This window comes from Streptomyces tibetensis (assembly GCF_040647715.1).
GTDB classification, from domain to species: Bacteria; Actinomycetota; Actinomycetes; order Streptomycetales; family Streptomycetaceae; genus Streptomyces; species Streptomyces tibetensis_A.
Map to the genome: position 1 here is coordinate 274,485 of NZ_JBEZCR010000003.1, position 113,544 is coordinate 388,028.

101 protein-coding genes and 2 pseudogenes (2 of these 103 running past the window's edge) are annotated in these 113,544 nt (G+C 72.6%); 49 read left to right on the forward strand and 54 right to left on the reverse strand.

All coding sequences use genetic code 11. The features are described from left to right. The 3 genes from AB0B29_RS09930 to AB0B29_RS09940 form a co-directional block, all read right to left on the reverse strand. Nucleotides 1-1,413 carry the 5' portion of a transporter gene (locus tag AB0B29_RS09930; protein ID WP_362236407.1) on the reverse strand. It extends 180 nt beyond the left edge of the window, so only the first 1,413 of its 1,593 coding nucleotides appear in the window; its start codon is at nt 1,411-1,413; its stop codon lies beyond the left edge, outside the window. After that, nucleotides 1,410-2,228 carry an ABC transporter ATP-binding protein gene (locus tag AB0B29_RS09935; protein ID WP_362236410.1) on the reverse strand — a complete coding sequence of 273 codons (819 nt, stop codon included), beginning with the start codon at nt 2,226-2,228 and terminating at the stop codon, nt 1,410-1,412. Before AB0B29_RS09935 ends, AB0B29_RS09930 begins: the two co-directional genes overlap by 4 nt. A gap of 88 nt (nt 2,229-2,316) precedes the next feature. Beyond that, nucleotides 2,317-2,979, reverse strand: a complete 663-nt coding sequence (locus tag AB0B29_RS09940) for a bifunctional DNA primase/polymerase (protein WP_362236413.1) — start codon at nt 2,977-2,979, stop codon at nt 2,317-2,319. Nucleotides 2,980-3,289: 310 nt separating this feature from the next. Here AB0B29_RS09940 and AB0B29_RS09945 point away from each other — a divergent pair, with 310 nt between their 5' ends. Next, on the forward strand, nt 3,290-4,675 hold the full coding sequence (locus AB0B29_RS09945) for a transcriptional regulator (protein WP_362236416.1): 1,386 nt from the start codon (nt 3,290-3,292) through the stop codon (nt 4,673-4,675). Nucleotides 4,676-4,876: 201 nt separating this feature from the next. Continuing rightward, a complete protein-coding gene (locus AB0B29_RS09950; RefSeq protein WP_362236418.1) occupies nt 4,877-6,667 on the forward strand; it encodes a hypothetical protein in 1,791 nt (596 codons plus the stop codon). Nucleotides 6,668-6,735: 68 nt separating this feature from the next. Here AB0B29_RS09950 and AB0B29_RS09955 read toward each other — a convergent pair whose 3' ends face one another. Next, nucleotides 6,736-8,046, reverse strand: a complete 1,311-nt coding sequence (locus AB0B29_RS09955; protein ID WP_362236421.1) for an ABC transporter substrate-binding protein — start codon at nt 8,044-8,046, stop codon at nt 6,736-6,738. 117 nt (nt 8,047-8,163) lie between these two features. On the opposite strand from AB0B29_RS09955, the gene AB0B29_RS09960 reads away from it, so the two are divergent. Together AB0B29_RS09960 and purU are read left to right on the forward strand one after the other, a co-directional pair. Continuing rightward, nucleotides 8,164-8,664: an SCO4402 family protein gene (locus AB0B29_RS09960; RefSeq protein WP_362236424.1), complete on the forward strand. Its 501-nt coding sequence runs from the start codon at nt 8,164-8,166 to the stop codon at nt 8,662-8,664. 141 nt (nt 8,665-8,805) lie between these two features. Then, nucleotides 8,806-9,687, forward strand: a complete 882-nt coding sequence (purU, locus tag AB0B29_RS09965) for a formyltetrahydrofolate deformylase (RefSeq protein WP_362236426.1) — start codon at nt 8,806-8,808, stop codon at nt 9,685-9,687. Between the two features lie 78 nt (nt 9,688-9,765). Here the strand turns inward: purU and AB0B29_RS09970 are convergent, their stop codons facing one another. Next, nucleotides 9,766-10,992: a zf-HC2 domain-containing protein gene (locus AB0B29_RS09970; RefSeq protein WP_362236429.1), complete on the reverse strand. Its 1,227-nt coding sequence runs from the start codon at nt 10,990-10,992 to the stop codon at nt 9,766-9,768. Nucleotides 10,993-11,444: 452 nt separating this feature from the next. Beyond that, entirely contained in the window at nt 11,445-12,026 is a 582-nt protein-coding gene (locus AB0B29_RS09975) for a sigma-70 family RNA polymerase sigma factor (protein WP_362236431.1), read from the reverse strand. Nucleotides 12,027-12,389: 363 nt separating this feature from the next. On the opposite strand from AB0B29_RS09975, the gene AB0B29_RS09980 reads away from it, so the two are divergent. Continuing rightward, nucleotides 12,390-12,770, forward strand: coding sequence for an STAS domain-containing protein (locus AB0B29_RS09980; RefSeq protein WP_362236434.1), 381 nt, complete (start codon nt 12,390-12,392; stop codon nt 12,768-12,770). 168 nt (nt 12,771-12,938) lie between these two features. Further along, nucleotides 12,939-13,451: an EF-hand domain-containing protein gene (locus AB0B29_RS09985; RefSeq protein ID WP_362236436.1), complete on the forward strand. Its 513-nt coding sequence runs from the start codon at nt 12,939-12,941 to the stop codon at nt 13,449-13,451. 129 nt (nt 13,452-13,580) lie between these two features. Here AB0B29_RS09985 and AB0B29_RS09990 read toward each other — a convergent pair whose 3' ends face one another. Continuing rightward, nucleotides 13,581-15,083: a class I adenylate-forming enzyme family protein gene (locus AB0B29_RS09990; protein WP_362236438.1), complete on the reverse strand. Its 1,503-nt coding sequence runs from the start codon at nt 15,081-15,083 to the stop codon at nt 13,581-13,583. Between the two features lie 101 nt (nt 15,084-15,184). Here AB0B29_RS09990 and AB0B29_RS09995 point away from each other — a divergent pair, with 101 nt between their 5' ends. From AB0B29_RS09995 to AB0B29_RS10010, 4 genes are all read left to right on the forward strand, one after another. After that, a complete protein-coding gene (locus AB0B29_RS09995; protein WP_362236441.1) occupies nt 15,185-16,381 on the forward strand; it encodes an amidohydrolase family protein in 1,197 nt (398 codons plus the stop codon). Continuing rightward, a complete protein-coding gene (locus AB0B29_RS10000) occupies nt 16,381-17,514 on the forward strand; it encodes an acyl-CoA dehydrogenase family protein (RefSeq protein ID WP_362236444.1) in 1,134 nt (377 codons plus the stop codon). Before AB0B29_RS09995 ends, AB0B29_RS10000 begins: the two co-directional genes overlap by 1 nt. A 348-nt stretch (nt 17,515-17,862) precedes the next feature. Beyond that, complete coding sequence (locus AB0B29_RS10005; protein ID WP_436845816.1) at nt 17,863-18,636, forward strand: acyl-CoA dehydrogenase family protein; 774 nt, start codon at nt 17,863-17,865, stop codon at nt 18,634-18,636. 443 nt (nt 18,637-19,079) lie between these two features. Next, nucleotides 19,080-19,559 (forward strand): ATP-binding protein, encoded by a 480-nt coding sequence (locus AB0B29_RS10010; RefSeq protein ID WP_362237227.1) that lies wholly within the window; start codon nt 19,080-19,082, stop codon nt 19,557-19,559. A gap of 473 nt (nt 19,560-20,032) precedes the next feature. On the opposite strand, the gene AB0B29_RS10015 is transcribed toward AB0B29_RS10010, so the two are convergent. Beyond that, the gene (locus AB0B29_RS10015) at nt 20,033-20,959 is read right to left on the reverse strand and encodes a cyclase family protein (RefSeq protein ID WP_362236446.1); all 927 of its coding nucleotides are present in this window, start codon (nt 20,957-20,959) and stop codon (nt 20,033-20,035) included. A 104-nt stretch (nt 20,960-21,063) separates the two neighbouring features. Here AB0B29_RS10015 and AB0B29_RS10020 point away from each other — a divergent pair, with 104 nt between their 5' ends. From AB0B29_RS10020 to AB0B29_RS10030, 3 genes are all read left to right on the forward strand, one after another. After that, entirely contained in the window at nt 21,064-21,978 is a 915-nt protein-coding gene (locus AB0B29_RS10020; protein ID WP_362236449.1) for an SDR family oxidoreductase, read from the forward strand. A gap of 109 nt (nt 21,979-22,087) precedes the next feature. Continuing rightward, nucleotides 22,088-23,236, forward strand: coding sequence for an acyl-CoA dehydrogenase family protein (locus AB0B29_RS10025; protein ID WP_362236452.1), 1,149 nt, complete (start codon nt 22,088-22,090; stop codon nt 23,234-23,236). After that, nucleotides 23,236-24,285 carry a Zn-dependent alcohol dehydrogenase gene (locus AB0B29_RS10030; RefSeq protein ID WP_362236455.1) on the forward strand — a complete coding sequence of 350 codons (1,050 nt, stop codon included), beginning with the start codon at nt 23,236-23,238 and terminating at the stop codon, nt 24,283-24,285. The genes AB0B29_RS10025 and AB0B29_RS10030 overlap by 1 nt, the downstream gene beginning before the upstream one ends. Here AB0B29_RS10030 and AB0B29_RS10035 read toward each other — a convergent pair. Next, complete coding sequence (locus AB0B29_RS10035) at nt 24,275-25,288, reverse strand: GlxA family transcriptional regulator (RefSeq protein WP_362236458.1); 1,014 nt, start codon at nt 25,286-25,288, stop codon at nt 24,275-24,277. The two genes, AB0B29_RS10030 and AB0B29_RS10035, sit on opposite strands and share 11 nt — an antisense overlap. 84 nt (nt 25,289-25,372) lie before the next feature. Here AB0B29_RS10035 and AB0B29_RS10040 point away from each other — a divergent pair, with 84 nt between their 5' ends. Beyond that, nucleotides 25,373-26,671 carry an MFS transporter gene (locus AB0B29_RS10040; protein ID WP_362236461.1) on the forward strand — a complete coding sequence of 433 codons (1,299 nt, stop codon included), beginning with the start codon at nt 25,373-25,375 and terminating at the stop codon, nt 26,669-26,671. A gap of 12 nt (nt 26,672-26,683) precedes the next feature. On the opposite strand, the gene AB0B29_RS10045 is transcribed toward AB0B29_RS10040, so the two are convergent. Continuing rightward, the gene (locus tag AB0B29_RS10045; protein WP_362236464.1) at nt 26,684-27,151 is read right to left on the reverse strand and encodes a hypothetical protein; all 468 of its coding nucleotides are present in this window, start codon (nt 27,149-27,151) and stop codon (nt 26,684-26,686) included. Between the two features lie 250 nt (nt 27,152-27,401). Between AB0B29_RS10045 and AB0B29_RS10050 the strand changes: the two are divergent. Beyond that, nucleotides 27,402-28,248: pseudogene (locus AB0B29_RS10050) on the forward strand (methyltransferase). A gap of 26 nt (nt 28,249-28,274) precedes the next feature. Here the strand turns inward: AB0B29_RS10050 and AB0B29_RS10055 are convergent. The 4 genes from AB0B29_RS10055 to AB0B29_RS10070 all read right to left on the reverse strand — a co-directional run bounded on the left by AB0B29_RS10055 (nt 28,275) and on the right by AB0B29_RS10070 (nt 33,299). Beyond that, nucleotides 28,275-28,883, reverse strand: a complete 609-nt coding sequence (locus AB0B29_RS10055; protein ID WP_362237230.1) for a flavin reductase family protein — start codon at nt 28,881-28,883, stop codon at nt 28,275-28,277. 56 nt (nt 28,884-28,939) lie between these two features. Then, the gene (locus AB0B29_RS10060; protein WP_362236467.1) at nt 28,940-29,731 is read right to left on the reverse strand and encodes an enoyl-CoA hydratase/isomerase family protein; all 792 of its coding nucleotides are present in this window, start codon (nt 29,729-29,731) and stop codon (nt 28,940-28,942) included. After that, the gene (locus tag AB0B29_RS10065) at nt 29,731-31,956 is read right to left on the reverse strand and encodes an acetate--CoA ligase family protein (protein WP_362236469.1); all 2,226 of its coding nucleotides are present in this window, start codon (nt 31,954-31,956) and stop codon (nt 29,731-29,733) included. The genes AB0B29_RS10060 and AB0B29_RS10065 overlap by 1 nt, the downstream gene beginning before the upstream one ends. A gap of 137 nt (nt 31,957-32,093) precedes the next feature. Further along, a complete protein-coding gene (locus AB0B29_RS10070; protein ID WP_362236472.1) occupies nt 32,094-33,299 on the reverse strand; it encodes a flavin-containing monooxygenase in 1,206 nt (401 codons plus the stop codon). Nucleotides 33,300-33,620: 321 nt separating this feature from the next. Here AB0B29_RS10070 and AB0B29_RS10075 point away from each other — a divergent pair, with 321 nt between their 5' ends. The 4 genes from AB0B29_RS10075 (at nt 33,621) to AB0B29_RS10090 (ending at nt 36,143) form a co-directional block, all read left to right on the forward strand. Beyond that, complete coding sequence (locus AB0B29_RS10075) at nt 33,621-34,070, forward strand: DoxX family protein (protein ID WP_362236474.1); 450 nt, start codon at nt 33,621-33,623, stop codon at nt 34,068-34,070. Continuing rightward, nucleotides 34,070-34,486: a Zn-ribbon domain-containing OB-fold protein gene (locus tag AB0B29_RS10080; protein ID WP_362236477.1), complete on the forward strand. Its 417-nt coding sequence runs from the start codon at nt 34,070-34,072 to the stop codon at nt 34,484-34,486. Before AB0B29_RS10075 ends, AB0B29_RS10080 begins: the two co-directional genes overlap by 1 nt. Before the next feature lie 109 nt (nt 34,487-34,595). Then, nucleotides 34,596-35,204 (forward strand): GNAT family N-acetyltransferase, encoded by a 609-nt coding sequence (locus tag AB0B29_RS10085; protein WP_362236479.1) that lies wholly within the window; start codon nt 34,596-34,598, stop codon nt 35,202-35,204. A gap of 60 nt (nt 35,205-35,264) precedes the next feature. Further along, a complete protein-coding gene (locus tag AB0B29_RS10090) occupies nt 35,265-36,143 on the forward strand; it encodes a GNAT family N-acetyltransferase (RefSeq protein ID WP_362236482.1) in 879 nt (292 codons plus the stop codon). Nucleotides 36,144-36,210: 67 nt separating this feature from the next. Here AB0B29_RS10090 and AB0B29_RS10095 read toward each other — a convergent pair whose 3' ends face one another. Next, on the reverse strand, nt 36,211-36,888 hold the full coding sequence (locus tag AB0B29_RS10095) for a pyridoxine/pyridoxamine 5'-phosphate oxidase (RefSeq protein WP_362236485.1): 678 nt from the start codon (nt 36,886-36,888) through the stop codon (nt 36,211-36,213). Nucleotides 36,889-37,070: 182 nt separating this feature from the next. After that, nucleotides 37,071-38,240 (reverse strand): thiolase C-terminal domain-containing protein, encoded by a 1,170-nt coding sequence (locus AB0B29_RS10100; RefSeq protein WP_362236488.1) that lies wholly within the window; start codon nt 38,238-38,240, stop codon nt 37,071-37,073. A 132-nt stretch (nt 38,241-38,372) separates the two neighbouring features. On the opposite strand from AB0B29_RS10100, the gene AB0B29_RS10105 reads away from it, so the two are divergent. Together AB0B29_RS10105 and AB0B29_RS10110 are read left to right on the forward strand one after the other, a co-directional pair. Continuing rightward, nucleotides 38,373-39,560: an acyl-CoA dehydrogenase family protein gene (locus AB0B29_RS10105; RefSeq protein ID WP_362236491.1), complete on the forward strand. Its 1,188-nt coding sequence runs from the start codon at nt 38,373-38,375 to the stop codon at nt 39,558-39,560. Beyond that, nucleotides 39,557-40,027 carry a nitroreductase/quinone reductase family protein gene (locus AB0B29_RS10110; protein WP_362236494.1) on the forward strand — a complete coding sequence of 157 codons (471 nt, stop codon included), beginning with the start codon at nt 39,557-39,559 and terminating at the stop codon, nt 40,025-40,027. Before AB0B29_RS10105 ends, AB0B29_RS10110 begins: the two co-directional genes overlap by 4 nt. A gap of 96 nt (nt 40,028-40,123) precedes the next feature. Here AB0B29_RS10110 and AB0B29_RS10115 read toward each other — a convergent pair whose 3' ends face one another. Next, the gene (locus AB0B29_RS10115) at nt 40,124-40,771 is read right to left on the reverse strand and encodes a TetR family transcriptional regulator (protein ID WP_167345935.1); all 648 of its coding nucleotides are present in this window, start codon (nt 40,769-40,771) and stop codon (nt 40,124-40,126) included. A gap of 122 nt (nt 40,772-40,893) precedes the next feature. Between AB0B29_RS10115 and AB0B29_RS10120 the strand changes: the two genes are divergently transcribed. The 3 genes from AB0B29_RS10120 (at nt 40,894) to AB0B29_RS10130 (ending at nt 45,039) form a co-directional block, all read left to right on the forward strand. Continuing rightward, nucleotides 40,894-41,616, forward strand: coding sequence for a VOC family protein (locus AB0B29_RS10120; RefSeq protein ID WP_362236497.1), 723 nt, complete (start codon nt 40,894-40,896; stop codon nt 41,614-41,616). Nucleotides 41,617-41,809: 193 nt separating this feature from the next. Further along, nucleotides 41,810-44,212, forward strand: a complete 2,403-nt coding sequence (locus AB0B29_RS10125) for a serine/threonine-protein kinase (protein ID WP_362237233.1) — start codon at nt 41,810-41,812, stop codon at nt 44,210-44,212. 203 nt (nt 44,213-44,415) lie between these two features. Beyond that, nucleotides 44,416-45,039 (forward strand): hypothetical protein, encoded by a 624-nt coding sequence (locus AB0B29_RS10130; protein WP_362236499.1) that lies wholly within the window; start codon nt 44,416-44,418, stop codon nt 45,037-45,039. Between the two features lie 23 nt (nt 45,040-45,062). Here the strand turns inward: AB0B29_RS10130 and AB0B29_RS10135 are convergent, their stop codons facing one another. From AB0B29_RS10135 to AB0B29_RS10150, 4 genes are read right to left on the reverse strand one after another with little or no spacing between them, the layout of a single operon-like run. Next, entirely contained in the window at nt 45,063-46,013 is a 951-nt protein-coding gene (locus AB0B29_RS10135; RefSeq protein ID WP_362237236.1) for an alpha/beta fold hydrolase, read from the reverse strand. A gap of 50 nt (nt 46,014-46,063) precedes the next feature. After that, nucleotides 46,064-46,837 (reverse strand): enoyl-CoA hydratase/isomerase family protein, encoded by a 774-nt coding sequence (locus tag AB0B29_RS10140; protein ID WP_362236502.1) that lies wholly within the window; start codon nt 46,835-46,837, stop codon nt 46,064-46,066. Beyond that, nucleotides 46,834-47,247, reverse strand: coding sequence for a Zn-ribbon domain-containing OB-fold protein (locus AB0B29_RS10145; RefSeq protein WP_362236505.1), 414 nt, complete (start codon nt 47,245-47,247; stop codon nt 46,834-46,836). Before AB0B29_RS10145 ends, AB0B29_RS10140 begins: the two co-directional genes overlap by 4 nt. Nucleotides 47,248-47,257: 10 nt before the next feature. Further along, a complete protein-coding gene (locus AB0B29_RS10150; protein WP_362236508.1) occupies nt 47,258-48,418 on the reverse strand; it encodes a lipid-transfer protein in 1,161 nt (386 codons plus the stop codon). A 97-nt stretch (nt 48,419-48,515) separates the two neighbouring features. On the opposite strand from AB0B29_RS10150, the gene AB0B29_RS10155 reads away from it, so the two are divergent. Further along, nucleotides 48,516-50,129, forward strand: a complete 1,614-nt coding sequence (locus tag AB0B29_RS10155) for a FadD3 family acyl-CoA ligase (RefSeq protein ID WP_362236511.1) — start codon at nt 48,516-48,518, stop codon at nt 50,127-50,129. Between the two features lie 21 nt (nt 50,130-50,150). On the opposite strand, the gene AB0B29_RS10160 is transcribed toward AB0B29_RS10155, so the two are convergent. Beyond that, on the reverse strand, nt 50,151-51,077 hold the full coding sequence (locus AB0B29_RS10160) for an SMP-30/gluconolactonase/LRE family protein (RefSeq protein WP_362236514.1): 927 nt from the start codon (nt 51,075-51,077) through the stop codon (nt 50,151-50,153). Between the two features lie 117 nt (nt 51,078-51,194). Here AB0B29_RS10160 and AB0B29_RS10165 point away from each other — a divergent pair, with 117 nt between their 5' ends. Next, nucleotides 51,195-51,476 (forward strand): hypothetical protein, encoded by a 282-nt coding sequence (locus AB0B29_RS10165; protein ID WP_362236517.1) that lies wholly within the window; start codon nt 51,195-51,197, stop codon nt 51,474-51,476. 65 nt (nt 51,477-51,541) lie between these two features. Continuing rightward, complete coding sequence (locus AB0B29_RS10170) at nt 51,542-51,871, forward strand: hypothetical protein (protein ID WP_436845830.1); 330 nt, start codon at nt 51,542-51,544, stop codon at nt 51,869-51,871. Nucleotides 51,872-51,955: 84 nt separating this feature from the next. Here the strand turns inward: AB0B29_RS10170 and AB0B29_RS10175 are convergent, their stop codons facing one another. Beyond that, nucleotides 51,956-52,132 carry a hypothetical protein gene (locus AB0B29_RS10175; RefSeq protein ID WP_362236523.1) on the reverse strand — a complete coding sequence of 59 codons (177 nt, stop codon included), beginning with the start codon at nt 52,130-52,132 and terminating at the stop codon, nt 51,956-51,958. A gap of 295 nt (nt 52,133-52,427) precedes the next feature. Beyond that, entirely contained in the window at nt 52,428-55,517 is a 3,090-nt protein-coding gene (locus tag AB0B29_RS10180; protein WP_362236526.1) for an AfsR/SARP family transcriptional regulator, read from the reverse strand. Nucleotides 55,518-55,743: 226 nt separating this feature from the next. Here AB0B29_RS10180 and AB0B29_RS10185 point away from each other — a divergent pair, with 226 nt between their 5' ends. The 6 genes from AB0B29_RS10185 (at nt 55,744) to AB0B29_RS10210 (ending at nt 63,167) form a co-directional block, all read left to right on the forward strand. Then, nucleotides 55,744-56,985: an amidohydrolase family protein gene (locus AB0B29_RS10185; protein ID WP_362236528.1), complete on the forward strand. Its 1,242-nt coding sequence runs from the start codon at nt 55,744-55,746 to the stop codon at nt 56,983-56,985. A 14-nt stretch (nt 56,986-56,999) separates the two neighbouring features. Continuing rightward, a complete protein-coding gene (locus AB0B29_RS10190; protein WP_362237239.1) occupies nt 57,000-57,902 on the forward strand; it encodes a TIGR03619 family F420-dependent LLM class oxidoreductase in 903 nt (300 codons plus the stop codon). A 9-nt stretch (nt 57,903-57,911) separates the two neighbouring features. Continuing rightward, complete coding sequence (locus AB0B29_RS10195; RefSeq protein WP_362236531.1) at nt 57,912-58,682, forward strand: SDR family NAD(P)-dependent oxidoreductase; 771 nt, start codon at nt 57,912-57,914, stop codon at nt 58,680-58,682. 96 nt (nt 58,683-58,778) lie between these two features. After that, on the forward strand, nt 58,779-59,897 hold the full coding sequence (locus AB0B29_RS10200) for an LLM class flavin-dependent oxidoreductase (RefSeq protein WP_362236534.1): 1,119 nt from the start codon (nt 58,779-58,781) through the stop codon (nt 59,895-59,897). 91 nt (nt 59,898-59,988) lie between these two features. Next, nucleotides 59,989-61,719: an N-acyl-D-amino-acid deacylase family protein gene (locus AB0B29_RS10205; RefSeq protein WP_362236537.1), complete on the forward strand. Its 1,731-nt coding sequence runs from the start codon at nt 59,989-59,991 to the stop codon at nt 61,717-61,719. After that, nucleotides 61,716-63,167 carry an aldehyde dehydrogenase family protein gene (locus AB0B29_RS10210; protein WP_362236540.1) on the forward strand — a complete coding sequence of 484 codons (1,452 nt, stop codon included), beginning with the start codon at nt 61,716-61,718 and terminating at the stop codon, nt 63,165-63,167. The genes AB0B29_RS10205 and AB0B29_RS10210 overlap by 4 nt, the downstream gene beginning before the upstream one ends. Before the next feature lie 6 nt (nt 63,168-63,173). On the opposite strand, the gene AB0B29_RS10215 is transcribed toward AB0B29_RS10210, so the two are convergent. Next, nucleotides 63,174-63,566 (reverse strand): nitroreductase/quinone reductase family protein, encoded by a 393-nt coding sequence (locus AB0B29_RS10215; protein WP_362236542.1) that lies wholly within the window; start codon nt 63,564-63,566, stop codon nt 63,174-63,176. Between the two features lie 100 nt (nt 63,567-63,666). Here AB0B29_RS10215 and AB0B29_RS10220 point away from each other — a divergent pair, with 100 nt between their 5' ends. Further along, nucleotides 63,667-64,491, forward strand: a complete 825-nt coding sequence (locus AB0B29_RS10220) for an endonuclease/exonuclease/phosphatase family protein (RefSeq protein ID WP_362237241.1) — start codon at nt 63,667-63,669, stop codon at nt 64,489-64,491. An 11-nt stretch (nt 64,492-64,502) separates the two neighbouring features. Here AB0B29_RS10220 and AB0B29_RS10225 read toward each other — a convergent pair whose 3' ends face one another. The 7 genes from AB0B29_RS10225 to AB0B29_RS10255 form a co-directional block, all read right to left on the reverse strand. After that, nucleotides 64,503-65,204, reverse strand: coding sequence for a TetR/AcrR family transcriptional regulator (locus tag AB0B29_RS10225; RefSeq protein WP_362236545.1), 702 nt, complete (start codon nt 65,202-65,204; stop codon nt 64,503-64,505). A gap of 72 nt (nt 65,205-65,276) precedes the next feature. After that, nucleotides 65,277-66,965, reverse strand: coding sequence for an allophanate hydrolase (atzF, locus tag AB0B29_RS10230; protein ID WP_362237244.1), 1,689 nt, complete (start codon nt 66,963-66,965; stop codon nt 65,277-65,279). 5 nt (nt 66,966-66,970) lie between these two features. Then, nucleotides 66,971-70,567, reverse strand: coding sequence for an urea carboxylase (uca, locus tag AB0B29_RS10235; RefSeq protein ID WP_362236548.1), 3,597 nt, complete (start codon nt 70,565-70,567; stop codon nt 66,971-66,973). Then, nucleotides 70,564-71,376: an urea amidolyase associated protein UAAP2 gene (locus AB0B29_RS10240; RefSeq protein ID WP_362236550.1), complete on the reverse strand. Its 813-nt coding sequence runs from the start codon at nt 71,374-71,376 to the stop codon at nt 70,564-70,566. The genes uca and AB0B29_RS10240 overlap by 4 nt, the downstream gene beginning before the upstream one ends. A gap of 1 nt (nt 71,377) precedes the next feature. Continuing rightward, nucleotides 71,378-72,313 carry an urea amidolyase associated protein UAAP1 gene (locus AB0B29_RS10245; RefSeq protein WP_362236553.1) on the reverse strand — a complete coding sequence of 312 codons (936 nt, stop codon included), beginning with the start codon at nt 72,311-72,313 and terminating at the stop codon, nt 71,378-71,380. A 40-nt stretch (nt 72,314-72,353) separates the two neighbouring features. Further along, entirely contained in the window at nt 72,354-73,955 is a 1,602-nt protein-coding gene (locus AB0B29_RS10250; protein ID WP_362236556.1) for an amino acid permease, read from the reverse strand. A 131-nt stretch (nt 73,956-74,086) separates the two neighbouring features. Next, on the reverse strand, nt 74,087-75,610 hold the full coding sequence (locus AB0B29_RS10255; protein ID WP_362236558.1) for a CehA/McbA family metallohydrolase: 1,524 nt from the start codon (nt 75,608-75,610) through the stop codon (nt 74,087-74,089). 308 nt (nt 75,611-75,918) lie between these two features. Here AB0B29_RS10255 and AB0B29_RS10260 point away from each other — a divergent pair, with 308 nt between their 5' ends. Next, nucleotides 75,919-76,767, forward strand: a complete 849-nt coding sequence (locus tag AB0B29_RS10260) for an LLM class F420-dependent oxidoreductase (protein WP_362236561.1) — start codon at nt 75,919-75,921, stop codon at nt 76,765-76,767. 232 nt (nt 76,768-76,999) lie between these two features. Continuing rightward, entirely contained in the window at nt 77,000-79,585 is a 2,586-nt protein-coding gene (locus AB0B29_RS10265) for a bifunctional FO biosynthesis protein CofGH (protein ID WP_362236564.1), read from the forward strand. 4 nt (nt 79,586-79,589) lie between these two features. On the opposite strand, the gene AB0B29_RS10270 is transcribed toward AB0B29_RS10265, so the two are convergent. Together AB0B29_RS10270 and AB0B29_RS10275 are read right to left on the reverse strand one after the other, a co-directional pair. Then, a complete protein-coding gene (locus AB0B29_RS10270; RefSeq protein ID WP_362236567.1) occupies nt 79,590-81,002 on the reverse strand; it encodes a hypothetical protein in 1,413 nt (470 codons plus the stop codon). Between the two features lie 36 nt (nt 81,003-81,038). Beyond that, nucleotides 81,039-81,509, reverse strand: a complete 471-nt coding sequence (locus AB0B29_RS10275) for a GtrA family protein (RefSeq protein WP_362236570.1) — start codon at nt 81,507-81,509, stop codon at nt 81,039-81,041. Between the two features lie 137 nt (nt 81,510-81,646). Between AB0B29_RS10275 and AB0B29_RS10280 the strand changes: the two genes are divergently transcribed. Both AB0B29_RS10280 and AB0B29_RS10285 read left to right on the forward strand, forming a co-directional pair. Further along, entirely contained in the window at nt 81,647-82,645 is a 999-nt protein-coding gene (locus tag AB0B29_RS10280) for a glycosyltransferase family 2 protein (RefSeq protein ID WP_362236573.1), read from the forward strand. 89 nt (nt 82,646-82,734) lie between these two features. Continuing rightward, nucleotides 82,735-83,289, forward strand: coding sequence for a hypothetical protein (locus tag AB0B29_RS10285; RefSeq protein ID WP_362236576.1), 555 nt, complete (start codon nt 82,735-82,737; stop codon nt 83,287-83,289). Between the two features lie 99 nt (nt 83,290-83,388). Here AB0B29_RS10285 and AB0B29_RS10290 read toward each other — a convergent pair whose 3' ends face one another. Beyond that, nucleotides 83,389-84,300, reverse strand: a complete 912-nt coding sequence (locus AB0B29_RS10290; RefSeq protein ID WP_362236579.1) for an alpha/beta fold hydrolase — start codon at nt 84,298-84,300, stop codon at nt 83,389-83,391. A gap of 115 nt (nt 84,301-84,415) precedes the next feature. Here AB0B29_RS10290 and AB0B29_RS10295 point away from each other — a divergent pair, with 115 nt between their 5' ends. Then, nucleotides 84,416-85,036 carry a TetR/AcrR family transcriptional regulator gene (locus AB0B29_RS10295; RefSeq protein ID WP_362236582.1) on the forward strand — a complete coding sequence of 207 codons (621 nt, stop codon included), beginning with the start codon at nt 84,416-84,418 and terminating at the stop codon, nt 85,034-85,036. A 20-nt stretch (nt 85,037-85,056) separates the two neighbouring features. Then, a complete protein-coding gene (locus AB0B29_RS10300; RefSeq protein WP_362236584.1) occupies nt 85,057-85,689 on the forward strand; it encodes a GNAT family N-acetyltransferase in 633 nt (210 codons plus the stop codon). A gap of 9 nt (nt 85,690-85,698) precedes the next feature. On the opposite strand, the gene AB0B29_RS10305 is transcribed toward AB0B29_RS10300, so the two are convergent. Beyond that, nucleotides 85,699-86,211, reverse strand: a complete 513-nt coding sequence (locus tag AB0B29_RS10305; RefSeq protein ID WP_362236586.1) for a DUF2165 domain-containing protein — start codon at nt 86,209-86,211, stop codon at nt 85,699-85,701. Nucleotides 86,212-86,311: 100 nt separating this feature from the next. Here AB0B29_RS10305 and AB0B29_RS10310 point away from each other — a divergent pair, with 100 nt between their 5' ends. Further along, the gene (locus tag AB0B29_RS10310) at nt 86,312-88,792 is read left to right on the forward strand and encodes a tetratricopeptide repeat protein (RefSeq protein WP_362236588.1); all 2,481 of its coding nucleotides are present in this window, start codon (nt 86,312-86,314) and stop codon (nt 88,790-88,792) included. Here AB0B29_RS10310 and AB0B29_RS10315 read toward each other — a convergent pair. Beyond that, the gene (locus AB0B29_RS10315; protein ID WP_362236590.1) at nt 88,767-88,961 is read right to left on the reverse strand and encodes a DUF397 domain-containing protein; all 195 of its coding nucleotides are present in this window, start codon (nt 88,959-88,961) and stop codon (nt 88,767-88,769) included. The genes AB0B29_RS10310 and AB0B29_RS10315 overlap by 26 nt on opposite strands. Further along, nucleotides 88,958-89,770, reverse strand: coding sequence for a helix-turn-helix domain-containing protein (locus AB0B29_RS10320; RefSeq protein ID WP_362236593.1), 813 nt, complete (start codon nt 89,768-89,770; stop codon nt 88,958-88,960). The genes AB0B29_RS10315 and AB0B29_RS10320 overlap by 4 nt, the downstream gene beginning before the upstream one ends. A 113-nt stretch (nt 89,771-89,883) precedes the next feature. Between AB0B29_RS10320 and AB0B29_RS10325 the strand changes: the two are divergent. From AB0B29_RS10325 to AB0B29_RS10335, 3 genes and pseudogenes are all read left to right on the forward strand, one after another. After that, nucleotides 89,884-90,294, forward strand: a pseudogene (locus AB0B29_RS10325) (ATP-binding protein); the annotation flags it as partial. A 291-nt stretch (nt 90,295-90,585) separates the two neighbouring features. Continuing rightward, nucleotides 90,586-91,386 carry a helix-turn-helix domain-containing protein gene (locus AB0B29_RS10330; protein WP_362236596.1) on the forward strand — a complete coding sequence of 267 codons (801 nt, stop codon included), beginning with the start codon at nt 90,586-90,588 and terminating at the stop codon, nt 91,384-91,386. A 209-nt stretch (nt 91,387-91,595) separates the two neighbouring features. Further along, nucleotides 91,596-92,711: an ADP-ribosylglycohydrolase family protein gene (locus tag AB0B29_RS10335; RefSeq protein ID WP_362236599.1), complete on the forward strand. Its 1,116-nt coding sequence runs from the start codon at nt 91,596-91,598 to the stop codon at nt 92,709-92,711. A 4-nt stretch (nt 92,712-92,715) separates the two neighbouring features. On the opposite strand, the gene AB0B29_RS10340 is transcribed toward AB0B29_RS10335, so the two are convergent. Together AB0B29_RS10340 and AB0B29_RS10345 are read right to left on the reverse strand one after the other, a co-directional pair. Further along, the gene (locus AB0B29_RS10340; RefSeq protein ID WP_362236601.1) at nt 92,716-94,284 is read right to left on the reverse strand and encodes a sodium:solute symporter family protein; all 1,569 of its coding nucleotides are present in this window, start codon (nt 94,282-94,284) and stop codon (nt 92,716-92,718) included. Nucleotides 94,285-94,446: 162 nt separating this feature from the next. Next, complete coding sequence (locus tag AB0B29_RS10345; RefSeq protein ID WP_362236604.1) at nt 94,447-95,232, reverse strand: SDR family oxidoreductase; 786 nt, start codon at nt 95,230-95,232, stop codon at nt 94,447-94,449. Between the two features lie 85 nt (nt 95,233-95,317). Here AB0B29_RS10345 and AB0B29_RS10350 point away from each other — a divergent pair, with 85 nt between their 5' ends. Beyond that, the gene (locus tag AB0B29_RS10350) at nt 95,318-96,157 is read left to right on the forward strand and encodes a hypothetical protein (protein ID WP_362236607.1); all 840 of its coding nucleotides are present in this window, start codon (nt 95,318-95,320) and stop codon (nt 96,155-96,157) included. Nucleotides 96,158-96,160: 3 nt separating this feature from the next. On the opposite strand, the gene AB0B29_RS10355 is transcribed toward AB0B29_RS10350, so the two are convergent. Beyond that, entirely contained in the window at nt 96,161-98,191 is a 2,031-nt protein-coding gene (locus AB0B29_RS10355; protein ID WP_362236609.1) for an MFS transporter, read from the reverse strand. 162 nt (nt 98,192-98,353) lie between these two features. Then, nucleotides 98,354-101,167, reverse strand: coding sequence for a D-alanyl-D-alanine carboxypeptidase (locus AB0B29_RS10360; protein ID WP_436845819.1), 2,814 nt, complete (start codon nt 101,165-101,167; stop codon nt 98,354-98,356). A gap of 144 nt (nt 101,168-101,311) precedes the next feature. On the opposite strand from AB0B29_RS10360, the gene AB0B29_RS10365 reads away from it, so the two are divergent. The 3 genes from AB0B29_RS10365 (at nt 101,312) to AB0B29_RS10375 (ending at nt 103,564) form a co-directional block, all read left to right on the forward strand. Further along, nucleotides 101,312-102,067 carry a GOLPH3/VPS74 family protein gene (locus tag AB0B29_RS10365; protein ID WP_104780067.1) on the forward strand — a complete coding sequence of 252 codons (756 nt, stop codon included), beginning with the start codon at nt 101,312-101,314 and terminating at the stop codon, nt 102,065-102,067. A 250-nt stretch (nt 102,068-102,317) separates the two neighbouring features. Then, on the forward strand, nt 102,318-103,175 hold the full coding sequence (locus AB0B29_RS10370) for a helix-turn-helix domain-containing protein (RefSeq protein ID WP_362236612.1): 858 nt from the start codon (nt 102,318-102,320) through the stop codon (nt 103,173-103,175). A gap of 197 nt (nt 103,176-103,372) precedes the next feature. Beyond that, on the forward strand, nt 103,373-103,564 hold the full coding sequence (locus AB0B29_RS10375; RefSeq protein WP_362236615.1) for a DUF397 domain-containing protein: 192 nt from the start codon (nt 103,373-103,375) through the stop codon (nt 103,562-103,564). Between the two features lie 119 nt (nt 103,565-103,683). Here AB0B29_RS10375 and AB0B29_RS10380 read toward each other — a convergent pair whose 3' ends face one another. The 3 genes from AB0B29_RS10380 to AB0B29_RS10390 form a co-directional block, all read right to left on the reverse strand. Continuing rightward, nucleotides 103,684-104,568 (reverse strand): MerR family transcriptional regulator, encoded by an 885-nt coding sequence (locus tag AB0B29_RS10380; protein WP_362236618.1) that lies wholly within the window; start codon nt 104,566-104,568, stop codon nt 103,684-103,686. A 77-nt stretch (nt 104,569-104,645) separates the two neighbouring features. Next, entirely contained in the window at nt 104,646-105,149 is a 504-nt protein-coding gene (locus AB0B29_RS10385) for a glutathione peroxidase (RefSeq protein ID WP_362236621.1), read from the reverse strand. Nucleotides 105,150-105,158: 9 nt separating this feature from the next. After that, nucleotides 105,159-106,151 carry an ArsR/SmtB family transcription factor gene (locus AB0B29_RS10390; RefSeq protein ID WP_362236623.1) on the reverse strand — a complete coding sequence of 331 codons (993 nt, stop codon included), beginning with the start codon at nt 106,149-106,151 and terminating at the stop codon, nt 105,159-105,161. A gap of 180 nt (nt 106,152-106,331) precedes the next feature. On the opposite strand from AB0B29_RS10390, the gene AB0B29_RS10395 reads away from it, so the two are divergent. Continuing rightward, entirely contained in the window at nt 106,332-107,537 is a 1,206-nt protein-coding gene (locus tag AB0B29_RS10395; protein ID WP_362236626.1) for an MFS transporter, read from the forward strand. Here AB0B29_RS10395 and AB0B29_RS10400 read toward each other — a convergent pair. The 9 genes from AB0B29_RS10400 to AB0B29_RS10440 all read right to left on the reverse strand — a co-directional run. Beyond that, the gene (locus tag AB0B29_RS10400; RefSeq protein WP_362236628.1) at nt 107,534-108,022 is read right to left on the reverse strand and encodes a MarR family winged helix-turn-helix transcriptional regulator; all 489 of its coding nucleotides are present in this window, start codon (nt 108,020-108,022) and stop codon (nt 107,534-107,536) included. The genes AB0B29_RS10395 and AB0B29_RS10400 overlap by 4 nt on opposite strands. Before the next feature lie 46 nt (nt 108,023-108,068). After that, complete coding sequence (locus tag AB0B29_RS10405) at nt 108,069-108,752, reverse strand: hypothetical protein (protein ID WP_362236631.1); 684 nt, start codon at nt 108,750-108,752, stop codon at nt 108,069-108,071. A gap of 217 nt (nt 108,753-108,969) precedes the next feature. Beyond that, nucleotides 108,970-109,785, reverse strand: coding sequence for an SAM-dependent methyltransferase (locus AB0B29_RS10410; RefSeq protein WP_362236634.1), 816 nt, complete (start codon nt 109,783-109,785; stop codon nt 108,970-108,972). Nucleotides 109,786-109,935: 150 nt separating this feature from the next. Further along, nucleotides 109,936-110,433 carry a hypothetical protein gene (locus AB0B29_RS10415; protein ID WP_362236636.1) on the reverse strand — a complete coding sequence of 166 codons (498 nt, stop codon included), beginning with the start codon at nt 110,431-110,433 and terminating at the stop codon, nt 109,936-109,938. Nucleotides 110,434-110,592: 159 nt separating this feature from the next. After that, complete coding sequence (locus AB0B29_RS10420; RefSeq protein WP_362236639.1) at nt 110,593-111,276, reverse strand: polysaccharide deacetylase family protein; 684 nt, start codon at nt 111,274-111,276, stop codon at nt 110,593-110,595. Beyond that, entirely contained in the window at nt 111,273-111,950 is a 678-nt protein-coding gene (locus AB0B29_RS10425; RefSeq protein ID WP_362236642.1) for a glycoside hydrolase family 11 protein, read from the reverse strand. Before AB0B29_RS10425 ends, AB0B29_RS10420 begins: the two co-directional genes overlap by 4 nt. Nucleotides 111,951-112,269: 319 nt before the next feature. Continuing rightward, nucleotides 112,270-112,530 (reverse strand): DUF7683 domain-containing protein, encoded by a 261-nt coding sequence (locus tag AB0B29_RS10430; RefSeq protein ID WP_362236645.1) that lies wholly within the window; start codon nt 112,528-112,530, stop codon nt 112,270-112,272. 50 nt (nt 112,531-112,580) lie between these two features. After that, nucleotides 112,581-112,961, reverse strand: a complete 381-nt coding sequence (locus tag AB0B29_RS10435) for a VOC family protein (RefSeq protein WP_104780084.1) — start codon at nt 112,959-112,961, stop codon at nt 112,581-112,583. Nucleotides 112,962-113,155: 194 nt separating this feature from the next. Continuing rightward, nucleotides 113,156-113,544 carry the 3' portion of a hypothetical protein gene (locus AB0B29_RS10440; protein WP_362236648.1) on the reverse strand. The gene runs 82 nt beyond the window's last position, so 389 of the gene's 471 nt are visible here — the last part of the coding sequence; the start codon falls outside the window, past its right edge — the gene reads right to left on this strand; the stop codon is at nt 113,156-113,158.

The following is a 113,544-nucleotide window of genomic DNA, read 5'->3' on the forward strand; positions in this document are numbered from 1 at the left end:
CACGCACAGCAGGGCGGCCGACATCATCCCGCCGAAGATGGAGATCCAGGCCAGCCCGGTCTGCCCGGGGGCGACGTTCTTGTAGCCCTCCTGGGGGATGGAGTAGGGGAAGCGGGCGGACGTCCACGCCCCGGTCGCGAGCATCGCGCCGAGCAGCGCGAAGGACAGCCCCAGCGCCTCCGGCAGCCGCCGCCAGTCGCCGAGCATGGCGGTCGTCACCACGGTGACCAGCGTGGCGTACGGCAGGGTGATCAGCAGCAGGGCGTACGCCCGGGCGCGCAGTTCGACGTAGGCGTCCCTGGGCGTGGAGATGGTCAGCGCGACCATCCAGAACGCGGAGGTGTCCTGCCCGAACTGGTTGTACATCTGGATGCCGAGCATCCCGGCGGCGAAGCACGCGAAGTACACCGACCCGGTGCCCTGCCAGGCGTTGAACACCGGCACGATCAGACCGATGGCCAGCGACGTCACCCAGGCGGCCTTGGTCTTCGGGTCGCGCCACACGTACCGCAGGCTGCGCTCCATGACCGTGCCCGTACGTCCTGCGGGGAGCAGTTTGCCCAGCCCGGCCGAGGAGCGCTCCCGGGCGGCCGACCCGGCGCTCGGCAGGGTGGAGCCGTCGGGCGAGGTCATCAGCCGCGTCAGATGCCGCGACCAGAGCGCGAGCAGCGCCACCAGCGCACCGGCGGTCAGTGCCAGTTGCGCGAGCGCGAGACCGTAGGAGCCCTCGCTCACCGCGTGCACGGCCCAGACCGCCGACGCCGGAGGCACCCACCGCAGCACCTCGGCCACCGGGTCGAGCTCGCCCAGCCCCGACGCGCCGAGCCGCTGCGCGCCGAAGTTGACGACCTGCGCCCCGATCGCGATGACGAGCCCGCTGAGCACCGCGAGGTCCCGCCCCTTGCGGCTGGTCAGCAGCCGTACGTTGGCGGCCGCGACGGCCCGCGCGAGGGCCACGCACACCAGCAGCGCCAGCACGACGGCGACCACGCCCACCGCGAACGCGGCCCCGCCCCGGGCCACCGCGATCACGGAACCGACCAGCAGACACAGCGTGAACAGTGGTCCGATGCCCACCAGCGAGGCCGTCAGCAGCGCCCCTACCAGTGGCCGGGGGCGCAGCGGCAGCATCACCAGGCGGGTCGGGTCGAGGGTCTCGTCACCGCTGGGGAAGAACAGCGGCATCACCGCCCACCCGAGGCCCAGCACCGCCACGGCCGGCACGACCACCGACTCGGCGTGCGCGTGCCCGCGCAGCGCGATCAGGCCGATCAGCTGGAGCGCGGCGAACAACAGGGCGAAGACGGCCGACGTGATGTAGGCGGCCTTGCGCCCGCCGGACTGCCGCAGTCCGTTGCGCAGCAGCGACAGCTTCAGCCGGACGAAGACGGGGGTGATCGCGGTACTGCTCACCGCGATCCACCGCCCAGCCAGTCGAGGTCGGACCCGGCGTCCCGGCCCTGGGCGCCGACGAGTTCGAGGAACGCCCGCTGCAGCGAGGGCGCGTCCCCGCGCACCTCGGCGAGGGTGCCGGTGGCGCGGATCCGCCCGGCGGCCATCACCGCGACCCAGTCGCACAGCGACTCGACGAGCTCCATGACGTGGGAAGAGAACACGACCGTGGCGCCCGAGGCCGTGTACCGCTCCAGGACGCCCCGGATGGTCTGCGCGGAGACGGGGTCGACGCCCTCGAACGGCTCGTCCAGGAACAGCACTTCGGGATTGTGGAGGAGAGCGGCGGCGAGCCCGATCTTCTTGCGCATGCCCGTCGAGTAGTCGACGACCAGTTTGTGCTGGGCCCCGGCCAGGTCGAGGACGTCGAGGAGCTGCGTGGCCCGCTTGTCCACCTCGGCACCGGGCAGCCCGCGCAACCGGCCGCTGTACGCCAGCAGTTCCCGCCCCGACAGCCGCTCGAAGAGCCGCAGCCCCTCCGGCAGCACCCCGATGCGGGCCTTCACCTCGACGGGGTCCCGCCACACGTCGTGCCCGACCACCTCGACGGTCCCGTGGTCGGGCCGGAGCAGCCCGGTCACCATCGACAAGGTGGTGGTCTTCCCGGCCCCGTTCGGCCCGACGAGCCCGATGAACTTGCCCGCGGGCACATCCAGATCGACCCCGGCAACAGCCACCTGCTGTCCGAACCGCTTCCACAGCCCCCGCACACGCACAGCGCTGGATCCCACCGCGCCTCCCTCCGTCAGTAGAACCCTACGGTGGAGAAACGCCATTCTTTTAGGGGCGCGGGGAACTGCGCGATCAGCCACCGACGACCCGCAGCCGCCGACGAAGACGAACCAGGCAGACGAGAAGGCGCGGCTACCGATCCCTACCGCACGCATAAGCCAACGGCGAGATCAACTCCTCCGCATCCGGCAGCCACCGATTCGCCGGAGTCGGCCGGCAGGCCCACTGCACGGCCCCCCGAGCCCCGAACCGCGTGGGCGGCGCAGCCACATACGCCCCCTCGCCCAGCACGGTCAGATCCAGCGAAGACACCGACCACCCCAGCTTCCGCACCAGGTCGGGGACCTTCACCCCGGCCCCCGGCAGCACGAAGAACTCCATCCGCCGATCCGGCGTGAGTGTCACCGGCCCGAGCGTCAGCTCCATCCGCTCCATCCGCGCGAGCGCGAGGAACCCGGCCGTCTCCGGCACGGAGATCGCGTCGAACGTCCGCCCCGTCGGCAGCAGGATCGACGCGGTCGGCTGCTTCTGCCACATCCGCCGCGCGACCGTCGCACTGCCCGTCGCCTGCGTCGCCCAGTCCGGACGCGCCGGGTGCGACCCCGGCGCGGGACACGCCGCGTCACCGCAGGAACAGCGCTGGCTGCCGTCGACGGCCTCCAGCCAGGTGCCGGGGAACACGTCCCAGTGGCGCTCCTCGGCATAGCGAACAGCGGTCTCCAGCAGCGATTCCCCGCGCTGCTTCGGGATCTGAGCGGCTTCGGTGCCGGCGATCGTCTCTTCCACGATGAACACAACTCTGGTCGTCACCAGGGGTTACGCCCGCCCCTGTGCGCGGGGGAGAGCACCGCCCCGGTCCCCGGGGCGCATGGGTGCATGTGCGGGGGCGCGCGTGAGGAACGGTGGCCGGAGGTGGGTAGCCAGGTGTGGGGCCGGCAACAGCCGTTACCCCGGCAATCCTCACATGCCTCGCATTTTCACCTGGTGGGCGGGGCATTGATCTTCACGGCCGGATCTTTTCGCTGGGACGTGAGGGGCCCGGCCGCGGAAGACACGTCAACTCGGTGCGTGGGCAGGCACACCGCCAGACAGCAGGGGGTACGCCATGGCCGCAAGGCCGCTCGTCGCCAGGCAGCCGAACGAACGGCTCCAGGCGCTCATCCAGGAAGCCGGATGCTCCAACGCCGGCCTGGCCCGCCGGGTCAACATGTGCGGTGCCGAGCACGGCCTCGACCTGCGCTACGACAAGACGTCGGTGGCGCGCTGGCTGCGCGGACAGCAGCCGCGGGGCCGGGCGCCGGCGATCATCGCCGAGGCCCTGGGCCGCAAACTCGGCCGTACGGTCACGATCGACGAGATCGGCATGGCCAACGGCAAGAACCTCGCCTCGGGCGTGGGCCTGCAGTTCTCGCCGACGGTACTGGGGGCCATCGAGCAGGTCTGCGAGCTGTGGCGCAGTGACGTGGGGCGGCGGGACTTCCTGTCCGGCTCCTCCGTCGCCGCGTCCGCGCTGGTCGAGCCAAGCCGGGACTGGCTGATCTCCGCGCCCGACGCGCAGGTGTCGCGCTCGGCGGGGCCGCGGGTGGGGCAGTCCGACGTACAGGCGGTGCAGGCCATGACGCAGGCGCTGGTGGACCTCGACCACCAGTACGGCAGCGGGCATGTGCGGCCGGTCGTCGTGCACTACCTCAACAGCGTCGTCGCGGGGCTGCTGGCGGGGTCGTACCGGGAGGCGGTCGGGCGGGACCTGTTCGCCGCGGTGGCCCGGCTGACGGAGCTCGCCGGGTACATGGCCGTCGACACGGGCCAGCCCGGACTGGCCCAGCGCTACTACATCCAGGCGCTGCGGCTGGCGCAGGCCGCCGGGGACCGCGGCTACGGCGGGTACGTCCTCGCGGCCTCCATGAGCCATCTCGCCGCGCAGCTCGGAAACCCCCGGGAGATCGCGCAGTTGGCGCGGGCGGCGCAGGAGGGGGCGCGGGGGCGCGTGTCGCCGCGGGCGGAGTCGATGTTCCTGGCGGCGGAGGCGCGCGGGCACGCCCTCATGGGCGACGTGCGCGCCGCGCAGTCCTCGGCGGGGCGCGCGGTGAGCGCCCTGGAGGCGGCCGACCCGGCCGCGGGGGACGACCCGGTGTGGATCGCGCACTTCGACGAGGCCTACCTCGCCGACGAGTTGGCCCACTGCCACCGGGACCTCGGGCAGGCCGAGGCGGCGGCGCGGTGTGCGCAGGAGTCGCTGGCCGGGCATCCCGAGACGCGGGCGCGCCGCCGGGCCATCGGATATGTGCTGTTGGCCACGGCGCAGGTGCAGCAGCGCGAGATCGAGGAGGCGTGCAACACCGGCATGAAGGCCGTGGAGCTGCTGGAGGGGCTGCGGTCCAACCGGGGCGCCGAGTACCTGGAGGACTTCCAGCAGCGGCTGGAGCCGTACCGGGACGAGGCGGTGGTGAGGGAGTTCGGGGCGCGGCTCGACCTGCAGGCGGCTGCGTGAACACAGGGCCTGCGCATGCGTGAACACGCGGGAAACGGCTGCGGCGTGCGGGGGAGGTGACAGGGGCAACGCGCCGTGACCCGCGGCTGTTACCGCGCTCACAGGGCATGCGGTCGGGCCCTGTGCTGCGTGGCACGGGGCTCTGGGGACCCGGTAGCGTGACCCGACGATTCACAAGGTCCCCCATAAGTAGGAGTCCCGGTGACGCAGAGTGGACAGGGCGAGGAGCCCTCGGCGCGCCCCGCGCGCGAAGGCATCGTGCTGCCCTCCGACGGTGGCGAGCCCCTGCTGCCGGGCATGACGGGCGGACCCGCCGAAGCCCCCGGCCGCCGGCCCGCCCCGCCTTCGGCGGGCGCGCCGCAGACGTCGGCCCCCGCGGAGGGGCAGACCTGGGGTCAGCCGTGGGGCCCCGGCCAGCAGCAGACCCCGCCCCCGCCGCCGGGCCGGACCTGGCAGTCCCAGCCCCAGCAGTGGAGCACGCCGGAGCAGCCCGGGTGGGACGCCCAGGCCCCGGGCGCCCTGCCCCCGGAGGGCACCCGGTCCCCGGACCCGTACGCCGGCACACCGGCGAACCCCGACCCGTACGGCACGGCCCAGCCGCCCGCGGACACCGCCGGGTACGCCCCGTACGGCGCCACAGCCGGGTCCGCCCCGCTGCCCCCGGAAGGCTCCGGCCCGCCCAACCAGCCGCACGGAGGCTCCGGGTACGGATACCCGCAGAGTGCCGGTCAGCCGGCCGGCGATGTCTACGGTGCTCCCGCCGCGGGTGGAGCCCAGCCGCAGCCGGGAGCCGGTGCGTACGGGGCCGGTCAGCCGGGTGTCGGTGGGGCGTACGGCGCTCCGGGTGGGGGAGCCCCCCAGCAGTCGTACGGCGGCGCCCCGCTGCCCGCGCCCGCGGACGAGGGCGCGACCCAGTACATACCGCCCGTCGCGGGGGACGCCGCCGCGGCCACGCAGTACCTGCCGCCCGTCGCGGCGGCCGCCGACGAGGGGGCGACCCAGTACATACCCCCGGTGTCCCCGGGGGCGCTGCCGCCCGAGACACCTGCCGGGGCGGACCCGGAGGAGACGCGGTACCTCGGGACCGGGCCCCGGGCGGGTGCGGGAGCCGGCCCGCTGCCGTCGGGCTCGCACCCGGACGCCGAGGCGACGCAGTACATCCCGCCGGTGCCCGGTGGGAACAAGCAGCCGCCCGCCGAGTTCGACAACCTCTTCCGCAGTGACCAGGGCGCCGACAGCCCGGCCGGCGCCACCCAGCAGATGCCCCGCGTCGAGCAGCCGCGGCCGCAGCCCGCGTACGGCGGCGCTCCCCGGCCCTCCCACGCCCCGCCCGCCGCAGGCCGCTCGCGTGGTGGCCGTTCCGGATCGCGCGTCCCCGTCATCGCCGCCGTCGGCATCGGCATCGCCGTGCTCGGCGTCGGCGCGGGCGCACTGCTCGCCGGTGGCGGAGGCGGCGGTGACGACGACGGCGGCGACAAGAAGACCGTGGCCGCCTCCGCCCCCGCGACGGACGGCTCCGCCTCGCCGTCGGCCGACCCGGCCCGGGCCCAGGCGGTCGAGTTGGACAAGCTGCTCTCCGACAGCGGCAACAGCCGCAGCACCGTGATCAACGCGGTCGCCGACGTCAGGGGCTGTGACAACCTCCCCCAGGCGGCGAAGAACCTGCGGGACGCGGCCAAGCAGCGCAGCGGGCTGGTCACCCGGCTCTCCGGCATCGAGGTGGACAAGCTGCCCGACCACGCCGCTCTGACCACCGCCCTCACCAAGGCCTGGCAGGCCTCCGCCTCGGCCGACAACCACTACGCGGCCTGGGCCGACCAGACCGCCGGCAAGAAGGGCTGCAAGAAGGGCCAGGCGCGCACCACCAACCAGACCCTGGCCGGCAACCGGGCCAGCGGCGTCGCCAGCACCGAGAAGGCCAAGGCGGCCGGGCTGTGGAACGGGATCGCGAAGAAGTACGGGCTGACCGAGCGCCAGCCGACGCAGCTGTGAGGGAGACGCCGACGCAGCCGTGACGCGGACGGCCCGCTCGGCGTGGACCGCCCGGGCGGGGGCGGCGGTCAGTCGTTCAGGTCGGCGTTCTCCAGCGTCCGCGTCGTGTCGACGAAGCCCTTGCGCGCCGAGACCAGCCGCCCGTCCCGCACCACCTGGAGGGTCACGTTGGCGTTCACCAGGCGGGGGAAGCCCACGGCAGCGAGCTTGTCCTGGAACCGCCAGCGCAGCGTCGGCGTGAGCCCGCCCGTGCTGACCTGCAGGCCGTCGTCCAGGGCCTCCTCCACGGTGTCGGCGCTCACCTCCCCGTCGCCGAGCGACTCGACGATCTGCCGGAACACCGTGTAGGCGATCCACGTGGTCTGCACTCCGGCGTCCGCGGGGTCGATGCGGTTGTCGCCGAAGGCCTGCTCGCGGATCACCCGCTTCATCCCGTCCCAGCGGGGATCACTCGCCACCGGGTACCAGCCGGTGATGTACGAGCCCTCGTACGGGCCCGCTGCCCCGCCGGTCGCGTCGATCACCGTCTGGTCGACGCTGCCCAGCACGGTCGCCGTCCGCACCTCGGGGAAGTCCTCCCGGGCCCGCCGGAAGGAGTCCATGAAGGTGCCGTTGCGGTCCCCGAGCGCGGGCACCACGCACCCGTCGTCCGTCGCGTCGCCGGCTGTCGTGCGCAGGGCCCGCTGGGCCTGGCCGTCGTACTCGGTGGCGTCCTCCTCCGCCCGCAGGTCGCTCGAGGCACGGTGCCCGCCCGCCTTCAGACCGGAGTCGAGCAGCGGGGGCAGCTGGTCGCCCGCGATGGTGTCGGGCCGGATCAGCGCGACGGGCCCGCAGTCGGCGAGAGCACTGCCGAGACCGGCGAGCAGCGCGGGCTGACCGCCGTTGACGGGGTAGGACAGGGGGCTGGTGAACTCGGCGTTGGTGATGCCGTAGCCGCCCAGGTAGGGGATGCCCGCGCCCTCGAGCGAGGGGAAGAAGGAGTCCGCGTACTGGCTGTAGGATCCGACGACCGCGACGACGTTCTCCTTGGCGGCCCGCCGGGCGCACTTCGCGGCGGCCACGCTGTCGTTGTGGTCGTTGCAGGTCAGCACGTTGAGCTTGCGGCCGTTGATCCCGCCCTTGGCGTTGATCCAGCGGGCGTAGGCGCGGGCGAAGGCGGGCATGCCGGGTTTGTTGGTCGCCTTGGTGTCCTGCGGGGCCCAGGTCATGACGGTGATGGTGTCGTCCCCGACATCCCCCGTGGTGCCGGGGACGACCCCGCATCCGGCGAGGAGCGACGCGCACGCGACCGCCGTGCCCGCCGAGACGAGGCCGTGTCTGGCGTGACGGGTGAGGAGGCCGGGGAGGAATGTGCTGCGGGTGCGTCGCCTGCCGGTCATGGTTCCGCACGATTCCGTCACACGACTAACCCGTGCGTGATCCCGGATCAACAATGGGTGACGCACAGGTGAATTGCGGGGTTCGGTGTGACCGATGTGGAGGGGAACGTACGATCGATGACCGTGCAAGCTTCGGAGAACTCTTCCCGTCGTGGCCGTCGCTCATCCACCATGGGCGGCATGCCTGTCAACGACATGCCGTGGTGGCGCTGGCGCAGCAACGTGCGCTCGGCGCTGCACATGCTCTCCGACCCCGGGTTCCAGCGGGACGTCTGGCTGGCCGGTGCGGACGGCTACGGTGACGTGACCGACGCGGTGTACCGGCTGGTCGAGGACACCTGGCTGGATCACTGGTCCGCCGAGAAGTACGTCGGCACGATCTTCCGCGACTCGCAGGAGGCGGCCCTCGTGGACACCGCGGTGCTGCGGGTGCTGCGGATCATGCACCAGGTCGGGCCGGACGCGCCGGTCGCCGCGTACCTCCAGCACGAGGCGTGGCCGGAGGCGGTCCAGGCGGCCCGGGACGCGCATGTGCGGCTCGCCACGAGCGACGGTGAGGAGCCGGACGCGGCGCCACGCAGCCTGGACGTGCTGCGGATCATGACGAGGTCCGCGTAGCGGTTTCGCGACCCGGTCGGCCCGGCCGTACCGCCGGAGGTCCGCGAGCGGTCTCGCCCCCGGCCGGCCCGGCGCTCCGGCGGCGGTCCGACCTGCGGGACGATTGCCGGTCGTGTCGGTCCTTGTGGGAACCTGTCCTGCATGAACGAGCAGTCCACCAGCGCCGCGGTCCCGGCCGACCAGTACGTCCTCACCCTTTCCTGCCCTGACCGCAAGGGCATCGTGCACGCCGTGTCGAGCTACCTGTTCATGACCGGCTGCAACATCGAGGACAGCCAGCAGTTCGGCGACCACGACACGGGACTGTTCTTCATGCGGGTCCACTTCTCGGCTGACGTCCCGGTGACCGTGGAGAAGCTGCGGGCCAGCTTCGCGGCGATCGGCGACTCCTTCCAGATGGACTGGCAGATCAACCGGGCCGACCAGAAGATGCGCATCCTGCTGATGGTCAGCAAGTTCGGGCACTGCCTGAACGACCTGCTGTTCCGGGCGCGGACCGGGGCGCTGCCGGTGGAGATCGCCGGAGTGGTGTCGAACCACACGGACTTCGCCGAGCTGGTGGACTCGTACAACATCCCCTTCCATCACATTCCGGTGACGAAGGACACGAAGGCGGAGGCCGAGGGGCGGCTGCTCGACATCGTGCGTGAGGAGGGTGTCGAGCTGGTCGTGCTCGCCCGGTACATGCAGGTGCTGTCGGACGACCTGTGCAAGGCGCTCTCCGGGCGGATCATCAACATCCACCACTCGTTCCTGCCGAGCTTCAAGGGGGCGAAGCCGTATCACCAGGCTCATGCCCGGGGTGTGAAGCTGATCGGTGCGACCGCTCATTACGTGACGGCTGATCTTGATGAAGGGCCGATCATCGAGCAGGAGGTCGAGCGGGTCGGGCATGACGTGACGCCGGAGGGGCTTGTCGCGATCGGGCGCGATGTGGAGTGCCAGGCGTTGGCCCGGGGCGTGAAGTGGCATGCCGAGCGGAGGATTCTGCTCAACGGACGGCGGACTGTGATCTTCGCCTAGGAGCTCGGGTCGTCCTGTTTCGTGGCGGGCGCGGGTCGTGTGTGGTTGTTCGCGCAGTTCCCCGCGCCCCCAAGAACCTCACATCCTGCTCAGTGATGCCGCCGCGAAGAGGACGTCTCTGATCGCCTCTCTGTCTCCCACCTGGCCTGCCGCCGCCTCCTGAGGGGGTACGTGGCCGGCGGCCAGGCGGCAGAACTCGACGCCGTCCAGGGCCACGTGGGCCACCTCGTGCTCGGCGGAGCCCTTCGCCGCGGGGGAGTCGAGGGGGATCAGCCACTCGCCGCCGCCCGAGCCCTCGATCTCCAGCCGCAGGCTGCGGCCGGGTTCGCCCGCGGCGACCAGGTGGCGGTGGTGCGCGGGGGAGGCCAGGCCGGCCCGTCGGCGGTGGGCCAGGGCCGTCGGCAGCATGCGGGCCGCCAGGTCGATCATGCGGTGCAGATGGCGCGGCGAGGGCGGGTCGTAGGGGTAGTCGACCGCGTCGGCGATGTCCTCGGCGTGCACCCAGCACTCGAAGGCGCGATCCAGCATCGCGTCGTGCAGGGGCAGTTCGAAGTCGCCGTACGACACCGGCGTCTTCCCGGCACCGCCGCCCGTGAAGGACACCGTGCGCACGAGGCTGTGGCTCTGCTCCCGCCAGGGCACCCGGACGGACCGGGTGGGCGGGAAGTGGGAGGCGCGCCAGAACGCCTCGGTGCGGGCCGCCGGCGTGGGGCGCCGGGACGGGACGTCGCCGAGCGGGTCGTCCAGGCCGAGCGCGACCCCCACGAGACCGTCGACGCTGAGCAGATGGGCGATGACCCCGGCGACGGTGGTGCGGCGGCTCGTCGACTCGTCCGAGCGGAACCAGCGCAGCCGTACCGGCGCGTGCCACTCGGCGTCGCCGAAGTCCTGCAGCAGGGCGTCCAGGCGCGCGGTCTCGGCGTCGTACGCGGCGGCCCACTCCGGTACCGGGATGCGCGGCGGGCGCCGCTCCAGGCAGGTGTCCAGGACGCGGGTGCGCAGTCCCGGGTCCAGGTCGAGGCTCTCGGGGCGTTGCAGCAGCCCGACCGCCTCGCGCAGCCGCCGGGCCTCGTCGGCGCAGGAACCGCAGGCGCCGAGGTGCTCCTCGACGGCCGTGGCCTCCTCGGCCGAACACGCGGCCAGCGCCCAGGCGCCGAGCAGGGCCTTCAGCACGGGGTGCTCGAGGACGGGCGGAGCGGTCGGCGCCGGCAGGTCGCCGAGCTCGGCCGGCGCGGGCAGCGCCAGCCCGCTGTCCTCGACGGAGGCCCGGGGCGTCGGGATCCGCGGCGGACGCCCGCGCTCCACGGCATCACCGCCCTCGTCCCGCTGCGACCCTGCCGGCCCGCCCGTCTCGCCTGCCCCCGCCGCTCCTCCCGGCCCTCCAGCTCGACCCGGCCCCCCAGGTCCTCCAGGTCCACCCGGCCCCCCAGGTCCTTCCGGCCCTACAGGTCGACCCGGCCCCCCAGGTCGACCCGGCCCCCCAGGCCCTCCAGGTCCACCCGGCCCCCCAGGTCCTCCCGGCCCTACAGGTCGACCCGGCCCCCCAGGTCGACCCGGCCCCCCAGGTCCGCCAGGCTCTCCGGGTCCACCCGGCCCGTGCGGTGCGGCGGGCGGGGCGGGTTCCGGAGGGGAACCGATGGCGTGCCCGTTGTTGCCGCTTCCTTGCTGGATGTCGCGTTCGCCCCAGGGGTTGGCCTTCTTCTCGTGGCCCTCGTCCCGGTCGCCGTCCTCGTACGCCTCGAACCCGTCCGGCCCGTTCACACCGCACCCCCGTATCCGGGCGGTGCGCCCGGTGCCTCGGTGTCGTGGGCCGTGGAGAGCAGTTGCAGGCCGAGTCGCAGGCGGCGGCGGGCCTCGTCCTCGGTGATGCCGAGGTCGGTGGCCGTCTGGCGGTAGTCGCGGCGCTGGAAGTAGGCCCGTTCCAGGGCCGAGCGCAGCGGGACCGGCATGGACTGCACGATGTAGTCGGCGCGGGCGGCGACCGCGGCGCGGCGCACCCTGTGCTCCAGTTCCTCCGTGGTGCCGGAGCCTTCGCGGGCGAGGGCGGCGGTCTCGGTGGCGCGCAGCCGCTGCACCGCGAGCCGGTGGGTCAGGGAGGCGACCCAGGTGCGCAGCGGACCCTGCCTGGGGTCGTAGGAATCGGGATGCTCCCAGACGTGGACGAAGACCTCGCGGGTGACTCGGTCGGCGGCGCGCTCGTCGCCGAGCACGCGGTGGGCGAGGCCGTGCACGAGGGAGGCGAACCGGTCGTAGAGCTCGCCCAGGGCTGCCGCTTCGCCGCGGGCGAGCCGTTGCTGCATCTTGCGGTCCCAGCGAGGCGGTACGTCCTTTTTCGCCATGCGGCCCCCTCACCCCCTGCTCGTGTCCCGCGAGCCGTGCCCTGTCCAGCCTGTGCCCGATGTCTCCTCGAATGTAGTCGGCACGTCCGGTCGCGCACGCCCCTTTGTGGCAATGTGCGCCCCCTGACCGGCCGCAAGTGGTAGAGGACGCCGGTACTCGCACCGGAGGCCTTTGGGCACCCGCCTACCCCACCGCGCCCCGATCAGGCATGACCGAAAAAGGATCGAACAGGATCGAAGTCGGCTAAATCAAGCCTCTTCTGCGGGGGATCCGTTTTCCGGGTTGCGTTTCGGGGAACCGCCGCTGGGCAGCCGCGCAGCAAGGAAGCGTAGGGTCTGCTTCCGGTTTGGCGATCGAAGGGCGTGGTGGTGACCTTCAAAGTGACCAGCGGTGAGCAGGGCGAATGGGCCGTGCTCCAGGTGTCGGGCGAGCTGGATCTGGTGACGTCGCCGGTGCTGCGTCAGCGCGTGCACGACGTGGTGGCCGAGGGGCATCACTGTCTCGTCCTGGATCTGTCCGAAGTGTTCTTCTGCGACTCCAGCGGCGTCGGCGTGCTCATCGCGGCCCGCCGGCTGATCCGCTCCTGCCAGGGCCGGCTTCGCCTCGTGCTGCCCGCCCGGGGTGCGGCCGACGGATCCCACGTCAACCGGGTCCTCGGCGCGCTGGGCGTTCGCAGACTGTTCGACGTGTACGGCGATGTGGACGCCGCCCTCGGCGACGAGGGCGAACCCCTGTCCGCGTGATGGCCCGATGACGCACGGTACGGCGAATGTCGCCGTTCCGGCACGCCGTTGTCCCGGAATTCCCCCGGTCTTGGCACAAGTGACGTTTTCGTGTGCCCGAACGGCTCCCTCCGTCGTACGCTCCGACGCAGACGTACCCCACCCGACGTAAGGCGGCCCGAAAGAGACATGGTCAGCAGCGAGTACGAGCGCAGGATCGCCGCCCGGTTCGCCACCTTCGACCAGGACGGCAACGGTTACATCGACCGCGAGGACTTCTACGGCGCGGCCAAGGCGCTGCTGACGGAGTTCGCCGTGGCGGCCCGGTCCGACAAGGGCCAGGCCCTGTACGGCGGCGCCGAGGCCTTCTGGCAGGGCATGGCCGGGATAGCGGACCGCGACGGCGACCAGCGCATCACGCGCGGTGAGTTCGTCAACGGCGCGGTCAAGCGCCTGCGCGACAACCCCGACCGGTTCGCCGAGATCGCCCGCCCCTTCCTGCACGCGGCCCTGGACGTCGCCGACACCGACGGTGACGGCGCGGCGACGGTCGAGGAGGCCGGTCGCGTCCTGAAGTGCCTCGGCGTCCCCGAGGACGTCGCCGGACCGGCCGCCGCCACGCTCGACGCGGACGGGGACGGCAAGGTCGGCGAGGCCGAGGTCGTCCCGGCCTTTGCCCGCTACTTCACCGTGCCCGAGTAGTGCCACGTGTCCGCGCCGGAGGATGTCGACGCTCCTTCGCCGTAGGGGGTGTTCAGGGGTGCCGGCTGCGGGTTGTCCCTGGTTGTTCGCGCAGTTCCCCGCGCCCCTGGAGCTCCGGCCCCCAGCGGATCATCTGCCCTGGTAGCGCTCGCGAAGGCGGTACTTCAGCACCTTCCGCAGGGTCTCGCCCCGCGGAAGGGCGTCCACCACCTCCAGCCGCTCCGGCAGCTTGTGCACCGACAGCCCCTCGGCGCGCAGGAAGGCGGTGACGTCCGCGAGCGTCAAGCCCTCGGCGCCCGGCGGCTGTTCCACCACCGCACACACCAGCTCGCCGCGCGCCGCGTCGGGCAGCCCTATCACGGCCACGTCCCCGACCGCCGGATGCCGGTGCAGCAGGTCCTCGATCTCCTGGGCCGAGATGTTCTCGCCCTTGCGGATGATCACGTCCTTCAGCCGGCCGGTGAGCACCAGGTGCCCGGTGTCCGTGAGCCGCCCGAGATCGCCGGTGCGCAGGAACCCCTCGTCGTCGAAGGCCTCCGCCGTCTGCCGCGGATCCAGGTACCCGCAGCACACGGCCTCCCCGCGCAGCCGCACCTCCCCGTCCACGATCCGGATCTCCATCCCCTGCGGCGGCCGTCCCTCGGTCGTCGCCAGCAGTTCGGGGCGGTCGTCGGGCGTCCCCATGGTGATCATCGGCACCTCGGTCATGCCGTACCCGTGGGTGAGCTGCACCCCCATCTCGCGCACGACCGCGTGGTACAGCTCCGGCGGCTTGGGCGCCCCGCCGCCCGCCAGCAGCCGCAGCGACGGCACCACCGGCTCTCCCGGCGTCTTGCGCTGCTCCGCGAGGAACATCGAGTAGAACGCCGTCGACCCGCCCGCCATGGTCACCCCGTGCGCGCGGTACGCCGGCAACACGTCCGGCAGCGCGAACTGCTCGAACAGCACCGCCGGGAAGCCGTACAGCAGCAGCATCACCGTGTAGTCGGGGCCGCCGATGTGGGCGTACGGGAAGGCGATCGAGCCGACGTCGTCCGCCGAGGGGCGCAGGGCGTGGGCGAGACAGGAGCCGCCCGCGAGCAGCGAACGGTCCGTGTGCAGCACGCCCTTGGGGTCGGAGGTCGTGCCGGACGTCCAGTAGATCCAGCGGACGGCGGTGCCGTCGCGGGGCGGGGGAGGCAGCAGGGACGGATCGCCCTCGGGCAGGTCGTCGTAGGCCTCGAAGACGCCCTTCGCGCCCAGTCGCCGGGCCATCTCCGTGTGGTCGAAGCCGCGCCAGGTGCCCGGCACCGCGAAGAACTCCGCCCGGGACTCGCGCAGTGCGAAGCCGACCTCGCGGTCCCGGTAGAAGGGGATCACCGGGGTCTGCACGGCGCCGAGCCGGGTCAGCGCGAAGGACAGCACGGCCGTCTCGATGCGGGTGGGCAGCTGCCAGGCGACCACCGTGCCGGGTCGGACACCCATGCCGTACAGCCCCGCCGCGACCCGCTCGGCGCGGGCGTGGAGAGCCCCGAAGGTCAGCGTCCGGCCGCCCTGGAGGAAGAGCGGGCGGTCGGGCGTGCGGGCCGCGCGGCGGGTGACCAGCTCCCACAGCGTGCGGGACGCGCTCAGGGCGTGCGGGGTGTCGTTCACGGTTGCCCCCTGCTGCTCGGCAAGCTCCTTGGCTGACGGGTCGTCAGGTGGGATGCTATCTGACGAGCCATCAGGTAAGTACCGTCCGGCGGAGGGGACCCATGGCGACCGAACTGCCCCGCATCATCAGCGTCGACGACCACGTGATCGAGCCCGCCCACCTCTTCGACACCTGGCTGCCGGCCAAGTACCGCGAGCGCGGCCCCAGGGCGCTGACCGCCGGCATCGGTGAACTCGCCTACATCGGCGGCAAGTACCGGATCACCATGGACCCGGACGGCCAGCCCACCGACTGGTGGATCTACGAGGACCTGAAATTCCCGTACAAGCGCAACATCGCCGCCGTCGGCTTCGACCGGGACGAGATGACCCTGGAGGGCATCACCCGCGAGGAGATGCGGCCCGGCTGCTGGGACCCGAAGGCCCGCCTGGAGGACATGGACCTCAACCACGTCGAGGCGTCCCTCTGCTTCCCGTCCTTCCCCCGCTTCTGCGGCCAGACCTTCGCCGAGGCGCACGACAAGGAGGTCGCCCTCGCCTGCGTGCGCGCCTACAACGACTGGATGGTCGAGGAGTGGTGCGGCGACAGCGGCGGGCGGCTCATCCCGCTGTGCCTGATCCCGCTGTGGGACGTCGGCCTGGCGGTCGAGGAGATCCGCCGCAACGCCGCACGCGGGGTGAAGGCGGTGACCTTCTCCGAGATCCCCACCCACCTCGGGCTGCCGTCCATCCACTCCGGCTACTGGGACCCGTTCTTCGCGGTCTGCCAGGAGACCGGCACGGTCGTCAACATGCACATCGGCTCGTCCTCGCAGATGCCGGCCGCCTCCCCGGACGCCCCGCCCGCCGTCCAGGCCTCCCTCAGCTTCAACAACGCCATGGCCTCGATGATGGACTTCCTCTTCAGCGGGGTCCTGGTGCGCTTCCCGCGCCTGAAACTCGCCTACTCCGAGGGCCAGATGGGCTGGGTCCCCTACGCCCTGGAGCGCGCCGACGACGTCTGGGCGGAGCACCGGGCCTGGGGCGGCGTGCGCGACACGGTCCCCGAGCCGCCGTCGACGTACTACTACCGGCAGATGTACTGCTGCTTCTTCCGCGACAAGCACGGCGTGGCGTCCCTGGACGTGGTCGGCCGCGACAACGCCACCTTCGAGACCGACTACCCGCACGTCGACTCGACCTTCCCGCACACCAAAGAGGTAGCCCTCGACCACGTCGAGGGCCTCGACGACGAGACGGTGTACAAGCTGATGCGGGGCAACGCCATCCGGATGCTCGACCTGGACCTCGATCGCTGATGGACCTGTCGGACACGCCCGAGGAGGCGGACTTCCGGGCCCGGCTGCGGGAGTGGCTCGCGGCGGTGCTCCCCGGCCTCCCGCCCCAGCCGTCCCCCGGCGACTGGCCGGGGCGACGGGCCTACGACCTCGGCTGGCAGCGCCGGCTCCACGACGCCGGATACGCCGACGTCCACTGGGACGCCCCACCGGGCGTCCGGCTGATCTTCCTGGAGGAGACCGAGAAGGCGGGCGCGCCCTACGTGGGAGCCAACTTCGTGGGACTGCTGCACGCGGGCCCGACGATCTCCGCCGAGGGCACCGCGGAGCAGCGGGAGCGCTGGCTGCCGCCGATCCTGCGCGGGCAGGAGGTCTGGTGCCAGGGCTTCAGCGAACCGGACGCCGGATCCGATCTCGCGGCCCTGCGCACCCGTGCGCGGCGCGACGGCGACGCCTACGTGGTGACCGGCTCCAAGATCTGGACCTCCCACGCGGAAGTGGCCGACTGGTGCGAGCTGTTGGTGAAGACCGATGCCGCGGCCCCCAGACACCGGGGCATCACCTGGCTCGCCCTGCCCATGGACGCGCCGGGCATCACCGTACGGCCGTTGCGCACGCTGGCCGGATCGGCCGAGTTCGCCGAGGTGTTCCTGGACGAGGTGCGGGTGCCGGTGGCGAACCGGGTCGGGGACGAGAACGACGGCTGGCGCGTGACCATGGTGACGCTGTCCTTCGAACGCGGTACGGCGTTCGCCGGCGAGGTCGTGGCCTGCCGGCGCGTGCTGGGCGAACTGGCCGTCGAGGCCCGCAGGAACGGCCGCTGGGACGACCCCGGCCTCAGGCGCCGGCTGGGCAGGCTGCACGCCGAGTTCCGGGCGCTGTGGCGGCTCACGCAGTGGAACGTCAGCGCGGCTGAGGCGTCGGGCGGGGTGCCGGGCACCGGCGGTTCGGTCTTCAAGCTCCGCTACTCGCACGCACGTCAGGAGCTCTACGACGCCGCCGCCGAGGTGCTCGGCCCCGACTGCCTCGACCTGGACCGGCCGTGGACCCTCGACCGGCTGTCGTCACTGGCGTACACGATCGCGGCCGGCACCTCGCAGATCCAGCACAGCATCATCGCCGAGCGCGTCCTCGGCCTGCCGAAGGGACGGTGACCTGCCGTGCGTTTCCGCCTGACCGACGACCAGCGGGCCCTGCGGGAGGCTGTACGCGAGGCGCTGGCCCGGTGCTTCGACGGGGAGGCGCTGCGAGCGGCGGTGGAGGGTGCGGGCCGGGGTGGTGCGGGGCTGGGCGGTGCCGACGCCGGGGGTGAGGGGGTGGGGCGTTCCGGTGGCGGCGGGGGTGCGGGCGCGGGGCGTTCAGTGGCCGGCGATGGTGGCGGGGGTGCGGGCGCGGGGCGTTCAGTGGTCGGCGGTGGCGGCGGGGGTACCGGCGCGGAGGGTTTCGGGGGTGGCGGTGGTGTGGGGAGTGATGGAACTGGGGGTGGTGCGGGGCCCGGTGGGGTGGCTCGGCTCGATCGGGGGCTGTGGCGGGTTCTCGGTGATCTCGGGTTCTTCGCCCTGCGGGTGCCGGAGGCGGAAGGCGGGGTCGGACTCGGGCTGGTGGAGGCCGTGTTGGTGTTCGAGGAGGCGGGGCGGGTGCTGCTGCCCGGGCCGCTCGTCGCCACCCACCTCGCGGCCGGGGCCGTACCGGGCGCCGCCACCGGGGAGACGGTGGTCGCGGCCGTGGACGGCGGGCTCGTGGAGTGGCTGGCGGAGGCGGACGCCGTGCGCGGGGACGCCACCGGGGCCGTGCCCCTGCGCTCGCTCGACCCGCTCACGCCCCTGCACCGCGTCCCCGCCGGGCGGCCCGCACCCGACCCCGTCGCGATCCTGCTCAGCGCCGCCGAGCAACTCGGCACGGCCGTCCGCGTCGGCGAACTCGCCGCGCAACACGCCCGGGCTCGCGAACAGTTCGGCCGACCCGTCGGCGCTTTCCAGGCGGTGGCACATCTGTGCGCGGGCATCCTGGTCCGGGCGGAGACGGCCCGCGCCGCGGTCTACGCCGCCGCCGTCACCGCCGACCCGGCCGACATCGCCGCGGCCCGGCTCCTCGCCGACGAGGCCGCCGTGCGCGGCGCCCGCGACTGTCTCCAGGTGCACGGCGGCATGGGCTTCACCTGGGAGTCCGAGGTGCATCTGCATCTGAAACGCGCATGGGTTCGAACCCAGCGTGCGGGTGGAGTAACCCAGAGTGAGGAGCTGCTCGCGGCGGCTCTGGCGTCCGAGACGGCCTGACGGGCCGTCTGGCTGCGGTATCGCCGCGCACGCTCCCGGAGATGTCGCGGATCGTGGCACACCGGAATCACGGAGCGTTGATATCGGCTTGTGTCCTCAGTGTGACTCGTTACGGCCTGGAGTCGATTGCCCGCTCCGGTACCTTGTGTCAGATGCGAGTGGCTCCGAGCGCAGTGCGACCCCGTCGCGCCGCCTGTTCGACTGCCCGCGGCGAGCGTCGCACAGTATGCCGCACGGGTACTCCTTCGCGCTGGAATATGCCCGAAGCGCTTGTTGGCGTGACTGTACGTCAACCATGCTGTCCCACAAGGGATTCACGTTCCGTGATCCTTGTCCCGGCCGTTGTTCTGGCCATGCAGAAAATGGCTACGATCGTGGCCCTCGTGAGGCGCGAGCCTAAGTGTCCGCCGGTTCGGATGGTGTGAGCGGTGCAGGTGCTTCAAGTGCAGCTGGAGATCCGGCCCGACCCCGCAGAAGTGGGGCGAGCCCGGCGGTGGGCCCGCTCCCGCCTGGCCGGGTCCGGCATACAGGCCGATGAACCCCTCGCCGAGACGCTGATCCTGCTCGTCTCCGAACTGGTCACCAACGCCGTGGTGCACACCGGATGCCCCGCCGTCCTGCGGCTGTCCCTGCCGCCTGTGGTGACGGAGGAGGCCACGGTCCGGCTCGAGGTCGCGGACCGCAGCGGCCGGGCCCCCGTGCCCCGGTGCGCCGGTGACGACGCGACCGGCGGCCGCGGCCTGGCGCTCGTGGACGGCCTCGCCGACCGCTGGGGCTGGAGCGTCGAGGCCACCGGCAAGCGCATCTGGTGTGAACTGGACCGGTGCGCGAAGACCGGCGACCTGACGACCTCGTGCGGGGGCGGCGCGGTGGCGTACGGCGGCGGGGCGCCCTTCGAGGGGCTGGCGTACGAAGCGGTGTAGCGCCGTCGCCCGTCGTCCGCGCCTGCCGGATGCGGTGTATGGCGGCACATGCCGCGGGTGTGTGCGGCGGGGCCGGGGCACGGATGCACCGGGCCGCCGGCTTCTGCCGGGCCATGCGGCGGTGCGCCGGGACGTGCTTCCGTGCGCGCCCACGGCAAAAGCCTCAAGCGTGACATATCACCGAACGGGTGTTGACGGGTGGTGACCGCTTGCTCACGCTTGTGAGCAGCGATTCGCCGAGAGGGGACGACGAGGGCTTCGGTGGACGGCAGCCCTCGGCGAGTGCGAGTCGTGATTCGGCGTCGGCTCCCTTCAGGGCCAGGGAGCCGGGGCGGGAGCGCCGGAGTCGGGTGGCGGCGCGCGCTGCCGTGCTCGGGGCGAGCAGCGCGGCGCCGCCATCCAGCTGCAGCGGGTGGCGGCCCGGTGCGGAGACGGGTCCTGTGGCCCGCCGGTCCGCCGGTCCGCCGTACGGCCTACAGGACGGCGACCGGTGCCACCGGAGAGCCGGTCGCCCCGGTGAACGGCTCGGGGGTGGCCGTCAGCAGGAACGCGTACCGGCCGACTTCTCCACAGGCTGTGGACAACGTTTCGAGATTCCAGTTCTGGCCCTGCGGCATGCCCATCTCCACGAGGTGGAGCGCGTGCACCGGCAGCCAGAGGTCCGCCACCTCCGGCGGGAAGACCTCCAAGGTCAGGGTGTCGTTGGCGACGGCCGCGACATCGCGCGCGTGGAACCACTCCGGGGTGCGGATCGACAGCCCCGGCGACGGATACGCGTAGCCGTGCCGGTCCCCGGCCAGGCAGGTCTGGATCTGCCCGGTCCGCACGAGCACGACGTCCCCCGCCCGGACGCGCGTACCCGCCAGCTCCTCGGCGGCGTCCAGGTCCTCGGGTGTGACGGCGTACCCGCCGTCGAGCCGGTCCGTGCCCCGGGCCCGGGCGACGTCCAGCAGCACTCCGCGTGAGACCAGGTGCCGGACCGTGCCGATGCCGCTGAACGCGGCGCCGCCGTGCGGGGTGACGGTGCCGGCCGGGCGGCCGTTGTAGAGCCGGCCGGAGTGCGAGACGTGCGGCAGCGCGTCCCAGTGGGTGGCCGCCTGGAGCCCCATGGTCACGATGTCGTCGCTGCACGCGACCGTGCCAGGGCCGAAGATCTCCTGGTTGATCTGCACCATGGTGTGCAGGGGGTTGACGCGTCCGGGGATCACGCCGGTCTGCACGCCGTCCTGCTGGAGGGGCAGGGCGAGGGGGACGCGCCGGCCGGTGCGGACGGTCGCCGCGGCCTGTCGGACGACCTCGTCGGTGATCAGGTTCAGCGTGCCGATCTCGTCGTCGGCTCCCCAACGCCCCCAGTTGTTCACGCGTTTGGCGATGTCGTGGAACGCGTCCGGCAGTGACATGAGTCCTCCCCGGGGCTTGTCTTCCCATATCTGACGGGTCGTAGAATTCGGGAACCGACAATCTAACGGTCCGTCAGAAACCGTGGGACGGGAAGGGGCCGGGCGTGGGGAACTTCTTGGCAGGCAAGGTCGTCGCCGTCACGGGTGCGGGGCGGGGCATCGGCCGGGCGGTCGCGCTCGCGGCGGCGGCCGAGGGTGCGAAGGTCGTGGTCAACGACTACGGCGTCACGGTCGACGGGGGCTCGCCGGCGAGTGAGGTCGCCCAGGCCGTGGTGAAGGAGATCGAGGCGGCGGGCGGGGAGGCGGTGGCAGTCGCCGACGACATCTCCACGATGACGGGCGGCCAGCGGGTCGTCGACGTGGCGCTGGCGTCGTACGGGCGGCTGGACGGCGTGGTCTGCGTGGCCGGGATCCTGCGCGAGCGGATGCTGTTCAACATGACCGAGGAGGAGTGGGACCCGGTCGTCGCGACGCACCTGAAGGGCACGTTCACGGTGTTCCGGGCGGCGTCCGCGGTCATGCGGAAGCAGCGCGCCGGGACGCTGATCGGCTTCACCAGCGGCAATCACCAGGGGTCCGTCTCCCAGGCCAACTACAGCGCCGCGAAGGGCGGGATCATCTCGCTGGTGCGCAGCGCCGCGCTGGGGCTGCACAAGTACGGGGTGACCGCGAACGCGGTGGCGCCGGTGGCGCGGACCCGGATGTCGGCGGGGGTGCCGACGGAGCTGGCCGAGATCGGCGAGCCGGAGGACGTCGCCGCGTTGGTGGTGTACCTGCTGTCCGACGCGGCCTCCCGGGAGGGGATCACCGGGCAGGTGTACACGGTGGCCGGGGCGAAGATCGCGGTGTGGGCGCAGCCGAGGGAGGTGCGGGCCGCGTACGCCTCCGGCGGATGGACGGTGGAACGGATCGCGGAGTTTCTGCCCGGGTCGGTGGGGGTGGATCCGATGCCGATGCTGGAGCGGGTGGGGGAGATGGAGAGGGCGGCGGGGGAGGGGCGGCGGCCCAACGCCCCGTAGCGCGGGGGTGCGTGTTGTTCGGCGCGTGCCGGTTGTGTGTGGTTGTTCGCGCAGTTCCCCGCGCCCCTTGGGGGATTCGCCCCTGCGGCGCCGGTGAGAGGAGAGCCCGATGGACTTTGGCTTCACGCCGGAGGACGACGCGTTTCGCAGCGAGGCTCGCGATTGGCTGGCCTCGCACGTCAAGGGCGAGATCGACCGACGCACTTGGGAACGCACGCTCGGTGCTGCCGGGTGGATCGGGCTCGGGTGGGGGGAGGGCGGGTACGGCAACCGGACCGCCACCCTCACCCAGCAGGTCGTGTGGGCCGAGGAGTACGCGCGGTCGGGGGCGCCCCCGCGCTCCGGGCACATCGGGGAGAACCTGCTCGCCCCGACGCTCGTCGCCCATGGCACCGGCGAGCAGAAGTCGCGCTTCCTGCCGCCGATCGCCGCCGGAGCGGAACTGTGGTGCCAGGGCTACAGCGAACCCGGCGCCGGATCGGACCTGGCCGGGATCCGGACCGCGGCCGTGCCCGAACCGGACGGCCGTACGTACCGCGTCACCGGCCAGAAGATCTGGACGTCGCTCGCCCACGAGGCGGACTGGTGCTTCGTGCTCGCCAGGACCGAACCCGGCTCGGCGCGGCACCACGGCCTGTCCTTCCTGCTCGTCCCCATGGACCAGCCCGGCCGGATCGAGGTCCGCCCCATCCGGCAGATGACCGGCACCAGCGACTTCAACGAGGTCTTCTTCGACGGCGCCCGCGCGGAGCACGTCGTCGGCGGCGCGGGCAACGGCTGGCGCGTCGCCATGAGCCTGCTCGGCTTCGAACGCGGGGTGTCCACCCTGGCCCTGCAGATCGGGTTCGCCGAGGAACTGGACGCCGTGGTGCGGGCGGCCGTGGAGTCCGGCGCCGCGCGGGATCCCGCCGTACGGGAACGGCTCGTGCGGCAGTGGGCCGAGCTGCGCACGATGCGCTGGAACGCCCTGCGCACCCTGGGGGGTTCCGGTGACGAGGGCGCCCCGAGCGTGGCCAAGCTGCTGTGGGCCGGCTGGCACCAGCGGCTCGGGGAGCTGGCCGTGCTGGTGCGGGGCACGGCGGCAGGGGTGGGCCCCGCCGACTGGTCGGCCTCGGCGCCGTACGAACTGGACGCCGCACAGCACCTGTTCCTCTTCTCCCGAGCCGACACGATCTACGGCGGCTCGGACCAGATCCAGCGCACGATCATCGCCGAGCGGGTGCTCGGCCTGCCCAGGGAGCCCGAGGGGGCCGTGTGATGCGAGGCGTGATCTTCGACGGGAAGCAGGTCCGGGTCGTGACGGACCTGGAGGTGCGCGAGCCCGGGCCGGGCGAGGTGCGGGTCGCGATCTCGGCGGCCGGGCTGTGCCACAGCGATCTGTCGGTGGTGGACGGGACCATTCCGTTCCCCGTTCCCGTGGTGCTGGGCCATGAGGGGGCCGGGGTCGTGGAGGCGGTCGGTGCGGGCGTCACCCATGTCGTGCCCGGGGACCACGTGGCGCTGTCCACCCTGGCGAACTGCGGCACGTGCGCCGAGTGCGACCGGGGGCGGCCGACCATGTGCCGGCGCGCCATCGGACGCCCGGGCCGGCCGTTCGGCCACGGCGGCTCGCCGGTGCACCAGTTCGCGTCCAACTCGGCGTTCGCCGAGCGCACGGTCGTCAAGGCCGTACAGGCGGTCCGCATCCCCGACGACATCCCGCTGACGTCGGCCGCGCTCATCGGGTGCGGGGTGCTGACGGGGGTGGGCGCCGTACTCAACCGGGCGCGGGTGGACCGCGGTGACAGCGTCCTGGTCATCGGGACGGGCGGCATCGGCCTGAACGTGCTCCAGGGGGCGCGGCTGGCGGGTGCCGGGCGGATCGTCGCCGTCGACGCCATCCCGGCGAAGGAGGAGGCCGCGCGGCGGTTCGGCGCGACCGACTTCCTCACCTCGGCCGAGGGCGTGCGCGGCCTTCTGCCCACGGGCGCGGACCACGCCTTCGAGTGCGTCGGCCGGGTGGAACTGATCCGGCAGGCGATCGACGCGCTGGACCGGCACGGCCAGGCGATCCTCCTCGGCGTCCCGCCCGCCACGGCCGAGGCGTCCTTCCGCGTCTCCTCGATGTACCTCGACAAGTCCATCCTGGGCTGCCGCTACGGATCCTCCCGCCCGCAGCGGGACATCGCCCTGTACGCCGAGCTGTACCGCCAGGGGCGCCTCCTGCTCGACGAGCTGGTCACCCGGACCTATCCGGTCGAGGACTTCGAGAAGGCGGCGGCGGACGCGGAGGCGGGGCGGGTGGCGCGGGCGGTGCTCACCTTTTGAGGGCGGGCGCGGTGCCGTTCTCCGCCCGGAACGTGCGCCGGTAGGCGGTGGGCGTCACACCGAGCGCCGACTGGAGGTGCTGGCGCATCGACTGGGCCGTGCCGAAGCCCGCGTCCCGCGCCACCTGGTCGACGGAGCGGTCGGTGGACTCCAGGAGGTGGCGGGCCCGCTGCACGCGCTGCTGGGTGAGCCACTGGCCGGGGCTGACGCCGGTCTCCTCGCGGAAGCGGCGGGTGAAGGTGCGCACCGACATGGACTCCCGCTCGGCCATGTCGCGCAGCTGGATCGGCTCGTGGAGACGGCCCAGGGCCCAGGCGCGGGCGGAGCTCGTGGTCGCCTGCTGCGGGTCCGGCACCGGCCGGTGGATGTACTGCGCCTGGCCGCCGTCGCGGTGCGGCGGTACGACCATGCGGCGGGCCACGTCGTTGGCGACCGCCGTGCCGTGGTCCTGGCGCACCATGTGCAGGCACAGGTCGATGCCGGCCGCGACACCGGCGGAGGTCAGGACGTCGCCGTCGTCGATGAACAGCACGTCGGGGTCGACCTCGATCTTCGGGAAGAACCGCTGGAACCGGTCGGCGTCCGCCCAGTGGGTGGTGGCGGGCCGGCCGTCGAGGAGACCGGCGGCGGCGAGGACGTAGACGCCGGTGCAGATCGAGGCGAGCCGGGTGCCGGGACGGATGAGGGCGAGGGCGGCGGCCAGTTCGCCGGTCAGCACGCCCTGCTCGAAGACCGGGCCGAGTTCGTACGACGCCGGGACGATCACCGTGTCGGCGGTGGCCAGGGCCTCGGGGCCGTGCTCGACCTGGATGGCGAAGTCGGCGTCGGTCTGCACCGGGCCCGGCGGGCGGACCGAGCAGGTGACGACCTCGTACAGCCGGCGTCTTCCGGCGTCCCGGGGGCGGCCGAAGATGCGGTGCGGGATGCCCAGCTCGAAGGGGAGCAGGCCGTCGAGGGCGAGGACGACCACGCGGTGCGGGCGGAACTCCGGCTCACGGCTCATGCCCGGATCCTATGGCCCGATCCTGACGAATGCTGTCCTTCGGGCCACTCGATGGAGCGCACCGCAGGCCGGAAGCTCTACGACGTGACCCAGACAACCGAAGCAGCGTCCGTCCAGCAGCCGCCGAAGCCGACCCGAGTGCGCGTGCACCGAGCCTGGTTCGTCGCTGCCGTCACCTTCGTGACGATCATCGGCGCCGCTGCCTTCCGTTCCGTGCCGGGCCTGCTCATCGACCCGCTGCACGACGAGTTCGACTGGTCGCGCGGCACCATCGGCGCCGCCGTCTCGGTGAACCTCGCGCTGTACGGCCTGACGGCCCCGTTCGCGGCGGCCCTGATGGACCGCTTCGGCATCCGCCGGGTCGTCGCGGTCGCCCTGACCGTGATCGCCGCCGGTTCCTGGCTCACCGTGTGGATGACCGCGGCCTGGCAGCTGATGCTGTGCTGGGGTTTGCTGGTCGGCCTCGGGTCCGGTTCCATGGCGCTGGCCTTCGCGGCGACCGTCACCAACCGCTGGTTCACCGCACGGCGCGGGCTGGTCAGCGGCATCCTCACCGCCGCCTCGGCCTCCGGCCAGTTGATCTTCCTGCCCCTGCTGTCCTGGATCATCGACCGCTACGACTGGCGTCCGGCGGCCGTGACGGTCGCGCTCGCCGCGCTCGCGGTCGTGCCGTTCGTGTGGCTCCTGCTGCGCGACCATCCGGCCGACGTGGGCCAGAAGCCGTACGGCGCCCCCGAGTTCGTGCCGAAACCCCCGCCCGTCCCCGGCGCCGCCCGCCGGGCCGTGACCGTGCTGCTCTCGGCCGTGCGCACCGGTCCGTTCTGGCTGCTCGCCGGCACCTTCGCGATCTGCGGCGCCTCCACCAACGGCCTGGTCCAGACCCACTTCATCCCCGCTGCCCACGACGCGCACATGCCCGTCCAGGCCGCCGCGTCCCTGCTCGCCGTCATCGGCGTCTTCGACGTCGTCGGCACGATCGCCTCCGGCTGGTTCACCGACCGCTTCGAGCCGCGTCGCCTGCTGGCGGTGTACTACGCGCTGCGGGGCGTGTCCCTGATGTTCCTCCCGCTCCTGCTGGGCCCCGCGGTCCACCCTCCGATGATCTTCTTCATCGTCTTCTACGGCCTCGACTGGGTCGCCACGGTCCCGCCGACCCTCGCCCTGTGCCGCGAGCAGTACGGCGAGGACAGCGCGATCGTCTTCGGCTGGGTCCTCGCCTCCCACCAGGTCGGCGCCGCCCTCGTCGCCTTCCTGGGCGGTGTCGCCCGCGACACGTTCGGCACGTACGACGTGGTCTGGTACGCGTCGGGGGCGCTGTGCGCGGCGGCGGCGTTGATGGCGCTGGTGATCCGTCGCAGGCCGGTCCTCGCGACGGCGGCCTGAACCCGCCGCCCTTCAGGCGGGGTTCAGCCGTGTGAGGCCGCCCCGGGCGGTGCCGCGGATCCGCTTCGTCCGCCCGCGCTCGGCGAGGACGGCGAGGGCCTCCGGGCTCGACCCGGCCGCGGTCCTCAGCTGGAGCCAGTCGGACGACGCGAGCAGGTCGTCCTCATCCCAGGGCAGCCCTAGTGTGACGGCACGGTACAGGGCCCACTCCCGCAGACGCCGGACCAGGAAAGGACGGTCGCCCACCACCCGGGCCATCGCCCGCGCCCACTCCTCCCATACGGGAGTGGGGCACAACTCCTCGGCACGGCGGTCGAGGTGGCGCACCACGGCGGCCCCGGCCATCACAGGGTCCGGGTCGGCGAGGACTCCGGCGACCAGCTCGGACTCGTCCGCGTCGGTGACCTGCTCCAGTCCGGCCAGATGGGCGGCGAAGCGGGCGTGTTCGGGCGGCTCCTGCCCGCCGTCCTCGGTGTTCATACGGCTGTCCCTTTCCGACCCGTCGGTGTCCGGATCAGCGGTGGCGGTTCCGCGACCCGACCCGGGTCCTGCGCAGCGGGTGCTTTCGGCCGCTCTCGTGGCGGCGGGGCGGGGGCCGTGCCGGGCCTATCCTGGTCCCGGTAACTCCTCTGCCCGAAAGGTTCGTTGATGACACTCGGCATGGTCCTCGGTGACGTGGTCGTCGTGGCTTCGCGCGTTCGCTCACGTTCGACCTTCCGAGGAGTCTGCCGTGTCCACGATCCACTGGATCGAGGCTCAACCCCGTTCCGCCCGCCGGCACTCTGAGTCCGGGCTGCCCCTGCCCCACCGGGTCGTCGTCGCCCACCGGCTGGCCCGTGAGGGCACCGCGCTGCTGTGGCGCGGGGATTTCCACAACGCCCGCCGGCTGCTGCGCGCCATGGATCGCCGTATCGGCCGCAGCGCGCCCGGAACACCGGGCTCTGAGGCCGAGGCGTTCCACGCCCACCGCCGGTCCCGCGGCCATCGCGCCCGTGTGCTGGGCAAGTTGCTCGTCCTGCTGGAGGAGGACCACACCCTGGCGCTGCGCCGTGCGCCGGACGTGCGCCGAGCGTGCGGCGACGCCTACGGACCGCCGTCCGGCGGGCCGGTCGCCGTCGCCCTCACGGAACTGCTGGGTGTGATCAGTGCCCGGGAGTGGCGGAAGAAGGGCGTGCACGTACCGGCGCTGGGCTCCGCGTCACCGGACCCGGCCTGTACCCCGGCGGGCGTGCCGACCTCGTCGTCTGCAACCCGCCCTGGCTCCCCGCCCGGCCCTCCTCCGACCTCGACCTCGGCGTCTACGACTCGGGGGCGCCATGCTCCGGGGCTTCCTGAACGGGCTCGCCGGCCGGCTGGAACCCGGCGGCGAGGGCTGGCTCGTGCTGTCCGACCTGGCCGAGCGGCTCGGGTTGCGCGACCGCGGCGAGGTGCCCGCCTTCGTCGAAGCGGCGGGGTTGCGCGTCGTGGGCCGGCTGGACACCCGCCCGCGCCACGCCCGCTCGCGGGACACGGGCGATCCGCTGCACACCGCCCGGGTCGGCGAGATCACGTCACTGTGGCGGCTGGCGGTGGCCTGAGCACCACGAGGGCAGCAGCCCATGCCCTACGGTGTCGTCACTCCCGCGAAGCGCCCCCGGTGGAAGAGCAGCGGGCCGTCCGGGTCGGCGTCGGCGTCCGCGCCGAGGGCGTCCACCCGGCCGACCACGATCAGGTGGTCGCCGCCCGGGTGGACGGCGTGGATCGTGCAGTCGATCCACGCCACGGTGCCCGTCAGGCGGGGTGAGCCGGACGCCGGGGCCGCGTCGTACGCCACCCCCGCGAACTTGTCCGCGCCGCTCACCGCGAAGGAGCGGCACAGCTCGGCCTGACCGGCGCCCAGGACGTTCACGCAGAACACCCCGGCGCGGGCGATCCGCGGCCAGGTCGTCGACGTGCGGCCGACCATGAAGGCGACCAGGGGCGGGTCGAGGGAGAGGGAGGTGAAGGACTGGCAGGCGAAGCCGGCGGGAGGGTCGCCGGCCGTGGCGGGGGGTGCCGTGACGACGGCCACGCCCGACGCGAAGTTCCCCAGGACCCTGCGGAACTCCCGTGGGTCGAGCGGCGCCCGCTCGTCGGCACCGACACAGCGCAGTTCGGGTCGGGGCAGCGCCTCGACCGGCTCCGGGGCGGCCGTGCGGACCGATCTGAGGTAACGCACGGCAGCTTCCGCCATCCCTGCTTGTCCCATCACGCCCTCATTGAAGCTGACGATCCGTCAGATAGGAAGGGTCAGCGTCCCCTGAACTCCGCGCCCCGCCGCTCCACGAAGCTCCGCACGCCCTCCCGCGCGTCCGCCGTCGTCATGTTGATCTCCTGCGCGGCGGCCTCAGCGGCGAACGCGGTGGCGCGGTCGGTGTCCAGGGAGGCGTTGACGAGCTGCTTGGTCAGGGCGAGGGCGCGGGTCGGCCCGGCGGCGAGGCGCTCGGCCCAGGCGCGCGCCGTCTTCGGCAGCTCCCCGTCGGGCACCACCCGGTTGACGAGCCCGAGACGTTCGGCGTCCGGCGCGGTGAGCGCGTCGCCGAAGAACATCAGCTCCTTCGCCCGCTGCGGGCCGACGAGCCGCGGCAGGAGGTAGGCACCGCCGCCGTCGGGAACCAGGCCGCGGCGCACGAACACCTCGACGAAGCGGGCCGATTCGGCCGCCAGGACCAGATCACAGGCGAACGCGAGGTGCGCGCCGAGGCCGGCCGCCGTGCCGTTGACCGCCGCGATCACCGGCTTCTCGCAGTCGAGGACGGCGGCGATCAGACGCTGGGCACCGGTGCGCAGCGTGCGTGCGACGTCGCCCGCGAGGCGTTCGCCGGGCGCGCCGGCGCCCCGGAGGTCCGCTCCGGAGCAGAAGCTGCGGCCCGCCCCCGTGAGCACGACGGCCCGCACCTCCGCCGCGGCCGAGGCCTTCGCCAGCAGCCCGATGACCTCCTCGCGCTGCCCGGGCGTCAGGGCGTTGAGGCTCTCGGGCCGGTTGAGAGTGACGGTGAGGACCTGGTCCGTGGTCGTGCACAGCACCGTGGGCTCCGTCATCAGCGGCACACCGCCAGCGCGTCCAGCGCCACGGCACCCTGCCCCTGCGGCAGGACCATCAGCGGGTTGATCTCCAGTTCCGCCAGCCGGTCACCGAGTTCCAGGGCCATGCGCTGCACCCGCAGGACCACCTCGACCAGCGCGTCCAGATCCGCCGGCGGCCGCCCCCGGACCCCGTCCAGCAGGGGCCGGCCACGCAGCCCGGCGAGCATGTCCCGCGCCTGCTCCTCCCCGAAGGGCGGCACCCCCACGGCGGTGTCGCGCAGCACCTCGACGAGCACACCGCCGAGTCCGACGGTCACGGTCGGGCCGAACAGGTCGTCGGGGGCGACGCCGACGACCATCTCCACGCCCTGCTCGACCATCTGGCAGACCAGGACGCCGTCCAGGGCGACGTCCTCGTAGCGGGCGATGTCGGTCAGCTCCCGGTAGGCGTCGCGGACCTGGCTGGCCGAGGTCAGGCCCACCTTCACCAGGCCCAGCTCGGTCTTGTGGGCGATACGGGCGCCGGAGGCCTTCATCACCACCGGGTAGCCCACCAGCCCGGCCGCGCGGACGGCGGCCGCCGCACTGGTCACCAGCTGCTCGCGCGGTACGCGGATGCCGTACGCCCGCAGCAGCTGCTTCGCCGCGTGCTCGCTGAGCTGCCGGCCGGGCTGCATCAGCGCCTGCGCCTTGCGGTAGGACGGCGAGGGGGTGCGCGGGGCCTCGTCGAAGGGGGAGCGGTAGGCGGTCGTGAAGCGGTGGTGGGCGAGGTGGGCGCGGACGGCGGTGAGGCAGTTGCCGACCGTGCGGAAGGTGGCCACGCGGGAGGAGCCCAGCAGGACCTCGCGGTAGGCGGGCTCGGTGCCCACCGGTGACCCCCACACCACGCACACCAGCTTGTCGGTCCGCTCGGCCGCGTCCACCAGGTCCCGGACGAGCCGGTCGCTGAGTGGCGGGAACGGACCGGTGACCGGACAGATCAGCACGCCCACCTCGGGGTCGTCGAGGATGGCGTCGATGATCTTCCGGCCGCGTTCGTCCCCGACCGGATGCCCGCCGTTGTCGACCGGGTTGGCGACGGACAGGTACGCGGGGATCCACTGGTGCAGCTCGGCCTGTTTGGCCGCGGACAGGACCGGCAGGCTCAGGCCGGCCTCGGTCGCCAGGTCGGCGACGTGCGCGCCGGTGCCGCCCGAGATGGAGTAGACGACGACGCCGTCGGCCCGGGGCGGTCGAGCCCGGGCCAGGAGGGCGGCGGTGTCCTGGAGTTCGTCGAGCCCGTCGACGCGGATCACGCCGTACTGGCGCAGTGCCGCGTCCACCACCGCGTCGGCGCCGGTCAGTTTGCCGGTGTGGGAGGCGGCCGTGCGGGCGCCGGTCTCGGTACGGCCGACCTTGACGGCGACGACCGGGACTCCGCGCCGGGCGGCCCGGTCGGCGGCGAGCAGGAAGGAGCGGCCGTCCTTCAGCCCTTCGAGGTAGCAGGCGATGGCGCCGACCTCGGGCTGTTCGGCGAAGTAGGAGAGGAAGTCGGCGCTGTCCAGGTCGGCCTCGTTGCCGGTGGGGGCCCAGTGGGAGAGGCGGATGCCGAGTTCCTGGAGGGCGAAGACGGGGCGGCCCTGGTGGCCGGACTGGGTGATCAGTGCGATCGCCGGGCCCTGCAGGTCGTCGCGGAACCGCTCGAAGGCGTTGAGGTTGGTGTTGGGCCCCAGCAGCCGCATCCCGGACTGCTCCACGACGGCGGCCAGTCGCCGCTGGGCGGCCTCGCCCTCGGGCCCGGTCTCCGCGAAGCCTGACGCGAACACGACCGCGAACCGGGCCTTGGCCTCGGCCAGTTCCTCGATCACCGGCAGCGGGTCGCCGACCAGCACCACGGCCAGATCGACCTGCTCGGGCAGACCGGCGACGGAAGGGGAACAGGGGATGCCGAAGACGGCCGGCCGGCTGGGATGCACCGGGTACAGCCGGGCACCGACCCGCTCCGCCCAGTCGGCCAGCTGCCGGGTGATGCCGGTGTTGGGGCGGCCCTCGGTGTCCGATGCGCCGATCACGGCGACGGACCGGGGGCGGAAGAAACGGTCGAGATCGGGTACGTCGGCGTGCAGCGGACGCCCGCTGACGTCGAGGTCGCCCGACTGGGCCGGCCTGCCGTGCACGACGGGTCCGGACCGCTCGCCACAGGCGAGGGCCCGGGTCCGGCGGGAGTCGGTGGTGAGGGTGCCGTGAGTCGATCCAAGCATCGTTTCCGCCCGCTCCTGTGAGACAGCCGCTAACTGACGCTCTGTCAGATTACTGAAATGATGCGACGTCAGGAACGGTGCGGGCGGGCGAAGTTGCCGAAACCGTCGAAGCTGTCGACCGAGGGGGCTCCGGTCCCTCAGCCCGGCAGGCGGGACACGCTCCTCGAGCCGTTCCGCGCGACGGCCTTCGCGATCTTCACCGCGTCCAGCGCCAGCTCGCGGAGGTTGCCGCTGATCGGGTTGGTGAAGCCGGTGAAGTACAGGCCGGGGGCGGTCTTCGGGGTGCGGGCACCGTGGACGACGGGCCTGCCGCGGTCGTCGAGGACGCCGAGGTGGCCGACCAGGTCCTCCAGGGCGCGGACGTAACCGGTGGCGGCGACCACCACCTCCGGGGAGATCCGGCTGCCGTCGGCCAGGGCGATCTTGTCGCCGTCCTCGAAGCCCTCCACGGCGGCCACGATCTCCACCCTGCCCTTGCGCACCGCATCGATCAGGCCGACGTCCTGCACCGGGATCGCCCCCTGCTTCACCCGTGTGTACAGCCCGGTGTCGGGGCGCGGCAGCCCGTGGGCCGACAGGTCGGGCACGGCGACCCTGGCCTGCGCCCGGGAGATCCGGTCGACCAGGCCGACGGGCAGCCGGCGCACGAGGATGCCGCTGTACTGGGCGGCCCAGCCGGCGGTCGAACGGCGCACGATGTGGGGGACCGTGCGCACGGCGAGCCGGACCCGGGAGGCGCCGCTCTCCGCCAGGTCGACGGCGATCTCGGCGCCGGTGTTGCCGACCCCGACGACGAGGACGTCCCGGCCCGCGTAGGTCTTTCCGCTGCGGTATTCGCCGGCGTGCAGCAACTCGGCGGTGAAGGCGGACCGGCCGGGCCAGTCGGGCAGGCGCGGGGTGTGGTTGTAGCCGGTGGCGACGACCACCGCCGCGCCGGTCAGTTCCCGGCCGCCGGTGGCGTGCAGCAGCCAGCCCGTGCCGTCGGGGGTCCGCTCGACGCGGGACACCTCGACGCCGGTGACGATCTCCAGACGGTGGTGCTCGGCGTACTTCTCCAGGTACCGCACCACGTCGTCCCGGGACACCCACCGTCCGAACCGGCGCGGCATCGGCAGCCCGGGCAGGCCCGAGAGGCGGCGTGTGGTGTGCAGGTGCAGCCGGTCGTAGTGGCGGCGCCAGGACGCCCCGACATGGTCGGACTTCTCCAGAACGACGGCCCGTACGCCCCGGGCACGCAACGCGTACGCCACGGAGAGCCCGCCGGGGCCGCCGCCGATGACGTAGACGGGGCGGTCGGGTGGGGGCGGTGCGGAGACGTGTGTGGGGGATGTGGAGTCGGCCATGAGCGCGAGCGTAATCACGGGACTGCTTGATGGGTCTCGGTCAAGACCGGAATTGGTTTCGGATTGATCACGGCTGTAGGGAGTGGGGGTGGGGCTCGTGGCGCCGGGGGCTGGTTGTGGCGGGGTGGTGATCGTTTCTGGCGGATGGCGGATGGCGGATGGCGGTGGGGGATGGGGGATGGGGGATGGCGGGCGGGGTGACGGATGGGGTGACGGATGGCGGGGTGGCGGATGCCCTCCGGGGCGGGCTTCCGGGCGGGTGGTCCATGGGCGCTGCAGCGGGCCTTGCGCATCGGCAGATCTGACGTACCGTCAGGTCGCATGGACGCGATCTGGCTCACCGGAGCGGAATGGCTGGCCGTGCTGCGGATCGGGCTCGGGCTGTGGTGGCTGGAGAGCTGGCGGCACAAGGACCGCAAGGCCTGGTTCGAGCGGGGCACCGGCATCGAGTGGGCGGCCGGGATAGCCGCCGAGCACCGCTGGAGCGCCGTCCGTTCGGGATTCGAGGCGGCCGTGGCGCCGCGCCCGCGCGTGATGGCCTACGTCGTCGTCTACGCGGAACTCGCACTCGGACTGGGCCTGGTCACCGGCTTCCTCACCCCGGTCGCCCTGGTCGGCGGGTTCCTCCTCAACGCGCTGTACTTCACGCTCATGGTCCACGACGTCGCCGAGCAGGGGCAGAACTCGATGATGGCGCTGGTGTCGGTGGTGGGGCTGTTCGGGATGTCCTGGCAGGTGTGGTCGCTGGACAGCGCGCTGGGGCTGTTCTGATGACCGGCCGTTTCGACCTGCCCGAGGCCGACGCCTTCACGCGGACGTACTGGGACGCCGCAGCCGAGGGCAGGCTGCTGATCCGCCGCTGTGGGGCCTGCGGCCGGGCCCACCATTACCCGCGTGAGTTCTGCCCCCACTGCTGGAGCGAGGACGTGACGTGGGAGACGGCGAGCGGTCGCGCCACGCTCTACACCTGGTCCGTCGTCCACCGCAACGACCTGCCGCCGTTCTCGGACCGCGTCCCGTACGTCGCCGCCGTGGTCGAACTCGCCGAGGGGCCACGGATGATGACGGAGATCGTCGTGGCGGCACCGCACCGGGACGGTGAGGATGTGGGACTGTCGGGCGGGGCGGACCTGGAGGTGGTGTTCCGGGAGGGGGTCCCGGTGTTCCGGCCCGTCGCCGGGGGCTGAACGGCCGATGCGCCAGGAGCCCGGCGTCCCGGAACCCGGGTGTTCGGGGGTGGCGACTTCTTCCCGCCAGGGCGTCCCGGGACGCGCCCCGGGGGATTGAATGGGCCCCATGGCCCCCATACGTGACCACTCCCCGACCGGACCCCACCCGGAACTGCACGGCCACGGCCTCCGTCTGCGCCCCTGGGATCCGGGGTCGGGAGCCGACGTCGACACGTGGCTGCGAGGATTGCGTGATGCGGAGTTCCGGCGCTGGAACACCCCGCTGCGGCCGGTCGTCGACCGGGCGAGTGCGCGGGAGTCACTGCTCGCGCGGGCGCAGAGTGCCCTGGAGGGGACGTCGGTGTCGTTCCGCGTCGCGGACGCGCGCAGCGACACCCCGCTGGGGCACATCGGCGTCAACGAGATCAAGTACCACCTGAAGATCGCCCGGGTCGGTTACTGGGTGCTCCCCGAGGCCCGCGGCCAGGGCGTCGCCACCCGGGCCCTCCTGATCGCCGCACGCTGGGCCCTCACGGAACTCGGTCTGCACCGACTGGAGCTGGACCACGCGGTCGGCCATGACGCCTCGTGCCGGATCGCGCAGAGATGCGGGTTCCCGTACGAGGGCACCCTGCGCGGCGCGATCTTCCAGGAGGACCGGCACGACGCGTTCCGGGACGCCCATCTGCACGCCCGCCTGGCCACGGACCCGGAGCCGGCGGATCCTCGCACGTGAGCCTCCCGGGCCTGCCGAAAATCAGGGGTGCGGGTCAAGGGGTGGACGGCACCATGAACCATGGACACCGACACGAACAGCACAACCACGGGCAGTTGGTACCTCACCCCTGACCTCGACGACTTCCTCGCCCGCGCGGGCGCCTTCCTCCACTCCCGGCCGGCGCTGCACACCGTGCCGTTGACGGTCACGGAGACCCTGCGGGCCCGCGGCCGGAGCGTGTACGGGGAGGGGCCACCGGAGTTCGGCGTACTGGAACGGGACGGTGCGGTCCGGGCGACCTTCTTCCGCACCCCGCCGCACTGGCTGAACCTCACGGCCCTCACCCCCGAGGACGCCGACGCCCTCGCCGCCCGTCTGGCCGCCCTCGGCCATCGCCTGCCCGGCGTGAACGCCGACCGCGACACCGCAGCCGCCTTCGCCGCGGCCTGGCAGCGGCACACGGGCGCCCCGGCCGCCCTGCGCCAACGCCAGCGGCTCTACAGGCTCGGCACCCTGACCGCACCCGGACCCGTACCGCCCGGCCGCCCCAGGGTCGCCGGCGAGTCCGACCGCGAGCGACTGCGGCGCTGGCACGACGAGTTCAGCGAATCCGTCGGCCTGGGCACCGTCCGCGACTCCGCGGAGTGGGCGGACGCCCGCATCGACAACGGCAGCATCACCTTCTGGGAGACCCCCGACGGCACACCGGTCGCCATGGCCGGCACGAGCCCCCGGGTCGCCGGCCAGGTCCGTGTCGCCCCCGTCTACACCCCACCCCACCTGCGTGGCCGCGGCTACGCGGGCGCGGCGACGGCCGAGGTCAGCCGCACCGCCCTGGCCGCCGGAGCGGACGAGGTCCTCCTCTTCACGGACCTGTCCAACCCGACCAGCAACGGCCTCTACCAGCGCATCGGCTATCGCCCGGTGGCGGACTTCGCGGTGTACGACTTCACGTAGACGTCCATCGCCGGACGAACGCCCCCGGACCCGATGGTCCCCGGAACGAGGCCGGGGCCGCCCGTCCTCACGGCCACAGCAGCTCCCGCGACCACCCCTCCCCGTCCCGCTCCTCCTCCCGTCGGTAGCGGAGCCTGACGTGCCGCCGTCGCTCGTCGCCCTGGAAGAACTCCACCTCCTCGGCCCGCAGCCGGTACAGCGTCCAGGACGGGACCGGCGCCTCCGGCTCCCGCGACGCCCGTTCCCACGCCGATTCCGAGGCCCGGGCCAGGTCGTCCAGGGAGGGCAGTACCTCGCTCTGCCTGCCGGTCAGCGCCGCCGCCAGTGCGCCCGTCGACCGGGCGTGCAGGTCGCCCTGGGCCTCCTCGGACGGGGCCGCCGTCACCGGGCCGCGCACCCGGACCTGCCGGCCCAGCACCGGCCAGTAGAAGCCGAGCGCGGCGTACGGGCGGCCCGCGAGGTGCCGTCCCTTGCGGCTGCCGGCGTGGGACGCGAAGGACCAGCCCTCGGCGTCCGCGCCGTGCAGCATCACGATCCGTACGTCGGGCAGGCCCGACTCGTCCGACGTCGCCAGCGACATGGTGTGCGGCTCGGTCTGGCCGGCCGCCACCGCCGCCGCGAACCACTCGGTGAACAGGGGCAGGGGAGTGGCCGGTGCGTGGGCCGGCTCGAAGGAGGGCAGGTCCGTGACCTTCGGGTCCCAGACCCGCAGTGACCTCAGGAGCTCGTGAAGATCGGGTGCCATGCCTCGATTGTCACCGGTTGCCGGCGCGGGTGGTGGGGGAGGACGACCGGGCCGCGCCGGACTGCGCGGGGCAGTGCAGCTCCTCTCGCCCCGCCCTGCCCGACCGTGCCCGCCCAGGGCAGCGCACCCCCTCTCGCCCCGCCTCTGACCGGCCCCTGTCCGCCGAGGCAAGCGCAGCCCCCTCACCCAGCCCCCAGCACCACCGTCCCCGACGAGCAGAACCAGCCCCCCGTCCCCGACGCCACCGCCAGCCGCGGCAGCGAGCCGTCGCCGCGCCGCACCTGCCGCTCCCCGCACTGCCCGCGCAGCTGCCGCACCGCCTCCACCAGCAGGAACAGTCCCCGCATCCCGGGATGCTGCGCCGACAGCCCGCCCCCGTCGGTGTTCACCGGCAGCTCGCCGCCCTCGACCCGCAGCCGCCCCTTCTCCACGAACGCCCCGCCCTCGCCCTTGCCGCAGAAGCCGAGGTCCTCCAGTGTCACCAGCGTCATGTAGGTGAACGCGTCGTAGAGCTCGGCGAAGTCGATCTCCGACGGCCGCACTCCCGCGCGCTCGAACGCCAGCCTCCCGCTCACCGCCGCCGGGGACACCGTGAAGTCCGGCCACTCGGACATCGCGGCGTGCGAGACGGACTCCCCGTGCCCCAGCACCCACACCGGCGACCTACGGCAGTCCCGTACGTACTCCTGCGCCACCAGCAGCACCGCCGCCCCGCCGTCGGAACGGACGCAGCAGTGCAGCTTGGTGAAGGGGTCCGCGATCATCGGCCCGGACTGCACTTCGTCGACCGTGATCGGCGTGCGGTACATCGCCTCCGGGTTGAGGGCCGCGTTGGCCCGGGCCTGCACCGCCACCTCCGCCAGCTGCTCGGTCGTCGTGCCGTACTCGATCATGTGCCGGCGGGCGGCCATGGCGTACTTGGCGATCAGGGTGTGGCCGTAGGGGACCTCGAACTGCACGGGGCCGCGGGTGCCGAAGGACAGGGTTCCGGTGCGGCGGCCGGCCCGGACGTCCGCGCGGGCCGTCGAGCCGTAGACGAGCAGCACCGCGCGGGCGTGCCCGGCCGCGATCGCGTCCGCCGCGTGGGCCGCCATGACCTCCCAGGTGGAGCCGCCGACCGAGGTGGAGTCGACCCAGGTGGGGCGCAGCCCCAGATACTCGGCGACCTCGACGGGCGCCAGGGTGCCCAGACCGGCCGAGGCGAAGCCGTCGACCAGCGAGCGGTCCAGGCCCGCGTCGGCCAGGGCGCGCCGGGCCGCCTGGGCGTGCAGAGCGTACGGGGTCGCGTCGTCCACGCGGCCGCAGTCCGAGAGAGCCGCGCCGACGACGGCCACTTTCCTCCGGGCCACCATGAATCTGACGGTACATCAGATGCAGGCCGCGACGGCAGGGCTCCGCGCTTCCCTGTTCCATGCCGGCGCGCTTCCCTGTTCCGTGCCGGCGCCCTAATATGACGCACCGTCAGATGCGGAGAGAGGTGCGCCATGGACGCCCGCTTCACCGACGAACAGGACGAGATCCGCCGCACCCTGCGCGAACTGCTCGGCAAGCGGTGCGGTCCCGAGGAGCTGCGGGCCGCCGTCGACACCCCGGCCGGGCACGATTCCGCCCTCTGGGCCCTCCTCGCCGGGCAGCTCGGCCTGCCCGCCCTGGCCCTCCCCGAGGCCTACGGCGGTGCCGGCTGCACCGTGACCGAGCTGGCTCTGGCCTGCGAGGAGACGGGCCGGGTCCTGGCCCCCACCCCGCTGCCGGCCACCGCCGTCCTCGCCGCCCCGCTGCTGCTCGCCCTCGGCACCGGCGCCCAGCGCGCCGCGCTCCTGCCCCGCATCGCCACCGGCGAACTCACCGCCGCCCTCGCCGTACCGGGGCCCGCCCTCGCCACCGCCCTCGCGCTCACCGGCCGCGACCGGCGCGGGCAGTGGGCCGGTGAGGGACGGGCCGGGGGTGTGCAGGCCCGGCGGGCGGAGGACGGCTGGCAGCTGTACGGGCAGGCCGACCAGGTCCTCGACGGGCACAGTGCCGAGCTGCTCGTGGTCGCCGCGCACACCGGGGGGTTCGCCCGTTCCCGGGTGCTGCTCTTCCTCGTGCGCGGGGACGCCACCGGCCTCACCCGCGTACGGCAGACCGCACTGGACGCGACCCGTCCACAGGGCCGTGTCCAACTGCGCCACGCCCCGGCGGAGTTGCTGGGCGACGAGACGGTCGACGCCCTGCCCGCCCTCGCCCGGCTCGGCGACACCGTCGCCGCCTGCCTCGCCGCGGAGGCGGTGGGGGCCGCCGCCCGGGTGCTGGAACGGACCGTCGAGTACGTGGGGCGGCGTGAGCAGTTCGGGCGGCCGGTCGGCTCCTTCCAGGCGGTCAAGCACCGCCTGGCCGACGCCTACGTCCAGGTCCAGGCGGCCCGCTCGGCGGCGTACTACGCGGCCTGGGCGGCCGCCACCGCCCCCGACGAAAGGGCCGGTGCTCTCGCTCTCGCCCAGGCGCTCGAAGCGCTGCGCCGGGCCGCCGCCGAGGGGATCCAGCTGCACGGCGGCATCGGGTTCACCTGGGAGCACGAGGCTCACCTGTACTTCAAGCGCGCCGCGGGCGACGAGCTGCTGTTCGGGCCGGTGCACCGGCTGCGGGCGCACGCGGCCGACGCGGCCCACGTCTTCGAGGAGGCCGGCACATGAGGGGCGCACGCGTGGTGCAGAAGGTGTCGTCGACCAGGGCCTTCGCTCGGGTGGCGCCGCACGTGGTGCCGGCCCTCGACCGGGCCGTGCACCGGCTCACCAGGGGCAAGGTGCTGCTCAGCGCGCAGATGCTCCCGGGCGTGGTGCTGACCTCGACCGGGGCGAGGAGCGGGCTGCCCCGTCGTACCCCGCTGGCCTGCATGCCGGAGGACGGCGGGCGCCACTGGATCCTCGTCGGGTCCAACTTCGGACGGCCGGGACACCCCGCCTGGAGCCACAACCTCCTCGCGCATCCCGAGGCGGAGATCAGCTGGAAGGGCCGGGACGTGCCGGTCACGGCCCTGCTGCTGGCGGGGGAGGAGCGGGCGGCGGCGTGGCGGGCGCTGCTGGCGTTCTGGCCGCCGTACGCGGCGTACCAGGCGCGGGTGGAGCGGGAGATCCGGGTGTTCCGGCTCGTACGGAGGTAGGGACGCCGGGCGCGCAAGCGCGACAGGCGGTGGTCCACCCGGGTGGACCACCGCCTGCCAGACAGGACTTGGTAGGTAAGAAGGCTTCGCGCCGCGCTACTTCGTCGGCTTCCGGCCGGTGACGCCGAGGTGCACCAACAGGGCGAGGTTCGGCTTCAGTTCGGCCTGCTTCACGCCCCAGGAGGAGAAGCCCTTCTGGTGGGAGGCGACGGCCGCGAGCATCGCGACCAGCGAACCGGCGACGGCCGCCGGGTTCACGTCCTTGTCGACCCTGCCCTTGGCCTGGAGCTCGGCGACCGCGTCCGCCAGGGAGTTGTTCACCGAGTTGAGGATCTTCATGCGGAGTTTGTAGAAGCGCTTGTCGCCCTCGGCGGCGCCGAGATCGACGACCCGGAGGATGGCGTCGTTCTTGCGCCAGAACTCCAGGAAACCGTCGACGAGTTCCTGCGCCGTCTGCCAGCCGGCCTTGCCGGCCCAGGAGCGGCCCTCCAGGAGTTCGGTCAACGCGGCGCCCTCGGTCGCCATTTGCTCGGCGATCTCCAGGACGGCGCCCTCGACGTCCGGGAAGTACTGGTAGAAGGTCGCGGGCGAAGTGCCCGCCTTCCGGGCGACATCGATGACCTTGACGTCCCGGTACGGGGAGGAGCTGAGCATCTCGCTGAGGCAGTCGAGCAGCTTCTGCCGGGTCGCCTGCCCACGCCGGCCGGCCACGCGGCCGTCGACGGTACGCACTTGTCCTGTCATGACGTCAGCTTACCGAGGCGTGATCGGGGCGCGATTCGGCCGACTGCAAATGGGGTGCAAGGGAGTGCGGGGGCTGGTGTGCCTGGTCTGCGGCGTGCGGCGGTCGCGGTTACGTTGTCGGCATGGCCGAAAACAGGGCAGCGGTGTACGGAGAGGGCGTCCCCTGCTGGGTGGACGCGCAGCTCCCGGACGTCGAGGCGGGCAAGCGGTTCTACGGTGAACTTTTCGGGTGGACCTTCGAGGACTGGTTCGGTTCCTTCGCGCAGGCGCTGAAGGACGGCGAACCCGTGGCCGCCCTGGTCCGCAAGGTGGACGGGCGGCTGCCCAGCGTCTGGACGGTGTACTTCGCGACCCCGGACGCACCGGCCCTGGCCCGGCGCATCCGGGACGCGGGCGGTCAGGTCGTCTCGGCCCCGGTGCCGGCCGGCGAGCTGGGCGTCACCGCGCTCGTCACCGACCCCGAGGGCGCCGTCTTCGCCCTGTGGCAGCCGGAGGGCCACCCCGGCTTCGGCAAGCGGCACGAGCCGGGCACCTTCGCCTGGGTCGAGCTGTACGCCCGGGACACGGAGGCGGCCAACGCGTTCTACGGCGATCTCTTCCGGGAGGCCCTGTTCGGGCCGGACGCCGAGCCCGACTTCGGCCGGGCCCCCGTCACGAACGTGTTCTCCGAGCGGATGCCGCCCCACTTCCTCGTCCACTTCGCCGTCGATGACGTGCCGGCCGCTCTCGAGGACGTGCGGCGGCTCGGCGGCCGGGTCCAGGCCCCGCCTTTCGAGACCTCGTACGGAGAGGCCGCGGTCGTCACGGACGATCAGGGGGCCTCCTTCGCGCTGCTGCGCCGCTGAGCAGGCATGATTTGGTCAGCATTTGATCGCGTCCATGCCGAGACATCCCAATTGTCACCGGGTTCGCCACCAGCGCTCCGGCCAGGAAGAATCAGGGTGCGTGCCGCCATGGCGGTGCGGTGGTGAGACGCTGCACGAAGGTCGCGTGGAACATGTGGCTTGGCGCGGCTCGTACGGGGAGGTGGCAGGCAGAGTGGTGGATCAGCTGACGCAGCACGATCCGCGGCGGATCGGGCCGTTCGAGGTGCTGGGACGGCTGGGTGCCGGCGGCATGGGGCTGGTCTATCTCGCGCGTTCGGCGTCCGGCCGGCGCGTGGCGATCAAGACCGTCCGCACGGAGCTCGCCGAGGACCAGCTGTTCCGGGTCCGCTTCACGCGTGAGGTCGAGGCGGCCCGCGCCGTCTCCGGCTTCTACACGGCCGCGGTCGTGGACGCCGACCCGCGCGCCGCCGTGCCGTGGCTGGCCACCGCGTATGTTCCCGCGCCCTCCCTCGAGGAGATAGTGAACGACTGCGGCCCGATGCCGGCCCAGGCGGTGCGCTGGCTGGCGGCGGGCGTGGCCGAGGCGCTCCAGTCCATCCACGGCGCGGGCCTGGTGCACCGCGACCTCAAGCCGTCGAACGTCCTCGTCGTGGAGGACGGCCCCCGGGTGATCGACTTCGGTATCGCGTCGGGCGTGTCGAACACGCGTCTGACCATGACGAACGTCGCCGTCGGCACCCCCGCCTACATGTCCCCCGAGCAGGCCAAGGACTCCCGCAGCGTCACCGGCGCCAGCGACGTCTTCTCCCTGGGCTCGATGCTGGTCTTCGCCGCCACCGGGCACCCGCCCTTCCACGGCGCCAACCCGGTCGAGACGGTCTTCATGCTGCTGCGCGAGGGCCCGGACCTGGAGGGGCTCCCGGACGAACTGCGGCCGCTCATCGAGTCCTGCATGCAGATGGACCCCACGGCCCGCCCCAACCCGGCCGACCTCCAGGCCCAGCTCGCCCCGCACCTCTTCGGCTCCGGCTCCGACGACAGCGGCACGGCCTCCGCGTGGCTGCCCGAGCGGGCCGTGGGCCTGATCGAGTCCCGCCGCAACGGCCGCCCGGCCGGCAAGCCCGCCCAGGGCACCGGCCGCAGCGGCGGCGGACGCCCCGGTCCCGCTCCGGGTCCCGCGCCCATCCCGCCCCCGCCCGCGCACGACCCCGTCGTCCCGGCGCCCGTGCCCGCCGCCTCCGTGGCCGCCCCGGTCGGCGGCGGCCCGGACACCGGCCCCGTCCGGCTGGCCGGCGCGCAGGTGCCCATCGGCCCGGGCCCGCGCGTCGCCGACGTGCGGGCCGCCGCCGTCAAGGCACCCCCTCCCGAGGCGGCCCTCGCCGCCTCCTGGTCCAAGCCCCGCCCGGGCGTCAACGGCACCGGCCCCGCCGTGGGCCCGGCCGTCGCCGCACCCCCGGCCCCGGCCGCGCCGCCGGAGCAGGCCGGCGGCTGGCGGCCCTGGCGCTTCCGCATGTCCAACGACGTCTGGGGCACCCCCGCGGTCGCCGACGACCTGGTCTACGTCACCTCCTTCGAGGTGCACGCCCTGGACGTCGCCACCGGCCGCCGCCGCTTCAAGACCCGGGACGTCGCCTGGTCCATGGCGGTCGCCGAGGGCAGGATCCACGCCTCCGACGGGCCCACCCTCTTCGCCCTCGACGCGCGTGAGGGCGCCGACCTGTGGCGCCTGCAGACCGACGCCTGGGTCTACACGCTCCAGGCCGGCCGTGGCACCGTCGTCACCGGCACCCGCGGCGGCGGTGTCCAGGGCTGGGAGGCCTCCGGCGGCCAGAAGCTCTGGGAGATCACCGGCTGCCAGACCGACTTCGAGTCCCCCGAGGCCGGGCCGGTCCTGCACGACGGCACGGTCTACGTGTGGCAGGACGCCCGGCTGCGCGCCCTGGACGCCCGCACCGGCGAGGAGCGCTGGTCGTACCCGATCGGCGACGCGGCCTCCTGCGGCGGCGTCCCCATCCGGCTCACCCAGGCCACCGACGGCTACGTCTACGTCTGCGCCGGCACCCGCGTCCTCGCCCTGGACGTGGCCGCGGGGCACGTGAAGTGGCACTTCGAGGCCCCGGCGGTGTTCCTCTGCCCGCCCACCTTCGTCCCCGGCCCGGCCGTCACCGGCGGCGGCATCTACCTCGCCGACTACCTCGGCACGGTCTACGCCCTCGACGCCACCGACGGCCGCGACCGCTGGCGCATCGCCACCGAGTCGCGCTCCTGCGTCGACCCCGTCCTGGTCGCCGCCGGCCACGTCCACGTGGGCAGCGGCAAGGGCCTCTACACCCTCGACGCGGTCACCGGCACGCCCAAGTGGCGCTTCCAGGCGGGCGGCGACATCGTGGGCGCCCCCTCGGTCGCCGAGGGCAGGATCCACTTCGGCTCCACCGACCACCTGCTCTACACCCTGAAGGCCGACGACGGCCGACTGCGCTGGAAACTCGCCACGGGCGGCGAGATCACCGGCTCCCCGGTCGTCCGGGACGGGGTGGTGTACGCGTGCAGCAAGGACCGCTGCGTGTACGCACTGGACGCGGAGAAGGGCACGGGCACGGCCCGCACCGCCTGACGAGCGCGGCACACCCGTGCCGGACCGCCCGACCGGCAGCCCGGGACGGCCGTCGCACCGGCGTGCGGAAGGGGCTCCGGACGGCGGCCGTCGCTTGGTGGGGAGCGGTCCGTTCACCGCTTCCCACCCCGACGCTACGCCGGGCACGCTCCGGTCGCCATGCGGTGACATGACCGTGACAGGAGATCACTAGGCTCTCCGGCATGCAGACACGGGGGCGCAGGCTCAGGTTCACGGCGGTGCTGGTCCTGGTGGTGCTGGCACTGACCGGTTTCTCCTCCGGCCGGGGCCGCGGCGGCAGCCACGGCCACAGGGGCGGTGGAGGCGGCGGCGGGTGCAGCAGCTCCAGCCAGGACCACGACAGTTCGAGGTCGTCCACCTCCGGCGGCGGCGCCTACGGCTCGTCCACCTCCAGCGGCGGTTCCTACGGCTCCGACGACGACGATGACTACAGCGGCAGCACCGGCGGCAGCACGGGTGGCAGCTCCTACACCCGCAGGCCCGACTACGGCTCCACGCCGACGTCCTCCTCCGGCTCCGGCAGCGGCAAGGCCCTGAAGGACGGCACCGCGCGGCTGGTGAGCTGCGCGACCCCGACGGCCCCCTACGCGACCGTCGAGGTCAGCAACCCCAACGGCCGCACTGCGGACTTCTCCGTCTCGGTGACCTTCGAGGACGATCTGGGCATCACCGTCGTCAGCCGGTCCGGCGACGTCACGGTCCCCGCGAACGGCAAGGCCACCGTCGACGTCCGGGTGGGCGACTCGAGCGCGGTGGACTCGGTCGACCACTGCAAGGTCACCGGCCGGGCCCCCGTCGAGGACTGACTCGGGCCCCGGGCGACGGGACGTCAGCCCCGCAGCTCCGTCAGGAACCCGATCAGCGCCTCGTTCACCTCGGCGGGCCGCTCCTGCTGCGTCCAGTGGCCGCAGCCCGGCAGCACGAGGGGCTCGCGGCGCAGGTTCGGCATCAGTTCGGGCAGCCGCTCGATCAGTTCGGGCGTGCCGGGGAACGCCGGTACCAGGTCCCGGTCGCCGTACATGTACAGCGCGGGCGGGGAGACGACCTGGCCCTGCCAGGGGGCGGTCAGCTCCCAGTTGCGGTCCAGGTTGCGGTACCAGTTGAGGGCGCCGGTGAAGCCCGGCTCGAAGCTCTCGGTGAGCACGTCGAGGTCGCCCTCGGTGAGCCACGCGGGCAGCACCTCGGGGTCCGGGGCGTCCGCGAGCCAGCCGCGCTCCGGGTCGACCAGGGCCTGCTCGGGCCGCCCGGCGCCCGGCGCGTCACCGGAGGTGGAGTACAGCAGCTTGCGCAGCGCCGTGCGGGTGTCGGCGCCGAGCTCGGCCTCGGCGGCGCCGGGCCGGTTGAAGTAGTTCCAGTAGAAGCGGCCCTCGAACCGCTCCTGCATGGCCTGGAGCGGGGGCCGGCTGCCGCGGAACGGCGGCGGCACGCTCAGCCCGGCCACCCCGCGCACCACGTCCGGCCGCAGCAGGGCGGTGTGCCAGGCCACCGGGGCACCCCAGTCGTGTCCGACGACGAACGCCCGCTCCTCGCCCAGCGCGTGGATCAGCCCCACCACGTCCCCCACCAGGTGGAGGATGCTGTACGCGGCCACGTCATCGGGGCGGTCGCTGCCGCCGTACCCGCGCTGGTCGGGCGCGACCACCCGGAAACCGGCCTCCGCCAGCGGACCGAACTGGTGCCGCCAGGAGTGCCAGGACTCCGGGAAACCGTGCAGCAGCACCACGAGCGGGCCCTCGCCCTGCTCCGCGATGTGCAGTTGTATGCCATTGACGTCGATCATCCGATGCTCAACCACGCCCCGAGCATACGCGTGTAGGGGGAAACGATTTTCTACCGCAACCGGTACTCCCGCGACCGCCCGGCGAACAGCCGGGCCTGCCGCTCGCCCGCCGCGTTCCCGAGTGCGACGAGGTGCGGTGCCTGTGCGAGCCCCTGTGCCCGGCCCGCCTCGCTCGCGGCCCACAGCGCCCGCACGGTCCCCTGCACGGCCTCGGCCGGATACCCCGCCAGGACGGCGGCGCAGGCGGTCGCAGCCCCCAAGGCCGCACCTTCCGCGACGAGTTCCGACACCAGCCCGGTCTCGTACGCCCGCCGGGCCGAGATCCGCTCCGCCGTCCCCATCAAGGCCATCCGCGCGACCTCCCCGTACGGCATGCGCTGCGCCATGAGCACCGACTCGTAGGCGCTGACCATGCCGTAGGTGGTGTGCGGGTCGAAGAAGGAGGCGGTGGTGTCGGCGACGACGAACTCGGCCTCCCCGAGGAGGTAGAAGGCCCCTCCGCAGGCCATGCCGTGCACGGCGGCGACGACCGGTTTCCACAGGTCGTTCGCCTTCGGTCCGATGCCGAGCAGCGGATCGTCCTGCGCGTACGGCGAGCTGGGCTGCGGAACGACGGCGTCCCGGTCGATGCCGGTGCAGAAGGCCCGCTCCCCGGCCCCGGTGAGGACGATCGCCCGCACGGCGTCGTCGAACCGCAACTCGTCCCACGTGGCGGCCAGTTCGTCGGCCATGGCGAGGTCGATGGCGTTGAGCCGCCCGGGCCGGTTCAGCGTCACGACGGCGACCCCGCTGTCCCGGTCGGCCTCCAGGAGCACGTTGCTCATGACCGCTCCGGGACCCACTGGGGAAGCCCGTCGTGGAAGACGGCCCGCACCCGCGCCCCGATGCGCAGGTTCTCCACCGGGAAGGCGCCGAGGGGCTGTCCGGCCCCGGGGACCAGGTTCCCCACCAGCCGGATGCGGGGCGCCTCCTCCAGCTCGACGACGACCACGTTGTACGGCGCCTGCGCGGCGTAGTCGGGCAGCAGCGGCGGATGGGCGACGACGTACGACCAGACCCGGCCCCGGCCGGACACCGGCCGCCACTCGCTCTCGAAGGACTGGCAGTGCGGGCAGCAGGGCCGGGGCGGGAAGCGGAACTCGCCGCACGCGGCGCAGGCCTGGACGCGCAGTTCGCCCTGTGCGGCGTACTCCCAGAAGGGGGCGCCGTCGGTGTCGGGGACGGGACGCAGCATCGGTAGCTCCTCAACTCCTCAGCAGCAGGGCGGAGGTCGGGACCCCCTCACCCGCCGTGACCAGACAGACGGAGGCGCCCGGGACCTGTGCGGTACTGGTGCCGCGCAGCTGCCTGACCCCCTCGTTGATGAGGTTGAAGCCGTGGACGTAGGCCTCGGACAGCCCGCCCCCGCCGGTGTTCAGCGGCAGCAGCCCACCGGTCTCCAGCGCCCCGCCCTCGGTGAACGCCCCGCCCTCGCCCCGCCCGCAGAAGCCGTAGCCCTCCAGCGAGAGCAGGACCAGGGGTGTGAAGGCGTCGTAGATCTGGGCGACGTCGACGTCCTCGGGGGCCAGGTCGGAGTGTTTCCACAGGTGCCGGGCGGCGGCCCAGGCGGGGCCCGTGAGGGGGTCGTCGTTCCAGTAGTTGACCATGCCGTGGTGCTGCGCCGGGAGCGACTGGGCGGCGGAATGGACGTACACGGGCCTGCGCCGGCAGTCTCGGGCGCGCTCGGCCGAGACCACGACACACGCCAGCGCCCCGTCGGTCTCCAGGCAGTTGTCGAAGAGGCACAGCGGCTCGCTGATCCAGCGGGAGGTCATGTACATCTCGCGGGTCAGGGGCCGGTCGTACATGATCGCGTCAGGGTTCTGGTTGGCTCGGTTGCGGCAGGCCAGGGCGACGTTGAACAGGTGGTCGCGGGTGGCGCCGTACTCGTGCAGGTAGCGGCGGGTGAGCATCGCGATCTCGTCGGCGGGCCGCAGCAGCCCGTAGGGCCGGGTCCACTGGGCCGGGGTCGGGAGCTGGACGGTGGTGTTGGTCCAGGGCCGCGGCCCGCTGCCCCGCTTGCGGGAGCGCCAGGCCACCCCGACACTCGCCTGCCCGGCGGCGATGGCGGCGGCGAGATGGGCGACGGTGGCGCACGAACCCCCGCCCCCGAAGCCGACCTTGCTGAAGAACGTGAGGTCGCCGAAGCCGCACGCCTTCGCCAGCTCCACCTCGTCGGTCTCCTCCATGGTGTAGGAGGCGAGGGCGTCGACCTCGCCGGGCGCGATCCCGGCGTCGTCGAGGGCCGCCAGAACGGCACGGCAGGCGAGGGTGCGTTCGTCCTCCGGGAGCCGTTTGGCGAAGGGGGTCTGGCCTATGCCGACGAGAGCGGTGGCGTCCTTGAGGCCTCCCGATCCTGCTGCCATGCTGCGCGCACCTCCGGGGCCGAACGGTCGCTGACAGGTCGTCAGATTACAGATAATCTGACACACAGTCAGCTCCTACGTCGTCGGGAGGCGCGCTGTGCGAGCGGATACGGCATGGGGAAGCGTTCCGGCCCTGGTTCAAGCGGCGGCCGAGCGCTTCGGGGGCATCGAGGCCGTCGTCGAGGGACGTACCCGCGTCACCTACGCGGAACTGGGCGCACGCGTGGAACGCGCGGCGGCGGCCTGCCTGGCGACCGGCGTGGAACCGGGCGACCGGGTCGCCATCTGGGCCCCGAACTCCCTGGACTGGATCGTCGGCGCCCTCGGCGCCGTATCGGCGGGGGCGGCGCTCGTCCCGCTGAACACCCGCTTCAAGGGCGCAGAGGCGGCGGACGTGCTGCGCCGCAGCGGTGCCCGACTGCTGTTCGTGACCGGCACGTTCCTCGGTACCTCGTACGTGGCGTCCCTGCGCAGGGCCGCCGGAGACGGCCCGGGCACCGGCCCCCTGCCCGGCCTGCCCGCCCTGAGGCACGCGGTCGTCCTCTCCGGGGACGCCCCGGCGAACTTCCTGACCTGGAAGGACTTCCTGGCCGCGGGGGAGGGGGTGGGTACCTCGGACGTACGCGACAGGTCCGGCGCCGTCCAGGGGTCCTGGCCCTCGGACATCATCTTCACCTCGGGCACGACCGGCCGCCCCAAGGGCGCGGTCATCACCCACGACCAGACGCTGCGCGCCTACGACATCTGGGCCGGCCTCGCGGGCCTCACCCGGGGCGACCGCTACCTGATCGTCAACCCCTTCTTCCACACCTTCGGCTACAAGGCCGGGGTGATCGCCTGCCTGATGCGGGGCGCGACGATGATCCCCCAGCCGGTGTTCAACGTGTCCACGGTCCTGGCCAACATCGCCGCCGAGCGGGTCTCCGTGCTCCCCGGTCCCCCGACCCTCCTCCAGTCCCTGCTGGACCACCCCGCCCGTGACGCCCACGACCTGACGGCCCTGCGTCTGGTGGTGACGGGAGCGGCGGTCGTGCCGCTGCGTCTCGTGGAGCGCCTGCGCACCGAACTCGGCGTCGGCACGGTCCTCACCGCCTACGGCCTGTCCGAGGCGAGCGGCGTCGTCACGATGTGCCGGCGCGGCGACGACCCGACGGTGATCGCCGCCACGTCGGGCCGCGCCATCCCCGGCACGGAACTACGGGTCGTGGACCCCGAGGACCGGCCACTCGGCCCCGGCCTGCCGGGCGAGGTCCTGGTGCGCGGCTTCCACGTCATGACCGGCTACTACGAGGACGAGCAGGCCACCGCCGAGGTGCTGTCCGAGGACGGCTGGCTGCGCACCGGCGACGTCGGCGTCCTGGACGCGGCGGGCAACCTGCGCATCACCGACCGCCTCAAGGACATGTTCATCGTCGGCGGCTTCAACGCCTACCCCGCCGAGATCGAGCAGCTCCTGGGCCTCCACCCGGACGTGGCCGACGTGGCGGTGATCGGCGTACCGGACGCCCGGCTCGGTGAGGTCGGCCGGGCCTACGTGGTACGCCGCCCGGGCGCCCTGCTGACCGCCGACGACCTGATCGCCTGGTCCCGCAGGGAGATGGCGAACTACAAGGTCCCGAGAAGCGTCGAGTTCGTCGCGCAGCTGCCGCGCAACGCGAGCGGGAAGATCGTGAAGGGCGCGCTGCGGGAGGCGGTCACCGGCCGGGCGTGAGGGGCGTCCACCGGGACGCGGTCACCGGCCGGCCGGCAGGGCAGGGGTCCCGGTGACCGACATCATCAGGGAGTACAGGGTGGTGTCGGCGGCGATGAACAAGCGGTTGCGCCGGGCCCCGCCGAACCGGACGTTGGCGACGGTGCCGGGCACCCGGATGCGGCCGATCAGCGTGCCGTCGGGGTCGTAGCAGTGCACGCCCCCGTCCAGGGCGGCGGCCCAGAGCCGTCCCTCGTCGTCGAAGCGGATGTTGTCGAAGTTGCCCTGCGCGCACGCGGCGAAGACCTCGCCGCCGGAGAGCGAGATCCCGTCCTCGCGGACGTCGAAGACACGGATGTGGTTGGCCACGCTGTCCGAGACGTACAGCCGCCGCTCGTCCGGCGAGAACACCAGCCCGTTGGGCCCCTGGAAGCCGTCCGCGACCAGCCGCACCTCGCCGCTCGCGGGGTCGACGCGGTAGACGTTCCGGGCACCGATCTCGCTCTCGGCGCGATGCCCCTCGTAGTCGGTGGCGATCCCGAACTCGGGGTCGGAGAACCACACCGACCCGTCCGACCGCACGACGGCGTCGTTCGGGCTGTTGAGCCGCTTGCCCCGGAACCGCTCGGCGATCACGGTGACCGAGCCGTCGTGCTCGGTCCGGGTCACCCGCCGATTGCCCTGCTCGCAGGTGATGAGGCGGCCCTGGACGTCCAGGGTGCTGCCGTTCGGGTAGCCGGCGGGGGAGCGGAACACGCCGACGGCCCCGGTGGTCTCGTCCCAGCGCAGCAGCCGGTCGTTGGGGATGTCGCTCCACACGAGATACCGCCCGGCGGGCACGTACACCGGCCCCTCGGCCCAACGGCACCCGTCGTACAACGTCTCCAGCCGCGAGTCCCCCGCCTGACATCGTCCCGTCCGGAACCGTTCGTCGAGGGTCTCGTAGAGATGGGGCTGCTCGCCGGGCATGGGGGCCGCCTTCATGAGTGGGCCGGACGGTGATCTGCGCGGGTCCACTATCGCGCGCCGGAACCGGCGGCGCACTCTGCCGGGCCGACGGCACTCCCGGCCGGTATGGTACGTGGTATGGCAACGAAGAAGTACACCGTGACGCTGCCGGAGGAGCTCGCCGAGGAGATCCGGCACGAGGTCGGGTCCGGCGGCTTCAGCGCCTATGTCACGCGGGCCATAGAGCGCCAGCGTGAGCAGGACCGGCTGGGAGAACTGGTGGCCTGGCTGGAAGAGGAGCACGGCCCCGTCACCGAGGACGAGCTCGCCTCGGCCGAGGCCGAGCGCAGGGATTTCGAGCGCCACTTCACGCAGCAGGGCCCGGGGGCGGCCGGCGAGCGGCACCGGAGGGCGAGCTAGTGGTGCCGTCCTGCTACGTGCTGGACTGCGAGGCGTTGTCGCGGGTCGTCCTGGGCGACCGGGTGATGCTCGCACGGCTCAAGGACGCGCACCGGTCCGGCATCCGGGTCGTGACCGGCTCGATGACGCTGATCGAGGCGTATCACGGCCGGGTGAAGCGTGCTGCCTGGGCGTGGGCGATGTCGCGTGTCGTCGTGGACTCCGTGACCCGGGAAGTCGCCGACGCGGCGGTCGCCCTGCTCCAGGACACCGGCCTGCACGGCCACAAGTACGCGATCGACGCGGCCTTGGCCGTGATCGCGAACCGGCAGCCCCCAGGCGTGGTGCTCTTCACGTCCGACGAGGACGACATGGGGAGACTGTGCGGACCGGGAGTACGGGTGGTTTCGCTCTGAGGCGACGCCGTTGCCCGCGGACACACCTCGGCCGCGACGGCTCCCCCTCCGCGCCGCCGCGGCCGATCCCCGTGTACCGGTGGCTTACTTCGTCGGTTTGAAGGGCTCCGACGTGGCGTGCAGGTCCTTCGTCTCCAGCGGCTCGTCCGTGGCGTGCAGGTCCTGCTTCTTGGCGGCGCCCTCGTCCGTGGCGTGCAGGTCCTCGGTCCCGAGCGGCTCGTCGGTGGCGTGCAGGTCCTGCGGCTTGAGCTCATCGCCCATGATCGTCAACTCCCCTTGGCATGGATCAAGCAGTGTGGTCGGCGGGCCCGCCCGGCCACTCCCCCGAGGACGGCCGGACGGGCCCACCCGGGCCGCCCACCCCGGAACACCAGGGCGAGGCCCGTGCGGCGACCCGTCTGCCCCCCGACGCGACGGATCGACTGCGTCCATCATGGCGGGAGGCGATAAACGAATGATGAACGCCCCAGCGCCCCCTGAAGCCCCTCAGGCCACCTGCACGGCGTCGCCCAGAAGACCCCTCAGGCCGCCTGAACGGGGGCACCTTGAGGTTCTCTCAGGCCGCCTGCACCGGGGACAGCAGCGCACGCACCTCGGCCGCCTCGGGCGAGCCCAGCTCCTCGTAGATCGCGGCCGCTTCCTGCCAGCAGACATGGGCACGGCCGGTCTGGCCGACAGCGCTCAGTGCCCGTCCGAGGACCGTCAGGACGTTGCCCCGCCGCCACTCCCCGCCGATCCCGCGCAGCACCGTGAGGGCCATCTCGGCGTTCGCGGCGGCCCGCGCCGCACGCCGGGCGGCGAGATCCACCTCGGCCAGCCGGAACAGGCTCATGCCCTCCCAGAGGCGCTGCCTGCTGTCGCGGAACACCTCCAGCGCCTCCTGGAGCCGGTCGGCGGCGTCGCGCAGCTCCCCGCTCTGGGTGAGGGCCAGCCCGAGGGCGTAGCGGGCGTTCGCGCCGCGCATGGAGTTGCCCATGCCGTCGTAGATGTCGATGCCCTCCTGGGCCAGTGCGACGGCGCTCTGGGTGCGCCCGGTCGCGAGGTGGATCCGGGAGAGGTTGCAGAGCGCGGCGGCCTCGCCGGGGCGGTCGCCCAGGGCCCGGAAGTGCTCGATGGCCCGGGAGAGGTGCTCCTCGCCGTCCGTGTGCCGGTTCTGGTACAGCGCGATGATGCCGCGGGCGTTGCGGGCCCAGCAGACGGGGAGCAGGTCGTCGGACCCCCGGGCGAGCAGGATGACCCGTTCCGCCTCTTCCTCGGCCCGTTCGAAACGGCCGCTCACGTGGTGGACGTTGACGAGCGTCATCAGCGCCCGTGCCTCCGCCCGCCCGAAGCCCTGTGAGCGGGCCGCGGCGACGAGTGCCTCGGCCGTCGCCTCGTACTCCCGGGAGTTGGCCCCCGACTCGGAGAGGTCGTGCGCGGCCCAGAGCATGTCGATGGCCCGGGGGAGGCTCTGCGGCCGCCCCGCGGACTGCCGTGCGCACGCGAGCAGGCACATGGCCTCCGCGTACAGCCAGTCCTGCGCCGCGTGCCGGTCGCCGAACCGCAGCCCCGGGTACGACGTGGTCTCCAGATGATCGACCAGCCGGTCGCCCGGCCGCTCGATCGCGTACACCCCGGCCGCGGACGCCAGATAGAAGTCCAGCAGCCGGGACAGCGCCGACTCCCGTTCGCTCGGCGGCAGTTCGTCCCGCTCCGCGCAGGCACGCGCGTAGAGCCGCACCAGGTCGTGGAAGCGGTAGCGGCCGGGGGCCGCCGATTCGAGGAGGGAGGTGTCCACGAGGGATTCCAGCAGGTCCTCCGTGTCCTCGGCCGGCAGGTCCAGGACCGCCGCGGCGGCGGCCAGGGAGAGGTCGGGGCCGTCCGCCAGGCCGAGCAGGCGGAACGCGCGGGCCTGGGCGGGCTCCAGCTGGCCGTAGCCGAGCTCGAAGGTGGCCTTGACGGCCAGGTCGCCGGCCTGGAGTTCGTCCAGGCGGCGGCGTTCGTCGGCGAGCTTCGCCGCGAGCACCGACACCGTCCAGGTGCGGCGCGCCGCCAGGCGGGACGCCGCGATGCGGATCGCCAGCGGCAGGAAACCGCAGGCGGCCACCACGTCCAGGGCGGCCTTCCGCTCGGACGCCACCCGCTCCTCGCCCACGATCTTCGTGAACAACGCCAGCGCCTCGTCCGGGGACATCACGTCGAGGTCGATCAGGTGGGCACCGGCCAGGTCCACCATCCGCACCCGGGAGGTGACCAGCGCGGCGCAGCCGTCGGTGCCGGGCAGCAGGGGACGTACCTGGGCGGCGTCGCGGGCGTTGTCCAGCAGGACCAGCACCCGGCGCCCGGCCAGGACCGAGCGGTACAGGGCCGCGCGCTCCTCAAGGGAGTCGGGGATCGCCGAGTCGGCCGTGCCGAGGGCGCGCAGGAAGGAGCCGAGGACCGTCTCCGGCTCCGCCGCCCGGGCGCCCGCGCCCTGGAGGTCGACGTACAGCTGCCCGTCCGGGAACGCCGTGCGGGCCTGGTGGGCCACGTGCACCGCGAGGGTCGTCTTGCCGACGCCGCCGATGCCCGCGAGGGCCGAGACCGCCATGACCCGGCCCTCGGCCGAGGCCAGGATGTCGCCGAGTTCGCGTACGAAGCCGGAGCGGCCGGTGAAGTCCGGCACGGTCGCGGGCAGTTGCGCCGGACGGACCGGGACGGAAGCCGGCTCGGGCGCCGGGGAGGAGGGCTCCGCCAGTGACGGATCGGCCTGGAGGATCCGCTGCTGCAGCTCGCTCAGGCCGGCGCGCGGGTCCACCCCGAGTTCGTCGGCGAGCAGACGGCGGGTGTCGGCGTAGACGGCCAGGGCCTCGGCCTGGCGGCCGCTGCGGTAGAGCGCAAGCATCAGCAGCTCGCGCAGGCGCTCGCGGAGCGGATGGGCGGCGGTGAGGGCCGTGAGCTCGGAGACGGACTCGGCGTGGCAGCCCTGCTCGAGGTCCATGTCCAGGCATGACTCCAGGAGTTGGAGCCGCCACTCCTCCAGACGGACGCGCTGGGCCTCCGCGTAGGGGCCGGGCACTCCGGCCAGGGTCTCCCCGTCCCACAGGGCGAGGGCGCGGCGCAGGGTGGCGCGGGCGTGGCAGAGGTCGCCGGCCGAGCGCGCCTTCTCCGCCTCGGTCGCCAGGTCCTGGGCGACGGTGAGGTCCAGGGCGTCCTCGGCGAGGCCGCGGACCGCGTAGCCGCCGGACTCGCTGACCAGGACGGCTGAGGCGGAGGCAGTGGCGCCGGTGCCGCCGGGCCGGCCCGCCCCGCCCCCGGGGCCGAGCACCTTGCGCAGCCGGGAGGCGTACGTCCGTACCGCAGCCAGTGCCTGCGAGGGCGGTTCCTCGCCCCACAGGGCGTCGATCAGCTCCGCCGCCGTGGCGGTGCGGCCCTCGCGCAGCAGCAGGGCGGCGAGCAGCGCGCGTTGCTGGGGGGAGCCGGTGCTGACGGGCTCGTCGCCGCGCCAGGCGCGCACGGGGCCGAGCACGCCGAAGCGCAGGGCCGCGGCCTCCGCCGGTCCGGCCGTCCCGGCCGTCCGAGAGGACTCCGCGGGTCCCGCCGCCCCAGCCGTCGTCGCCGACTCCGGCGTGGTGCCGGGACGCCGCTGCTCCGGTACGCGCGGCACACCCTTCGGTACACCGTCCATGCAGTCCCCCTAGGCATCCTGAGCAACCACGCCAGTTTGCCTTGTTGGCAGCGGATACGTCAGCCGTGGGAGACGCCGATCACAGGGCGGTGTGGGGGGTTCACCAGGTCTGCACACTCTCTTCGCTCGCACCGGGCCGCAACCGCGTGCATCACGCCATCCCGGCCAGAACCCGCCCCCGTACACATAGCTGACGACCCGTCAGATCAGCGCTACCGTGAGCGCCATGGACACCCACGACAGCACCTTTCCGCTGATCATCTCCGTGGACGACCACACCGTGGAGCCCGCGAGGGTCTGGCAGGACCGGCTTCCGGAGAAGTACAAGGGCGTCGGACCGCGCGTCGTCCGGGCCCCCGTGAAGGAAATGACGTTCCTCGGGGGACGCTTCAAGCCGGTCATGGGGCAGCCCGGGGACGACGGTCCCGTGGGGGACTGGTGGGTCTACGAGGATCTGCGGCGGCCCCTGACCCGGCTCGACACCGCCGTCGGGTACGACAGGGACGAGATCCGGCTGGAGGTCATCACCTACGAGCAGATGCGGCCCGGCTCCTACGACGTCACCGCGCGGCTCGCCGACATGGACGTCAACCACGTCCAGTCCGCCCTGTGCTTCCCGACCTTCCCGCGCTTCTGCGGCCAGACCTTCACCGAGGCGAAGGACCACGACCTGGGCCTGCTCTGCGTGCGCGCCTACAACGACTGGATGGTGGAGGAGTGGTGCGGCCCGGACGCGCACGGGCGGCTGATACCTCTGCCCCTCATCCCGCTGTGGGACGCCCAGCTGGCCGCGGCGGAGGTCCGGCGCAACGCCGCCCGCGGGGTCCGTGCCGTCGCCTTCTCCGAGATACCGCCGTTCCTGGGGCTGCCCTCGATCCACACCGACGGCTGGGACCCGTTCCTCCGGGCGTGCGACGAGACCGGGACCGTCGTCGCCATGCACATCGGCTCCAGCAGCCGGATGCCGTCCACCTCCGCCGACGCCCCGCCCGCCGTCGGCTCCACCATCACCTACGCCAACTGCTGCTTCTCCATGGTCGACTGGCTGATGAGCGGCAAGTTCGAGCAGTTCCCGAACCTCAAGGTCATGTACGCCGAGGGCCAGATCGGCTGGATCCCCTACATCCTGGAGCGGGCCGACGTGGTGTGGGAGGAGAACCGCGGCTGGGGCGGCGTCGCCGACAAGGTGCACCGGCCGCCGTCCGAGCTCTTCGCCGAGCACGTCTACGGCTGCTTCTTCGACGACGCCTTCGGGCTGCGCAACCTCGACTCCATCGGCGTCGGCAACGTCCTCTACGAGACCGACTACCCCCACTCCGACTCCACCTGGCCCAAGTCCCGCGAGGTCGGCGAGGCACAGATGGGGCATTTGGAGCCCGACGTGGTCGAGCGGATCGTGCGCGGGAACGCCGTCGAGCTGCTCGGGCTGACGGCCGAGGGGCTGTGGCCGGGCGGCGGCGCGCGGTGAGCCTGCGGTACGGGATGCAGCTGCCCGTCCAGTCGCAGAGCGCCCTCTACGCGGAGGGCTGGGAGGCGGAGGCCGGGCCGGAGGACCTGCTGGAGATCGCCCGCGCCGCGGACCGGGCCGGGTTCGACTACCTGGCGGGCTGCGACCACGTCGGCATCCCCCGCCGGCTCGCCGCCGCGATGAGCACCGTCTGGTACGACCCCGTCGCCACCCTCGCCTTCCTGGCCGCCGCCACCGAACGTGTACGGCTGCTCAGCCACGTCGCGATCGTCGGACTGCGGCACCCCCTGCTCACCGCCAAGCAGTACGCCACCCTCGACCATCTTTCGAGCGGCCGCCTGATCCTCGGCGTCGGCGCCGGGCACGTCCAGGAGGAGTTCGAGGTCCTGGGCGTCGACTTCCACCGGCGCGGGGTCGTGCTGGACGAGTCGATCGACGCCCTGCGCGCCGCCCTCGGCCCCGACGAGTTCCCCGAGCACCACGGCAAGCTGTACGAGTTCGAAGGGCTCGGGCAGCGGCCCCGTCCGGCTCAGGACCCGGTTCCCCTGTGGGTCGGCGGCTCCTCGCCCGCCGCCGTACGCCGGGCCGCGCTCAAGGGTGACGGCTGGCTGCCGCAGGGGGATCCGAGGGACCGGCTGCCCGCGCAGATCGGCCGTATCAGGCAGCTGCGCGAGCAGGCCGGCGCGCAGGGCCCGTTCACCGTGGGTGCCATCACCGAGCCGCTGTACGTCGGCACGCCCCGCTGGGAGACGGGGCGCCGGACCGTGACCGGCGGGCCGCAGCGGCTCGCCGAGTCGCTGCGGGCGTACCGGGCGATGGGCGTGCACCAGATCCAGGTGCGGTTCCGCAGCCGGAGCCGCGACGAACTCACGGACCAGATCGCGGCGTTCGGCGCCGAGGTCGCTCCCGAGCTGTGAGGAGACCCCATGGGCAAGCTCGACGGACGCGTGGTCATCGTCACCGGCGCCGCCCGCGGCCAGGGCGAACAGGAGGCCCGGCTGTTCGCGGCCGAGGGCGCCCGGGTGGTGGCCGCGGACGTGCTCGACGACCGGGGCGAGGCCCTCGCGCAGGAGATCGGCGCGCGCTACGTCCATCTCGACGTGGGCCGGGAGGAGGACTGGCGGGCCGCCGTCACGGCCACCAAGGACGCGTACGGCCATGTCGACGGGCTGGTCAACAACGCCGGGATCCTGCGCTTCAACTCCCTCCTCGACACACCCCTCGACGAGTTCATGCAGGTCGTGCAGGTCAACCAGGTGGGCTGCCTGCTCGGCATCAAGGCGGTCGCCCCGGAGATGGCCGACGGGGGCACGATCGTGAACACCGCCTCCTGCACGGGCCTGACCGGGATGGCCGCGGTGGGCTCCTACGCGGCGACCAAGCACGCCGTGGTCGGTCTGACCCGGGTCGCCGCGCTGGAGCTGGCGGGGCGCGGGATACGGGTCAACGCCGTCTGCCCGGGGGCGATCGACACCCCGATGGCCAACCCGGCCCGGCTCGACCCGGACGCCGACCCGGAGGAGGCGGCGAAGGGCCTGGACCGGCTGTACCGCAAGCTCGTGCCGCTGGGCAGGGTCGGGCGGCCCGAGGAGGTGGCGAGGCTCGCGCTGTTCCTGACCTCGGAGGACTCCTCGTACATCACGGGCCAGCCGTTCGTGATCGACGGCGGGTGGCTGGCCGGGGTCAGCGTTATCTGACGCTCCATCAGGTATTGACGCTCCCGGGGGCCGGTGGAACAGTCGGAGCCATAATCTGACGTACCGTCAGAACTGACCGTGGGGCGGTGAACCTCCTTGGAATTCGGCATCTTCGTTCAGGGATACGTCGGTAAGCGGGCCGAGACCGACCCGCTCGCCGAGCACAAGGCGCTGATGGAGGAGACCGAGTACGTCATCCAGGCGGACCAGTCCGGCTTCAAGTACGCCTGGGCCTCCGAGCACCACTTCCTGGACGAGTACTCGCACCTCTCCGCCAACGACGTCTTCCTCGGCTACCTGGCGCACGCGACCGAGCGGATCCACCTGGGCTCCGGCATCTTCAACCCGCTGGCCCCGGTCAACCACCCGGTGAAGGTCGCCGAGAAGGTCGCCATGCTCGACCACCTCAGCGGCAACCGCTTCGAGTTCGGCAGCGGGCGGGGCGCCGGGTCCCACGAGATCCTCGGGTTCATGCCGGGGGTGACCGACATGAACCACACCAAGGAACTCTGGGAGGAGACCATCGCCGAGTTCCCCAAGATGTGGCTCCAGGACGAGTACCAGGGCTTCCAGGGCAAGCACTGGTCGCTGCCACCGCGGAAGGTCCTGCCCAAGCCGTACGGCGGGTCGCACCCGGCGATGTGGTACGCGGCCGGGTCGCCGCCGTCGTACGCCATGGCCGCGAAGAAGGGGCTCGGCGTGCTCGGCTTCAGCGTGCAGAAGGTCTCCGACATGGAGTGGGTGCTGGAGCAGTACAAGACGGCGATCGTCGACGCCGAGCCCGTCGGGGACTTCGTGAACGACAACGTGATGGTGACGACCACGGCGATCTGTGCGCCGACCCATGCGGAGGCCGTGCGGATCGCGGCGAGCGGGGGGCTGCACTATCTGCCCTCGCTGGTGTTCCGGTACCACGACACGTTCCCGCGCCCCGAGGGGTTCCCGGTGTGGCCGGAGACGCTGCCGGAGTACACCGAGGAGTTCGTGGAGGTGCTGATCGAGGAGGAGTTGCTGATCTGCGGGGACCCGGACGAGGTGCTGCGGCAGTGTGAGCGGTGGGAGCGGGCCGGGGCGGATCAGCTGAGTTTCGGGTTGCCGGTGGGGGTGCCGAAGGAGGAGACGCTGCAGACGATTCGGCTGGTCGGGGAGTACGTGATTCCCAAGATCGACACGGATCCTGTGCATCGGACTTCGCGGTTCCGGCGGGGGGCCTGAGCTTTCGTCGGCGGGTGCGGTGGGCGTCGTGGTTGTTCGCGCAGTTCCCCGCGCCCCTTCAAGGCAACGGTCTCAGAGGAGTTGAGTGGTCATGCTCGATCACGTCATCAAAGGGGCGACCGTCGTCGACGGGTCCGGTGGGCCCGGCTACACCGCCGACGTCGGCATCCGCGACGGGCGGATCGCCGTCATCGGTCGGGTCACGGAGGAAAGCCGGACCGCCGAGGACGCCACCGGCCTCGTCCTCACCCCCGGCTTCGTCGACCCCCACACCCACTACGACGCCCAGCTCTTCTGGGATCCGTACGCCACGCCCTCGCTCAACCACGGGGTCACCACCGTCGCCGGGGGGAACTGCGGGTTCACGCTCGCGCCGCTGCATCCGGACCGGCCCGAGGACGCCGACTACACGCGGCGGATGATGTCCCGGGTTGAGGGCATGGCGCTGGTGGCGCTGGAGGAGGGGGCGCCCTGGAGCTGGCATTCCTTCGGGGAGTACCTGGACGCCCTGGAGGGGCGGATCGCCGTCAACGCCGGGTTCATGGTGGGGCACTGTGCGCTGCGGCGGTATGTCATGGGGCCGGATGCCGTGGGCGGGCAGCCGAGTCAGCAGCAGCTCGCCGCGATGGTGCGGCTGCTGCGGGAGTCCATGGACGCCGGGGCCTGGGGGCTGTCCACGACCCAGTCGAGCAGTCACTCCGACGGGGACGGGCAGCCCGTGGCCTCGCGGCACGCCCAGCCGGCCGAGCTGCTGGCGCTGTCGCGGGCCGTCGGGGAGTGCGAGGGCACGCAGATCGAGGCGATCGTCGCGGGCTGTCTGGATCAGTTCAGCGACGCGGAGATCGATCTGTTCGTGGAGATGAGCGCGGTCGCGGGGCGGCCGCTCAACTGGAACGTGCTGACGATCGACGCGGCCGTCCCCGAGCGCGTGCCCCGGCAGTTGCTCGCGAGCGAGCAGGCGAGGAAGGCCGGCGGCAGGGTCGTGGCCCTCACCATGCCGATCCTCACGCCGATGAACATGTCCCTGGGGACCTTCTGCGCGCTCAATCTGATTCCCGGCTGGGGGCCGGTGCTCGGGCTGCCCGTACCGGAGCGGATCGAGAGGCTGCGGGACCCGGACGTCCGGGCCGAGCTGCTGCGGCGCGCGAACTCCAAGGAGGCGGGGGTCTTCCGGCGGCTCGCGAACTTCGGGCGGTACGTCATCGGCGACACCTACAGCGAGGCGAACGCCGGACTGACCGGGCGCGTGGTGAAGGACATCGCCGAGGAGCGCGGGCAGGAGCCCTTCGCGTGCCTGGTGGAGATCTGCGCCAACGACCGGCTGCGCACGGTGCTGTGGCCGATGCCGACCGACAACGACCCGGCGTCCTGGGCGCTGCGGGCCGAGACCTGGCAGCACGAGGACGTGCTGCTCGGCGGGTCCGACGCGGGCGCCCACCTGGACCGGATGTGTGGGGCGCCGTACACCACCCGGTTCCTCGGGGACTGTCTTCGGGGCCGGAAGCTGGTCGGTCTGGAGCAGGCCGTGAAGATGCTGACCGACGACCCGGCCCGGCTCTTCGGGCTGCGGGAGCGGGGGCAGGTGCGGGAGGGCTGGCACGCGGACCTGGTGCTGCTCGACCCGGAGCGGATCGACGCGGGCCCGGCCACCCTGGTGCACGACCTGCCGGGTGACAGCCCGCGGCTGGACTCCCGGGCGCTGGGCGTGCGGGCCGTGTGGGTCAACGGGGTCGAGGCGATCCGGGACGACGTGGTGACCGGGGCCGTACCCGGCCGGGTGCTGCGCTCCGGGCGTGACACGGAGACGGTGAGCACGAGGTGACGGCACCCCAGTCGCTGTTCGTCGGCGGATCCTGGGTGGCGCCGGACGGCGGCCACTACGAGGTGATCGACCCGGCGGGCGAGCAGACCGTCGGGTGGGCGCCGGAGGCCTCGCGGGATCAGGTGCTCGCGGCCTGTGCCGCGGCCCGCGAGGCCTTCGGGCCGTGGTCGCGCACCGCGCCCGAGGAGCGGGCCGCGGTCCTCGGACGGGCTGCGGGGATCATCGCCGGGCGGCTGAAGGAGTACGCGGAGCTGGCCCGGGCCGAGACCGGAGCGACCCTCGGCACCGCACGCGCCCTGCAGGTCGGGGTCGCCGCCGCCCGCTTCCGGCGCTACGCGCGCGTGGAGCCCGCCGAGTGGCCGGTGCCGCCGCAGATCAACGCGGCCGGGCCGATGGGGAGGGCCGGGGTGATGGGCGCCCTGGCCGTCCGGCAGCCCGTCGGGGTCGTCACCTGCATCACCTCGTACAACAACCCCTGGGCCAACCCGGCCGGGAAGGTAGCCCCCGCCCTGGCCATGGGCAACACGGTCGTGGTGAAACCGGCCCCGCAGGATCCGCTGTCGGTCTACCGGATGGCGCAGGCGCTGCAGGAGGCGGGCGCCCCGCCGGGTGTGGTGAACGTCGTCAGCGGCTCGCACACCGAGGTGGGCGAGGCGGCCGTGGCGTCGCCGGACGTCGACATGGTCAGCTTCACCGGCTCCACGGCCGTGGGACGGCGGATCGCCGAGGTGTGCGGGCGGGACATGAAGCGGCAGTTGATGGAGCTGGGCGGGAAGGGGGCGGCGCTCGTCTTCGACGACGCCGACCTCGGCTCGGCCGTGGCCGGGATCGGCACCACCTTCTCCTTCTACAGCGGGCAGATCTGCACGGCGCCGACGCGGGTGCTGGCACAGCGCGGGATCCACGACCGTCTGGTGGAGCAACTGGCGGCTTACGCACTTCGGTTGAAGGTGGGTGACCCGAGGGAGCCGGACACCGTGGTCGGGCCGGTCATCTCGGCGGCGCACCGGGACCGGGTGGAGTCGTACGTCGAACTGGGCCGCAAGGAGGGCGCGGTGGTGGTGGCGGGCGGCGAACGCCCGGGCCTGCCGACCGGCTTCTACGTCGCCCCGACCCTCCTGGCCGACTGCCGCAACGACATGCGCGTGGCCCGCGAGGAGATCTTCGGCCCGGTGGTGGTCGTCATCCCCTTCGACGACGAGGAGGAGGGCATCGCACTCGCCGACGACACCGACTACGGCCTCATCGACTACGTCTGGTCGGGCGACGTGGCCCGGGCCTTCCGGGTGGCCCGGCGGCTACGGGCCGGCGGGGTGGGGATCAACACCGTGGGACGCAACATGGAGGCCCCCTTCGGCGGGTTCAAGCAGAGCGGAGTGGGCCGCGACGTCGGCTCGTACGCCCTGCACGCCTACAGCGAGGTCCAGTCGATCGTGTGGCCGGGGTGACACCGCTCAGGTGTCCAGGTCCACCCGCACCGTCAGCAGACTCGTCCCCAACGCCCGTACCCCCAGGCTGTTGAGCCGCGGCAGCCCCCGCAGGCGCGCCACCGGATCGTCCTGCGGCATCAGGTGCGCGGTCCCTTCGTGCCACCGCCCCCGGATCCGCACCCGCACCCGTGGATCGGCCTTGATGTTGCGTACGTACTGAGACCGTTCGCCGAACTCCGACACCAGCCAGAAGGAGCGGCCGACGCGGCGTCCGCCCACCGGGGTCCGGCGGGGCAGCCCGGAGGTGCGGCCCGTCGTCTCCAGGACCGTCTGGAAGGGGAGGCGGCGCAGGAGCGGGTTGAGGCGCCGCTGGAAGGCCGTGGTCGCCCGGAACCTCAGGTCGGTGCGGCGGGACATCGTCTGCGGGTCTCCTTCGCACGAAGCTCTCACGGTTTCTGCAACGCTGCCTGCTTCAATGATCCCCCACGCGGCATCGAAGGAGAGCGGGTGGCTGCGGATGCGGATCGTGACCTGGAACCTGTGGTGGCGCTTCGGGCCGTGGCAGACGCGGCAGAAGGCGATCGTCAACGCCCTGCGGGAGCTGCGGCCCGACGTCGTCGGACTCCAGGAGGTGTGGGCGGCCGACGGCGAGAACCTCGCCGAGTGGCTCGCCGGTGAGCTGGGCCTGCACTGTGCGTACGGCGCCTCACCCGCCCCGGAACGCTGGCAGCGGCGGATCGGCGACCCGACGGTCGGCATAGGCAACGCCGTGCTGAGCCGGTGGCCGGTCGTCGACCAGGACGTGCTGCCGCTGCCCGCCCCGGCCGACACGGACGACGGCCGCCTCGCCCTCTACGCCCGCCTCGACGCCCCCGGCCACCAGGTCCCCTTCTTCACCGCCCACTTCACCTCCGGCCCGGGCTCCTCCGCGGTCCGCTGCGGCCAGGCCGCCGCGCTCGCCGGTTTCGTCGCCCGGCACCGCGGCGACACCCCCTTCCCGCCCGTCGTCACCGGCGACCTCAACGCCCGGCCCGACTCCGGCGAGGTCCGCCTCCTCGGTGGCCGCACGACCACCCCGGCCGTGCCCGGCCAGGTCCTCCTGGACGCGTGGGAGCACGCCGACCCGGCCACCCCCTCCGTGACCTGCGACCCTGCCAATCCGTACGTGGCACGCACCTGCGAGCCCGGCGCGCGCATCGACTACATCCACGTGGGGCCGCCCGGCCCCGGCGGACTCGGCCGCGTCCAGGACGTACGGCGGGCCTGCGACGGCCCGGTCGACGGGTCCTGGCCCTCCGACCACGCGGCGGTCGTCGCCGACCTGGCGGACACCACCGAGTAGTGCCGCGTGAGTCAGCCGCGGGGCTCGGTGCCCGTCAGGCGGCTCAGCAGGACCCGCGCCTCGTCCTGGGCCGCTCTCACCTCCGGCTCGCCGAGGCCGCACAGCCTCAGGCACGAGGACGCGATGGCGTCGGTGTCGGCGGCCTCCGGTTCCCGGGAACGCCGTATCTGGATGACGACCTCCACCAGCTGGATGAGGAGTTCGCCCAGCCGCCCGGCGGGCATGGTGCGGGCGACGTCCGCTGTCGCCGCCAGGGCGCCGAGAGCTCCGTAGCTGTCCCGCAGCCGGCCCCGCTCCGCACGGAAGGCGTCGAACCGCTCGGCCCGCACTTCCGGCAACAGGTACAGCGTGCCGATGTTGTACGCGGTGCCGGACAGGGTGCGCACGTCCATCACCGCCACCGCGTGGAGAGCCGCGGCCGCGCCGGCCCGCTCGGGCACGAGCGCCTGGATCTGCTCCACCATCTCCAGGCTGGGCCGGACGGACGTGTCCAGCAGCTCGGCCAGGATGTCGTCCTTGGTGGCGAAGTGGTAGTAGAGCGAGGCCTGCCTGATGCCCACCCGCTCGGCGATCATGCGGGTGCTGGTGGCCGCGATCCCGCGTTCGACGAAGAGCTCCCCGGCGGCGTCGAGGATCTGTGCCCGGGCAGAGGCGCCGGGGTCGGACGGCTGCGTGTGCCGGGGCCGGCCTTGGCGGGAACGCGTCGTCGTCATCCCCCCATCCTGTCACCCGGTGGCGGGCACCCGACCGCGCCCGGCACACCGGTGCCCGCGCCGCGGATGCCGTCAAGCGGATGACAGAAAGGCCCGCCAGCCGCCGAAGCGGGTGATGTCGGGCGTGCCCTCGACGGCGTACGGCTCCACCAGGAAGCCCTTCACCTGTCGCCCGTCGGCCAGTTCCACGGTGCCGATGGTCATCGGCGCGGGGACGGCGGCGGTGAACGTCCCGAAGCCCGCCGCGGGCAGCCGCCAGAGTTCCCCTTCGATGCCTTCAGCCCCGCCGCCCGTCTGCGTGCCGGCGGTGCCCGGCCCGGTCGGGGCGACGGTGCGGACCAGACCCGGCTTGGGCGGTTCGGTGGGCAGGGCGTGCAGCCGGTAACCGGCGGCGGTGCGCGCCGGGCCCACCAGAGTGCCGCCCGCCTGCACCAGTTGGGCGTTGAGCGGCTGGCCGGTGAGATGGGCACCGACCACGAACAGGTCGACACCGGGGTTGGCGAGTCGCTCGGCCAGGGCGGCCAGACTGCGGTCGGAGAAGGCCGGGCCGGTGAGCATCACGCCGAACGGCAGGCCGTCCACGAACCCGGCGGGGACGGCGAGCGCGGCGCAGTCCAGGAGGTTGGCGAAGTTGGTGAAGCGGCCCATCCGGGCGTTGGCGCCGACCGGGTCGGCCGCCACCTCGTCCAGGCCGGGGTGCCAGGTGGTCGTCGGGGTGAGGAGTGCGGCGCAGTCGTCGAGCAACGCCCGGCCGGCTGCTGCGAGGGCGGCGAGCCGGGCGGTGTCGGCGGCCCAGTCGGCGGCGGTCCTGTCCCGGCCCGCCAGCACGATGGAGGCGACGGTCGGGTCGAGGTCGGTGCCGATCAGGTCGCGGTGCTTCTCCAGGTGCGCGCCGACGGCCGCGTACCGCTCGGCGACGAACGCGCCGCCGTACAGCAGTTCCGCTGCCTGGAGCAGCGGGGTGATGTCGGTTTCGGTGATCTCGACACCGGTGCTCGCCAGGCGGGCGACCGCGGTGTCGAAGGCGGCGCGCCAACCCTCGGCCATGCCCTCCAGGTGCCGCGGTTGCGGGACGGCGACCCGGGGGCGTGCGGGTGGCGGAGGAAGCCGGGTGCCGGTGCGGGAGAGCGGGTCGGCGGGGTCGGGGCCCTCGATGATCTCCGCGGCGGCGCGGGCCAGGCGCAGGTCGCGGGCGAAGACGGTGACGCAGTCGAGGGTGTAGCAGGCGGGGACCACCCCGGTCACCGGCACCAGGCCCTTGGTGGGCTTGACCCCGACGATGCCGTTGAGGGCGGCGGGCACCCGTCCCGAGCCGGCCGTGTCGGTGCCGAGCGCGAGGTCGGCGATGCCCAGTGCCACCGCGACGGCGGAGCCGGAGGAGGAGCCGCCGGAGATGCGGGCCGGGTCCCAGGCGTTGCGGACCGCGCCGTAGGGGCTGCGGGTGCCGACCAGGCCGGTGGCGAACTGGTCCAGGTTGGTCTTGCCGAGCACCACGGCGCCGGCCGCGCGCAGCCGTGCCACCGCGGGCGCGTCGGCCTCGGGCCGGTAGGCGTACGTCGGGGCGCCCGCGGTCGTGGGCAGGCCGGCGACGTCGATGTTGTCCTTGACGGCTGCCACCAGGCCGGCCAGCGGCAGCGCCGGGTCGACGGCGGCCGCTTCGGCGAGCACCTCGTCGCGGGGCCTGAGGTGGATCCAGATCTCCGGCCGGTCGGAGGAGCGGATGCGGTCGTAGGCGGCCTCGACGCGTTCGGCCGGTGTCATGGCGTTCATGACCGCACCGCCGCGAGGATCTGGCCGGGGGCGACCTGTTCACCGGGTCTGACGTAGATCTCCAGCAGTGTTCCGGCGGTGGGCGCGCTCACCTTGGACTCCATCTTCATCGCCTCCAGCCAGAGGATCGGGTCGCCCGCGGCGACCGCGGCGCCCGGCTCGGCGACGGTCTGCCAGACCGTCGCGGTGAACGGCGCGGTGAGGGCGACCGCGCCGTCGGGGACGGTGACGGCGGCGGGGTCGGCGGCCGGGGGTTGGGGTTCGTCGTGGCGGTCGAACTCGCCGGCCGCCCGCCAGCGTTCCTTCTCCGCCTCGAAGGCGGCGCTCTGCCGCTGCCGGAAGGCGGCGATCGAGTCGGCCTCGGCGGTCAGGAAGGCGTTGTACTCGGCGATCGAGAAGGTTCCCTCCTCGGTGGCGAAGTCGCCGCGCCCCGCGTCGGTCTCGGCACGCAGTTCGAGCAGTTCCTCCGCCGTGACGGGGTACCACTCGATGCGGTCGAAGAAGCGCAGCGCCCAGGGGGAGTCCTGGAAGAGGCCGCCTCTGCGGAACCGGTTCCAGATCTGCACGGTGCGGCCGACGAACTGGTAGCCGCCGGGACCCTCCATGCCGTAGATGCACAGGTAGGCGCCGCCGATGCCGACGGAGTTCTCCGCGGTCCAGGTGCGGGCCGGGTTGTACTTGGTGGTGACCAGGCGATGCCGCGGGTCGAGCGGGGTGGCGACGGGGGCGCCCAGATAGACGTCCCCGAGGCCGAGCACCAGGTAGGAGGCGTCGAAGACGGTGCGGTAGACGTCGTCGGCGGTGTCCAGGCCGTTGACCCGGCGGATGAACTCGATGTTCCACGGGCACCACGGGGCGTCGTCGCGCACTCCGGCCATGTACCGCTCGATGGCCAGCCGGGTCGCCGGGTCGTCCCAGCTGAGCGGCAGCCGCACGGTCCGGGAGGGCACGACCAGCTCGTTGGTCGGCGGTACCTCGTCCTCCAGTTCGCGCAGGAGGGCGGTGACGTCGCGGGCCTTGAGCCGGCGGGCGTCGGTGTGGATCTGGAGCGAGCGGATGCCGGGGGTGATGTCGATGATGCCGTCGGGCGCGTGGCGGGCGAGGGTCTCCTGCAGGGCGTGGACCCGCATGCGCAGGCCGAGGTCGAGCACCATCGGGCCGTACTCGACGAGGACGTTGTCGTCGCCGTCCCGGCGATAGGTGACCCCGGGGCGGTCAGGGGTGGCCTCGAGGCGGCCCAGGACGCCGTCGTCGCCGTCTCCGCCGCTGCTGATCAGCGCGGGCGAGGCGCGACGGGCGTCGAGGGCGGCCGCCTCGGCCTCCCTGACCGGCACGAACCGGACGGTGTCGCCGGGGCGGAGCTGGCCGAGCTTCCACAGCTCGCCGCTGGCGACCACCGCGGGGCAGACGAATCCGCCGAGGGACGGCCCGTCGGGTCCGAGGACGATCGGCGTGTCGCCGGTGAAGTCCAGCGCGCCGACCGCGTACGGGGTGTCGTGGATGTTCGAGGGGTGCAGCCCGGCCTCGCCGCCGTCCTGGCGGGCCCACTGCGGTCGGGGCCCGATGAGGCGGATGCCGGTGCGGGCGGAGTTGTGGTGCACCGTGTAGTCGGTGGCGTAGAGGGTGTCGATGTCCTCGCGGGTGAAGAACTCCGGGGCCGCGTGCGGCCCTTCGGTGACGCCGATCCGCCAGTGCGAGGTGATCGCGGGGCGGCGCCCGGCCGGGGTCGGCCCGCCGTCCGCGGTCCCGGCGGGTCCGGGTCGCAGGACGTCTCCGGCGAGCAGCGCCCGGCCGCCGTGCCCGCCGAAGCCGCCGAGGGTGAAGGTCGAGGCGCTGCCCAGGTAGGCGGGTACGTCGATGCCGCCCCGGACGGCCACATAGCTGCGCAGGCCGGGACCCGCGGAGGTGCCGAGGGCCAGGGTGGCGCCGGCCGGGACCGGCAGCGGCTGCCACAGGTCGGCTTCGGTGCCGTCGACGGTGACCGGGACGGGGGCGCCGGTGACGGCGACGACGGTGGCGGCCGAGAAGCGCAGGGTCAGCCCGCCCGCGGTGACTTCGAGTGCGGGTGCCTCGGCCGGGTTGCCGACGGCCAGGTTGGCCTCGGCGAAGGAGACCGGGTCGAAGGGTCCGCTCGGCGGCACGCCGACGTGCCAGTGGCCGAGCCTGCCCGGGAGGTCCTGGACGGTGGTCATCGGGCCCGGCGCCAGGACGTCCATGCGCGGCTCGGGGTCGGCGGTGGTGGCGAGCGTGGTGGTGTGGTGTGCGGCCCGGCGCACCTCGTCCCGTGTGGTCAGCGAGCGCAGCAGGCCCACGTTGGTGACGATGCCGTCGACGCGGCTGGCGGCCAGGGCGTCGCCGAGCACGTCGAACGCGGTGTCGCGGGTGGCGCCGCTCGCGATCACCTTGGCGAGCAGGGGGTCGTAGTACGGCGAGATCTCCAGGCCGGTCTCGGCGTAGCCGTCGACGCGGACGCCCGGCATGTCGTCGGTGCCCTGGCCGGGGAAGACCGCCCGGGTGATCAGGCCGGAGGACGGCTGCGCGTTCTTGTCGGGGTCCTCGGCGTAGACCCGGGCCTCCACGGCGTGTCCGGTGGGCGTCCACTCCCGTTCGAACACCGTGTCGTCGACCCGGCCGTCGCGGGCCAGGGTGAGCATGAGGGCGACGAGGTCGACGCCGTAGGCCTCCTCGGTGACCGGGTGCTCGACCTGCAGGCGGGTGTTGACCTCCAGGAAGGCGGCCTCCTCGCGCACCGGGTCGTAGACGAACTCCACGGTCCCCGCGCCGCGGTAGCCGACCGAGGCGAGCAGCCGGCGTGAGGAGTCGTGCAGGGTGGTGCGGACGTGGTCGGGCAGGGCCGGGGCGGGGGCCTCCTCGATCACCTTCTGGTTGCGGCGCTGCAGTGAGCAGTCGCGGTCGCCGATGACGGCGATCCGGCCGGTGCCGTCGCCGAAGACCTGTACCTCGACGTGGCGGGCGGGTCGGACGAGGCGTTCGAGGAACACGCCGGCCGAGGCGAAGTTCGACTCGGCGAGCGCCGCGACCCGGGCGAAGGCCTCGCGGACCTCGTCGGCGGTGGCGCACGCCTGCATGCCGATGCCGCCGCCACCGCCGGTGGCCTTGACCATCACCGGCAGCCCGATCGACTCGGCGGCGGTGACGGCCTCCTCGGCGCTTGCCAGCAGTTCGGTCCCGGCCAGGAGGGGGACTCCGGCGGCCTTGGCCAGGGCCCGGGCGGTGTGTTTCTCGCCGAAGGCGGTGATCTGGTCGGCGGTAGGGCCCGCGAAGCGCAGGCCGGCCGCCTCGACGGCACGGGCGAAGGCGGTGTTCTCGGAGAGGAAGCCGTAGCCCGGGTGGACGATGCCGGCGCCGTGGGCGAGTGCGGCTTCGATGATCGCGTCGCCGCGCAGGTACGAGTCGCGGGCGGGGGCCGGACCGAGGCGGACCGCGTGGTCTGCCTCGCGCACGTGCGGGGCGGCCCGGTCGGCGTCGGAGAAGACGGCGACGGTCTCCAGTCCCATCCTGCGGGCGGTGCGGATGACACGGCGGGCTATCTCGCCGCGGTTGGCGACGAGGACGGCGGTGGGGCGCGTCACGCGGTGCCTCCGGTGGTGCCGGCCGACGGCGGGGTGTGCGCGGCGGGGCCCGACGGACCGGCGGCGTGGTCCGGCTCGACGACGATCATCCGCAGCGGGGTCGGGTTGAAGTCGTTGCACGGGTTGTTCATCTGCGGGCAGTTCGACACCATCACCAGGACGTCCGTCTCGGCGCGCACCGCGACCCGGCGGCCGGGCGCCGACATACCGTCCACGATGCCCAGCGCGCCGTCCGCCTCGACGGGCACGTTCATGAACCAGTTGAGGTTGGAGACGATGTCCCGGGCCCCGAGGCCGCGGCGGGACGCCTCGGCGAGGAAGTTCTCCCGGCAGCCGTGATGGAACATCACGTGGTGGCCGTAGCGCAGGGTGTTGGACTCCTTGCCGCAGGCGCCGCCGATGGTGTCCTGGCGGTCGATCTCGTTGCCGACGACGGTCATCAGGGGCCGGCCCTCGTTGCTGCGCAGCACGGTGCCGGTGCGCACGTAGGCGTTGCCCTGCCAGGCGAGCGTGTCGGGGACGCTGTAGCGCTCCTCCGGGTCGTCGGCGTTGTAGAGCAGGCAGTCGGCGGACTGGTTGCCGCCGACGTCGACGATGGTCAGGACGTGTCCCTTCCTGACCACGGCCGACCAGGGCGCGTTGGGTGCGACCTCGTCGTCCAGGATCACGGTGCCCTCGGCGAGGCTCGCTCCCCAGTCGAGGACGGAGCCCTCCGCATACACGGCGCCGACCGGAACGGTGGAGGCGAGCGTGCCGCCGGAGACGGTCGGGCGGGTGGTCACGGTGGTGCCGGCGTGAGTGATCGCCATGTCACAGCCCCCGGGCTTCGCAGTAGTCGACGGTGTTGAGGTACGCCCGGTGCAGTTCGGGCGTGGCGGTGAACCGCGGCTCGTCCGGGCCGGTGGGGCGGCCCCGCCAGGCGTGCACCCGCAGGGGCCCGACGACATAGCCGGGGCGCGGGTCCAGCGGATGGGCGACGTTGGCGACCAGCGCCAGCAGGGGCATCTCCGCGACGAGTTCGACGTGGGTGCCCGCTCCCGCGCTGCCCCGCCAGGCGAGCGTGCCGTCCGCCTCGACGTGGACGCCCTGGAAGAAGGAGACGCTCGGCGGCAGGTCGCGTCGGCTCAGACCGTGCTTGGCGGCCGCCTTGACGAAGAGTCCGCGGCCGGACGGGGACGGCCCGTGAGGGCGGGCGTCACCGTACTTGCGTTCGTTCCAGGCGTCGGTGGTGGTGCCGCAGAAGGCGTCGTGCCGGCCCGAGGAGTCACCGGTGAGGACCGCCAGGACACGGCCGTCGCCGGACAGCAGCGGGTGGTTCTCACCCAGGTAGGCCCGCCACGGGATCTTCTGGGTGTCGGCGACGTTGAGCCGCTCGACGGGTTCCAGGGCGTTGAAGAGCAGCAGGTGGGCGCAGGCGTCGCCGGTCGGGTCGTCGAAGCGCAGCCGGGTGCCGCGGGCGAGGACCTTGTGGGTGTAGCCGCCGGGTGCCACCGTCTCCGCCCACACCAGCGCGGCCGGATCCACGCCCGGCGGCGGGTACGGACTGCTGGACGCCGGAAGGTGCGGCATCCACTCGCCGCCCTGCCCGCCCTGGGCCCGTGCGTCTTCCCGGGCGCTGTGGACGCTGTCGGTCAGGTGGAGGTCACGAACACGGGCGGGGGCCCGTCCGCCGGGGTGTCCGGTGGGATGCTCGGCGGGGTGCTGGTCGTGCGGCGCGGTGGTGCTCGACTCTTCGGCGGTGGTCATGGGGGTCCCGTGGTCCCTTCGTGGGTGGATCGCCGCAGTGTCAGGCGGGTTCGGCGACGGGTTCGACGGACGGCGGCTCGACGTGGGTGTGGGAGACGTGCCTCAGCTCGATCCGGCGGTGCAGCCGGCGGGCGAGGAAGTAGGCGGCACCGGCGGCGAGACTGAGCCCGATGAACAGCAGGGCGCTCCACCGCAGCCACCAGGTGCCGCCGGTGAGGTCGTAGATCTCCGGCCGCGGCCACAGCAGGTTGACCGTCATGCCGACCTGGTAGAGCACGGCGAGCGCGGTGATCAGCGTGCCCCGGCGGCCCAGCGAGAACAGCGGCCGGCCCGTCTCGTCGACGCCGGCGGGCAGCCCGCCGGTGCGCCGCTGCCGGATCCGGGCGACCAGCAGCGGCAGGGTCACGCCCAGGTACGCGAGATACAGCATGGCGATGCACAGGCTGGACAGGGCGGTGAAGATCGCGGCCTGGTGGATGTTCACCAGGAGCGCGACGGCGGCGCCCACGCCCACCACGATCGACGTGATGATCGGCGTGCCGGTGCGGGGCGAGACCTTGGCGAGGTACCGGTGGCCCGGCAGGGCACCCTCGCGCGCCATGGAGTACATCATCCGTGCGCCGGACGTCTGCACGGCGAGCGTGCAGGCGAACACCGCGACCGCGACGCAGCACAGCAGCAGCCTGCCGACCACCGCTCCGAGCCGGTCGGTGAGCACCCAGCTGAGGCCACCGGCGGCCAGCTTCCCGTCGGTCAGGCTGCTCGCCGCCATCAGTCCCGACACGATCAGCAGAGCGCCGCCGACGCCGGAGGTGACCAGGGCACGGAGGATCGTGCGGGGGGTGGTGCGGCGCGGGCTGTGGGTCTCCTCCGCCAGCTCGCCCGCGGAGTCGAAGCCGACCATGACGTACGCCGCCATCAGCGAGGACGCGAGGAACGCCCCGAAGTAGCCGCCACCGCCTGGCCAGCCGGTGGTGTGGGCCACGACCTGCGGGCCCCGCTCGGGCAGGAAGAAGAGCACGAGTACGAGTGCGATCACGCCGGCGATCTCCACCGCGACACCCGTACTGGTCGCCGCGGCCATCTGGCGGATGCCCAGGATGTTCACCACTGTGGTGATCACCAGCAGGAGGCAGCCCAGCAGGACCGCGTTGTGCGCGCCGGTCGGCGAGAGGACCGACGGGTCGGCGCCCGGACCGCCGACGATCTGGAACCCGGACCAGATGCCCGGCAGCACCGCCTGCGCGGCGATCGCGGCCGCGGCGACGGTGAGGATCTGCCCGATGATCATGATCCAGCCGGCGAACCAGCCCACCGTCGTGCCGGCCAGCCGGCTCGACCACTGGTAGATCGCCCCGGAAAGGGGCCACCGTGCCGCGAGTTCGGCGAAGCAGAGCGCCACCAGCAGCTGCCCCGCGAAGACCAGCGGCCAGGTCCAGAAGAACGCCGCTCCGCCGAGGCCGAAACCGAGGCCGAAGAGCTGGAAGACGGTGGTGAGGATGGACACGAAGGAGAAGCCCGCGGCGAACGACGCGAAGCCGCCCACCCCGCGGCGCAGTTCCTGCGGGTAGCCGACGGGAGCGGGACTGGTGGTGATGTCGCCGACTGGGCTTGACGCAGCGGTGAGCTCGGACCGTCTCATCACCGCACCTCCGAATGGTCGAGGTATACCTGTCGATCGACAGGTATTGCGATGGTGAGGTGGGTCGGTCTCACTCCCGCGTCGCGGCGGTTAACTTGCTGTATCCGGCGCCTCTCACTCCGGCCCGGCGATCAGGACGACAGGCTCTGGTCCCGCCCGAGGAAGATCGGGTTGGTGAACGCCGCCAGGGCGCCGGGCAGCGGTCCCGCGGCCGCCTCGTGCCGGAGTTCGGCCCGTACGTACGCCGCGTACGACGGTGTGGTGCGCCACTCGACCACGCCCGAGCCGGAGACCGGCAGCGGATCGCCGGTGTGCAGGACGCCCTGGTCGGTGACGAGGCGGACCGTGCAGCGCGGTGCGCCGGTGACCTCCAGGCGGACGGTGACCGGGGTGTCGCGGCCGACGCAGAGCCGCTCGCCGATGCCCGCGTGCTCGCCGCGTCCGCCCGACGCCCGGAAGGACAGCGCGACGCGCGCGGACTCGGCGACGTAGGACCGTCCCGCCCGGATGCCCTCCTGGATCGCCTCCCGGGTCAGGTCGTCGGCCAGGACGACCGTCTGCGGGCTGCCCACCGCGTCCGGGGAGCGGTGGGCGTCGCTGCCGCCCATCGCCGGGAGCCAGCCGCGCCCGTCCCGCACGGACGCCACGAGCATGCTGTCCCAGTCGGCGAGCGCCACCTCGTCGTCGGGCGTGTAGGGGCCGTTCCACACCTCGACGGCGTCCGCCTCGGCGAAGCCGAACTTCCAGTTGCAGCCGACGCACGTGGCGTGCGGGTGGGCCGGGACGACCAGGCCGCCGGCGCGGCGGATCTGCCGGGCGAACCGGCCGAAGCGGTTGTCGCGGGCCCGGTAGCGCCAGTCGACGAAGGTGCCCGGGTCGGTACCGAGCGCGACGACGTGCCCGTTGCGGGTGGTGATCTCCTCGCCCAGCATGACCAGCAGGTCGTCCCCGGCCACGTCGGCCCAGTGGGCGTGGGAGGAGTGGGTGTTGTGCTCGGAGGAGTTGATGAAGTCCAGCCCGGCCGCGCGGGCCAGCTCCCCGATCTCGGCGGGGGTGCGACGGCCGTCGGAGTGCCAGGAGTGCAGATGGCAGTCGCCCCGGTACCAGGCCCGGCCCCGGCCCTTCGCCCGCTCCGGCGGATAGACCGGCTCGGTCGCCTCGCCGGGCTCCCCGTACGTCAGCGTGACCGTGACCTCGTACGACAGGCCCTGCGGGGCGACCGTGTACGGGCCGAGCGCGATGTGCCAGGTGCCCTCGCGCACCGGGCCCGGGACGTAGCCCGGCGTCGCGTCGTCCGCGCGGAGGAAGAACTCGGTGCGCGCCCCGCCCGACCAGCCGCGGAAGCCCCGGCCGCCCAGCTCGGTGCCGCGCTCGTCGAAGACGCCGATGTCGAGGGCGTTGCCCGGGGTGCCGGCCGGGACGGCCGGCCGGTCGTAGGTGTAGGAGACCTTCAGCTCCCGGACCCCGGCCGGGACCTCGACGGGCACGTACACGAAGTCCGGGGAGCCGGGCGGCAGCGTGCCGCGCACGGTTCTGCTCTCCCGGCCCCCGTCGGCCGCTGACGCGAAGCTCACGCTTCCCAAAGTAAGCGCGGCCGCCGCTCCCGTCATGAACAGAGCGCGCCGGCCGAACCCGCCGTGGCTGTCCTCGCACATGCTGCTGCTCCCCAGGTGTCGTCGGTGACGTGGCACGGGTGGTGCGAAGTGGTGCGGGGTGGTGCGTGTGCACCCTTGTAGTCAGCGGTGAACAGGCCCGCAAGGGAGGGAAATCGGACGGCGACCATCAGGAAGCAGCGGTGGGAGCACCGGCTGCCGGCCACCCGGCGCGCGTTCCGGTCATCGGAGGCCGGCCATCGGGCGCGCGTTCCGGTCGTCCGAGGCCGGCCATCCGCCCGCGTTCCGGACATCCGAAAGTCCGACCGGTCGGTATCGACAGGGGGGTCGCCGTCCGGTAGAGATACGTCATGCGCATCGCCGTGACGATCTTCCTCACCGACGAGACGATCACCCCGACCCGGCTCGCCCGGGAGCTGGAGGAGCGCGGTTTCGCCGGGCTGTATCTGCCCGAGCACACCCACATCCCCGTCGAGCGGACCACCCCGTACCCGGCGGGCGGTGAGCTGCCACCCGAGTACGGCCGGACCCTGGACCCGTTCGTGGCGCTCGGCCAGGCCGCCGCCGTCACCGGGCGGCTCGGGCTCGGCACGGGCATCACGCTCGTCGCCCAGCACGATCCGATCACCCTGGCCAAACAGGTCGCGACCCTCGACCACCTCTCCGGCGGCCGGTTCACCCTCGGGGTCGGACTCGGCTGGAACGTCGAGGAGGCCGCCGACCACGGCGTGCGCTGGAGCACCCGGCGCGAGCTGGTCCGGGACCGGATGGCGCTGATGCGGGCCCTGTGGTCGCAGGAGCCGACCGCGTACGAGGGGGAGTTCGGGAGCGTCCGGGCCAGTCACGCGTACCCCAAGCCCGTGCAGAAGCCGCGCGGCCCGGTCACCGGCCCGCGCACGCTCGTCGGCGGGGCCGCCGGGCCCAGGCTGTTCGCCCACATCAGCGAGTACGCCGACGGCTGGCTGCCGATCGGCGGCCGGGGCCTGTCCGAGGCGCTGCCCTTGCTGCGGACGGCCTGGGCGGAGGCGGGCCGCGACCCGGACGCCCTCCAGGTCGTCCCCTACGCCGTCCACCCCACCCCGGGCAAGCTCGACCACTTCGCCGGCCTGGGCATCGAGGAGATCGTGGTGCAGCTGCCCCCGGCGGGGGAGGCGGAGGTGCTGAAGGTGCTGGACCAATACGGGGCGTTCGTGGTGTAGCCGGCCTCTCGTCTGCCGGGAGGGGCCGCGGCCGCGAGCGGGTCCGTCGTGGCCGTTCGCGCAGTTCCCCGCGCCCCTGAACGGGCCGTAGGCCGTTCAGGGGCGCGGGGAACTGCGCGAGGAACCACCCACCATCCGCGCCCGCCGACGAACCCGAACCCCCGAGCTGAAACGCGTCCGGTGGCTCGGGAGCCACTGCCTCGGCTGATCAACGCACTCGTATGCTCGAGGGATGACGACTCCCGCGACCCCCGGAACCGGCCCCACCGACAACTCCATGCGTCGCGCCCTGAAACGGGCCAGGGACGGCGTCTCGCTCGACGTCGCCGAGGCGGCGGTGCTGCTCCAGGCCCGGGGTGAGCGGCTGGAGGACCTGTCGGCCTCCGCCGCCCGGGTGCGGGACGCGGGCCTGGCGGCGGCCGGGCGGCCGGGCGTCATCACGTACTCGAAGAGCGTCTTCATCCCGCTGACGCGGCTGTGCCGGGACAAGTGCCACTACTGCACCTTCGTCACCGTCCCGGGCAAGCTGCGCCGCGAGGGCCACGGGATGTTCATGTCCCCGGACGAGGTGCTGGACATCGCCCGCAAGGGCGCGGCCCTCGGCTGCAAGGAAGCCCTCATCACCCTCGGCGACAAGCCCGAGGACCGCTGGCCGGAGGCGCGCGAGTGGCTCGACGCGCACGGCTACGACGACACCCTCGCCTACGTCCGCGCCATCTCCATCCGCATCCTGGAGGAGACCGGCCTGCTGCCCCACCTCAACCCGGGCGTGATGAGCTGGACCGACTTCCAGCGGCTGAAGCCGGTCGCGCCCAGCATGGGCATGATGCTGGAGACCACCGCGACCCGCCTCTGGTCGGAGCCGGGCGGCCCCCACCACGGCTCCCCCGACAAGGAGCCCGCCGTGCGTCTGCGCGTGCTGGAGGACGCCGGGCGGTCCTCCGTCCCCTTCACCTCGGGTGTCCTCATAGGCATCGGTGAGACCTACGAGGAGCGCGCCGAGTCGCTGTTCGCGCTGCGGAAGGTGTCGCGGGCCTATCACGGCATCCAGGAACTGATCATCCAGAACTTCCGCGCCAAGCCGGACACGGCCATGCGCGGCATGCCCGACGCGGAACTCGACGAACTGGTCGCCACGGTGGCCGTCGCCCGGCTCCTCATGGGCCCGAGCGGCAACATCCAGGCCCCGCCCAACCTCGTCGACGACGAGTACGAGCGGCTGATCGCCGCCGGCATCGACGACTGGGGCGGCGTCTCCCCGCTCACCATCGACCACGTCAACCCCGAGCGCCCCTGGCCGCAGATCGAGCAGCTCGCGGAGAAGTCCCGGGCGGCCGGGTTCGAGCTGCGCGAACGGCTGTGCGTGTACCCGGAGTTCGTGCGGCGCGGCGAGCCCTGGCTGGACCCGCGGCTGCGCCCGCACGTGGCGGCCCTCGCCGACCCGGAGACCGGCCTCGCCCGGCCCGACGCCCTCCCGCAGGGCTTGCCGTGGCAGGAGCCGGAGGAGGTCTTCACGGCGTCCGGCCGCACCGACCTGCACGCCTCGATCGACTCCGAGGGCCGTACGTCCGATCGCCGGGACGACTTCGACGAGGTGTACGGCGACTGGGACGCCCTGCGCGAGGCCGCCGCCCCGGGCATGGCACCCGAGCGCATCGACACCGACGTACGCGAGGCCCTGCGCACGGCGGCCGACGACCCCACCAAGCTGACCGACGACGAGGCCCTGGCCCTGCTGCACGCGGACGGCCCGGCGCTGGACGCCCTCGCCCGGGTCGCGGACGACGTGCGGAAGTCGGCCGTGGGTGACGACGTCACCTACATCGTCACCCGCAACATCAACTTCACCAACGTCTGCTACACCGGCTGCCGCTTCTGTGCCTTCGCCCAGCGCCGCACGGACGCCGACGCCTACACCCTCTCCCTGGACCAGGTCGCCGACCGGGCCCAGCAGGCCTGGGACGTGGGCGCGGTGGAGGTCTGCATGCAGGGCGGCATCCACCCGGACCTGCCCGGCACGGCGTACTTCGACATCGCGCGGGCCGTGAAGGAACGCGTCCCGGGCATGCACGTGCACGCCTTCTCGCCGATGGAGGTCGTCAACGGCGCGACCCGCACGGGCATGTCGATCCGCGAGTGGCTCGCCGCGGCCAAGGAGGCGGGCCTGGACACCATCCCGGGCACCGCCGCCGAGATCCTCGACGACGAGGTCCGCTGGATCCTCACCAAGGGCAAGCTGCCCGCGGCCGACTGGATCGACGTCGTCACGACCGCCCACGAACTGGGCATCCGCTCGTCCTCGACGATGATGTACGGCCATGTCGACCAGCCCCGGCACTGGCTCGGGCACCTGCGCACCCTGGCCGGCATCCAACAGCGCACGGGCGGTTTCACCGAGTTCGTGACGCTGCCGTTCGTGCACACCAACGCCCCGGTCTACCTGGCGGGGATCGCCCGCCCTGGCCCGACCATGCGGGACAACCGCGCGGTCACGGCCATGGCCCGGCTGCTGCTGCACCCGTACATCCCCAACATCCAGACCAGCTGGGTGAAGCTGGGCACGGAAGGGGCGGCCGAGATGCTCCGCTCGGGCGCGAACGACCTCGGCGGGACACTCATGGAGGAGACGATCTCCCGCATGGCGGGCTCGTCGTACGGCTCGTACAAGTCGGTGAAGGACCTGATCGCGGTGGCGGAGGCGGCCGGGCGTCCCGCCAAGGCCCGCACCACCCTCTACGGGGAGGTCCCGCAGGAGCGTCAGGGGGCGGCGGAGGCGTCGGACGGGCATCTGCCCCAGCTGCTGCCGGTGCTGGACTGAGGTGTCACTGGCCCCCGGCGTCCGCCGGCTGATGCTCCACGAGGGTGCGGCCGGTCGTGGCGCCGGGGGTCCTCGGCGGCGGGGGAGGGGTGCCCCGGCCGAGCCACAGCAGGAGCAGGCCGAGCGAGCAGGCGATCGCCGGCCAGTAGACGTAGCGGTAGTCCGTCGCGGGCATGATCGGCAGATAGCCGAGGATGTAGGCCCCCGAGCTGATGCCCAGCGCCCGGACGGGCATCGCGAACGCGCCCTTGCCGGGACGCAGGGTGAGCACCAGCGCGACGGCGAGCCAGAACCAGCCGCGGAACAGCCACGGCAGGTCCTGCGCCGTGCCCTTGACGTACGTACCGAGCATGTCCTCCAGGCGGGGGTGCGCCACCTCGACGCCCAGGTCGTTGCGGGTGACCCCGGCCTTGTACGGGTAGTCGGTCTCGAACAGCAGGGTGGTGAAGAGCAGCAGGCGGTACTGGAGGTACTTCGGCACGTGCCCGCTCATCTCACGCAGCCACAGGGACGTGATCTCGTCCGAGTCCCCGCGCAGCCCGTCCGCCGGGCGCCGGTAGCAGGCCCAGTAGGCGTCGGAGAGCGCACCGACGCGCTCGCACTCCCGGGCGGAGGCCACGAGCCGGGCCCGCAGGGCGGGTGACACGTCCGCCGACCGCAGTTCGTCCACGGACAGTACGTGGACGAGGTCGTCGAGCATGATCTGCGCGCCCTGCTTGGTCTGCAGCGGCGCGGCGAACAGGGAGACGGCGGCGGCGGGCACGACGAGCCCGGCGACGAGGGCCGCCGTGCACGTCACCCACGTACGGCGTCCGGGGGAACCCCACAGCGCGAGGACCAGCATGACGAAGACGGGGATCGCGGCGAGGAACGCGTTCTTGCGTACCAGCATGGCGTAGGCGAGGAACAGCACGCCCAGCCCGAGCAGGCCCCAGCGTACGGCGGGGCGGGGGTCGCGGTCCCGCAGCAGCAGGCCGGTGAAGGCGACCGCGCAGGCGGCGAGCAGCGCGAACGCCGCGTGCACGTCCTTCCACACCACGCCGGCGAACGTCAGCACGAACGGGACCAGTCCGAGGCCCAGTACCGCCAGGGAACCGCTCCGGCTCGCGGTGAGCCGCCACACGCACCGGGCCAGCACCCACAGCGCCGCCCAGAACACGAGGCACTGCAGGACCAGCAGGGACGCGATCGAGCCGGTCACCGCGATGAGCGCCCGCCACACCAGGCTCAGCACGGGCGGATGCCAGTCGGTCAGGGGCTTCTTCCCCTCGGCCTGGCGCAGCTGGTCGAGGCTGTCGGGACTCAGGTAGCCGGGAGCGAAGACGAGGATCGTGGCCAGACAGCAGACCGCGGCGACGGCGGCCAGCCCCCAGGGCCAGTGCCACTGCACCCGCCGCATCCATCCTGTTTGTCCCATATGCCGGATGCTAACGGGTCGGTGGGCGCGGGCCGGTCAGGGTGCGACGAAGACGTAGCGCCGGTAGGCGTAGAAGCGGAACAGGGTCGCGAGGACCCAGCCGAGGATGCGGGCGGTGTTGTCGCTGAGCGCCGAGTCGAGTCCGAGCAGCTGACGGGACGCGAAGACCGTGCCCGCGGTGATGGCGAGCCCGACCCCGTTCGCGACGAGGAACAGCGCGAGCTCGTGGGTCACCTTCGCGCGGTGCCGGCCGCGGTAGGTCCAGTAGCGGTTCCCGACCCAGCTGAAGAGCGCCGCGGCGGCCGTCGCGACGACGGAGGCCTGTACGGGGGCGGTTCGCATGACCCCGCCCTCCGCGCCGCCGGGCAGGCCGAAGACGAGCAGGTTGTAGCCCCCGTTGTCGACGACGAAGGCCAGGATCCCGACGACGCCGAACTTCGCGGCCTCGCGCCAGATGCCCTTGATGGCTTCACGCGCACGCAGCGTCACAGAGTCGAGGACCGGCACACGGCGAGCGTAACGACCTGGCGTACCCCATCCGGTCAGGCGCGCTCATATCGCACTATGTCGGACTGTATGAGGTGCTGATGTAGGAGTGCCGGCGTTTGAGGTGCTGACTGTGTGAGGAACCGGTCGAGTGAGGAGTGGTCGTGGAACCGACGATCGCGTGTGTCGTGCCGTGCCACAACGAGGAGGCGGCCGTCGGCAAGGTGGTCCGGGACCTGTGCGCGGCCCTGCCCGAGGCCGTCGTCTACGTGTACGACAACGCCTCCACCGACCGGACCGCGGAGGTCGCCCGGGCCGCCGGCGCGATCGTCCGGCAGGAGACCCGCAAGGGCAAGGGCAACGTGATCCGCCGCGCCTTCGCCGACGTCGACGCCGACGCGCTGCTCATCATCGACGGCGACGACACCTACGACGCCTCCCGTGCCCGGGAGCTGGTCGACCTGCTCTTCGAAGGCCCCTACGACCAGGTCGTCGGCGCCCGCCGGGTGAGCGTCGACGGGGCCTACCGGGCCGGGCACGCGGTCGGCAACAAGCTGCTCACCGGAGCCGTGCGGTCCCTGTTCGGCAACGACGTGACCGACATGCTCAGTGGCTACCGGGTCTTCTCGCGGCGCTTCGTGAAGTCCTTCCCGGCACTGGCCCGGGAGTTCGAGACCGAGACCGAGATGACGATCCACGCGCTGCACCTGCGGCTGCCCACCGCGGAGGTCCTCACCGACTACCGGGTCCGGCCCGCCGGTGGCGAGAGCAAGCTGCGCACCTACCGGGACGGATGGCGCATCCTGCGGGTCATCCTCGACCTGGCCCGGCGCGAACGCCCCTCACTGGTCCACACCGTGCTCGCGGGTCTCCTCGCCCTGGTCTCGGTCATCCTGGGCATCCCCGTCATCGCCGACTTCATCGAGACGGGCACCGTGCCCCGGGTCCCCACGGCGATCCTCGCCGCCGCGATCATGACCATCGCGGCGCTCGTCCTGCTCGTGGGCTACATCCTCGAATCGCTCATGCACATGCGTCAGGAGCAGACCCGGCTGGTGCACCTCTCCTACCCGGCCCCCGTGCGCACCCCGCGGTACGCCGCCCGCGGCGCCGGAACGGGCCCGGTACCGGTCCGCAAGACCGCCGGGGGCGGCTGAGGGAGGGAGCCGAGGGGCCGCGGGCGCGCAGTACGATGATCGGAGCCCCGCTTCGACGCGGGGTCCCGTGACTGAGGAGATGCGTGCCGGTGCCTGCCCGACTTCCTTCGTGGGCCTGGGTGACCGGGCTGACCGTGGGAGCGATAGCCGCGGTGACGGTCCTGGGCGTGCGGGCGGACCAGGGCACGCACCCCACCGCCGCGTCGGCCGAGCCGAAGCCCACGGCCTCGGCGCAGCCCACCCCGACGGCGTCGGTCCCCCCGCGGGTGCCCGACGGCTCCGGCACCGGCCGGCGCATCGTCTACTCCCTCGGCGAGAAGCGGGTCTGGCTGGTCGACGCGAGCGAGGCGACCCGCCGGACGTTCACCGTCTGGCCGGGCTCGGTCAGCCCCGACCCGGGCAGCTACGCGGTGTCCTCGCGCAACCCGGGCACGACCGGCTCGGACGGCGTCCAGATCGAACACATCCTGTACTTCGCCGCGAAGTCCGGCGTCTCGGTCGCCTTCTCCAACGCGGTCGACGGGGCCTCACCGCCGCCACCCGCCTCCGGCACCTCGACGGGCGGGGTCAGGATGCGGAAGGCGGACGGCACGGCCCTGTGGACGTTCGGCACGGTCGGCACGACCGTGACCGTGGTCCGGTGACGCGCACCTCGGGCTGAGGCCGGAGGATCTCCTCGAACGTGGCCGTGCCCCCGGGCTGCCCACCACGGTGCTGTCCCGGCCCGTCGGCGTGAGTGGTCGTCAGTCGACGGAGGCCATGAAGTCCAGCATCCTGCGGTTGACCTCCTCCGCGTGGTCGATCTGCGGCCCGTGGCCCGTGCTGGAGATGATCTCGGCTCGGGCACCGGGAACCAGGCGCGGTACGCGCTCTGCCTGCCGCTGCGGGTGCACGAGGAGGCTTCGCTTGCCGAGCACCAGATAGAGCGGCGTCCGGATGGTGGACAGTTCCTCCTCGGACAGGGGAAGCGGCGCCGGGCGACGTATGCGGTAGGCGCGAACCGCCGTTCGGATCATCGCGCGCAGTTCCGGCACGACGAGGACCGGCTGTTCCAGCCAGGCCGCCAGCCGCGGGCGGAGCGCCTTGGGTGCGAAGGTGGCGAAGAGGCCGGCGAAGATCCAGACGAAGAAGCGCAGCCCTACTTTCTCCAGGCCGCCGGGGTCGAGAAGGGTGACCGAGGCGAGGCGGCCGGGCCTGCGGTGCGCCTGGTTGAGGGCGAGCCAGCCACCGTAGGAGGAGCCGACGAGGTGGACGCGGTCGAGTCCGAGCCCGGCGAGCGTCTCGTCCAGCCACTGCGCCGCACGTTCGGGCTGGTGGATGGGTTCGCGCTGGACGCTGCGGCCGGGATCGCCCGGGGTGTCGATCGCGTAGACCGGGCGGTCTGCGCTGAGGGCGGGGGTGTTCGGGTACCACATGGCGGAGCAGGAACCCGCCCCGTGCACCAGGACGACGGGGGTGCGGGATCGGGCGGTTTGGCTCTCGGCGCCGTAGCGGTAGACGTGCGTGGTGCCGAAGGACGTCTTGACGTCCTTTTCCGAGCGCGCGGGCGCCCCCAGTGCGTAGACCGCATCGCAGGCCGTGAAGTGGCGCTCCCGCCAGGAATCGCTCACGTAACGGCCGACATCGGCCCGGGTTCGGGCAGCGGTCTCGGGCATGGCCACCTCCGGCGTCTCGGTTTTGTGATACGAACGTACCACTAACTTGGTACAGCTGTATCATTAAAGAGTCCCCTGGGGGCCGTAGCAGGAACGACGAGCGGAGAACCGGCCGATGCCCAAGCGCGTGGACCACGCAGAGCGGCGCACCGAGATCGCCGAGGCGCTCGTCCGGGTCGCCGGCCGACGCGGGTTGCATGCCGTCGGGATGCGTGACGTGGCAGCGGAGGCGGGCGTATCGCTGCGGCTGGTGCAGTACTACTTCCAGACCAAGGAGAAGTTGCTGCTCTTCGGGCTCGAACTGCTGGCGCAGAGATTCGGGGAGCGGGTCTCCGCCCGGGTGCGGGCCGCCGGGGACGCCCCAGGTCCGCGCGCGAAGGTCGAGGCGCTGCTGCTGGCGGCGCTGCCGACGGACGACGAGAGCCGCACCTTCCACCACCTCTATACGTCGTACGCCGTACTGGCCGTGACCGACCCGGCGCTAGCGGCCCAGCCCTTCATCAAGAACCCCGACGCCGCCGAAGACGCCCTGGCCGAACTCCTCCGGCAGGCGCAGGAAGCGGAACTGCTCGAGCCCGATGTGGACGCACGGCTGGAGGCCGCCGGCCTGCTCGCCATGTCCGCGGGACTCGGCACGGGCGTCCTCGTCGGCCAGCGCAGCCCGGAGTCCGCGACCACAGTCCTGGGCCACCACCTGAACCGCATCTTCCGCACCGGTGATGTGGTCGGGACATGAGCGACCGGAGCCCATCGGCCGTGGAGCTGAAGACCGCCCGGCTGTTGCTGACACGCCCGACCGCCGCCGATGTCGACGCGATCTTCGCCGTCCACAGTGATCCGGAGACCTGTACCCACAACCCCTCCGACGCGCTCGCCCGGTTCGAGGAAGCAGAGGCGCTCTACCGGCGTTGGGACGACCAGTGGCAGCAGCACGGGTACGGGTACTGGGTCGTCCGGCACCAAGGCTCCGTGCGGCAGCTCGGATTCTGCGGAATCAAGCCCATGGAACTGCACGGAGCCCCGGTCCTGAACCTCTTCTACCGTTTCGCCAGCTCAGCCTGGGGCCGAGGCTTCGCCGGCGAAGCCGCAGGCGCGGTTGCCACCTGGGCATCCCGTCACCTGCCCGGCCTCCCGCTGATCGCCCGCGTGCGACCGGCCAACGTCGCCTCTCAGCACGTGGCGTTACGCGCCGGACTCAGCCGAGCGCAGCATCTCGACACCGAGGGACACGACGGCTTCGACTGGATCTACATCGCCCGGCATGCGAACGAGGCCACGAACGGGCGCGATCACACACCAGGACTCCGAGATCCAGACGAAGTTCCCCGGCCGGAGGGCGGCGCCGCTCCGCCGGGCGCGGCCGACGCGGCAGCGCATGAAGGCCGTTAGCGGCGGCGCTCAGGCGGCGGACGTGTCCGCCCGCCGGCCCGGCAGCTGGTTGACGATCAGCACGATCCCGCTGAACAGGAAGATCCGGGTCGCGGCGTCCAGTCCGTTCCAGCTCTTCGACTGCCACATCGAGAACCACTCACCGCCGATCGCTATGAACCCGGCCCCGAACAGCAGCATCACCATCAGCAGCCCGTACGTCGACCACTGCCGGGCGCGCTGCTCATCGCGTCTGGCCCACAGCCAGCTCCCGAATATGAGCGCCAGCGCGGCGAGGGTCTCCCAGACGATGATCCCGACGTAGGCGGCGTCCTGCAGGCCCTGGCTCGTGACGGCCCGCCACATCAGGTCCTCGTCCTTGAACGTGGTGTCCATGGCGAGCACATGCCGGACGAACTGCTGGTTGGTCCCGAAGTCGGTGATGTTCCCGAAGGCGACGAGCGCCATGTAGAGGGCGATGGTCGCGGTGAGCAGCATGGCGGCAAGGGACAGCCCGCCGCGTGGAGTTGTGGAGGTGGCCATGACGATCATTCTCCCCGCGCACGGGCATCCGATGTACCCGGCGGCGGTTGAGCGACAATGTCGGCCGGGGCCGACCGCGCGAGACGAGGGGAACGTACGGATGGCGCAGCCTCAACCGTCCATGCAGGAGCTGATACGGCAGCGCGGCCGGGCCGGTTTCGTCGGCCGCTCCGCCGAACGCGCCGCCTTCCGCGCCAACTTCGGCACCGCCCCGCACGACGAACGCCACCGTTTCCGCTTCCACGTGCAGGGCAACGCGGGCGTCGGAAAGACCTTCCTGCTGCGGGAGTTGGAGCAGATCGCCCGCGAACAGGGCGCGCTGACGGCGTTCGTCGACGACGGCGCGGGCAGCGTGCCGGAGGTGATGGCGGAGATCTGCCGCCAGTTCGCCGCCCAGGGACGGCGGTTGAAGGAGCTGGAGCGCCTGCTCGCCGCCCACCGCGAACACCGGCACGAGGCGGAACTGGCCGCACTGGCCGTCCTGGACAGCGCTCCGGAAGAGACCGGCCCGTCCACGGGAGGCCGGATGGTGGCACGGGCGGGGGTGGTCGCCGCCGGGATGGTGCCGGTGGTCGGGCCGCTGGCCGGGATGCTGGACGCGGAGCAACTCGCGCACGTCGCCGACCGGTTGCGCGCGAGCCTCGTGGCCCGCTTCCGCAACCACGAGGACCTCCGGCTGGTCCTCGCCCCCGAGCAGGTGCTCACCCCGGTGCTCCTGCGCGAGCTGACGGATTCGGACGCGCCGTGGATCGCCCTCTTCCTGGACACCTACGAGCGGACGGGCCCGTACCTGGACCCCTGGCTGCACGAGACGATGACGACGGACCGCCACGGCGGCGTGCCCGCCACGACGGTGGTGACCACGGCGGGCAGGACGCGCCTGGACCCGGCGCGCTGGGGCGGGCTGGCGGACTTCGTGGCGGACTTCCCGCTGGCCCCCTTCACGGAGCGGGAGGCGCGCGGCCTGCTGGCCGCCAAGGGCGTGACGGCCGAACCGGTCGTCGAGGAGGTGCTGCGCCTCACCGGCGGCCTCCCCGTCCTGGTCTCCACGCTCGCCGAGTCGCGCCCCACCGCTCCGGACGACGTGGGCGACCCGAGCGCGACAGCCGTGGACCGCTTCCTGAGGTGGGAGGAGGACCCGGTCCGCCGGGCCGCCGCGCTGGCCTGCGCACTGCCGAGGTGGCTGGACGGCGATGTGTTCCGGGCGGCGGTCGACTGCCCACCGGAGGAACTGGATGCCCTCTACGCGTGGTTGCGGGCGATGCCGTTCGTCAGCGTGCGCGGCGGGGGACGCCTGCGCTACCACGACGTCGTACGGGCGCCGATGCTGCGCGCGGAACGCCGCAGGGCGCCCCGGGAGTGGGCGCAGCGGCAGCGGCGCCTGGCGGGCACGTTCCGTCACTGGCGGGAGGAAGCCGGACGGGACGTGGCCGATCTCTGGCTCGACGACACCTGGCGGGACCTGCGCCAGGCCGAGTACTACCACCTGCTCTGCGCCGGTGAACGGGGGGCGCTGCCCCAGGCCTTGCGGGACTTCGTCCATGCCTGCGGCGCCGGCCAGGTCATGGCCGTGCGGTGGGCACGCGTGCTGGTGGACGCCGGGCACGACGCGGAACTCCAGCCGGTGTCCGAGTGGGGAACCGACCTGACGACGGCACTCGACACGGAGGGCATCGCCGCCGCGCTGGGGTTGCTCCTGCGCCGGGGCGTACTCGACGCTCCGGCCCAGGCCCGCGCCCGCCTCGTACGGGGCGACCAACTGCGCGGCGAGGGCGCGCACGCCCAGGCCCTCACCGAGTACGACCGGGCCGTCGAGCTCGATCCGGCACTGGCCCTCGCCTACCGGCACCGGTCTGGGATCCGGGGCGACCTCGGCGACCACGACGGAGCGATCGCCGACCTGGACCGGGCCGTCGCGCTGGACCCGGACAACGCCTGGTACGTCGCACTGCGGGGGGAGCACCAGCGGATCGCCGGACGCGACGCGGAGGCGATCCGGGACCTGACCGAAGCGGTTCGCCTCGACCCCGCCTCCGCGTTCGCCTGGGCCTCCCGGGGCGCCACGCACGAGCGTGCCGGCGAACGGGACGCGGCCCTCACCGACCTCGGGCGGGCACTGGACCTCGACCCGGACTACGCGTGGGCGCTCGCCCGCCGCGCCCGGGTGTGGCGGGCCCTGGGTGACACCCGTCGCCAACTGGCCGACCTCGACCACGCATTGGCTCAGAGTCCCGACTGGCCCTGGGCCCGCTGCGAACGCGGCGACGCGCTGCGTGCCGCGGGCCGTGACGAGGAAGCGGTCGCCGACCTGGACGTCGCACTGGCCCTGGACCCCACGTACACGTCGGCCTACGCGAGCCGGGGTGAGTCCCTGGCCCGCCTGGGCCGCCACGCGGAGGCACTGGCCGATCTGAACCGGGCGGTGGAGATGCGGCCGGGTTACGTCTGGGCGCTGTGCCGCAGGGCCGTGCTGCATACGGTCATGGGGCGCCCGGAGGAGGCCCGGGCGGACCTGGCCCGCGTCCGGGAACTGGATGCCGTGGCGCTGGAGAGGTTCACGGACGCCAGCGTCCTGCCGTGAACTCCAGGAACTCGGACCAGGCACCGTCGGTGAACGACAGTCGGGAGCCGTCCTTGTTCTTGGAGTCGCGGATGTGGATGGAGGGCTGCGCTATCGCGACTTCGACGCAGTCCGGTCCGTCGTTGCCGCTGTAGCTGCTCTTGATCCACGTGAGCGGGGTGGGCGTCATGTCTCTTCTCCCAGCACTTTTTCGATGAAGGTCAGCGACTCGCGCGGCGAGAGGGCCTGCGCCCGGATCATGCCATAGCGCATATCGAGGATCTGGACCTCCTTCGGATCGCTGATCACCCGGTCGTACAGCTGGCTTTCCGTGTGTCCGACCGCCGTGCGGTCCTGGAGCTTCAACAGCCGGAAGGAGCCCATCACTGCTGCGTGGTCCTCCCTGCGCATGGGCATCACCTGGATCTCGACGTGCCGCAACTTGGCTACCTCCAGGAGGTGTTCGAGCTGGCGACGCAGCACCATCCTGCCTCCGAGCGGCCGCCGTAGTGTCATCTCTTCCTGGACAAAGGTGATGAGGGGGTGCGGCACCCGATCGAAGACGGCCTTCCGTGCCATGCGTGCTGCCACGTGGCGCTCGATCTCGTCCTCGCTGTACGCCGGCCGCCGCATCGCGTACAGCGCCTGGGCGTACTCGGGAGTCTGCAACAACTCGTGGATGTGCAGGGCCGCATACGCCCCGAGCTCGACCGCCTGGTCCTCCAACTTGGTCAGGTCCCGGACGGTCTTCGGATACCGAGCCCTCTCCACATCCTCCTTCATCGCGGAGATCTTGCCGGAGGCCCCCAGCACCTCGTCCGCCTTGTCGAGGAAGTCCGGCTTGGGGATGCGCCGGGCGCGCTCGACGGACGACACCATCTCCTCCCCGTACCCGATGGCCGACCCCAGCTCGGCCTGCCTCAGCCCCGCGGCCTCGCGCCACATCTTGATCTGCCGTCCGACCGTCCGCAGCACGGCCGCCGCTTCCTCGTCCTCCACGCGTTCCCCTCCTGACGTACGAGCCGTACGACCCCGCCACGCGTCCGGACAGTCACGCTCCGTACCGAGGTCATTGCTGTTCAGAGTAGGGACGGGCGAGCACGCTGGGTGACATGAGTCAGAAAGTCCCCACGCAAATCCCTCTCCTCGCCCGGCACTTCACGATCCAGCTGTCCGCCACTCGAAGAGGCGCTCGACTGGCCCGGCTGCTCACCGAACGCCAGCTCGACGAGTGGGGTGAGCCCTACGAGGCTGCCGCGCAGGTGGTGGCGGAGCTGGCGTCCAACGCCGTGCTGCACGGCCGCGTCCGGGGCAGGGACTTCCGCCTCGGCCTGAAGCTGCACGCCGACCGCACGCTCCGCGTCGAGGTCACCGACGCCCGGGGCGACCGGATCCCGAGCGTCTCGGAACCGGGCGGCGAGGACGCGGAGTCCGGCCGCGGCCTGTGGATCGTCGCGGCGTACGCGAGCCGCTGGGGAGTGGAGGAGGCACCTGCCGACTCCAAAACGGTGTGGGCCGAACTGGGGCCGGTGTCCAGGTTTCCTGACGGAACTGCAGGCCCGAGATGCCGGATCGCGGCCCGTCATGACCCGGCCGGTCCCGACGTCAAGAACCAAAGAACCGGGGAAAGAACCAACCCCGCCCCCACCGCCCCCGCGACTCACCCCCAGGGGTGAACATCACCAACTCAACTGGCGTGGAGGGCAGTCGATGGTGCAGCGTCAGCGCAGACAACCCCACAAACGAATACGGCCCCCGCCGGGACTGCCATCCCACTGCGAGGGCCTGATCACCTAGGAAGTCGAGCCTTCCCGATGACTGACCAGCACCCTAGCGCGCCCGCACGCGCGCAGTCCGGCACTTTCGGTGTCCAGCACGTGACGGAGCGCCACGAGGACAACTTCACGGTGGTCGGCAACCACCTGGCCCAGCACCCGGACCTGTCACTCACCGCGATCGGCCTGGCCGTCCACATCCAGTCGCTCCCGGCCGGAAGCCCGATCGGCATCAAGACGCTGACGGCCAAGTTCCAGGAGGGCGAGATCCGGATCGCCGCCGCCCTGCGGGAACTGGAAACCCACGGTTACCTCACGCGCGCCAGGGAGCGTCTTCAATCCGGCCGAGTCGTAACCCGCACGGTCTCGTACAACAAGCCCGGGACGACCACCCCCGAGCACCACCCGGCCTCCCCTCCAGCCCGCCCGGCCTCCCCTCCGCCCCGGAAGGAATCCCCGGCCCCGAAGGCATGCCGCACCGCCGCCGATCTCCTCACCGGCCTGCGTGCCACCGACTCCCGCCTGCTGCTGAGCGAACGCGACGTACACAGGCTGGCCCCGCAGGTGTCGGCGTGGCTGGAGCGGGGCGTCCCGGTCACGGCGGTGGAACGGACGCTGACGTCCGACCTGCCGCAGGTGCCGATCAAGCACCCGGCGGCCTTCCTCGCCCACCGCCTGACCACCCTCCTCCCACCGCCCCTCCCCGCGGCCCGGCCCCACCCGGCACCCCCTCCCCGCCCGGCCCCGCTCCAGACCTGCGACGGCTGCGAACGGGCCTTCCGGTCGGCGCAGCCGGGCCGATGCCGAGACTGCCGCACCGCCGAGCGGGACGCGGCCTAGGCGCGCGGACACCCCTGCACCTCCGTGGCCGGACGTTCGCACATGTCGTTCAGGCGCAGATCCTCGCACGCCTGTCCGGTACTCCCGAGTGCTCAGGGCTACGGTCCGTGAGCGGCCCGTGAAGGCGTTGTTCCGCCCTCCGAACCCCCCGTCCCCGTTCGATTACAGTGCAGGGCGTCGTACGTGTGGACGGTCCCTGGGAGGTCGAGGTGGGTGCGACTGCCGGCGCCGTCTGGGGCCGTACGGAGCAGCAGGACTTCCGCAGCCGGGTGCGGGGGACCCTGCTCGGCGTGGCCGTGGGAGACGCCCTGGGAGCGCCCGTCGACGGGCTGACCCTGCAGGCGATCCGGGAGGCGCACGGGGCGGAGGGCCTGGTGGACCTGGCCCCCGCCTACGGCAGACGCGGCGCCGTCACGCACCTCACCCAGCTCACCCTGTTCTCCGTCGACGGGCTGATCCGGGCCCAGGTGCGGCGGGACACCGGCGCCTGGCACCCGCCCACCGACCTGCACCGGGCGTATCTGCGCTGGGCCGCCACCCAGCGCGACTGGGGGCCCGACGAGCGCCGCAAGGAAGACGGGTGGCTGGCGCGCGAGGAGTGGCTGTACGCGCGGCGGGACCCCAGCCGCACCCTGCTGCTCGGGCTCGGCGACGCGACCATGGGGACACCCGAGGCGCCGAAGAACCCCGGCGAGGCCGGGCCCGAGGCCGCCGCCCGGTCGGCCCCGTTCGGGCTGCTCGTCGGCTGGGAGCCGCAGCTGGTCGCCCAGCTCGCCGTCGAGTGCGCCGCGCAGACCCACGGCCATCCCACGGCGGCCCTGGCGGCGGGCGCGTACGCCGTGATCGTGCACGCGCTGGCGCTGGGCGAAAGCCTCGACTCCGCCGTCCAGCGAACCCTCGGGCTGCTGGCCGCCCGGCCGGGGCACCAGCCGGTGTCGGACGCGCTGCAGCATGCGCTGGGCGCCGTGCGGCAGGGCATGCCCGGCCCGGAGCGCGTGGCCGAGCTGGGCGGGGCGGGCACGGCCGAGGGGCTCGTCGCCGCCGCCGTGTACTGCGCACTGGTCGCCGCCGACGTCCGGCACGGGCTGTGTCTCGCCGTCAACCACGACGGCCCGTCCGCCGCCACCGCCGCGCTGACCGGCGGCCTGCTGGGTGCCCTGCACGGCGAGACGGCCCTCCCCCCGGCCTGGCTGGCCGAGCTGGAAGGCCGTCCCACGATGCTGGAGCTGGCCGACGACTTCGCGATGGAGATGACCCAGGGCCCGGCCCTGCACGGCCCGGGCGGCTCGTCCCCCGGCTGGCTCGCCCGCTACCCGAGAGCCTGAGCGGTCAGTCCCTGCCGGTCCGCACCACGTCGTCCGCCGGACCGGCCGGGGCCGGGACCGTGGCCGTCGCCGCGCCGTCCCCGTCCGTGTTGATCCTCTCGATGATCGCCAGCCGCTCCGGTGTGTCCTCCGGCCGGATGAAGCCGACGACGATGTAGAGGACCAGCGACACCGCCAGCGGGATCGACACCTGGTACTGGAGCGGCACGCCGCCCTCGACGTTCCAGTGGATCGGGTAGTTCACCAGCCAGAACGCCAACAGGCCCATCGACCAGCTGACCAGGGCCGCGGTGGGGCCGGAGCGGCGGAACGCGCGCAGCAGGCCCAGCATCATCGGGATCGCCATCGGGCCCATCAGACCGGCCACCCACTTGATGACCACCGTGATGATGTCCTTGAACGCGGGGGAATTGACCTGCGTCGCCGCCGCCATGGACAGGCCGAGGAAGACGACCGTGGCGACCCGGGCGACCCGCAGGCCCTGGCTCTGGTTCCAGGCCCGGGCCCGCGCCCAGATCACCGGCGCGCAGTCCCGGGTGAAGACGGCCGCGATGGCGTTGGCGTCGGAGGAGCACATGGCCATGGTGTGCGAGAAGAAGCCGACGATGACCAGCCCCAGCAGACCGTGCGGCAGGAGCTGTTCGGTCATCAGGGCGTAGGAGTCCGAGCCGTCCTGCTTCTGCGACTCGACCAGCAGCGGCGACATCCACATGGGGAAGAACAGCACCAGCGGCCAGACCAGCCACAGGATCGCCGAGAGGCGGGCGGAGCGCTCGGCCTCCTTGGCGTTCGGCGTGGCCATGTAGCGCTGCGCCTGGTTGAGCATGCCGCCGTTGTACTCGAAGAGCTTGATGAAGAGGAACGCGAGCAGGAACACCGTGCCGTACGGCCCGACCAGCGGTTTCCCGTGGCCCTGGAGTTCCGGCGAGTCCCAGACGCCGAAGAAGCCGCCGTGGTCGTCGAGGCGTACGAAGACCGCCACGAACATCGCGACGCCGGCCAGCAACTGGATGATGAACTGGCCGAGTTCGGTCAGCGCGTCCGCCCAGAGTCCGCCGATGGTGCAGTAGACCGCCGTGATCCCGCCGGTGATGAGGATGCCCTGGTTGAGGGAGATGCCGGTGAAGACGGACAGCAGGGTGGCGATGGCGGCCCACTTGGCGCCCACGTCCACGATCTTCAGCAGCATGCCCGACCAGGCCAGCGCCTGCTGCGTCTTCAGGTCGTAGCGGTTCTTCAGGTACTCCAGCGGGGAGGCCACATGGAGCCGGGAGCGCAGCCGGTTGATGCGCGGGGCGAACAGCTTCGAGCCGATGGCGATACCGAGGGCGATGGGGAAGGACCAGGTGACGAAGGACGTGACGCCGTAGGTGTAGGCGATGCCCGCGTACCCGGTGAACATCACCGCGCTGTAGCCCGACATGTGGTGCGAGATGCCGGAGAGCCACCACGGCATCTTGCCGCCGGCGGTGAAGAAGTCGCTGACGTTGTCGACACGTTTGTGCGACCAGACGCCGATCGCGACCATCACGGCGAAGTAGCCGACGAGCACGGCCCAGTCGAGACCGTTCATGAATCCCCTTCCACGGTGCTGCCGCCAGGGTCAGGCATGTGAACTCTGGTTTCGGTGACGTGCGCACGGCAAGCAAGGGGAAGGTCAAGAGAGCGTAAAATAGTTCGGTGAGATGACTTCGGTTCACGTACTTGAATCAGCGGGTGTGGCTGGAAAGAGACCTCATCGCATCAGCTCGCCCGCGTTCACCAGCAGCGACTGCCCGGTGATCGCCCGGGCCCGGTCGGATGCCAGGAACACCGCCGCGTCCGCCACGTCCCCGTCCGTGGCCAGCTCCGGCAATGCCATCCGGTCCGTCAGCCTGCCCAGCACCGCCGCCTCCGACACGCCCTCCGACCGGGCCGCGAACTGCACGTACGCCTGCACCGGCGGCCCCCACATCCAGCCCGGCAGCACGGTGTTGACCCGGATCCGGTGCGGCCCGAGCTCACGCGCGAGCGAGTACATCGCACTCGTCAGCGCCCCCTTCGACGCCGCGTACGCCGCCTGCCGCACCTGCGAGGGGGCGGCCACCGCCGACTGCGTCCCCACGAACACCACGGACCCGCCGCCCTGCTGGAGCGACGGCAGGCAGGCCCGCGTCATCCGCAGGGTGCCCAGCAGGTTCACGTCCAGCACCGACCGCCAGGACTCGAAGTCGGCGTCCTCCAGTCCGCCGAAGTAGCTGTCGAGCGCGGCCACGTTGACGACCGCGTCGATCCCGCCGAACCGCTCCCGCGCCAGCTCGGCCAGCGCCTCGCACTGCGCCTCGTCGGAGATGTCCGTGGCCCGGTACGCGGTGCACGCCCCGCCGGGATCGACCTCGGCGGCCGTCTTCGCCAGGCTCGCCTCCGTGCGGGCCCCGAGCACGGCCCGCCCGCCGTCCCGCACGACCGCCGCCGCGACCTGCCGCCCGAGCCCGGGCCCGACCCCCGACACCACGACCGTCTTCCCCGCGAGCAGTGACATGGCAGGACCTCCCCGGACCGGAACCCTGGCGCTCTATCTGACGGAGCGTCAGAGTATGGGTCAGTCACCGACGAAGGGGAAGGGCATGAGCGAGGACACCCGCAGCGAGCTGTACGCCGAACTGGCCGCCGTCGGCCCCTACGGCACCCACCCCGGACACGCCCTCATCACCATGGTCGAGCCGCACCCCGGCCACGAGTACGCCTACAACCGCTGGTACGAGGACGACCACTACTACGCCGGCGCGATGGCCATGCCCTGGATGCAGGCGGGCCGCCGCTGGGTGGCGACCCGGGACCTCCAGCTCCTGCGCTACCCCGACAAGTCGGCGATCGCCGAGCCGGTCACCGCCGGCTGCTACCTCTCCACGTACTGGATCACCGCCGGCCGCTACGACGACCACATGCGCTGGACGGTCGCCGTCAACAAGCGCCTCAACCGGGACGCCCGCGTCTACCACGACCGCACGCACGTCCTCACGGCGTTCCAGGACCACGAGGCGACCGTGTACCGCGACGGAGCGGCCGGCCCCCGCGACGTCCACGCCCTCGACCACCCCTACGCGGGCCTGGTCCTCCAGGTCGTCGAGGCGGGCACCCCCGAGCAACGCGCCCCGCTCCTGCACTGGCTGCGCACCCGCCACCTCCCCGAGCGCCTGGCGGGCTCCCCGGCCGCACTGGTGACGCTCTTCCGCCCGACCCCCCTCCCCGGCGACCGCATGACGTACGTCAAACAGGTCGAGGGCGTCGACACGCGCCTGACGCTCCTGTGGTTCCTCCAGACCGACCCGAGGGAGTGCTGGGACTCCTTCTTCACCGGGCTCGACGCGGCCGTGGCGGAATCGGGCCTGGGCAGGGTGGAACTGGTGGCGCCGTTCATCCCGACGGTGCCGGGCACGGACCAGTACGTGGACCGGCTGCGCTGAGGCTCAGCGCAGCTCCTCCGGGCAGGGCGTGCCCCGCGGGAGCTGGTACGGCGCCGCCAGCCGGTACGTCCCCGCCTTCGGCGCCAGCAGCTCCGTCCACTTGTCGCCCTGCGCGTCCTCCTCCGTCTCCGCCAGGCAGCCGTTGACGTTCACGTACGTCTTCGGCTCGTCGTCGGGACGGTTCCGGGACTCCTCGGTCTCCTGCGGCGGCTTCAGGCTCTTGCCCTGCGCGTCGACGATGCTCAGCCACGGCGAGTACGGGATACGCACCAGGATCCGGCCCGCCTTCTTCACCTGCAGGATCATCTCGCCCTGCTCGGCCCGGTCGACCACCGCGTTCGGCTCGGCCAGCGGGGTCGGCGCGGTCACCCTGAACAGCTGCCAGGTGTCGTTGCCCCAGATCTGGGTCAGATACGGCAGCCCGCGCTGCACCAGCGCCCGCTCCCGCTGCCCCCCGTCACCGTCGGGCTCGCCCTTCGGCAGCACGACGTAGTGCACCGCCCAGCGCTTGAGCCACTCGTGGTAGTTCGCCGAGTTGAGCGTGTCGTCGTAGAAGAGGGGGTTGCGCTCCATGTCGGCCTGGCGGTTCCAGCCGCGGGCCAGATTGACGTACGGGGCGAGCGCGGAAGCCTCGCGGTGGGAGCGGGCGGGAACGACCTCGACCCGGCCCTTCTCGGCGCCGACCTGCTGCAGCTCGTTGACGAGCGGCGCCAGCTCACGCGACCAGGACGCCGCCGGGGCCGTGTGCACGATGTCGTCGACCGTCTTGAAGCCGATCCACACCCCGAAACCGCACAGCGCCACCACGGCCGCGTACCACTTGCGGCTGCGCGGCACCGTGAACGGCAGCGCGGCCACCAGCGCGACCCCGGCGAACAGCATCGCCAGCCGGGTGATGTTCGAACCGATCTGGGAGCTGATCAGCCACACCAGCACGACCCCGAGGCCGTACACCGCGGCCGTGAGCCGGACCGTCTTCCACTCCTGCGGCACCAGCACATAGGCGAGGACCGAGAACGCGAGCGGCAGCAGCACCGAGCCGATCACCATCGGCTGCGTGCCCGAGAACGGGAACAGCCACGCCGACACCGCCACCACCGCGGTCGGCGCCAGGCCCAGCGCCCACGCGCCCGGCCGCCGCTTCTGCAGGAACAGCGCCACCGCCACCAGGCCCACGAACAGGCCCGCGACCGGTGACGCCATGGTGGCCAGCGCGGCCAGCGGCGCCGCGCTCAGCGCCTTCGCCCAGCGTTTGTACCGCCACCGGTAGGGCCAGCAGAACACCACGGCGACCGCGCCGAGCGCGAACATCATGCCGAGACCGAACGTCACCCGCCCCGACACCGCGTTGCAGAACAGCCCGAACACGCCCGCCAGCGACGCCCACAGCGGGTTGAGGACCGAGCGGCTGCGCAGCAGGAGCAGCGTCAGCAGACCGGCCGAGACCGTCCCCGCGATCATCATCGTGGTGCGCACGCCGAGCACCGACATCAGATACGGCGACACCACGCTGTACGACACCGGGTGCATCCCGCCGTACCAGGCGAGGTTGTACGCCGAGTCCGGGTGCCGGCCGACGAACTCGGCCCACGCGTCCTGCGCGGCCAGATCGCCACCGCTGTTCGCGAACGTGAAGAACCAGAGGATGTGCAGGGCCGCCGCCAGCCCCGTGACGGACAGGACCGGGTGCCGCAGCATGCGCTCGCGCAGGGCCAGTACGGAGGCGGGCCACTCGAACCCGGCCCTGCTCTCTCCGGACGGGCCACCGTCGGCCTGGCCGGCTTCGGGCGCGCTGCCTCGAGACGGGCCGCGTTCGGCCGGGCCGGCTTCGGACGAGTCGGCTCCGGACGGACCGGCTGCGGACGGACCGGCTGCGGGTGAGCCGCCCTCGGGCGCGCTGACGTCCTGCGCTACGGCGTTACGCACCGCGGCGTTCGGGGAGCTGTCTTCCGGTGCTTCGGGCAGGCGTATTCGCGGGCCTGATACCGATCCCGGTTCGGCGTCGTCTGCGCGTGTCGGCTCCGCAGTGGCCACTCGAAGGCACTCCCCGTGTCCCGTCTTCTGTTCTCGGCTTCCGCCCCCGCGCCCGGCGCGAGCGGCTGCCTGTCCCGATTCGGGACGCTAGCACGCACCCCGCCGGGCGGCGCCCGGACGGGCCGTTACCGGCGGGGTGCGGTGGTGCGGGTCGTGCCCCGGTCAGCCGATGCGTGTGAGCTTGGCCCCGAAGCCCGGCTCCACCAGGTCCTTCTGGAGGGCGACCGGGACCTTCACAGCACTGGTGGTGCCGTCGCCGACGGTGAGCGTGCCCACCTTCGTGCCGGCCTTGGCCGTGTGCGGCAGGTCGTCCCCGGCGAACGTCAGCTTGACCGACAGGCCCGCCCAGCCGACGGCCGTGACGTCCTCGGTGACGGCGACCGGTGTGCGGCCGCCGAGACCGTCGTCGGCGTACCCGACGACGTCGCCCTTCTTCAGGATCGTCGCCGGCTCCAGCGCACCCTGCGCGGCCCGGATCAGCTTGTCGCCCTCGTACAGGGCGGCGCCCAGAATCGTGTTGTCCGGGCCGCCGGCGGGCTGGCGCACGACCGCGCCGATGATCCGGTGGGTCTCGCCGTCGACGTCCTTCTTGGCCGCGAAGACGAGGTTGCCGAGCGCCGAGGTGGTCGTGCCGGTCTTGATGCCGGTGACGTTGTTGGAGCCGACCAGGCGGTTCCAGTTGTCGTGCTTGGTGCCCTTGTAGTCGACGTACGACATCATCGCCGCGACCTCACGGAACGCGGGCTGCTGCATGGCGGCCTTGGCCAGCTTCACCTGGTCCACGGCCGTGGAGACGGTCGTGTTGTTCAGGCCCGACGGGTCGGTGTACGTCGTGTTCTTCATGCCGAGGTCCTTGGCGGCCGTGTTCATCTTCTGCACGAACGCCTTCTCGGACCCCGCGTCCCAGCGGGCGAGCAGCCGCGCGATGTTGTTCGCGGACGCGATCAGGATGCTCTCCAGAGCCTCCCGCTCGGTGATGCTGTCGCCCTTGGTGACGTCGACGGTGGACTCCTGGCCGGCGTCGGACTGGTCCTGGGCGGCCTGGTCGATGTCGATCTTCGGGCCCTTCTCACCGCTCTTGAGCGGGTGCTCGCGCAGGATGAGGTAGGCGGTCATGACCTTGGCGACACTCGCGATCGGGACGGGCTTCTGCTCGCCGGAGGACCCGAACGTGCCGATGCCCTGGACGTCGAGCGCGGCCTGGCCGTCGGCGGGCCAGGGGATGTCGACCTTGCCGCCGTCGAAGGTGTAGCTGTCCTTGGCGGTGAGCTCCAGGGTGGGCGTGGGGAGCGGGCGCACGGCCTGCACGACCGCGAAGACGACCACCAGCAGCAGCACCAGCGGCGTCCAGATCTTCACCCGCCGGGCCGCCGTGCGGAGGGGGGTTTCCGGGGGCGGCGGGGTGTTCGTCAGCTCGGCCAGCAGATCCAGCGGCGGCTTGGGCGGCAGCGGCTGCTGCGTGGTCCGCTCGGGGCCGACGGCAGGAACGGGCGCGGTGGCATCGGCCGGAGCAGGCGGCTTCCTGGTCGCCGGGTCGTCCAGGTGCTTGAGCGCGACGAACTTACTGGTCCGCTCGGCGTCCCGCTCGGGGGCAGCCGTCTTGGGAGCGTCGGTCTTGGGGGCGGCCGTCTTCGGGACGTCCTTCTTGGGACCGTCCGTCGTCGGAGCGGCCGTCTTCGGCAGGTCCGACTTCGGGAGGTCCTTGGCCGCGCCCCCGAGCTTCAGCATGGTGGTGGGCTGATCGACCGGAGGCCGCAGGGCCTTGAAGACGGCGGTGGGCTGGTCGACGGGGGGCTCGGCGGGAGCATCACCGTCATCGCCCGCGGCGTCGGCTCCGCCGGTGGCGCCGACGGCCTTCGGGGTCTCGTCCGTGCCGGGCTTGTCCTCGGCGGAGCTGCCGGTCGGGGTCTCGTCCTCGACGGCGTCATCGGCGGGGGTTCCGGCCCCGGTGGTCTTCGCCCCGGCGGCCTTCGGCGCGGCGGTGGTGCCGGTGACGACACGCGGGTCGGCGGGGGTGCGGGCCTTGTCGCCGGCCTGCTCGGCAGCATCGGTGCCGCCGTCGGCCTCCTGCGCGTCGCCGTCGGCCTCCTGCGCGTCGGCGTCGGTGTCGCGGCCGGTCGCCTTCGCCTTCGCGTCGTCCGGGACGTCCGCGTCGTGCGAGCCGTCCCCGGCGTCCGCGGTGGCGGAACGGTCCGCCTCGGGCTGGTCGGTGTCGTCCTGGGGCGTCTTGGCGCTCTCGGACGCCGCTTCTGCGGCCTCCGTGCGGTCCTTGCCGTCCGTGTCGGGGCCCGCGGACGTGCCCGCGCCCCCTCCGGAGCCCTCGGCCGCGTCCTGCCCGCCCTGGGCGCCGGCGTCGGCCTTCCCGGCCTTCTGGGCGTCCGCGTCGGTCTCGTCGGTCTCGTCGGTCTCCTCGGGCTTCCCGGCCTTCTCCCTGCGCTCGGCGCCGGCCTCCTGCTCGTCGTCCGCCGACGCGACCCACGCGGCCACGGCATCCCGCAGCCGTCCGTCATTGCCCTGGGCGCCGGACCGTTCACCGGAACCCGCGTCGGCCGCCGCCGCGTCCTCGTCCCCCGAGTCGCTCTCGGCGCTCCCGGCGTCCTCGGCGCCCGAGTCGCTCTCGGCGCTCCCGGCGTCCTCGGCGCGCTCCGCGTCCTCGTCGCTCTCGGGCCGCTCGGAGTTCTTCGGCTCCTCAGCCGTCCGCGTGGACAGCACACGGGTCGCCGTATCGGCGCCGCCTCGTGCCGACGACTTCTCCGCGTCCCGGGCCACCGCGAGCCGCGGGTCGGCGGCTTCGCTCCTGGCCTCCGGAACCGGACTCGCGCTCCCCGACGTCCTTCGTGCCGACGACTCGCTCTGCTTCGACCTGTCGGGGGACTCGCCCGCCACCGATGCCTCCTCCTCGCGCCGCACTCCCCGCGTGCGCGTACCGAACCGTGAACCGCCGCCCGTGACACCGCCCGGCGCTGTCCGAACCATGTACCAGTGTCCTGTGTGCGGGCCAAACCCAACCGGTAGACGAGAACGACATACCTACTGGTTCCACTACGAACCGGTCACGCACCCTCGACAGACCAATGTGAGAGGGGTCACCCTGTCTTTCATCCACGCGGGGAGGCATGGATGGGCAGGAGCCGCAGAACACTTCCGGAGGAGCTTCTGTTGCTGGCGCTGGACCCGACCACGGGTACCACCGCACAGCCGCAGTCGCTCGACCTCGGTCTGGCCGGAGCACAGCTAGTAGAGCTGGCGCTGGCCGGACGGATAGCCCCAGACGGGGATCGTATCGCCGTGGTGGCACCACGGCCGACTGGAGATCCAACGTTGGACTGCGCGTTGGAGTTGCTGCGAAGGCGTGGCGCTCCCGTGCGGGCAGTGAACTGGATTGGCGGGCCGCGACTGGGGCTGCGCCAGACCTACCTCTCGCATCTGGAGCGGTGCGGCATGGTGCATGCCGTGGCCGGCCAGATGTGCGGAGTGCTGCCGACGACTCGCTACCAGGCGACGGACACCGAGATCAGCCGGGAGATCAGGTCCCGTCTGGACTCCGCGATCCGCACCGGCGTACCGCCGGACCCGCGGACCGCGGCACTCGCGGCCCTCGCTCACGCGGTCGGCCTCGGCAAGCACCTGTACCCGGGCAACGAGGGACGTTCCTCGCGCTCCCGGCTCAGGGACCTGATCCGGCACGACCCCATGGGCGGTCTCGTCGCGCACGCGGTGATGGACGTCCAGAACGGCGTCGCGGCCCAGCCGCGCCGCAGCCCGGCCCCGCCCGGCCGTCAGGCCGCCGGCGGAACCAGGCCCGCGACGGAACCCGCCCGCGGCGTTCCGATGCAACCGCGCCACGGAACCATGGCGCGCGCGGTGGCCCACTGAGCCGCGCGCCGCGCCCGCACCACCTACGACCGGCACGCACCACGGGACCCACGAACCCGGTCACGGGAGCCGCTGTCCGAGCGGGGCGAAGAGAGCGCACACTCTCTTCGCCCCGCTCGGCGTGCCGTGCCCGAACTGGCGTGTACCCGTCGCATATCCACCGTTTCCCAGCGGTAGTAAGCACCTTGGTGGCAGTCTGCTCAGCAGCAGATACGCAAAGTAGAGGCACGCAGCCGGAGGTGCACGTCCCGTGGCGTCCAATGTCAATCCCACCGTCAGGCGGCGCCGGCTGGGCCAGGAGCTCCGCAGGCTCCGCGAGCTCAAGGGCATGACGGCCGAAGAGGTGGCGGAGCGGCTGCTGGTGTCGCAGTCGAAGATCAGCCGGCTGGAGAACGGCCGGCGCAGCATCAGCCAGCGCGACGTCCGCGACCTGTGCGGGGTCTACGAGGTCGAGGACCAGCGCATCGTCGACTCGCTGATGCAGATGGCCAAGGACTCCCGGCAGCAGGGCTGGTGGCACGCCTTCGGGGACATCCCCTACAGCGTCTACATCGGCCTGGAGACGGACGCCGAGTCGCTGCGGGTCTACGAACCCCAGATCATCACCGGCCTGTTGCAGACCCGTGCGTACGCCGAGGCCATCATCCGGGGCGGTTCGCCCGAGGCGTCGGAGGCGGACAACGACAAGCGCGTCGAGGTGCGGCTGCGCCGGCAGGGCCGGATCACCGCCGACACCGAACCGCTGCGGCTGTGGGTGGTGCTGGACGAGGCGTCCCTGCACCGGATCGTCGGCAGCCGGCCCGTGATGCGCGAACAGCTGGAGCACCTCATCGAGATGTCGCAGATGCCCCACATCACCGTGCAGGTCCTGCCGTTCGAGGTCGGCGCGCACGCCGGCATCAACGGCCAGTACTCGATCCTGGAGTTCGCCGACGCGGCGGACTCGAGCGTCGTCTACATCGAGGGCGTCACCAGCGACCTGTACCTGGAGAAGCCGCTGGACGTGCAGAAGTACACGGTGATGTACGAGCACCTGCGCGCCCAGTCGCTGAACGTGGACCAGTCCCGGCAGCTCATCGAGCGCGTCGCGAAGGAGTACGCGCGCTGAGACAGAGCCGGAGGATGATCTTCCGACGGGCGGAGCGCGGGATGTTACACCCCTGACGCGCCTGACTGGAAGACTCCCTTGGAATATGCCATCCGGTCGAGTGAATGGCTGCGCTGAACGAGGAGGGTGGCGAGTAGCGTCGATCACGCCAACCACCAGCACGGGTTGGCGTAAACGCAACTCGCAACGGAGCGAACATGGCAATTCGTCTGGGCGCCACGGAGACGTGGACGACCTCCTCCTACACCAACAACAACGGCGCCTGCGTGATGGTCAGGTCGACCGTCGACGAGGCCCTGGAGCTCGGTGACACCAAGGTCCCCGAGGGCCCCAAGCTCGCGTTTCCCGCCGACGCGTGGCACGCCTTCGTGGACTCGGTCAAGGCCTGACCCCGCGATCGACAGCACCACAAGCACCACCGACAGAGCCCTCTCGACCAGCATCGCCGTCCTAGCCGAGAGGGCTCCGCTTGTGCCCGGATCGAGCCCGGAGATCTCCGAGAGGGAGATCAGCTGACCGGGAACGCCACGTCACACACCGGGTCCCCGGGCCCCGACGCCTCCCAGTCCGCGAAGTACAGCTCCCGGCACGGGCCGGTCGCCGTCAGCCCCCGCGCCGCCATCCACTCCTCCACCGCCTCGAACGCGGCCAGGATCTGCGGGTGCGCCACCTGCGCCTTGGTGATCCTGGTGTACGCCAGTCGTCGGGCCGGCTCCACCCGCACCGCCGTCTCCCAGGCCCGGCCCCGCCGCTCCGCCCAGGCCCGGGCCGCCGCCTCGTCGGCCACCGGCACACACGCCTCGGCGGGACCGTCGCTCTCCATCGACACCTCGGCGTGGTAGACGACGTACGGCACTCCGGCCACGCCCCCGCACTCCCGGGCCGCCTCCGCCAGCCGGTCCAGCGCCGCGCCGATCCACGCCGGCAGCTCGTCCGCCAGCGTGTGCCGCTTCTCGGAGATCACCACCTGGGCGGGCACCTCCACCGTCTCGACCGTGAACTTCCCGTACATCTCGGAGCTCCTCCCCGACAGTCGTCCACGGAGGTACTCGGCGAGCGTCCGCTGCCCCGCCACCCGCGCCTCGACGTCCGCCCAGTAGGCACCGAGCAGCCCGGCCGCCGCCGTCCCGTCGTCGGCCTCGACGACCTCGGCGATCCGGGCGAGCGGCATGTCCAGCTGCCGCAGCATCGCCACCAGCCGGGCCCGTTCCACCTGGCCGGCGCGGTAGTAGCGGTAGCCGGTCGCCTCGTCGACGTGCGCCGGGGCCAGCAGGCCCAGCCGGTCGTACAGCCGCAGGGCCTTCGCCGACAGGCGGGCGCGCGCGGCGAACGCCCCGATGGTGAGCAGTTCCAGGTTCCGTTCCGGTCCGTCCACCACGGCATCCTCCGTCACCGGGCGGCTCTTCCGCCCGATGACGAGGACACTCGGGCCTGCCCCAGGGGCAAGGTCAACGCGCCGCGGGACCGACCTCAGACCAGCTGGGCCTCGATCGCCGCCACGACCTCCGCCGCGTCCGGCTCGGTCTGCGGCGAGAAACGGGCCACGACGTCGCCGTCCCGGCCGATGAGGAACTTCTCGAAGTTCCAGCGGATGTCCCCGCTGTGGCCCTCGGCGTCGGCGAAGCCGGTCAGGCGGTCGTACAGCGGGTGCCGCCCCTCGCCGTTCACCTCGACCTTCTCCGTCATCGGGAAGGTCACGCCGTAGGTCGCCGAGCAGAACTCGGCGATCTCGTCGGCGCTGCCGGGCTCCTGCCCGAGGAACTGGTTGCAGGGCACGCCGAGGACCGTGAAGCCGCGCGCCGCGTACTGCTCGTGGAGCTTCTCCAGGCCCGTGTACTGCGGGGTCAGGCCGCACTTGGAGGCGACGTTCACCACGAGCACCGCCTTGCCCGCGTACTGGGACAGGTCGGCGGAACCGCCCTGCAGCGCACCGATCTCGACGTCGAGGGGAGAGGAACCATTGGTAGTCGTCATGAGCAGACCCTAGCTCCGCCGGATGTCCGGCCGGTTCCGGGCCTCGGTGGCCTCCACCAGCACCTGCCCCGCCGCCGTCCGCGAGTACAGCACCGACCGGCCCGCCCTCCGCCGCTCCACGAGCCCGGCGTCCAGCAGCACCCGCAGGTGCCGCCCCACCGAGCCGAGACCCTGCCCCGTCAGGGCGACCAGCTGGCTGGTGCTCAGCGGCGAGCCGAGCCGGACCAGCACCCCGGCGCGGGCGGTGCCGAGCAGCGCGCCGAGGCTCGCGGGCACGGGCCTGCCGCCGGGGTCGGCGAGCGCCCCGGCACACGGATAGACCAGCGCGTACCGGTCCGTCCCCTCCCACGCCACCCAGCCGATGCGCTGAATCGTGATGGGCACGAACACCAGCTCGGCGCCGGACAGCTCGCGCGGCGGGTAATCGCGCGCGTTCACCTGGAGCCGGTTCTCCCCGAGCCACTGCGTCCCCGGCCGCAGCGTGTCCAGCGCACTCGCCCAGCCGCCCCGGCTCACCTGCGCGGTCCGAGCGACCACATCCGCCTCGAGGACGCGCCGGCGCTGGGGCCAGTACGGCAGCACCGCCGTCGTCCAGACGTACGTCAGCAGGTCCGCGGCGCGCTCCGGGAGATCACCCCGGTGCAGCCGGGCCGGGACCGGGCCGCGCAGCGAGACGGTGAGGTCGGCGCGGGCCGTGTCCGGGTCTGCCGCCCGCACCCGCGCGACGCCCTGCTCGAAGGTCTCCCCCTCACGCGGGGTGGGGGAGAGGAAGTCCGCCGTCCACTCCCGTCCGATCCCGGCGCGGATCAGCTGCGCGGTCACCGGGTCACCCGCCAGCCGCCGCCGGTAGGCCGGCAGATGCGCGTCGAGCCACCGCCGCTCGCCGGGATGCGCCGCCTCGGCCGCGTGCAGCAGCCGCAGACTCGCGAAGGCCTCGGCGAACGGCGAGATCACGAACCGGCTCCCCGCGAGGGTGTCGGCATTGACCTGCCACCAGCCCACCGGCCGCCCCCTCTCACGAGCACATCCGCGACTTCACGCTCCGCGAGCCGCTCCGCGGGTTTCGCCCCGCGAGCCCTTCCGCGAGCACATCGGTGAGCCCCGCTCCGTGAGGGCGTCCGCGAGGTTTCGCGTCTGCGCGAAACAATAACCACGCCGACAGGCGCGTCGAAGACTCCACGTATGCGCAGCTACCGCGATCTGTTCCGCACACCCGAGTTCAGCCCGTTCTTCCTGGCCGTGTCGGCACAGACGGTCGCCCAGACCATGGGCGGACTCGCCCTGGGCGTCCTGGTGTACCGGGCGACCGACTCACCGCTGCTGTCCGCGGTGAGCATGTTCGGCTCGTCGCTGGTGCAGGTGCTGGGCGCGACCTTCCTGCTCTCCGCCGCCGACCGGATGCCCCCGCGCACGGCGCTGACGGCCCTGCCCCTGCTCTTCGCCGCGGCCACCGCCGCCCTGGCCCTGCCCGGCCTGCCCGTCTGGACGATCTTCGCGATCGTCTTCGCCAAGGGGCTGGTGGAGTCCGTGGGCGGTGGAGTGCGCTGGGGCCTGCTCAACGAGATCCTCTCCAAGGACGGCTATCTGCTCGGCCGCTCGGTGTTCAACATGATGAGCGGCCTGATGCAGATCGCCGGTTACGCGACCGGCGGCGCCCTCGTGGCCCTGCTGTCCCCCCGGCTGTCCCTGCTGGCGGCGGCCGCGCTGTACGTCCTGGCGGCCGCCGTCGTCCGCCTCGGCCTGACCCGCCGCCCGCCCCGAGCGACGGGCCGCCCCTCGGTGGCGGCGACCTGGCGCGCCAACGCACTGCTCTGGTCCTCCCCGCCCCGCCGACAGGTCTATCTGGCTCTGTGGATCCCCAACGGCCTGATCGTCGGCTGCGAATCCCTCTACGTCTCCTACGCCCCCGATGCCGCCGGCACCCTCTTCGCCTGCGCCGCGCTCGGCATGCTCGCCGGGGACGTGCTGGTCGGCCGCGTGCTCCCACCGCGCCTTCGCCGCCGCCTGGGCTTCCCGCTCCTGCTGCTCCTCGCGCTCCCCTACGTGCCGTTCCTCCTGCATCCGACGCCGCCGCTCGCGGCGGCCGCGGTCACGCTGGCCTCCGTGGGGTTCGGCGCGAGCCTCGTGCAGCAGGAGCGACTGGTGGCCCTCACTCCCGACGGGCTCACGGGGCACGCCCTGGGGCTGCACTCGGCGGGGATGCTCACGATGCAGGGGGTGGCGGCGGCGCTGGCCGGGTCGATGGCCCAACTGACGTCCCCGGCCACGGCGATGACGGCGATGGCCGTGGGATCGGCGGGGGTGACCTTGTCGCTGATGAGCGTGGGGAGGCGGGAGGAGCGCAGGGCGGTGGAAATCCGCAGGCCGGCCGGCGACGGGATCCGCTAGTCGACGCCGGGGAAGTGCTGGCCGGGGACCTTCATGACCTCCGCGAACACCTCGGGGACCTCGTTGTCCACCACGACCCGTGACAGCAGGACGGCCAGCCGGTCCCGCTCGGCGCGGCTCAGCCCGGACGGCAGGGCCTCCACACGACGGCAGGTCTCGGCGTAGAACTTCCCGGCGAGCGCGGCGCCTTCGTCCGTCAGCCCGACCCGCACCGCCCGTCCGTCGCGCGGGTCGGCCTCGCGACGCACCAGCCCTCGCCGTACGGTCCGGTCCACCAGCCCGGTCAGACTCGACTTCGCCAGCCCGAGCGTCTCGCCCAACTCGCTCATCCCGTACGGCCGGTCCGCCAGCACGCACAGCAACTGCCCCTGCTGCGGCGTCAGTCCGTAGGCCCGGCCGGCCTCCGCGTACACACCGTCGACCAGGAACGCCGTCCGCACCAGCGCGGCGACGACCCCCACCTGCCCGGCTGCCCCGTTCCCCATCGGTTCAGGGTACCGATCGGTAGGTTGCCGTGCGGGGGGCTGTGGGTCACTCCTCGTCCGGGGCCTCGCCCTCGATGAGGCGCTCGGCGATGTCGTCGGCCCACTCCTGAGCCCAGCGGCGCAGCCCGGCGACGGAGGCGGCGTCGACGCCGTGGACGGTGAACGCCCTGTCGTCGAGCCAGTCCGTGCCGGTCAGCCGGGCCTGGAGGTCGGTGAGGTCGAACGTGTCGGGAGCGTGGCGGCGGCCCAGCTCCTCGAGTTCGGGGTGGCTCCAGCGGGCCGAGGCGGCGTGCACGTCGACCAGGTCGCGCGCGAGCCCCCGGTCGGCCAGGTCCCGCACCCGGGTGCCGACGAGGTCGTCGAGGGCGAGCGCCGGCCCGAGCTCCGTCGCCGCGGGCGGGCGCCACAGCACCTCCTTGCGCAGGGCGACCTCGCACTCCGTGCCGCTCGGCGCGTCGGTCACGAGGAACTGCGCGGACAGCGGCCCGGCCTCCAGGGTCTGCACGAGCCAGCCACGTCCGGCCAGCCCGGTCCGCACGGCGTCCGCGACGACCTCCGTGGCGGCAGGGTGCTCGGTGGCCACGTCCACCTCCCACCCGGCCCGCTCCACCAGCCCGTACGCCAGCGCCGCGTAGCTCCCGGCGAGCAACAGGGAGTAGGGCTCCCCCACGCCCAACAGATCACCAAGCAACCGACCGACAGGCTCGGGAACGGGCAGAGGGACGGCCATGCCCTGATTATCGCCCGCACGAGCGAGCCCCTTAAAACGACCGACCCAGACGAGTGACACCCCTGACCAGGACCACTCGACGCACGTGCGCGGGAGGGGCCCGAGTGGGTAGGTCAACCGGCCCGGGCCGTTCGACGGACGGGGACCGATCCCACCCAGGGGCGCGGGGAACTGCGCGACCGACCCCCACAACGCGGCACCCGAAGACGGCGGCTCCCTACCGCTTGCGCCCAACCCCGCAATAGGCATCCACTGCCGCGGCCCCAGCCCCAGCCCCCGCACCGGCCTCGCCAATACCCTCCGGCCGCCACTCGGGAACCCTCACCACCCCCGGCTCCACCAGCTCCAGCCCGTCGAAGAACCCTGCGATCTCGGCGACCGGCCGGACGTAGTACGGCACCGCCCCACTCGCGTTGTACGCCTCCGACGCGGCGATCATGCCCTCGCTGGTCGCGGTGCTGTCGCTGACCACCAGGTAGCTCCCGGCCGGCAAACCGGCCATCAGCTGCCGCATCAGCTCACGCGCCCGCTCGTAGTCGGCGACATGCCCGAGCGTGTTGAGGATCATCAGCCCGACAGGCCGCGAGAGATCCAGCGTGCCGGCGGCGGCCTTCAACACGGCCTCCGGGTCGTACAGGTCGGCGTCCAGATACGCGGTCCTGCCCTCAGGGGTGCTGGTGAGCAGCGCGTTGGCATGGGCCAGCACGATCGGGTCGTTGTCGACGTAGACGATCCGGGAGTCCGGCGCCACGCGCTGCGCGACCTCGTGCGTGTTGTCGGCGGTGGGCAACCCCGTACCGACGTCCAGGAACTGCCGTACCCCCTGCTCACCGGCCAGATACGTGACGGCCCGCCCCAGGAACCGGCGGCTCGTGACCGCCACGTCGACGAGCCCCGGGAAGATCGACTTGATCTGGTCGCCGATCTCTCGGTCGACCTCGTAGTTGTCCTTGCCACCGACGAAGTAGTTCCAGAAGCGCGCCGAGTGCGGCTTGGAGGTGTCGATGCGGTCACGCAGGCTGTCGTGGGACACGGCGGGGGCCTCCTGGGGGGTGGGAAAGGGAGTCCGGCCCACCAACCTAGGGGAACGCCCCGGCAAAGAAGGCCAGTTGCCCTTACCCGCAGCGTCGGCCGTGGTGTTTCGGCCACGGCCCCACTCCGTGACCGCGCCTCCGCTCCGCGGCTACACCCTGCGTGAGGCGAAGCCGCCCATTTCTCCGCCACCGAGCCCGCCGCCCTCGTGCCCATGGCGCTGGGTGACCAGCCAGAACGACCACGCCAGGGACCACAGCAGCAGCCCGGCGGCGACCGGCGTACCGAAGATGATCAGCAGCCCGGCGCCGATGTTCGCTCCGATGCCACCCGCGGTCAGGATCCGCCACCCCACACCGGCCATGAGCCCGAGCGCCACCAGCGGCCCGACCACGCCCCACCACCGCTGGTCCATCGCCCCGCGCAGCGAGGCCCGCACGAGCACCGCCGCCCCGGCCACCGCCAGTACCAGCGCGAGCCCACCCGCGACCGCGGCCACACCGTCCCCGATGTCCCACGGCTGGAACGCGTAGTCGAGCTCACTGGCCGGCAGCCCGTCGTAGTTCTGCTGCCCCATCAACCCCCAGGCGGCCACAGGCACACCACCGACAAGCGCGGCCCCGGCCGCCACGATTCCCCGATTCGTCATGCATCCAGGATCCCGGGGGAGCACGGGGCCGTCATGAGCACGCGTACTCAAGTACGACGCACACCAGCACGCACACGCCCGCACCCCCTGGCGGGGACGGTGCCGACGGGCCGGTCCAGCCGCATGGCGCGACGACACGGCAGTCGTCGCGCCCTGCGCTCACGTCGGGGCCACCGCGCGGCCCGTCTGGGGGGAGATGGTTCCCGCGCACAGGCCCCGGGACGCCAGGGCCTGGGCGATGCGAGGGATGGCCGCGACGGTGTTGGCGGGACCGTCGTGCATCAGGATGATCTGGCCGTTGGTGAGTCGGGCGGCGGACTGGACGATCGCGTCGGTGCTCGCGCCGTTCCAGTCCTGTGAGTCGACCTGCCAGAGGATCTCCGTCAGGCCGTACCGGGCCGCGACTGACCTCACCGTCGCGTTGGTCTCTCCGAACGGCGGCCGGAACAACTTCGGTGTGCCGCCTCCCGCGTTGGCGATGGCCTGCTGGGTGCGGGAGAGCTCGGAGTCGATCTGCGCCTGACTCAGCTGGGTCAGGTGCGGGTGGGTGTAGCTGTGGTTGGCGACCCACATGCCCGCGGCCACCTGCGCCCGGACCAGGGACGGGTTGGCCGCCGCGGACTGGCCCGTGTTGAACATCGTGGCCCGCAGCCCGCTGCGGCGGAGCGCGTCGAGCAGCCTCGTCGTGTTGCCGGACGGGCCGTCGTCGAAGGTGAGCCCGACGTAGCCGGTGCAGGCGGCGGCCCGCGACGGCGCGGCGGTCGAGGCCGTGACGGTCGTGAGGGTCAGGGCCGCGGCCACCGCCGTCACGACCGCCACGGCCGGCACGGGCCTCGTCCTCACGACCCGACCCTGATGCTGGAGTTGCCGCTGCTCTGGTAGCCCTCGGTCGCCATGATCATGTAGTACTTGAAGTTGCCCAGGGGCATCCCGGCCCGGGCCCAGGCGTCGAAGTGGTTGCCGGCCGTGATGGTGCCGCCCGTCCGCTTCGACTGCCGCACGCTCCAGTACTGGTCGAAGGTGCGTACGCCCTCGACGGACGGGGCGTTGTACCGCGTCGTCTTGTAGATGTCGTACGTACCGCCGTCGCTGGTGACGGTGCCCTTGTAGGTGCCGGTGGGCCGGTAGGTGCCCCAGTTGTCGACGATGTAGTACTCGACGAGCGGGTTCGCCGTCCAGCCGTACAGGGTCAGGTAGGCGTTGCCGGACGGGTTGAACGAGCCCGAGTAGGTCACGGTGCGGCGGGCGCCGTTGCTCCAGCCCTTACCGGCGACGAAGTTCCCGGTGTTGCGCCATGAGGTGCTGTAACTGCCGCCGGAGGACAGGGTCATGGAGACCGTTCCGGGTGCGTCCGTCCAGAACGAGTAGTAGTAGCCGTTGTTGGTGCCCGTCTGGTTCGTGGTGACGACGGTGTCGGCGTGCGCGGTGCCCGGCATGGTGAGCGCCGCGGCCGCGACCAGCAGCATGGTGCAGGTGCTGCTGATGAGCAGCCTTAAGCGGCCTGGTGACTTCTTCATGGGGGTGCGTCCTCCTCGTCCGAGTGGGGTGGGTCGACGGGGGAGCTCTGTCACCGGGGAGTGTTGGCCGGGGCCTCTCAACTGTCAATAGTTTCGGCAGTGCTCGCGAAATGTTCGGGATGGGGTGAGGGCAGGTCGTCGCGTGTTTTCGCTGCTCACACGGATGTTTGCGGTTGCGGAGAAACCATTTGTCTGCGGCGTGGTGCCTGTGATGCGCGGAACAGAGGATTCCTCTACTCGAATGTTTCGGAGTGCTTCCGGACCGTTCGTCCTCGTCGCGGCACGGTAGGGCGACCGGGAAGCGCGCCTCCGGCTCGGCTCACTCGGCCGCGTAGGCCCCCGTCAGGTAGTCCAGCTCGGGACTGGGCGGCCCGCACTGGAGGATCGCGTCCACCTCCGGCCACACCTCGACCGGCACCCGGTAGCAGTAGATCATCCAGGGATCGTCGGCATCCGGCTTGATCACCTCTCGCAACAGCATGAGCTGTTCACGGCTGATGGGGTGCTCCACCCGCAAGGTGTCGTCCACCTTGCTGAACCCCTCCAGAACCCAGATGGCGTCGGGCGCTTCCGAGAGCATGTCCTGGTCCTCAGGTGGTGTGCCGGGCCGCTGCCCGGGATCCGGTGTCGTCACAGCGGGTTGAGGCGGGCCTTGAGCAGGCAGAACTCATTGCCCTCGGGGTCCATGAGAACGTGCCACTGCTCCTCGCCGGTCTGGCCGATGTCGGCCGGGCGCGCCCCGAGCTTCAGGAGGCGTTCGAGCTCGGCGTCCTGATCGCGGTCGGTGGCGTTGACGTCGATGTGCAGCCGGGACTTCCCGGGCTCCGGCTCGTCCCTGCGGCTGAGGATGATCGTCGGCTGCGGCCCGCCGAACCCTTCGCGCGGGCCGATCTCGAGGGTGCCGTCCTCCTCGCGGTCGAGTACGACGAAGTCCAGGACCTCGCACCAGAATCGCGCCAGCACCTCGGGGTCGCGGCAGCCGAGCACGAGCTCACTGATACGACATGCCATGGACGAAACCCACTCTCGGTGCCGGAACGGCCGGGGCATCACGCGCGGAGCTCTCGAGCATCCCGCAGCGGCGACGCGCTCGCGACCGTACCGGGCAGGGCGGGCCGGTGCGAATGTTTTTCGGTACGCGCCGATGCCCGTGGCCGGACATGCCGGGTGAAGTCGCCGACGAAACAAGTGACCGGCTGACCCGGTCACTCCTCCAGGGCGACCAAATCGTCGCGAAGGACCACGCGAGCCGCCCGGGTCGCGTCTCCGTGGGTCTGCCGGGCGGCGTCGTACTCCTCGGACGCGAGGGTGGCCCCGGACGCGAGCTCCTCACGTATCCGGCGCAGCGAGTGGTACGACGCGTCGATCGCCGCCGTCACGTCGGCGGTCGCCGTCAGAACGAGCCGCTCTCGCGCTTCGTCGCACCCCGAGGCCTGGAACGCCTGACGGATCTTGGCCCCCCTGACCTGCGGGTCCGTGTGGTTCTCCTCGGCGACCAACCGCATGGCCTCGTGCGCCCTGCGAAGGGTCACCAGACAGTCCGCGTACATGGCCCGGCGGTCCTGCAGCCTGTTGTCCCTGACGGTTCGTCGCC

Coding starts and splice junctions, on each gene's coding strand:
- AB0B29_RS09935 (WP_362236410.1), bottom strand. CDS start 2,228: ATGGCGTTTCTCCACCGTAGGGTTCTACTGACGGAGGGAGGCGCGGTG.
- AB0B29_RS09945 (WP_362236416.1), top strand. CDS start 3,290: ATGGCCGCAAGGCCGCTCGTCGCCAGGCAGCCGAACGAACGGCTCCAG.
- AB0B29_RS09955 (WP_362236421.1), bottom strand. CDS start 8,046: ATGACCGGCAGGCGACGCACCCGCAGCACATTCCTCCCCGGCCTCCTC.
- AB0B29_RS09960 (WP_362236424.1), top strand. CDS start 8,164: ATGACCGTGCAAGCTTCGGAGAACTCTTCCCGTCGTGGCCGTCGCTCA.
- purU (WP_362236426.1), top strand. CDS start 8,806: ATGAACGAGCAGTCCACCAGCGCCGCGGTCCCGGCCGACCAGTACGTC.
- AB0B29_RS09975 (WP_362236431.1), bottom strand. CDS start 12,026: ATGGCGAAAAAGGACGTACCGCCTCGCTGGGACCGCAAGATGCAGCAA.
- AB0B29_RS09985 (WP_362236436.1), top strand. CDS start 12,939: ATGGTCAGCAGCGAGTACGAGCGCAGGATCGCCGCCCGGTTCGCCACC.
- AB0B29_RS09995 (WP_362236441.1), top strand. CDS start 15,185: ATGGCGACCGAACTGCCCCGCATCATCAGCGTCGACGACCACGTGATC.
- AB0B29_RS10000 (WP_362236444.1), top strand. CDS start 16,381: ATGGACCTGTCGGACACGCCCGAGGAGGCGGACTTCCGGGCCCGGCTG.
- AB0B29_RS10015 (WP_362236446.1), bottom strand. CDS start 20,959: ATGTCACTGCCGGACGCGTTCCACGACATCGCCAAACGCGTGAACAAC.
- AB0B29_RS10025 (WP_362236452.1), top strand. CDS start 22,088: ATGGACTTTGGCTTCACGCCGGAGGACGACGCGTTTCGCAGCGAGGCT.
- AB0B29_RS10030 (WP_362236455.1), top strand. CDS start 23,236: ATGCGAGGCGTGATCTTCGACGGGAAGCAGGTCCGGGTCGTGACGGAC.
- AB0B29_RS10035 (WP_362236458.1), bottom strand. CDS start 25,288: ATGAGCCGTGAGCCGGAGTTCCGCCCGCACCGCGTGGTCGTCCTCGCC.
- AB0B29_RS10045 (WP_362236464.1), bottom strand. CDS start 27,151: ATGAACACCGAGGACGGCGGGCAGGAGCCGCCCGAACACGCCCGCTTC.
- AB0B29_RS10055 (WP_362237230.1), bottom strand. CDS start 28,883: ATGGCGGAAGCTGCCGTGCGTTACCTCAGATCGGTCCGCACGGCCGCC.
- AB0B29_RS10060 (WP_362236467.1), bottom strand. CDS start 29,731: ATGACGGAGCCCACGGTGCTGTGCACGACCACGGACCAGGTCCTCACC.
- AB0B29_RS10065 (WP_362236469.1), bottom strand. CDS start 31,956: ATGCTTGGATCGACTCACGGCACCCTCACCACCGACTCCCGCCGGACC.
- AB0B29_RS10070 (WP_362236472.1), bottom strand. CDS start 33,299: ATGGCCGACTCCACATCCCCCACACACGTCTCCGCACCGCCCCCACCC.
- AB0B29_RS10075 (WP_362236474.1), top strand. CDS start 33,621: ATGGACGCGATCTGGCTCACCGGAGCGGAATGGCTGGCCGTGCTGCGG.
- AB0B29_RS10080 (WP_362236477.1), top strand. CDS start 34,070: ATGACCGGCCGTTTCGACCTGCCCGAGGCCGACGCCTTCACGCGGACG.
- AB0B29_RS10085 (WP_362236479.1), top strand. CDS start 34,596: ATGGCCCCCATACGTGACCACTCCCCGACCGGACCCCACCCGGAACTG.
- AB0B29_RS10090 (WP_362236482.1), top strand. CDS start 35,265: ATGGACACCGACACGAACAGCACAACCACGGGCAGTTGGTACCTCACC.
- AB0B29_RS10095 (WP_362236485.1), bottom strand. CDS start 36,888: ATGGCACCCGATCTTCACGAGCTCCTGAGGTCACTGCGGGTCTGGGAC.
- AB0B29_RS10100 (WP_362236488.1), bottom strand. CDS start 38,240: ATGGTGGCCCGGAGGAAAGTGGCCGTCGTCGGCGCGGCTCTCTCGGAC.
- AB0B29_RS10105 (WP_362236491.1), top strand. CDS start 38,373: ATGGACGCCCGCTTCACCGACGAACAGGACGAGATCCGCCGCACCCTG.
- AB0B29_RS10110 (WP_362236494.1), top strand. CDS start 39,557: ATGAGGGGCGCACGCGTGGTGCAGAAGGTGTCGTCGACCAGGGCCTTC.
- AB0B29_RS10115 (WP_167345935.1), bottom strand. CDS start 40,771: ATGACAGGACAAGTGCGTACCGTCGACGGCCGCGTGGCCGGCCGGCGT.
- AB0B29_RS10120 (WP_362236497.1), top strand. CDS start 40,894: ATGGCCGAAAACAGGGCAGCGGTGTACGGAGAGGGCGTCCCCTGCTGG.
- AB0B29_RS10130 (WP_362236499.1), top strand. CDS start 44,416: ATGCAGACACGGGGGCGCAGGCTCAGGTTCACGGCGGTGCTGGTCCTG.
- AB0B29_RS10135 (WP_362237236.1), bottom strand. CDS start 46,013: ATGATCGACGTCAATGGCATACAACTGCACATCGCGGAGCAGGGCGAG.
- AB0B29_RS10140 (WP_362236502.1), bottom strand. CDS start 46,837: ATGAGCAACGTGCTCCTGGAGGCCGACCGGGACAGCGGGGTCGCCGTC.
- AB0B29_RS10145 (WP_362236505.1), bottom strand. CDS start 47,247: ATGCTGCGTCCCGTCCCCGACACCGACGGCGCCCCCTTCTGGGAGTAC.
- AB0B29_RS10150 (WP_362236508.1), bottom strand. CDS start 48,418: ATGGCAGCAGGATCGGGAGGCCTCAAGGACGCCACCGCTCTCGTCGGC.
- AB0B29_RS10160 (WP_362236514.1), bottom strand. CDS start 51,077: ATGCCCGGCGAGCAGCCCCATCTCTACGAGACCCTCGACGAACGGTTC.
- AB0B29_RS10165 (WP_362236517.1), top strand. CDS start 51,195: ATGGCAACGAAGAAGTACACCGTGACGCTGCCGGAGGAGCTCGCCGAG.
- AB0B29_RS10170 (WP_436845830.1), top strand. CDS start 51,542: ATGCTCGCACGGCTCAAGGACGCGCACCGGTCCGGCATCCGGGTCGTG.
- AB0B29_RS10175 (WP_362236523.1), bottom strand. CDS start 52,132: ATGGGCGATGAGCTCAAGCCGCAGGACCTGCACGCCACCGACGAGCCG.
- AB0B29_RS10180 (WP_362236526.1), bottom strand. CDS start 55,517: ATGGACGGTGTACCGAAGGGTGTGCCGCGCGTACCGGAGCAGCGGCGT.
- AB0B29_RS10185 (WP_362236528.1), top strand. CDS start 55,744: ATGGACACCCACGACAGCACCTTTCCGCTGATCATCTCCGTGGACGAC.
- AB0B29_RS10190 (WP_362237239.1), top strand. CDS start 57,000: ATGCAGCTGCCCGTCCAGTCGCAGAGCGCCCTCTACGCGGAGGGCTGG.
- AB0B29_RS10195 (WP_362236531.1), top strand. CDS start 57,912: ATGGGCAAGCTCGACGGACGCGTGGTCATCGTCACCGGCGCCGCCCGC.
- AB0B29_RS10205 (WP_362236537.1), top strand. CDS start 59,989: ATGCTCGATCACGTCATCAAAGGGGCGACCGTCGTCGACGGGTCCGGT.
- AB0B29_RS10215 (WP_362236542.1), bottom strand. CDS start 63,566: ATGTCCCGCCGCACCGACCTGAGGTTCCGGGCGACCACGGCCTTCCAG.
- AB0B29_RS10220 (WP_362237241.1), top strand. CDS start 63,667: ATGCGGATCGTGACCTGGAACCTGTGGTGGCGCTTCGGGCCGTGGCAG.
- AB0B29_RS10225 (WP_362236545.1), bottom strand. CDS start 65,204: ATGACGACGACGCGTTCCCGCCAAGGCCGGCCCCGGCACACGCAGCCG.
- atzF (WP_362237244.1), bottom strand. CDS start 66,965: ATGACACCGGCCGAACGCGTCGAGGCCGCCTACGACCGCATCCGCTCC.
- AB0B29_RS10240 (WP_362236550.1), bottom strand. CDS start 71,376: ATGGCGATCACTCACGCCGGCACCACCGTGACCACCCGCCCGACCGTC.
- AB0B29_RS10245 (WP_362236553.1), bottom strand. CDS start 72,313: ATGACCACCGCCGAAGAGTCGAGCACCACCGCGCCGCACGACCAGCAC.
- AB0B29_RS10250 (WP_362236556.1), bottom strand. CDS start 73,955: ATGAGACGGTCCGAGCTCACCGCTGCGTCAAGCCCAGTCGGCGACATC.
- AB0B29_RS10255 (WP_362236558.1), bottom strand. CDS start 75,610: ATGTGCGAGGACAGCCACGGCGGGTTCGGCCGGCGCGCTCTGTTCATG.
- AB0B29_RS10260 (WP_362236561.1), top strand. CDS start 75,919: ATGCGCATCGCCGTGACGATCTTCCTCACCGACGAGACGATCACCCCG.
- AB0B29_RS10265 (WP_362236564.1), top strand. CDS start 77,000: ATGACGACTCCCGCGACCCCCGGAACCGGCCCCACCGACAACTCCATG.
- AB0B29_RS10270 (WP_362236567.1), bottom strand. CDS start 81,002: ATGGGACAAACAGGATGGATGCGGCGGGTGCAGTGGCACTGGCCCTGG.
- AB0B29_RS10290 (WP_362236579.1), bottom strand. CDS start 84,300: ATGCCCGAGACCGCTGCCCGAACCCGGGCCGATGTCGGCCGTTACGTG.
- AB0B29_RS10295 (WP_362236582.1), top strand. CDS start 84,416: ATGCCCAAGCGCGTGGACCACGCAGAGCGGCGCACCGAGATCGCCGAG.
- AB0B29_RS10305 (WP_362236586.1), bottom strand. CDS start 86,211: ATGGCCACCTCCACAACTCCACGCGGCGGGCTGTCCCTTGCCGCCATG.
- AB0B29_RS10310 (WP_362236588.1), top strand. CDS start 86,312: ATGGCGCAGCCTCAACCGTCCATGCAGGAGCTGATACGGCAGCGCGGC.
- AB0B29_RS10315 (WP_362236590.1), bottom strand. CDS start 88,961: ATGACGCCCACCCCGCTCACGTGGATCAAGAGCAGCTACAGCGGCAAC.
- AB0B29_RS10330 (WP_362236596.1), top strand. CDS start 90,586: ATGACTGACCAGCACCCTAGCGCGCCCGCACGCGCGCAGTCCGGCACT.
- AB0B29_RS10340 (WP_362236601.1), bottom strand. CDS start 94,284: ATGAACGGTCTCGACTGGGCCGTGCTCGTCGGCTACTTCGCCGTGATG.
- AB0B29_RS10345 (WP_362236604.1), bottom strand. CDS start 95,232: ATGTCACTGCTCGCGGGGAAGACGGTCGTGGTGTCGGGGGTCGGGCCC.
- AB0B29_RS10350 (WP_362236607.1), top strand. CDS start 95,318: ATGAGCGAGGACACCCGCAGCGAGCTGTACGCCGAACTGGCCGCCGTC.
- AB0B29_RS10360 (WP_436845819.1), bottom strand. CDS start 101,167: ATGGTTCGGACAGCGCCGGGCGGTGTCACGGGCGGCGGTTCACGGTTC.
- AB0B29_RS10365 (WP_104780067.1), top strand. CDS start 101,312: ATGGGCAGGAGCCGCAGAACACTTCCGGAGGAGCTTCTGTTGCTGGCG.
- AB0B29_RS10375 (WP_362236615.1), top strand. CDS start 103,373: ATGGCAATTCGTCTGGGCGCCACGGAGACGTGGACGACCTCCTCCTAC.
- AB0B29_RS10385 (WP_362236621.1), bottom strand. CDS start 105,149: ATGACGACTACCAATGGTTCCTCTCCCCTCGACGTCGAGATCGGTGCG.
- AB0B29_RS10395 (WP_362236626.1), top strand. CDS start 106,332: ATGCGCAGCTACCGCGATCTGTTCCGCACACCCGAGTTCAGCCCGTTC.
- AB0B29_RS10400 (WP_362236628.1), bottom strand. CDS start 108,022: ATGGGGAACGGGGCAGCCGGGCAGGTGGGGGTCGTCGCCGCGCTGGTG.
- AB0B29_RS10405 (WP_362236631.1), bottom strand. CDS start 108,752: ATGGCCGTCCCTCTGCCCGTTCCCGAGCCTGTCGGTCGGTTGCTTGGT.
- AB0B29_RS10415 (WP_362236636.1), bottom strand. CDS start 110,433: ATGACGAATCGGGGAATCGTGGCGGCCGGGGCCGCGCTTGTCGGTGGT.
- AB0B29_RS10425 (WP_362236642.1), bottom strand. CDS start 111,950: ATGAAGAAGTCACCAGGCCGCTTAAGGCTGCTCATCAGCAGCACCTGC.
- AB0B29_RS10430 (WP_362236645.1), bottom strand. CDS start 112,530: ATGCTCTCGGAAGCGCCCGACGCCATCTGGGTTCTGGAGGGGTTCAGC.
- AB0B29_RS10435 (WP_104780084.1), bottom strand. CDS start 112,961: ATGGCATGTCGTATCAGTGAGCTCGTGCTCGGCTGCCGCGACCCCGAG.